99 protein-coding genes, 1 tRNA gene, 3 rRNA genes, 1 pseudogene and 1 other annotated feature (2 of these 105 cut by a window edge) are annotated in these 115,343 nt (G+C 40.7%); of the genes and pseudogenes, 87 read left to right on the forward strand and 17 right to left on the reverse strand.

Features of this window, described 5'->3' with window-relative positions; all coding sequences use genetic code 11:
- The 7 genes from EL171_RS00210 to rrf all read left to right on the forward strand — a co-directional run.
- Window positions 1–6,534 carry the 3' portion of a YadA-like family protein gene (locus tag EL171_RS00210; RefSeq protein ID WP_005384743.1) on the forward strand. It extends 1,803 nt beyond the left edge of the window, so only the last 6,534 of its 8,337 coding nucleotides appear in the window; the start codon falls outside the window, past its left edge; the stop codon is at window positions 6,532–6,534.
- Window positions 6,535–6,698: 164 nt separating this feature from the next.
- The gene (locus tag EL171_RS00215; RefSeq protein WP_005384742.1) at window positions 6,699–7,487 is read left to right on the forward strand and encodes a hypothetical protein; all 789 of its coding nucleotides are present in this window, start codon (window positions 6,699–6,701) and stop codon (window positions 7,485–7,487) included.
- 759 nt (window positions 7,488–8,246) lie between these two features.
- Window positions 8,247–18,842: an ESPR-type extended signal peptide-containing protein gene (locus tag EL171_RS00220; protein WP_005384741.1), complete on the forward strand. Its 10,596-nt coding sequence runs from the start codon at window positions 8,247–8,249 to the stop codon at window positions 18,840–18,842.
- A gap of 194 nt (window positions 18,843–19,036) precedes the next feature.
- Window positions 19,037–19,837, forward strand: coding sequence for a hypothetical protein (locus tag EL171_RS00225; RefSeq protein WP_039968809.1), 801 nt, complete (start codon window positions 19,037–19,039; stop codon window positions 19,835–19,837).
- 918 nt (window positions 19,838–20,755) lie between these two features.
- Window positions 20,756–22,318, forward strand: a 16S ribosomal RNA gene (locus tag EL171_RS00230).
- Between the two features lie 336 nt (window positions 22,319–22,654).
- Window positions 22,655–25,589, forward strand: a 23S ribosomal RNA gene (locus EL171_RS00235).
- A gap of 75 nt (window positions 25,590–25,664) precedes the next feature.
- Window positions 25,665–25,781, forward strand: a 5S ribosomal RNA gene (rrf, locus tag EL171_RS00240).
- Together the 16S, 23S and 5S rRNA genes form the textbook arrangement of a ribosomal RNA operon.
- Before the next feature lie 590 nt (window positions 25,782–26,371).
- Here the strand turns inward: rrf and tnpA are convergent.
- From tnpA to EL171_RS00255, 3 genes are all read right to left on the reverse strand, one after another.
- Complete coding sequence (gene tnpA / locus EL171_RS00245) at window positions 26,372–26,833, reverse strand: IS200/IS605 family transposase (protein ID WP_005380067.1); 462 nt, start codon at window positions 26,831–26,833, stop codon at window positions 26,372–26,374.
- Window positions 26,834–27,033: 200 nt separating this feature from the next.
- Window positions 27,034–27,309: a helix-turn-helix domain-containing protein gene (locus tag EL171_RS00250; RefSeq protein WP_005387364.1), complete on the reverse strand. Its 276-nt coding sequence runs from the start codon at window positions 27,307–27,309 to the stop codon at window positions 27,034–27,036.
- Window positions 27,287–27,661, reverse strand: coding sequence for a type II toxin-antitoxin system RelE/ParE family toxin (locus EL171_RS00255; RefSeq protein WP_039969462.1), 375 nt, complete (start codon window positions 27,659–27,661; stop codon window positions 27,287–27,289). The genes EL171_RS00250 and EL171_RS00255 overlap by 23 nt, the downstream gene beginning before the upstream one ends.
- A gap of 343 nt (window positions 27,662–28,004) precedes the next feature.
- Here EL171_RS00255 and EL171_RS00260 point away from each other — a divergent pair, with 343 nt between their 5' ends.
- The 5 genes from EL171_RS00260 to EL171_RS00280 all read left to right on the forward strand — a co-directional run bounded on the left by EL171_RS00260 (window position 28,005) and on the right by EL171_RS00280 (window position 32,121).
- On the forward strand, window positions 28,005–28,376 hold the full coding sequence (locus tag EL171_RS00260) for a CGGC domain-containing protein (RefSeq protein WP_005387366.1): 372 nt from the start codon (window positions 28,005–28,007) through the stop codon (window positions 28,374–28,376).
- Between the two features lie 158 nt (window positions 28,377–28,534).
- Complete coding sequence (locus EL171_RS00265) at window positions 28,535–29,824, forward strand: M48 family metallopeptidase (protein ID WP_005387367.1); 1,290 nt, start codon at window positions 28,535–28,537, stop codon at window positions 29,822–29,824.
- A 277-nt stretch (window positions 29,825–30,101) separates the two neighbouring features.
- Window positions 30,102–31,418, forward strand: a complete 1,317-nt coding sequence (locus EL171_RS00270) for a pyridoxal phosphate-dependent aminotransferase (RefSeq protein ID WP_005387369.1) — start codon at window positions 30,102–30,104, stop codon at window positions 31,416–31,418.
- 123 nt (window positions 31,419–31,541) lie between these two features.
- Window positions 31,542–31,820, forward strand: a complete 279-nt coding sequence (locus EL171_RS00275; RefSeq protein ID WP_005387370.1) for a type II toxin-antitoxin system Phd/YefM family antitoxin — start codon at window positions 31,542–31,544, stop codon at window positions 31,818–31,820.
- Window positions 31,804–32,121, forward strand: coding sequence for a type II toxin-antitoxin system RelE/ParE family toxin (locus EL171_RS00280; protein ID WP_005387372.1), 318 nt, complete (start codon window positions 31,804–31,806; stop codon window positions 32,119–32,121). The genes EL171_RS00275 and EL171_RS00280 overlap by 17 nt, the downstream gene beginning before the upstream one ends.
- 77 nt (window positions 32,122–32,198) lie before the next feature.
- Here EL171_RS00280 and EL171_RS00285 read toward each other — a convergent pair whose 3' ends face one another.
- Window positions 32,199–32,687, reverse strand: coding sequence for an ArsR/SmtB family transcription factor (locus EL171_RS00285; RefSeq protein WP_005387374.1), 489 nt, complete (start codon window positions 32,685–32,687; stop codon window positions 32,199–32,201).
- Between the two features lie 390 nt (window positions 32,688–33,077).
- Here EL171_RS00285 and EL171_RS00290 point away from each other — a divergent pair, with 390 nt between their 5' ends.
- From EL171_RS00290 to EL171_RS00365, 16 genes are all read left to right on the forward strand, one after another.
- Window positions 33,078–34,385: an FAD-dependent oxidoreductase gene (locus tag EL171_RS00290; RefSeq protein WP_005387376.1), complete on the forward strand. Its 1,308-nt coding sequence runs from the start codon at window positions 33,078–33,080 to the stop codon at window positions 34,383–34,385.
- Window positions 34,382–34,660: a ferredoxin family protein gene (locus EL171_RS00295; RefSeq protein ID WP_005387378.1), complete on the forward strand. Its 279-nt coding sequence runs from the start codon at window positions 34,382–34,384 to the stop codon at window positions 34,658–34,660. The genes EL171_RS00290 and EL171_RS00295 overlap by 4 nt, the downstream gene beginning before the upstream one ends.
- 4 nt (window positions 34,661–34,664) lie before the next feature.
- Window positions 34,665–35,651 carry an electron transfer flavoprotein subunit beta/FixA family protein gene (locus EL171_RS00300; protein WP_005387380.1) on the forward strand — a complete coding sequence of 329 codons (987 nt, stop codon included), beginning with the start codon at window positions 34,665–34,667 and terminating at the stop codon, window positions 35,649–35,651.
- Window positions 35,651–36,652 carry an electron transfer flavoprotein subunit alpha/FixB family protein gene (locus EL171_RS00305; RefSeq protein ID WP_005387381.1) on the forward strand — a complete coding sequence of 334 codons (1,002 nt, stop codon included), beginning with the start codon at window positions 35,651–35,653 and terminating at the stop codon, window positions 36,650–36,652. The genes EL171_RS00300 and EL171_RS00305 overlap by 1 nt, the downstream gene beginning before the upstream one ends.
- A gap of 397 nt (window positions 36,653–37,049) precedes the next feature.
- Window positions 37,050–37,808: an SDR family NAD(P)-dependent oxidoreductase gene (locus tag EL171_RS00310; protein ID WP_005387383.1), complete on the forward strand. Its 759-nt coding sequence runs from the start codon at window positions 37,050–37,052 to the stop codon at window positions 37,806–37,808.
- A gap of 190 nt (window positions 37,809–37,998) precedes the next feature.
- Entirely contained in the window at window positions 37,999–38,601 is a 603-nt protein-coding gene (locus EL171_RS00315; RefSeq protein ID WP_039969467.1) for a hypothetical protein, read from the forward strand.
- Between the two features lie 46 nt (window positions 38,602–38,647).
- Window positions 38,648–39,241: a hypothetical protein gene (locus EL171_RS00320; protein ID WP_039969470.1), complete on the forward strand. Its 594-nt coding sequence runs from the start codon at window positions 38,648–38,650 to the stop codon at window positions 39,239–39,241.
- Window positions 39,242–39,474: 233 nt separating this feature from the next.
- Window positions 39,475–40,425 carry an ABC transporter permease gene (locus tag EL171_RS00325; RefSeq protein ID WP_039969471.1) on the forward strand — a complete coding sequence of 317 codons (951 nt, stop codon included), beginning with the start codon at window positions 39,475–39,477 and terminating at the stop codon, window positions 40,423–40,425.
- Complete coding sequence (locus tag EL171_RS00330; RefSeq protein WP_005387390.1) at window positions 40,418–41,227, forward strand: ABC transporter permease; 810 nt, start codon at window positions 40,418–40,420, stop codon at window positions 41,225–41,227. Before EL171_RS00325 ends, EL171_RS00330 begins: the two co-directional genes overlap by 8 nt.
- 66 nt (window positions 41,228–41,293) lie before the next feature.
- Entirely contained in the window at window positions 41,294–42,817 is a 1,524-nt protein-coding gene (locus EL171_RS00335) for an ABC transporter substrate-binding protein (protein WP_126413431.1), read from the forward strand.
- Window positions 42,810–43,577, forward strand: a complete 768-nt coding sequence (locus EL171_RS00340; protein WP_005387394.1) for an ABC transporter ATP-binding protein — start codon at window positions 42,810–42,812, stop codon at window positions 43,575–43,577. Before EL171_RS00335 ends, EL171_RS00340 begins: the two co-directional genes overlap by 8 nt.
- 1 nt (window position 43,578) lies before the next feature.
- On the forward strand, window positions 43,579–44,319 hold the full coding sequence (locus tag EL171_RS00345; RefSeq protein WP_005387396.1) for an ABC transporter ATP-binding protein: 741 nt from the start codon (window positions 43,579–43,581) through the stop codon (window positions 44,317–44,319).
- Window positions 44,320–44,422: 103 nt separating this feature from the next.
- Window positions 44,423–44,917, forward strand: coding sequence for a GyrI-like domain-containing protein (locus tag EL171_RS00350; RefSeq protein WP_005387397.1), 495 nt, complete (start codon window positions 44,423–44,425; stop codon window positions 44,915–44,917).
- A 146-nt stretch (window positions 44,918–45,063) separates the two neighbouring features.
- Window positions 45,064–46,056 carry a virulence RhuM family protein gene (gene rhuM / locus EL171_RS00355; protein ID WP_005387399.1) on the forward strand — a complete coding sequence of 331 codons (993 nt, stop codon included), beginning with the start codon at window positions 45,064–45,066 and terminating at the stop codon, window positions 46,054–46,056.
- Window positions 46,057–46,164: 108 nt separating this feature from the next.
- Window positions 46,165–46,554 carry an HXXEE domain-containing protein gene (locus EL171_RS00360; RefSeq protein WP_229025320.1) on the forward strand — a complete coding sequence of 130 codons (390 nt, stop codon included), beginning with the start codon at window positions 46,165–46,167 and terminating at the stop codon, window positions 46,552–46,554.
- Window positions 46,555–46,732: 178 nt separating this feature from the next.
- Window positions 46,733–47,671, forward strand: a complete 939-nt coding sequence (locus EL171_RS00365) for an IS30 family transposase (RefSeq protein ID WP_005387412.1) — start codon at window positions 46,733–46,735, stop codon at window positions 47,669–47,671.
- A gap of 86 nt (window positions 47,672–47,757) precedes the next feature.
- Here the strand turns inward: EL171_RS00365 and EL171_RS09950 are convergent, their stop codons facing one another.
- The 3 genes from EL171_RS09950 to EL171_RS00380 all read right to left on the reverse strand — a co-directional run bounded on the left by EL171_RS09950 (window position 47,758) and on the right by EL171_RS00380 (window position 48,873).
- A complete protein-coding gene (locus tag EL171_RS09950) occupies window positions 47,758–48,102 on the reverse strand; it encodes a hypothetical protein (RefSeq protein WP_071585429.1) in 345 nt (114 codons plus the stop codon).
- Between the two features lie 210 nt (window positions 48,103–48,312).
- On the reverse strand, window positions 48,313–48,585 hold the full coding sequence (locus tag EL171_RS00375) for a type II toxin-antitoxin system RelE/ParE family toxin (protein WP_005387420.1): 273 nt from the start codon (window positions 48,583–48,585) through the stop codon (window positions 48,313–48,315).
- Between the two features lie 6 nt (window positions 48,586–48,591).
- On the reverse strand, window positions 48,592–48,873 hold the full coding sequence (locus tag EL171_RS00380) for a type II toxin-antitoxin system RelB/DinJ family antitoxin (RefSeq protein WP_005387422.1): 282 nt from the start codon (window positions 48,871–48,873) through the stop codon (window positions 48,592–48,594).
- A gap of 184 nt (window positions 48,874–49,057) precedes the next feature.
- Between EL171_RS00380 and EL171_RS00385 the strand changes: the two genes are divergently transcribed.
- The 4 genes and pseudogenes from EL171_RS00385 to EL171_RS00400 all read left to right on the forward strand — a co-directional run bounded on the left by EL171_RS00385 (window position 49,058) and on the right by EL171_RS00400 (window position 53,335).
- Entirely contained in the window at window positions 49,058–49,690 is a 633-nt protein-coding gene (locus tag EL171_RS00385; RefSeq protein WP_005387423.1) for a hypothetical protein, read from the forward strand.
- Window positions 49,691–50,077: 387 nt separating this feature from the next.
- Window positions 50,078–50,485, forward strand: coding sequence for a hypothetical protein (locus EL171_RS00390; protein ID WP_009351901.1), 408 nt, complete (start codon window positions 50,078–50,080; stop codon window positions 50,483–50,485).
- A 354-nt stretch (window positions 50,486–50,839) separates the two neighbouring features.
- Window positions 50,840–51,960, forward strand: a pseudogene (locus EL171_RS00395) (IS1249 family transposase).
- A gap of 166 nt (window positions 51,961–52,126) precedes the next feature.
- Window positions 52,127–53,335 carry a hypothetical protein gene (locus EL171_RS00400; RefSeq protein WP_005387431.1) on the forward strand — a complete coding sequence of 403 codons (1,209 nt, stop codon included), beginning with the start codon at window positions 52,127–52,129 and terminating at the stop codon, window positions 53,333–53,335.
- Between the two features lie 367 nt (window positions 53,336–53,702).
- Here EL171_RS00400 and EL171_RS00405 read toward each other — a convergent pair whose 3' ends face one another.
- Window positions 53,703–54,218 carry an HdeD family acid-resistance protein gene (locus EL171_RS00405; protein WP_039969481.1) on the reverse strand — a complete coding sequence of 172 codons (516 nt, stop codon included), beginning with the start codon at window positions 54,216–54,218 and terminating at the stop codon, window positions 53,703–53,705.
- A 157-nt stretch (window positions 54,219–54,375) separates the two neighbouring features.
- Window positions 54,376–54,579, forward strand: a binding site (T-box leader).
- A 180-nt stretch (window positions 54,580–54,759) separates the two neighbouring features.
- Between EL171_RS00405 and EL171_RS00410 the strand changes: the two genes are divergently transcribed.
- The 21 genes from EL171_RS00410 to EL171_RS00510 all read left to right on the forward strand — a co-directional run bounded on the left by EL171_RS00410 (window position 54,760) and on the right by EL171_RS00510 (window position 76,306).
- Entirely contained in the window at window positions 54,760–56,298 is a 1,539-nt protein-coding gene (locus EL171_RS00410) for a 2-isopropylmalate synthase (RefSeq protein WP_005387439.1), read from the forward strand.
- Between the two features lies 1 nt (window position 56,299).
- Window positions 56,300–57,559 carry a 3-isopropylmalate dehydratase large subunit gene (gene leuC, locus EL171_RS00415; RefSeq protein WP_005387441.1) on the forward strand — a complete coding sequence of 420 codons (1,260 nt, stop codon included), beginning with the start codon at window positions 56,300–56,302 and terminating at the stop codon, window positions 57,557–57,559.
- A gap of 1 nt (window position 57,560) precedes the next feature.
- Window positions 57,561–58,052 (forward strand): 3-isopropylmalate dehydratase small subunit, encoded by a 492-nt coding sequence (locus tag EL171_RS00420; RefSeq protein WP_005387442.1) that lies wholly within the window; start codon window positions 57,561–57,563, stop codon window positions 58,050–58,052.
- Window positions 58,053–58,105: 53 nt separating this feature from the next.
- On the forward strand, window positions 58,106–59,176 hold the full coding sequence (gene leuB / locus EL171_RS00425; RefSeq protein WP_005384303.1) for a 3-isopropylmalate dehydrogenase: 1,071 nt from the start codon (window positions 58,106–58,108) through the stop codon (window positions 59,174–59,176).
- Between the two features lie 56 nt (window positions 59,177–59,232).
- Window positions 59,233–59,562 (forward strand): DMT family transporter, encoded by a 330-nt coding sequence (locus EL171_RS00430; protein ID WP_005387443.1) that lies wholly within the window; start codon window positions 59,233–59,235, stop codon window positions 59,560–59,562.
- A gap of 23 nt (window positions 59,563–59,585) precedes the next feature.
- A complete protein-coding gene (locus EL171_RS00435; RefSeq protein WP_039969489.1) occupies window positions 59,586–60,125 on the forward strand; it encodes a hypothetical protein in 540 nt (179 codons plus the stop codon).
- A 355-nt stretch (window positions 60,126–60,480) separates the two neighbouring features.
- Window positions 60,481–61,668: an oxygen-binding di-iron domain-containing protein gene (locus EL171_RS00440; protein WP_016476159.1), complete on the forward strand. Its 1,188-nt coding sequence runs from the start codon at window positions 60,481–60,483 to the stop codon at window positions 61,666–61,668.
- A gap of 683 nt (window positions 61,669–62,351) precedes the next feature.
- Window positions 62,352–64,307, forward strand: a complete 1,956-nt coding sequence (locus EL171_RS00445; protein ID WP_005387447.1) for an S-layer homology domain-containing protein — start codon at window positions 62,352–62,354, stop codon at window positions 64,305–64,307.
- Between the two features lie 343 nt (window positions 64,308–64,650).
- Window positions 64,651–65,136, forward strand: coding sequence for a GNAT family N-acetyltransferase (locus EL171_RS00450; RefSeq protein ID WP_005387448.1), 486 nt, complete (start codon window positions 64,651–64,653; stop codon window positions 65,134–65,136).
- Window positions 65,137–65,338: 202 nt separating this feature from the next.
- Window positions 65,339–66,088: a DUF969 domain-containing protein gene (locus EL171_RS00455; RefSeq protein ID WP_039969492.1), complete on the forward strand. Its 750-nt coding sequence runs from the start codon at window positions 65,339–65,341 to the stop codon at window positions 66,086–66,088.
- A 1-nt stretch (window position 66,089) separates the two neighbouring features.
- Window positions 66,090–67,019: a DUF979 domain-containing protein gene (locus tag EL171_RS00460; RefSeq protein ID WP_005387450.1), complete on the forward strand. Its 930-nt coding sequence runs from the start codon at window positions 66,090–66,092 to the stop codon at window positions 67,017–67,019.
- Window positions 67,020–67,103: 84 nt separating this feature from the next.
- Window positions 67,104–67,757 carry a pyroglutamyl-peptidase I gene (gene pcp, locus EL171_RS00465; RefSeq protein WP_005387451.1) on the forward strand — a complete coding sequence of 218 codons (654 nt, stop codon included), beginning with the start codon at window positions 67,104–67,106 and terminating at the stop codon, window positions 67,755–67,757.
- A gap of 183 nt (window positions 67,758–67,940) precedes the next feature.
- Complete coding sequence (locus EL171_RS00470; RefSeq protein ID WP_005387452.1) at window positions 67,941–69,269, forward strand: S-layer homology domain-containing protein; 1,329 nt, start codon at window positions 67,941–67,943, stop codon at window positions 69,267–69,269.
- Between the two features lie 249 nt (window positions 69,270–69,518).
- Entirely contained in the window at window positions 69,519–70,634 is a 1,116-nt protein-coding gene (locus EL171_RS00475; protein ID WP_005387453.1) for a glutathione S-transferase C-terminal domain-containing protein, read from the forward strand.
- Window positions 70,635–70,710: 76 nt separating this feature from the next.
- Window positions 70,711–72,117 carry an MmgE/PrpD family protein gene (locus tag EL171_RS00480; protein ID WP_005387454.1) on the forward strand — a complete coding sequence of 469 codons (1,407 nt, stop codon included), beginning with the start codon at window positions 70,711–70,713 and terminating at the stop codon, window positions 72,115–72,117.
- Window positions 72,110–72,949 (forward strand): transporter substrate-binding domain-containing protein, encoded by an 840-nt coding sequence (locus tag EL171_RS00485; protein WP_005387456.1) that lies wholly within the window; start codon window positions 72,110–72,112, stop codon window positions 72,947–72,949. The genes EL171_RS00480 and EL171_RS00485 overlap by 8 nt, the downstream gene beginning before the upstream one ends.
- A gap of 55 nt (window positions 72,950–73,004) precedes the next feature.
- Window positions 73,005–73,721 carry an amino acid ABC transporter permease gene (locus EL171_RS00490; RefSeq protein WP_004697693.1) on the forward strand — a complete coding sequence of 239 codons (717 nt, stop codon included), beginning with the start codon at window positions 73,005–73,007 and terminating at the stop codon, window positions 73,719–73,721.
- A 6-nt stretch (window positions 73,722–73,727) separates the two neighbouring features.
- The gene (locus EL171_RS00495; RefSeq protein WP_004694252.1) at window positions 73,728–74,444 is read left to right on the forward strand and encodes an amino acid ABC transporter permease; all 717 of its coding nucleotides are present in this window, start codon (window positions 73,728–73,730) and stop codon (window positions 74,442–74,444) included.
- Window positions 74,441–75,214 carry an amino acid ABC transporter ATP-binding protein gene (locus tag EL171_RS00500; RefSeq protein WP_005387462.1) on the forward strand — a complete coding sequence of 258 codons (774 nt, stop codon included), beginning with the start codon at window positions 74,441–74,443 and terminating at the stop codon, window positions 75,212–75,214. Before EL171_RS00495 ends, EL171_RS00500 begins: the two co-directional genes overlap by 4 nt.
- A gap of 11 nt (window positions 75,215–75,225) precedes the next feature.
- Window positions 75,226–75,708: a GNAT family N-acetyltransferase gene (locus tag EL171_RS00505; RefSeq protein WP_005387463.1), complete on the forward strand. Its 483-nt coding sequence runs from the start codon at window positions 75,226–75,228 to the stop codon at window positions 75,706–75,708.
- A gap of 199 nt (window positions 75,709–75,907) precedes the next feature.
- A complete protein-coding gene (locus EL171_RS00510) occupies window positions 75,908–76,306 on the forward strand; it encodes a hypothetical protein (RefSeq protein WP_005387464.1) in 399 nt (132 codons plus the stop codon).
- Window positions 76,307–76,361: 55 nt separating this feature from the next.
- On the opposite strand, the gene rbsB is transcribed toward EL171_RS00510, so the two are convergent.
- The 8 genes from rbsB to EL171_RS00550 all read right to left on the reverse strand — a co-directional run bounded on the left by rbsB (window position 76,362) and on the right by EL171_RS00550 (window position 82,931).
- Window positions 76,362–77,264, reverse strand: a complete 903-nt coding sequence (gene rbsB / locus EL171_RS00515) for a ribose ABC transporter substrate-binding protein RbsB (protein ID WP_005387469.1) — start codon at window positions 77,262–77,264, stop codon at window positions 76,362–76,364.
- A gap of 9 nt (window positions 77,265–77,273) precedes the next feature.
- Complete coding sequence (locus EL171_RS00520; RefSeq protein WP_005387470.1) at window positions 77,274–78,209, reverse strand: ABC transporter permease; 936 nt, start codon at window positions 78,207–78,209, stop codon at window positions 77,274–77,276.
- Complete coding sequence (locus tag EL171_RS00525; protein WP_005387471.1) at window positions 78,209–79,690, reverse strand: sugar ABC transporter ATP-binding protein; 1,482 nt, start codon at window positions 79,688–79,690, stop codon at window positions 78,209–78,211. The genes EL171_RS00520 and EL171_RS00525 overlap by 1 nt, the downstream gene beginning before the upstream one ends.
- Before the next feature lie 67 nt (window positions 79,691–79,757).
- Window positions 79,758–80,171 carry a D-ribose pyranase gene (gene rbsD, locus EL171_RS00530; protein WP_005387472.1) on the reverse strand — a complete coding sequence of 138 codons (414 nt, stop codon included), beginning with the start codon at window positions 80,169–80,171 and terminating at the stop codon, window positions 79,758–79,760.
- Between the two features lie 26 nt (window positions 80,172–80,197).
- Window positions 80,198–81,085: a ribokinase gene (gene rbsK, locus EL171_RS00535; protein ID WP_005387473.1), complete on the reverse strand. Its 888-nt coding sequence runs from the start codon at window positions 81,083–81,085 to the stop codon at window positions 80,198–80,200.
- A 342-nt stretch (window positions 81,086–81,427) separates the two neighbouring features.
- The gene (locus EL171_RS00540; protein ID WP_005387474.1) at window positions 81,428–81,754 is read right to left on the reverse strand and encodes a type II toxin-antitoxin system RelE/ParE family toxin; all 327 of its coding nucleotides are present in this window, start codon (window positions 81,752–81,754) and stop codon (window positions 81,428–81,430) included.
- A 4-nt stretch (window positions 81,755–81,758) separates the two neighbouring features.
- Window positions 81,759–82,040: a type II toxin-antitoxin system Phd/YefM family antitoxin gene (locus tag EL171_RS00545; RefSeq protein ID WP_005387475.1), complete on the reverse strand. Its 282-nt coding sequence runs from the start codon at window positions 82,038–82,040 to the stop codon at window positions 81,759–81,761.
- 234 nt (window positions 82,041–82,274) lie between these two features.
- Window positions 82,275–82,931, reverse strand: a complete 657-nt coding sequence (locus EL171_RS00550; protein WP_005387476.1) for an NAD(P)H-binding protein — start codon at window positions 82,929–82,931, stop codon at window positions 82,275–82,277.
- Window positions 82,932–83,185: 254 nt separating this feature from the next.
- On the opposite strand from EL171_RS00550, the gene EL171_RS00555 reads away from it, so the two are divergent.
- The 21 genes from EL171_RS00555 (at window position 83,186) to EL171_RS00655 (ending at window position 102,663) form a co-directional block, all read left to right on the forward strand.
- Window positions 83,186–83,431, forward strand: a complete 246-nt coding sequence (locus EL171_RS00555; protein WP_039969495.1) for a type II toxin-antitoxin system prevent-host-death family antitoxin — start codon at window positions 83,186–83,188, stop codon at window positions 83,429–83,431.
- A gap of 2 nt (window positions 83,432–83,433) precedes the next feature.
- Window positions 83,434–83,754: a type II toxin-antitoxin system RelE/ParE family toxin gene (locus EL171_RS00560; RefSeq protein WP_005387478.1), complete on the forward strand. Its 321-nt coding sequence runs from the start codon at window positions 83,434–83,436 to the stop codon at window positions 83,752–83,754.
- A 142-nt stretch (window positions 83,755–83,896) separates the two neighbouring features.
- Window positions 83,897–85,522 (forward strand): tryptophan transporter, encoded by a 1,626-nt coding sequence (locus EL171_RS00565; protein WP_005387479.1) that lies wholly within the window; start codon window positions 83,897–83,899, stop codon window positions 85,520–85,522.
- On the forward strand, window positions 85,515–86,327 hold the full coding sequence (locus tag EL171_RS00570; RefSeq protein ID WP_005387480.1) for an energy-coupling factor ABC transporter ATP-binding protein: 813 nt from the start codon (window positions 85,515–85,517) through the stop codon (window positions 86,325–86,327). The genes EL171_RS00565 and EL171_RS00570 overlap by 8 nt, the downstream gene beginning before the upstream one ends.
- A gap of 9 nt (window positions 86,328–86,336) precedes the next feature.
- On the forward strand, window positions 86,337–87,005 hold the full coding sequence (locus EL171_RS00575; RefSeq protein WP_005387482.1) for an energy-coupling factor transporter transmembrane component T family protein: 669 nt from the start codon (window positions 86,337–86,339) through the stop codon (window positions 87,003–87,005).
- A gap of 335 nt (window positions 87,006–87,340) precedes the next feature.
- Complete coding sequence (locus EL171_RS00580; protein ID WP_005387484.1) at window positions 87,341–87,841, forward strand: GNAT family N-acetyltransferase; 501 nt, start codon at window positions 87,341–87,343, stop codon at window positions 87,839–87,841.
- Window positions 87,842–87,927: 86 nt separating this feature from the next.
- Entirely contained in the window at window positions 87,928–88,791 is an 864-nt protein-coding gene (gene hisJ, locus EL171_RS00585) for a histidinol-phosphatase HisJ (RefSeq protein ID WP_005387486.1), read from the forward strand.
- Between the two features lie 4 nt (window positions 88,792–88,795).
- The gene (locus tag EL171_RS00590; RefSeq protein WP_005387487.1) at window positions 88,796–89,260 is read left to right on the forward strand and encodes a hypothetical protein; all 465 of its coding nucleotides are present in this window, start codon (window positions 88,796–88,798) and stop codon (window positions 89,258–89,260) included.
- Window positions 89,261–89,542: 282 nt separating this feature from the next.
- Window positions 89,543–91,144 (forward strand): ATP phosphoribosyltransferase, encoded by a 1,602-nt coding sequence (gene hisG, locus EL171_RS00595; RefSeq protein ID WP_039969496.1) that lies wholly within the window; start codon window positions 89,543–89,545, stop codon window positions 91,142–91,144.
- Between the two features lie 49 nt (window positions 91,145–91,193).
- Window positions 91,194–92,471, forward strand: a complete 1,278-nt coding sequence (gene hisD, locus EL171_RS00600; RefSeq protein ID WP_005387489.1) for a histidinol dehydrogenase — start codon at window positions 91,194–91,196, stop codon at window positions 92,469–92,471.
- 21 nt (window positions 92,472–92,492) lie between these two features.
- Complete coding sequence (gene hisB / locus EL171_RS00605; RefSeq protein ID WP_005387490.1) at window positions 92,493–93,083, forward strand: imidazoleglycerol-phosphate dehydratase HisB; 591 nt, start codon at window positions 92,493–92,495, stop codon at window positions 93,081–93,083.
- A gap of 26 nt (window positions 93,084–93,109) precedes the next feature.
- On the forward strand, window positions 93,110–93,829 hold the full coding sequence (gene hisA / locus EL171_RS00610; protein WP_005387491.1) for a 1-(5-phosphoribosyl)-5-[(5-phosphoribosylamino)methylideneamino]imidazole-4-carboxamide isomerase: 720 nt from the start codon (window positions 93,110–93,112) through the stop codon (window positions 93,827–93,829).
- 27 nt (window positions 93,830–93,856) lie between these two features.
- Entirely contained in the window at window positions 93,857–94,615 is a 759-nt protein-coding gene (gene hisF, locus EL171_RS00615; RefSeq protein WP_005387493.1) for an imidazole glycerol phosphate synthase subunit HisF, read from the forward strand.
- A 147-nt stretch (window positions 94,616–94,762) separates the two neighbouring features.
- Window positions 94,763–95,080 carry a phosphoribosyl-AMP cyclohydrolase gene (hisI, locus tag EL171_RS00620; RefSeq protein WP_005387495.1) on the forward strand — a complete coding sequence of 106 codons (318 nt, stop codon included), beginning with the start codon at window positions 94,763–94,765 and terminating at the stop codon, window positions 95,078–95,080.
- A 2-nt stretch (window positions 95,081–95,082) separates the two neighbouring features.
- Window positions 95,083–95,409 (forward strand): phosphoribosyl-ATP diphosphatase, encoded by a 327-nt coding sequence (hisE, locus tag EL171_RS00625; RefSeq protein WP_005387497.1) that lies wholly within the window; start codon window positions 95,083–95,085, stop codon window positions 95,407–95,409.
- A gap of 155 nt (window positions 95,410–95,564) precedes the next feature.
- Window positions 95,565–96,641, forward strand: a complete 1,077-nt coding sequence (gene hisC / locus EL171_RS00630) for a histidinol-phosphate transaminase (RefSeq protein WP_005387499.1) — start codon at window positions 95,565–95,567, stop codon at window positions 96,639–96,641.
- A 199-nt stretch (window positions 96,642–96,840) separates the two neighbouring features.
- Complete coding sequence (hisH, locus tag EL171_RS00635; RefSeq protein ID WP_005387500.1) at window positions 96,841–97,464, forward strand: imidazole glycerol phosphate synthase subunit HisH; 624 nt, start codon at window positions 96,841–96,843, stop codon at window positions 97,462–97,464.
- Between the two features lie 15 nt (window positions 97,465–97,479).
- Window positions 97,480–98,250 (forward strand): imidazole glycerol phosphate synthase subunit HisF, encoded by a 771-nt coding sequence (gene hisF, locus EL171_RS00640; RefSeq protein ID WP_005387501.1) that lies wholly within the window; start codon window positions 97,480–97,482, stop codon window positions 98,248–98,250.
- Window positions 98,251–98,497: 247 nt separating this feature from the next.
- Complete coding sequence (locus EL171_RS00645) at window positions 98,498–100,330, forward strand: carbon starvation CstA family protein (protein ID WP_081442687.1); 1,833 nt, start codon at window positions 98,498–98,500, stop codon at window positions 100,328–100,330.
- Between the two features lie 204 nt (window positions 100,331–100,534).
- Complete coding sequence (locus EL171_RS00650; protein WP_005387503.1) at window positions 100,535–102,148, forward strand: hypothetical protein; 1,614 nt, start codon at window positions 100,535–100,537, stop codon at window positions 102,146–102,148.
- A 119-nt stretch (window positions 102,149–102,267) separates the two neighbouring features.
- On the forward strand, window positions 102,268–102,663 hold the full coding sequence (locus EL171_RS00655) for a hypothetical protein (RefSeq protein ID WP_005387504.1): 396 nt from the start codon (window positions 102,268–102,270) through the stop codon (window positions 102,661–102,663).
- 139 nt (window positions 102,664–102,802) lie between these two features.
- Here EL171_RS00655 and EL171_RS00660 read toward each other — a convergent pair whose 3' ends face one another.
- Window positions 102,803–103,549 carry a stalk domain-containing protein gene (locus EL171_RS00660; RefSeq protein ID WP_005387510.1) on the reverse strand — a complete coding sequence of 249 codons (747 nt, stop codon included), beginning with the start codon at window positions 103,547–103,549 and terminating at the stop codon, window positions 102,803–102,805.
- A 300-nt stretch (window positions 103,550–103,849) separates the two neighbouring features.
- Here EL171_RS00660 and queF point away from each other — a divergent pair, with 300 nt between their 5' ends.
- The 13 genes from queF to fusA all read left to right on the forward strand — a co-directional run.
- Window positions 103,850–104,347 (forward strand): preQ(1) synthase, encoded by a 498-nt coding sequence (queF, locus tag EL171_RS00665; RefSeq protein WP_005387511.1) that lies wholly within the window; start codon window positions 103,850–103,852, stop codon window positions 104,345–104,347.
- Window positions 104,348–104,387: 40 nt separating this feature from the next.
- Entirely contained in the window at window positions 104,388–105,209 is an 822-nt protein-coding gene (locus EL171_RS00670) for a hypothetical protein (protein WP_232013632.1), read from the forward strand.
- Window positions 105,210–105,422: 213 nt separating this feature from the next.
- On the forward strand, window positions 105,423–106,337 hold the full coding sequence (cysK, locus tag EL171_RS00675; RefSeq protein ID WP_039969499.1) for a cysteine synthase A: 915 nt from the start codon (window positions 105,423–105,425) through the stop codon (window positions 106,335–106,337).
- Between the two features lie 102 nt (window positions 106,338–106,439).
- Window positions 106,440–107,048 (forward strand): serine O-acetyltransferase EpsC, encoded by a 609-nt coding sequence (epsC, locus tag EL171_RS00680; protein WP_005387517.1) that lies wholly within the window; start codon window positions 106,440–106,442, stop codon window positions 107,046–107,048.
- A gap of 264 nt (window positions 107,049–107,312) precedes the next feature.
- A complete protein-coding gene (locus EL171_RS00685; protein WP_005387520.1) occupies window positions 107,313–107,747 on the forward strand; it encodes a Dps family protein in 435 nt (144 codons plus the stop codon).
- 50 nt (window positions 107,748–107,797) lie between these two features.
- Window positions 107,798–107,888: transfer RNA gene (locus EL171_RS00690), tRNA-Ser, on the forward strand.
- Window positions 107,889–108,091: 203 nt separating this feature from the next.
- The gene (locus EL171_RS00695; RefSeq protein WP_039969501.1) at window positions 108,092–108,844 is read left to right on the forward strand and encodes a hypothetical protein; all 753 of its coding nucleotides are present in this window, start codon (window positions 108,092–108,094) and stop codon (window positions 108,842–108,844) included.
- A gap of 19 nt (window positions 108,845–108,863) precedes the next feature.
- The gene (locus tag EL171_RS00700; protein WP_005387523.1) at window positions 108,864–110,126 is read left to right on the forward strand and encodes an Nramp family divalent metal transporter; all 1,263 of its coding nucleotides are present in this window, start codon (window positions 108,864–108,866) and stop codon (window positions 110,124–110,126) included.
- Window positions 110,127–110,334: 208 nt separating this feature from the next.
- The gene (locus EL171_RS00705; RefSeq protein WP_005387525.1) at window positions 110,335–110,937 is read left to right on the forward strand and encodes a hypothetical protein; all 603 of its coding nucleotides are present in this window, start codon (window positions 110,335–110,337) and stop codon (window positions 110,935–110,937) included.
- Entirely contained in the window at window positions 110,915–111,661 is a 747-nt protein-coding gene (locus tag EL171_RS00710; RefSeq protein ID WP_005387529.1) for a YaaA family protein, read from the forward strand. The genes EL171_RS00705 and EL171_RS00710 overlap by 23 nt, the downstream gene beginning before the upstream one ends.
- Window positions 111,648–112,784: a [FeFe] hydrogenase H-cluster radical SAM maturase HydE gene (gene hydE / locus EL171_RS00715; protein WP_005387530.1), complete on the forward strand. Its 1,137-nt coding sequence runs from the start codon at window positions 111,648–111,650 to the stop codon at window positions 112,782–112,784. Before EL171_RS00710 ends, hydE begins: the two co-directional genes overlap by 14 nt.
- 30 nt (window positions 112,785–112,814) lie before the next feature.
- Complete coding sequence (locus EL171_RS00720) at window positions 112,815–113,480, forward strand: hypothetical protein (RefSeq protein ID WP_005387531.1); 666 nt, start codon at window positions 112,815–112,817, stop codon at window positions 113,478–113,480.
- A 133-nt stretch (window positions 113,481–113,613) separates the two neighbouring features.
- Window positions 113,614–115,343: the 5' portion of an elongation factor G gene (fusA, locus tag EL171_RS00725; protein WP_005387532.1), read on the forward strand. Its footprint extends 337 nt past the window's final position; only the first 1,730 of its 2,067 coding nucleotides appear in the window; it begins with the start codon at window positions 113,614–113,616; its stop codon lies beyond the right edge, outside the window.

The raw sequence follows: 115,343 nt of genomic DNA on the forward strand, positions 1-115,343 counted from the left end.
ACTGGTACTGCAGCTGCTGACCCTACTAAACTTAAAGCAGGTAAAAATACTACTGTAACAGGTGACGGTTCTACAGCTACCCCTTATAAAGTAAATGTGGAAGGAGACTTGGCTGATATCTCCTCCATCACAAACGGTAATGGTTCTGGTAAAATCTCCTTCGCTGGTGATCAAGTTGTAAAAGTTGAAGGCGACAACCCTATTTCCTTAGATGGTAAAGGTGGCTATGTAACTGGCTTACAAAATAAAGATTGGGATATTACTAACCCAACTGTTGTTTCCGGTCGTGCAGCAACTGAAGACCAATTGAAAAAAGTAAGCGATGGCTTCAACAACACAATTAAATTAGCAGGTAACACTGGTAACACAGATACTCAAAAATTCAATAAAACTGGTGGTTTGAGCTTCGGTGTAGTTGGTGCTAACAACGGTCAATACATCAAAACAACTGCTTCTGGTACAGATGTAGTAGCTGATTTGTCCGATGATGCAAAAGCTAAATTGAACCATACCTTTGAAGTAGCTCCTGGTTCTAGTAATGTAACAGTATCTAAAGATACAACTGATCCTAATAAAACAGTTTATAAAGTAGCTGTAGCTAATTCTTCTACACCTGGTGGTGCTTCCTCTACTGAAAGTGTAGTTAAAAAAGCTGACGCAGCTGGTGACACTAACATTGCTGACGTTACAGTAGCTGGTGGTAAAAATACTAATGATCCAGATGCTCAATACGAAGTTAATGTTTCCCGTAATGCTGTTAAAGATGCAGCTCGTGAAGCAGTAACAGTTAACAACGGTGGTACAACTACTGGTGGTAACTACACAGCTGATACAAATAACCCTATCACTGTTAACCCTGTGAAAGATGATGCAAACCATAACACTACATACGAAGTGAAATTCGATGGTGAAAAAGCAGCTAAACAAATTCCTTTGACATACAAAGCTAATGGTACTGGTGACCAAACAGTTAAATTGGACAAAGGTTTGAACTTCACTAACGGTTCTAACACAACAGCTTCTGTAGCAGCTGATGGCGTAGTTAAATACGACTTGAACAAAGACGTTGATTTGACTAACGGTGGCTCCTTAACAATTGGTGATACAGTAATGAACAATGGTGGTTTAACTATCACTGGTGGTCCATCTGTAACTAAAACTGGTATCGACGCTGGTAATAAGAAAATTACTAATCTAGCTCCTGCTACTGATGGTACTGATGCAGTTAACTACAATCAATTGAAAGCTGCTCGTACAGTTGTTACATCTTCTGACGGTTCTGTAACAGTAACACCTGGTACAAATGGTGATGCATTAACTTATGACTTGAAAGTTAATAATACTGGTGGTACTACTGCTTCCACTTGGAACATCAAATCCTCTGCAGATACAACTAATGGTGGTGCTACAGCAACTGGTCATGAAACGGCAGCTAAAACTATTGAAAACACTAAAACAGTAGAAATGATTGCTGGCAAAAACTTAACAGTTAAACAAACTAGCGATACTGATGGTGCTAAAGTTGAATACGCATTAGCAAAAGACCTTAAAGGTTTGGACAGTGTAACAACTAAAGAAGTCAAACTTGGTGATGATACAGACAATATCACTATCAAGAAGGATGGCGACCGCATTACATACACTACTGATGGTACTAATAATAAAACTGTAGCTACTCTCGAAGATGAAAAACACATCAAACCAGGTAGCTATGCTGTACAAAACGATGGTAGCGTAACAATGACTTACGTTGATGGCAATGGTAACCCAGTAGCTAACGATGAAGCTAAAATCACTGGTATTGCTAAACAAGATCTTTCCAACATCACTGATGCAGGTAAGAACGTAATCACTGGTCTTGGCACAATTGTTAAAGGCGGCGAAAACGTTAACGTAACTGAAGCATCTGATGCTACTACAGGCCAAAAAACTTACACTGTAAATGCTGTAACTCCAGCTGTTTACACTAAAGCTGATGGTACTAAAGTAGTTAAACGTCCAGATGGTACTTACACAACAAACATTGACGGTTCTGCTGGTAATGATGTTCCTGCAAGTGACGTTATCGTATCCTTCCAAGATGCAGCTGGTAACACAACTGGTGGCAATTCCATCGTAAACAACGTAGGTTCTGCTATCGATAAAACTGGTACAACTACTGGTGATACATTCTTAACTAAACTTGATGATGCAGCTACTGCAACTCCAAATGCAGCAGTAAATGTTAAAGACCTTAAATCTACATCCGATGCTATTATTGGTAAAGAGCTTCACATCGCTCCAACAGCAGTTAAAGCTGGTAGCACTGAAGCTAAAGGTGGCGTAGTAAGTGGCACTGAAAACGTATACAAATACGATGCAGCTACTAAGAAAGTTACATTGACTTACAATGATGGTAATGGTAAAGCTGTAACTGATACTAAAGCAGTTATCGACTTCTCCGACTTGAACATCCCAGCTGCTGGTAATAACTACAGCTTCAAAACAAATGCAACTGGTAACCTTGAAACTGGTACAACTGCAACTGAAACTGAAGTAGCAAGTGGCAAAACTGTAAACTTCGGTGCAGGTAAAAACTTGACTGTAACACAAAAAATCGGTGCTGATGGTAACCAAACATACACTTACGCATTGAACAAAGACTTAACTAACCTAGATAAAGTAGTTGTTAATGGTAAAGATGGTAAAGACGGTGAGGATGGTGTATCCATTACTGGTCCTACTGGCGCAGCTGGTACAGATGGTAACAATGGTAAAGTTGGTATCACTGGTAAAGATGGTAAAGATGCAGTATCTATCTCCGGTAAAGATGGTGTAGGTCACATTGGTTTGACTGGCCCTGCTGGTAGAGATGGTAAAAATGCAACTGCTGATATTACTGTTAAAGAAGGTAAAGCTGGTGTAGATGGTAAAGACGGTGTTGATGGTATCACTCGTATCTTCTACAACGATAAAGATGGCAACGAACATCAAGTAGCAACTCATGATGATGGTATGAAGTTTGCTGGTGACGACGGTCAAGATAACCAAGATACAAATGCACAAGTTATTAAGAAACATCTTAATAACGTTGTAGATATCGTTGGTGGTGCAGATAAAACTAAGTTGACTTCTACTGATAACATCGGTGTTAACAATGTTAATGGCAAATTGAAAGTTCAATTGGCTAAAAATGTTGACTTGGATGCTGATGGATCCTTGACTACTGGCGCTACAAAAGTTGATAACAACGGTGTTACAATCACTGCTCCTGCAGGTGGTACTACTACTGATGTTAAATTGACTAAAGATGGCTTAGATAATGGCGGTAACAAAATTGTTAACGTTAAAGCTGGTGAAAACGATACAGATGCAGTAAACGTTAAACAATTGAAAGACAAAGTTACAACTGTTGAATCTTCTGATAACACAATCTCCGTAACTGATAAAAATGATCCTACATCTGCAACTTATGATGCAGCTAAAGGTCACCAATATGACATCAAGATCAATAACCAAGGTGTTGTAAACAACGCTCAACTTCCAGTGGTATACACTAAACAAGATGGCACTAAAGTTTACAAACAACCAGATGGTACTTTCAACACAGCTAAAGATGGTTCTGGTACTGTTGTAAATGCTGGTGATGTAATCGCTTCCATGAATAGTGCAGGTGACTCTACTACAGCTCCTACTAAGTTGAACAACGTTGGTTCCTCCATCGCGGATAAAGCTGGTAATACATTCTTAGATAAGATTGATGCAGCTGCTGGTGACAACAATACTAAGAACGGTGCAGTTAATGTAACAGACCTTAAAAATACAGCTGATGCATTGATTGAAAAAGGCTTGAAATTCGATGCTAATACTGGTGGTGTAAAAACTAATAAACTTGGTTCCACTGTGAAAATCCAAGGTGAAGGTAATAAAGCTGATACTGAATACAGCGGTGAAAACGTTAAGACTATCATTGGTCAAGATACAGATGGTAACACAACTATCGACGTTAAACTTGATAAAAACCTTAAAGCTGACAGCGTAGTTGTTGGTAAAGATGGTAAAGACGGCGTTGATGGTAAGATCGGTGTTAACGGTAAAGACGGCGCATCTGTTGTACTCAACGGTAAAGATGGCTCTATCGGCTTGACTGGTCCTAAGGGTGCTGACGGTAAAGATGGCGCAAGTGCTAAGATTTCCGTTAAAGACGGCGTTCCTGGTGTTGATGGCCAACCTGGTGATAAATTGACTCGTATCGTATACCAAGACAAAGACGGTAACGAACATGAAGTAGCAACTCACGATGATGGTATGAAGTTCGCTGGTGACGACGGTCAAACTGATGCAACTAAAGTTATTAAGAAACATCTTAACAACGTAGTAGATATCGTTGGTGGTGCTGATAAAGCTAAATTGACTGATAACAACATTGGCGTAAACAACGACAATGGTAAATTGAAAGTTCAATTGTCTAAAGACATTGATCTTACTAAAGATGGTTCCGTAAAAATCGGCGATACTACAATTAACAAGGATGGTTTGACTATCAATGGTGGTCCATCTGTTAAGAAAGATGGCATCAATGCTGGCGATAAGAAAATCACAGGCGTTAAAGCTGGTGAAGCTGATACAGATGCAGTAAACGTTAAACAATTGAAAGATAAAGTTACAACTGTTGAATCTTCTGATGGCACTATCTCCGTAACTGATAAAAATGATCCTACATCTGCAACTTATGATGCAGCTAAAGGTCACCAATATGACATCAAGATCAATAGCCAAGGTGTTGTAAACAATGCTCAAATTCCAGTGGTATACACTAAACAAGATGGCACTAAAGTTTACAAACAACCAGATGGTACTTTCAACACAGCTAAAGATGGTTCTGGCGATGTTGTAAATGCTGGCGATATTATCGCTTCCATGAACAACCCTAACGCTTCTACTACAGATCCAATGAAATTGAACAACGTTGGTTCTTCCATCGCTGATAAAGCTGGTAATACATTCTTAGATAAGATTGATGCTGCTGCTGGCGACAACAATACTAAGAACGGTGCTGTAAACGTTACTGACCTTAAAAATACTGCTGATGCAATCGGCAACAAAGGTTTGAACTTCGGTGCTCAATCTGGTAATGACATCCACAAAAACTTGGGTGAAAAACTTGAAATCGTAGGCGAAGGCACTAAAGCTGATGACAACTACAGCGCATCCAACATCAAAACTATGACTAAAGATGGTAAAGTTGTAATCGGTCTTGATAAAGATCTTAACGGCTTGAACTCCATTAGCGTTCCTGGTAAAAATGGCGTTGATGGTAAAGATGGTGTATCCATCTCCGGTAAAGATGGTGCTAACGGTATCGACGGTAAAGTTTCCATCGGTAAAGATGGTAAAGACGCTGTATCCATCGCTGGTAAAGACGGCGTAGGTCACATTGGCTTGACTGGTCCTCAAGGTCCTGCTGGTGCAGATGGTACTGGTGTAGATATCTCTACAGATCACGGTTCCAAAACTCTTGTTAAACCAGAAGCTAACAATGGCGACAAATCTGAACGTATCGTATACGTACCAAAAGATAAAGATGGTAACCCATTGAAAGATACTGATGGCAACCCAATCAAACGTGAAGTAGCAACTATGGATGATGGTTTGAAATTCACAGGTAACAACACTGGCACTGAAAACAAACATGCGTTGAATACACTTGTTAAAGTTCAAGGTGAAGGTGTGACTGCGGCTCAATCCACTGCATTCCAATCCGCTGCTGGTAACATCAACGTAGTAGCTGATGGTAACGATACATTAACTGTTAAATTGAACAAAGACCTTAAAGGTATCAACTCCATCAAGAATAGCGACAATGGTCCTGCATTGAACTTCAACGCTGGTGACCTTTCCGTAACTGGTGGTAACCTCAACATGGGTGGTAACAAAATTACTAACCTTGGTAAAGGTACTAACGATACAGATGCGGTTAACTTGAAACAATTGAAAGATTCCCGTACAATCGTTAAATCTACTGATGGTTCCGTAGGTGTTCGTGAATCTGAAAGTGCTGATGGAGCTAAAGTATACGACTTGTCTACTGGTGCAAGCCCTCGTTTCGATGAGTTAACTGATGAAATCGGTCGTGTAGGTGCACAAGGCGCAGCTCTTGCAGCATTGAAACCTATCCAATACGATCCATTAGAACCAACTCAAATCATGGCTGGTTATGGTAACTACCGTGGTAACTCCGCTATTGCAATGGGCGTTGCTCATTACAAAAACGAGTCCACAATGATGCATGCAGGCTTAGCTTGGGCAGGTGGTTCCCGTCACATGATGGCAAACGCTGGTGTAACTTGGAAAGTTGGCAACCGTGATAGCGAAGCTGCTGTAGCAGATCGTTACCGCAAAGGCCCTATCAGCTCTGCTTATGCAATGCAACAAGAAATGGCTTCCGTTAAAGCACAAAACGCTGGATTAAAAACAGAAGTATCTGATTTGAAAGCTGAAAACGAACAAATGAAAGCTCAAATTGCTGCTATGATGGCAAAACTTGGTATGTAATCATTTGTGAGTGTAAGAACTGAATGAACAAAGGAAGGTATGCGCTACCTAGCGTAGCGCTTACCTCTCCCTATTGTTTATGAAAATAATGCTTTTAAATATGAACGTGAAACGCGTGAGAGATACTTTCACCATAATCTAACGATAGAAAAGAGGAATATAGAATGAAAAAATCTACATTACTTGCTTGTGCAGCGGCTCTTGTTATTTCTACAGGCGTTGTAGGTGCACAATCCGCTCCAACATATGACGATAATTTGATTTTACGTAATCCAGTATCTGCTCCAGCATTGGGCAATGTAGTATTGGTTCCTGTGGCTAGCCCACAAACAGTGTCTGCTGTTCATGACTATGTGAAAGCTTGGCAAAATGCGGAAATCAACATCGCAAAAGCTAAAGTAAAATACGAAAACCATGAACGTATGACTAAAGCTGAGAAAAAATGGTTACATTCCTATGACAAACACAACTATGCTGACTACTTCCGCACACATTCCATCGGTCGTGTACATGGTCAAGAAGTGTTCTTGAACTGGAATGGTGAAAACCGTAATAAAAACGAATACGAATATTTCGAAATGCCTAAATACAATAAAGAAGATGGCTTCACTAACAGCTATGGTTACAATGTATTGCGCGGCATGACAGATCGTATTAACGAAATCATCCAAAAACAAAAAGAAGTTGGCGGTCCTATGACTGACGACGAAGCACAAGCATTAGAAGATGCTATTTTGGATGTAATGGCTAAAGACCAAGAAAACGTTTCTAACGAAGAACTTCGTCACTACATGAACGAAACAATCTGGTTCGCAGCTAAACAAACAGTTAAAAATAAAGCTAGTGAAGAACCTACTGTTCAAGATGAACATACTGTAGATCTTCGTGAAGCGATCAATCGTCCAGCTAACCAAGAAACTAAAAAAGTAGACTTGCGCGCTGCGATTCAATAATAAGGTTTGTAAATTTAACTATAAATCATTAACACACTGAGAGCTCGGCATAAACGATATACAATGAATTAGGAAGATGATGTGTGACGCACAGTGTATATAATGAACAACTACATATGGCCCTCATACGGCGATTGTTTGAGGGCCTTGCTGTTCCCTGGACCCCGACTAGGGCATACAATCCTTATGCGAAACGACGCCATCCGAAAGGATGGCGTTGTTTTTTGCGTTTATCTATTGTTGTCCTTACTTAAGGCTCAATAGCTGTTCAAATATAAACAATTATAAAATAATAGACTACTTATATTAACTACCTTTTTCTATGCATTTATGAAGAAACGCTTTATTACTATGTTTTATCTTCATCTAATTTAGAAAGTTTATATATTTTAGATGAAGATAAACTTGTATAAGATATACAAATATAATGTAAATATAAACTGATATGATCTGTTTTATACCCTTATATATATAATGTATTATATTATATATAATACAATTATAAGAGAAACCCTTATTCTATGCCGATGTGGAGAAATTTTCACATATCTAGAAAGTTCGGTTTATCTTGTTTAGAAATATAAAATTTATTTTAATTATTTTAGGAATTTCTATTTACAATTAGTTTATAAATTGTTATCATATTAATATCTTAATGAATAGTATGTGAACGTGTGTCATAAACAATTCATGAAACAAAAAATGTATATAAGGCATTTAGTGTTTTCTTTATAAGAGAGAAAGGGGTTCATAGTTTCTATGAATAAGGTTTTTAAGGTCGTTTATAGCAAATCTAAAGGCTGCTACGTAGTAGTACCTGAAACTGCTAAAAATAATAACGGCAAGAAAAAAGTATTGGCTAGTGTATTAGCTGGCTTGGCTGTAGCTGGTGCTATGGGTGGTGTTGCTCCTCTAGAAGCACAAGCAGGTTATGATACTAGTGGTAGTCATGTAAATATTTGGGCTGATACTTATCCAAAAAGTAATGGTCAAAACTATAACGTTGGGCAAAACTCCATCGTTGTAGGTTACCAAAATACTACGGATGATGTAGCTGGTCATGATGGCAAAGTAGCTATTGGTGCAAAAAATACATCAACTAATAATGCGACTACTGCTGTAGGTAATAGAAATACGGCTACAGGTGGTGCGGCAACAGCTGTTGGTGCTGGTAATACTGCATCTGGCAATGGTTCTGTTGCTGTTGGTAATGTAAATAATGCTGATGCTAAGGCTGCTGTTGCTATTGGTACCTACAATAATGTTAATTACACCAAAGGCTCTTGGGAAACAACGCCTAAAAATGCAGGCGAATATTCTACTGTAGTAGGTAATTACTCTAGTGCCACTGGTACTAGCGCTTCTGCTATGGGTGTATATACTAATGCTACTGGTGCAGGTTCTTTTGCTGCTGGTTACAACAATAATGCAAAGGGCCAAAACTCAGTTGCCATTGGTTCTGAAAATACATCCCACGTGGCAGACACTGTAACTTTGGGTCAATTTAATAATGCTAAAACAATGGGTGGTATCTCCATCGGTAAAAATAACTTGACTGACTCCACAAATGGTGGCAGAAACTTTGCAGCGACTGCAGATGAAAACTCTCAAATCGCCATCGGTCGTGATAATGAAGCGACTCATTTAGATACAATTGCTATCGGTCGTGAAACTAAAGCATCCGGTTCTGGTGCTACTGTAATTGGTGCACGTGCAGAAGCTTCTGGTAACAATGCTATCGCTATCGGTCAAAGTGGTAAAGATTCTCCTAAAGTAATTGCTAAGGGTGTAAACTCTATTGCTATCGGTATGCAATCTCAAACTGAAGGTGAATCTGGTGTAGCTGTAGGTGCTGGTACTCGTGCAAATGGCCAATATGGTGTTGCCGTAGGTCATGTGGCTAAAGCTAATGTAACTAGAGGTACTGCTCTTGGTGATGTAGCAGAGGCTAATATTGCTGAAGGTGTAGCATTAGGTGCTTCTTCTGTTACAACTACAGATAAAGGTGTTGTAGGTTACAACCCATCCGATCCTCATGAACGTAAATATAGTCCTTTAACTGGTAATGTAAAAACAGCTACTACAGCTGCTGTATCTATCGGTAATGGTCAACAAATGACTCGTCAATTGACTGGTCTTGCTGCTGGTACTGCAGACACTGATGCTGTTAACGTAGCTCAATTGAAAAACGTTGGTGTTGCTGTAACTGGTAACACTGGTAAGAGTGACTTCTTAACTGATGGCGGTAAATTAAACGTGATCGGTACAGGTCGTGTATCTACTGTAGCGGCTCATGATGGTGCGAAAGACTCCAAAATCACTGTAGGCTTTGATGACAAAGGCATGGTGAAAGCTGGTAAAAACGTTACTGTTAACGAAGTAACTGTTGATGGTAGAACTACTTACACAATCAACGCTGCTGACACAGCTGCTAAATATGACTTCTTAACAAATGCTACAGCTAACGGTGGTAAACTTGACGGTGAAGCAACACCTACAAAAGTTCAAAGCGGTACTACAGTTAACTATGCAGCTGGTAAGAACTTAACAGTTAAACAAGATATTGAAACATCTCTTGGTCAACAAACATATACATATTCCTTGAATAAGGACCTTAAAGAAATTACATCCATCACTAACAATGGTGGTCCTACAATGAACTTTGGTTCTAACAACATCAGCATTACTGGTGGTAACTTGGATCTTGGTAATAACAACATCACTAACCTTAAATCTGGTGGCGATGTAATCAATAACGCTGCTAACATTGGTGACGTTACTCGTATCTCCAAAGCTAATGATTTACATATTGCACCTACAGCAGGCACTAACAACAATGTGGCTGAATACACTGTAGATGCTAACAAAAAGGTTACATTAACTTACCAAGATGGTAATGGTAAAACTGTTAACGGCCCTAAAGCAGTTATCGACTTGAGCGGTTTGAAAACTGGCGACATGAGCTCTTTCAACGTGAAATCTACTGCTACAGAAGGTAAAGTGGCACAAGGTTCTGCTGGCGTTCAAGAAATCCGTGACGGCAAAACTGTGGAAATGCAAGCCGGCAAAAACATGACCATTAAACAAACTAATAATAATGGTAATGCAGCTGTTGAATTTGCATTGAATAAAGACATCGATTTGACTCCAGATGGGTCTATCAAAATTGGTGACACTAACATCACTGACAATGGCTTGACTATTAACGGTGGTCCATCCATTACAAAAACTGGTATCAATGCTGGTGGTTTGAACATTACTAATGTGAAAGCTGGCGTAAACGACAACGATGCAGTTAACGTAAGCCAATTGAAACAAGTTCGTGCTGATGAACGTCACATCAAACCTGGTGAATACGCAGTTGATAACAACGGCAAAGTAACAATGACATACGTTGATGGTAACAACAAAGACGTTCCTAACGAAACTGCTGTTATCACAGGTATTGCTAAACAAGATCTTTCCAACATCAACAATGGTGGTAAGACTGTCATTAAAAACCTTGCTAAAGAAGCTATCGACATGGAAAACGGTAAGAACACAACTGCTTCTCACCGTGACGTAAATGGCGTTAAAACTTTCAAAGTAGACGTTGAAGGTGATTTAACAGACATTACATCCATCACTAACAAAGCTGGCGATGGCAAAATTGCATTTGGTGGTAACCAAACTGTAAACGTAGCAGGTGATCACAACATTGCTATTAATGCTAAAGCTGGTGACATCACTGGTTTAACTAACGTAACTTTAGATGCTCCTGACTTCGCTAAAAAAGGTCGTGCTGCAACTGAAGAACAATTGAACATTGTTAATAACAAGTTCAATAACACAGTTGGTTTGACTGGTAACACAGGTGCTACTGAATTACAAAAATTGAACAAACAAGGCGGCTTGAGCTTCGGCGTTGTAGGTGCTAACAATGGTGAGTACATCAAAACAACTGCTTCTGGTTCCAATGTAGTAGCTGACTTGTCCGACAGCGCTAAAAACAAATTGAACAGCACTGTTGAAGTTCAAGGTAAAAACGCTGCTAAAGTAACAAGTACAGTAGTTAACAATGCAGATGGTAGCACAAAAACTATCTACACTGTAGATGTAAACAACGTAAAACCTACGGCAGCTTCTACTGAAAAAGTACAAGCTAAAGCAGACGTAGCTGGTTCTAGCGATAAAAACATTGCTAAAGTTTCCCCTAAAGCTGGTGAAAACTTCGGTGATGCTGGTGCAACTTACGAAGTAAACGTATCCCGTAACGACGTTAAAGATGCAGCTCGTGAAGCAGTTACTGTAAATACTACAAACACAACTAACAACCCTATTACTGTTACACCTGTACAAGATGAAGCAAATCATAACACTACATACCAAGTAACATTCGATGGCAACAAAGCTGCTAAACAAATTCCTTTGACTTACAAAGCGAATGGCCAAAATGCTCAAACAGTTACATTGGATAAAGGTTTGAACTTCACAAACGGTAAAAATACAACAGCCTCTGTAGATGCTGAAGGCGTTGTTAAATACGATGTGAATAAAGATTTAGTTAATATCAATTCCATTTCCAATACTACAAATGGTCCAAAAATGGAATTTGGTCCTAACTCCATTAACATCACAAATGGCCCTATCAACATGGGTGACCAAAACATCACTAACCTTAAATCTGGTGGCGATGTAGTGAATAACGCTGCTAACATCGGCGACGTAACTCGTATTTCTAAAGCTAACGACTTGCACATTGCTCCAACATCTTCTAACCGTCAAGGTGAAACTACTACATCTTACGCTTATGATGCAGCAAGCAAATCTGTTACATTGAAATATAACGATGGTAACGGTGCTAACCAATCTGGTACAGTGGCGAAAATCGACTTGTCCGGTTTGGCTGATCAAATCAAAGACGGTTATTCCTTCTCCACTGACGCTAAAGGTAATGTAGTTGGTAACCATGCTGTTACACCTGTAGCAAATGGTAAAACTGTTTCTTATGCAGCAGGTAAAAACTTAACTGTTGCTCAAAATATTGATAATGCAACTGGTGAACATACTTACACATATGCATTGTCCAATGATGTTGATTTAACACCAAATGGTTCCTTGAAAATTGGTGACACAATTCTCAACAATGGTGGTTTAACAATTACAGGCGGCCCATCCGTTACTAAGACTGGCATCAACGCTGGTAACTTGAACATTACTAATGTGAAAGCAGGCGTAAATGATACTGATGCAGTTAACGTTAAACAGTTGAAAGACTCCCGTACAGTAGTTACATCTAACGATAAATCCGTAACAGTTAATAAAACTGAAAACGGTAACCAAGTTACTTATGACTTGCATGTAGCTCCAGGCGCTGCACAATCCGTATGGAATGTGAAATCCACTGGTAATACAACTGCTGACTCCGAAGCAGCTGCAAAAACTATCACTGACGGTAAAACAGTTGAAATGGCAGCAGGTAAAAACTTGACTGTTAAACAAACTAGCAACGAAGACGGAGCTAAAGTTGAATTCGGTTTAGCTGGTGACTTGACTAACATCAAGACTATTAAAAACGAAGGTCCTGCTACTTTCACAATCGGCGGCAACGAATTCAAATTCGATGGCGGCAATGTGAACATGGGCGATAATAACATCACTAACCTTAAATCTGGTGGCGATGTGATCAATAACGCAGCTAACATTGGCGACGTTAAACGTATCTCCAAAGCTAACGACATTCATATCAAAGACAAAACATACACAGTGAACGCTGATAAAACAGTTACATTGGAATATGTTGATGGCAATGATAATGCAGTGAACAAAACAGCTAAGATCGACTTGAGCAACTTGCCAACAGGCGATAAAGCTGCTGTTGAAAGCGTTGTTAAAAAATCTGCTGCTGCAGGCGACACTAACATCGCTGACATCACTGTAGCTGACGGTAAACAAACTGGTGATGCGAATGCTAAATACGAAGTAAATGTTTCCCGTAATGCTGTTAAAGATGCAGCTCGTGAAGCAGTTACTGTAAATACTACGAACACTACTAACAACCCTATCACTGTTACACCTGTTCAAGATGAAACAAACCATAACACAACTTATACAGTAACATTTGATGGCGATAAAGCTGCTAAACAAATTCCTTTGACATACAAAGCGAATGGCTCTAACGACCAAAAAGTTACATTGGATAAAGGTTTGAACTTCACTAATGGTTCCAACACAACAGCTTCCGTAGCTGCTGATGGCGTAGTTAAATACGATCTTAACAACAACGTAAACTTGACTCCATCTGGTTCCTTAACTATTGGTGATACTGTTGTTAATAACGGTGGCTTAACTATTTCCGGTGGCCCATCTGTTCTTAAAACTGGTATCAACGCTGGTAACTTGAACATTACTAATGTGAAAGCTGGCGTAAACGATACTGATGCAGTTAACGTTAAACAGTTGAAAGATTCTCGTACAGTAGTAACTTCCAACGATAAATCCGTAACAGTTAACAAAACTGAAAACGGTAACCAAGTTACTTACGACTTGCATGTAGCTCCAGGTGCTGCACAATCCACATGGAATGTGAAATCCTCTGGTAATACAACTGCCGATTCCGAAACTACCGCAAAAACTATCTCCGATGGTAAAACAGTTGAAATGGCAGCAGGTAAAAACTTGACTGTTAAACAAACTAGCAACAACGACGGCGCTAAAGTTGAATACGCATTGTCCGACGACATCAAAGTTGGTAACGACGGTAAAGATGGCAAAGACGGCGTTGACGGCAAAATCGGCGTAAACGGTAAAGACGGCTCTGCTGTTGTAATCAACGGTAAAGACGGCTCCATCGGCCTCAATGGTAAAGATGGTAAAGACGGTCTTACTATCCGTGGCGCTAATGGTCAAGACGGCGTAAATGGTACAAACGGTACTAACGGTATCACTCGTATCGTATACGAAGACAAAAACAACAACAAACACGAAGTGGCTACTACTGATGACGGTTTGAAATTCACTGGTAATAACACTGATGTTGTAAACAAAAACAAATTGAACAGCCTTGTTAAAGTTCAAGGTGAAGGCGTAGATAAAACAACTTCTGCATCCTTCAAGAGCGCTTCTGGTAACATCAACGTAAAAGCTGATGGTACTGATACTCTCGAAGTTCAATTGAACAAAGATTTGAAAAACATCACCTCCATTAAGAACGATGGTCCTGCAACTATGACAATTGGCGGCAACGAATTCAAATTCAATGGCGGCAACGTGAACATGGGTGGCAACAACATCACTAACCTTAAATCTGGCGGCGATGTAATCGATAACGCAGCTAACATTGGCGACGTAACTCGTATTTCCAAAGCTAACGACTTACACATTGCACCAACTAAATCTGATCGTGCAGGTGAAGCTACTACATCTTACTCCTATAATGTGGCAGACAAATCCGTTACATTGAAATACAATGATGGCAATGGTGCTAACCAAGCTAATACAATCGCGAAAATCGACTTATCTGGTTTGGCTGATCAAATTAAAGACGGCTACTCCTTCTCCACAGATGCGAAAGGTAATGTAGTTGGTAACCACGCTGTAACAGCAGTAGGCAACGGTAAAACTGTATCCTACGCAGCAGGCGATAATTTGACAATTACTCAAAAAATCGATAATACAACTGGTGAACAAACTTATACATATGCATTGTCTAATGACATCAAAGTTGGTAACGACGGTAAAGATGGTAAAGACGGTGTTGATGGTAAGATCGGCGTAAACGGTAAAGATGGTTCTGCTGTTGTAATCAATGGTAAAGATGGTTCCATCGGCCTCAATGGTAAAGACGGTAAAGATGGTCTTACTATGAAAGCTAAAGATGGTCAACCTGGTGTAAACGGTAAAGATGGTATCACTCGTATCGTATACGAAGATAACAGCAAGAATACACACGAAGTAGCTACATTGGATGATGGCATGAAATATGCTGGCGACGATGCACAAGGTGCTGATAAATCCAAAGTTATCGCTAAGAAATTGAACGAAACTATGGATGTTGTTGGTGGTGCAGATAAGTCTAAATTGACTGACAACAACATCGGCGTAAACAACGTAGATGGCAAATTGAAAGTTCAATTGTCCAAAGAAGTTAACTTGACTCCATCTGGTTCCTTAACTATTGGTGATACTGTTGTTAATAACGGTGGCTTAACTATCTCTGGTGGCCCATCGGTTCTTAAAACTGGTATTAATGCTGGTAACTTGAATATCACTAACGTGAAAGCTGGCGTAAATGACACTGACGCAGTTAACGTAAAACAATTGAAATCCGCTAAGACAGAAGTTAAAGCTGGTGACAACGTAACAGTTGATAAAACAATTGGTGCTGATGGTCAAAACATTTACACAGTAAATGCAAAAGCAACTAACCTTGGCGATGCTGAACTTAACTACACAGCTAACGGCGGTGCTAAACAAAAAGTTAAATTGTCTGAAGGCTTGAACTTCGTTGACGGTAACTACACTAAAGCTTCCGTTGATGCAAATGGTGTTGTTAAATACGACGTAACACTTGGTAAAGTGAGAGACGGCGTTGACGGCAAACCAGGCGTAGATGGTGAAAATGGTATTGCAACAGTTAAAACTTTAGTAGATACAATCAACAACTCTGGTTGGAAAGGTGACGTTACTGGTAACACAGTAGGCGATCACAGTGCAACAATCGTAAAACCTGGCACAACTGTAAACTTCGGTGCAGGTAAAAACTTAACTGTTGAACAAATCGTTGATAAAGTAACTGGCAACCATACTTACAACTATGCATTGTCCGACGATATCAAAGTTGGTAATGATGGTAAAGACGGTAAACCAGGTGTTGACGGTAAGATCGGTGTAAACGGTAAAGACGGTTCTGCTGTTGTAATCAACGGTAAAGACGGCTCTATCGGCTTGAATGGTAAAGACGGTAAAGATGGTCTTACTTTCAAAGGTGCTAATGGTCAAGACGGCGTAGACGGTAAAAACGGTACTAATGGTATGACTCGTATCGTTTACGAAGATAGCAACAAGAACAAACACGAAGTTGCTACTACTGATGACGGCTTGAAATTCACTGGTAACAACGAAAGCGTTGTAAACAAAAACAAACTTAACTCCACAGTTAAAGTTAAAGGTGAAGGCGTTACTGAAGAGCAAGAAAAAACATTTGAATCTGCTGCAGGTAACATCGCTGTAACTGCTGATGGTAACGATACTTTGAACATTCGCTTGAATAAAAATATCAAAGGCATCGACTCCATCCAAACTAAGGAAATCCACTTAGGTACACCTGATAACTACACAACAATTAAGAAAGATGGAGACCGCATTAAATACGGCGATAAAACATTCGCTAACACTGACGATATCTGGACAATCCAAGCTAATGGCACAGATGTTCCAGCTAACGGCGGTAAAGTAAATGTTAAAGGTGCTGACGGTATCACAGTATCCAAATCTGCTAATGGCGAAATGACAATTAGCGGTGCTGGCCTTGGTACAATGAACAGCTTCAACGTTAAATCTTCTGGTAATACTACTGCTGATTCTGAAACAACAGCTAAGAGAATTACTGATGGTAAAACTGTTGAATTCTCCGGCGGTAAAAACCTCACTGTTAAACAAACTAGCGACGAAAACGGTGCTAAAGTAGAATATGCATTGAGCAACAATGTAGATCTTACTAATAAAGGTTCCGTAACAATTGGCGATACTAAGATCACTGATGGTGGCTTGGTAATCAACAATGGCCCATCCGTAACTAAAGATGGCATCAATGCTGGTAATAAACAAATTACTAACGTTGATGACGGTGTAAACGATACTGATGCGGTTAACGTACGTCAATTGAAAGCAGCTAAAACTAACCTTGTTGACGGTCAAAACACTAAAGTGACTGGCGACGGTTCTAAAGCTAACCCTTACAAAGTTAATGTTGAAGGCGATTTGAACAAAATCACTTCCATCACTAACAACGAAGGGGACGGTAAATTAGAATTCAAAGGTGACCAAGTAGTTAACGTAGCTGGCGACAACACAATCAAGCTTGATGGTAAAACTGGTGACATCACTGGCTTAACTAACAAAACTCTTGATTCCGCTGACTTCGCAACTAAAGGTCGTGCAGCAACTGAAGAACAATTGAAACTTGTTCAACAAGAAGCAGCTAAAAAATCTACTGAAAAAGTACAAGCTAAAGCTGATGCTAATAACATCGCTAAAGTAGCTCCTAAAGCTGGCGATACATTCGGTGCAGCTGGTGCAACATACGAAGTATCTGTAGATAAAAATGACGTTAAAGATGCAGCTCGTGAAGCAGTTACTGTAACAGGTGACAACAAAGCAATCACTGTAGATGTTCAACCAAATGCTACTAACCATACAACTAACTACCAAGTTAACTTCAATGGTAACGAAGCAGCTAAACAAATTCCATTGACTTACAAAGAAAATGGTGGCAATGCTAGAACAGTAATGTTATCTGAAGGTTTAGACTTCTCCAACGGCGTAAATACTACTGCTCACACTGATGCGAACGGTAAAGTATCCTTCGACGTGAAAGGTGACCTCACTAACATCACTTCCATTTCCAATAACTCCAATGGTCCTAAAGTATCCTTCGGTGGCGATACTGTAAATATCACTGGTGGCAACCTCAACATGGGTGGTAACAAAATCACTAATGTTCAAAAAGGCACTAATGATACTGATGCAGTAAACGTTAAACAGTTGAAAGATTCCCGTACTACATTGACATCTGATGACCAATCCGTAGTATTGAAGAAAACTGAATCTGCTGATGGCGGCTTAAACTATGACCTTTCCGTAAAAGGCGCAGTTGACCCTCGCGTTGATCAATTGAACGAAGAAATCGGTCGTGTAGGTGCACAAGGTGCAGCATTGTCCGCATTGAAACCTATGCAATACGATCCATTGGAACCAACTCAAATCATGGCTGGTTACGGTAACTACCGTGGTAACTCCGCGATTGCAGTGGGCGTAGCTCATTACAAAAACGAGTCCACAATGTTCCATGGCGGCTTGTCCTGGGCTGGCGGTTCTAGCCACATGATGGCAAACGCTGGTGTAACTTGGAAAGTTGGTAACAGAGATGCTGAAGCAGCTGTAGCAGACCGCTACCGCAAAGGCCCTATCAGCTCTGCATACGCAGTACAAACTGAAATGGCAGCAATGAAAGCTCAAAACGCCGGATTAAAAGGTGAAGTATCTGACTTGAAATATGAAAACGAACAAATTAAAGCTCAAAACGCTGGTCTACAAAGTGAAGTAGAAGTATTGAAAGCTCAAATGGCTGCAATGATGGCGAAAATGGGTATGTAATATGTCTCTTGTGATGGTGAAAGCCCCTTCTAGGGGCGCCCATCCTAAGGCGTGTTCGAGTAATTAGGTCACATGACCTGGTTATACTTTCAGAAAAACTAGAAATCCTAGTTATCAAAAGGATACAACTGGTACGGGTTCCTTCGGGAACCCTGAACCAGCACATTAATTCGACTATGAAAAGAGGAATAGATATGAAAAAATCTACAATGCTTGCTTTCACAGCGGCACTTTTAATGAGCGCAGCATCCATCACTGGTCACGCAGCAAGCGCACCAACATATGATGATAACTTGATCTTGCCAAACCCTGCATCCGCACCTGGTTTGAGCAATGTTGTATTGGTACCTGTGGCTAGCCCACAAGTAGTACAATCTCTTCATGATTATGTGAAAGCATGGGAAAATGCTGAACAAAAAATCGCGTTAGCAAAAGCTAAACGCGACAATCATGAACAATTGACTAAAGCTGATAAAAAATGGTTGCATTCCAAAGATAAACATAACTATGCTGATTACTTCCGTACGCACTCCCTTGGTCGCGTACATGGCTTTGAAACAGCTTTAAATTGGAACGGTGAAAACCGAAACAAAAACGAATACGAATACTTTGAAACGCCTAAATACAATGAAAAAGATGGCTTCGTAAATAGCTATGGTTACAACGTATTGCGTGGCATGGTAGATCGTGTTAACGAAGTTGTACAAAAGCAAAAACAAGTAGGCGGTCCTATGACTGACGACGAAGCACAAGCATTAGAAGATGCAATCTTGGATATCCTTGCGCAAGAGCAAGAACATGTATCTAACGAAGAACTTCGTCATTACATGAACGAAACAATCTGGTTCGCATCTAAAGAAACAGTTAAAAACAAAGCAAGCGAAGAACCAACTGCTGCTGATGAGCACGTAGTAGACCTTCGCAAAGCTATCAACGAACCAATGGGTAGCAATGACTACAACAAAGTTGATTTGCGCAGTGCGATTCAACAATAAATGATATCTATAGTAATGTAGATATTGTAGCCTTTTCTTCTCTCGTTAAAAGGCTTAGTTGATCTCTAATACATACTGATGATATATGATGTATCCCTTACATACACATATATCTAAAATGACACATTGGCCCTTATATTGAGTTTATGAGGGCCCCTATACCCTGGACCCCCGACTAGGGAACACAAATCCTTATTAAACAACGCCATCCGGTTGGATGGCGTTGTTTTTATATATATATACTATATAACGACAGAATTATGCTGATGATACATGTAGCTTAAGAGGTGATTAATAAAAGAGTCTGAATGGGAATTACTACCTATAAAGAATAACGATATAAATGAATTGGTAATAGCGTATATAGTAAGCCAATTTAAGTTGATTATTGATATTATTAATAAGTACTATATATAGTATGGAAAATACAAGAATCTACCATATAAAGAGAGGTAGAAAAAAGTTTGCAAAATTTTAAAATTAGGGGTTGCGTACCTCAGTTCTTTGTACTATAATAGCTATACAGTCGTTCGAAGCGACTGTTTATTAGTTAGCAAACACTAGATAAAATCTATGTTTGTTGATAATCGTTTTAGAATAAAAATGTAATTCCTGGTTGAAACAGAAATTACAAAATTCTAAAAAAGATTATAAAAAGATGTTGACATGAAAGTGACAACATGTTATTATAATCTAGTCGCTAGTTGATGAAACACTTCGAAAGAAAGTGCTTCGAAGCTAGATAAAATCTGGTTTAACTGGTACAGATCTTTGAAAACTGAACAATGATAGGTAATCAATCAATACGATTGAACATATGCCAGAGTGCGGGTTTTGACAAAGTCAAAACCAACCATAATTCAAAGTTACTTAAATGTAACGACAACAAATAATGAGCTATTCAAATAGCTTCAAGATATCTTGGAGAGTTTGATCCTGGCTCAGGACGAACGCTGGCGGCGTGCTTAACACATGCAAGTCGAACGAAGAGCGATGGAAGCTTGCTTCTATCAATCTTAGTGGCGAACGGGTGAGTAACGCGTAATCAACCTGCCCTTCAGAGGGGGACAACAGTTGGAAACGACTGCTAATACCGCATACGATCCAATCTCGGCATCGAGGATGGATGAAAGGTGGCCTCTATTTATAAGCTATCACTGAAGGAGGGGATTGCGTCTGATTAGCTAGTTGGAGGGGTAACGGCCCACCAAGGCGATGATCAGTAGCCGGTCTGAGAGGATGAACGGCCACATTGGGACTGAGACACGGCCCAGACTCCTACGGGAGGCAGCAGTGGGGAATCTTCCGCAATGGACGAAAGTCTGACGGAGCAACGCCGCGTGAGTGATGACGGCCTTCGGGTTGTAAAGCTCTGTTAATCGGGACGAAAGGCCTTCTTGCGAATAGTTAGAAGGATTGACGGTACCGGAATAGAAAGCCACGGCTAACTACGTGCCAGCAGCCGCGGTAATACGTAGGTGGCAAGCGTTGTCCGGAATTATTGGGCGTAAAGCGCGCGCAGGCGGATTGGTCAGTCTGTCTTAAAAGTTCGGGGCTTAACCCCGTGATGGGATGGAAACTGCCAATCTAGAGTATCGGAGAGGAAAGTGGAATTCCTAGTGTAGCGGTGAAATGCGTAGATATTAGGAAGAACACCAGTGGCGAAGGCGACTTTCTGGACGAAAACTGACGCTGAGGCGCGAAAGCCAGGGGAGCGAACGGGATTAGATACCCCGGTAGTCCTGGCCGTAAACGATGGGTACTAGGTGTAGGAGGTATCGACCCCTTCTGTGCCGGAGTTAACGCAATAAGTACCCCGCCTGGGGAGTACGACCGCAAGGTTGAAACTCAAAGGAATTGACGGGGGCCCGCACAAGCGGTGGAGTATGTGGTTTAATTCGACGCAACGCGAAGAACCTTACCAGGTCTTGACATTGATGGACAGAACTAGAGATAGTTCCTCTTCTTCGGAAGCCAGAAAACAGGTGGTGCACGGTTGTCGTCAGCTCGTGTCGTGAGATGTTGGGTTAAGTCCCGCAACGAGCGCAACCCCTATCTTATGTTGCCAGCACTTTGGGTGGGAACTCATGAGAGACTGCCGCAGACAATGCGGAGGAAGGCGGGGATGACGTCAAATCATCATGCCCCTTATGACCTGGGCTACACACGTACTACAATGGGAGTTAATAGACGGAAGCAATACCGCGAGGTGGAGCAAACCCGAGAAACACTCTCTCAGTTCGGATCGTAGGCTGCAACTCGCCTACGTGAAGTCGGAATCGCTAGTAATCGCAGGTCAGCATACTGCGGTGAATACGTTCCCGGGCCTTGTACACACCGCCCGTCACACCACGAAAGTCGGAAGTGCCCAAAGCCGGTGGGGTAACCTTCGGGAGCCAGCCGTCTAAGGTAAAGTCGATGATTGGGGTGAAGTCGTAACAAGGTAGCCGTATCGGAAGGTGCGGCTGGATCACCTCCTTTCTAGGGAGACATACACCGAGCCAAGAGCTTGGATGTCACTTAGGTCGACACTTTGGCCTGTAAGTAGACGTAGCATATGCGCTAGCTGTACTTACAAACCTAACATTGTTCGGTTTTGAGAGATCTGTAAAGACTCTCAAACAACTCCATACAGGAGTTTTGTTCTTTGAAAACTGCATAGAAGAATTAATATATATTTGTAAGGTCATCTCTTAGAATTTCTAAGTAGGTTGACCCGAGCACATAGGAAATAATTCTCTGACTTAATGGTGACGTACATGAAAATGTACGGCTACAAAAACGACAATGTATCTAATGCATGTCAATGAAATCTTAAGTAAAGATTTTAAGGGCGTACGGTGGATGCCTTGGCGATATCAGCCGAAGAAGGACGCGGTAAGCTGCGATAAGCTACGGAGAGGTGCAAGCAACCTTTGACCCGTAGATTTCCGAATGGGGGAACCCGGCAGTGGTTATGCACTGTCACCCATAGCTTAGACTATGAGGAGGGCACCCGGGGAACTGAAACATCTAATTACCCGGAGGAAAAGTAATCAAACGAGATTTTCTTAGTAGCGGCGAGCGAACGGGAAAGAGGCCAAACCGGAGCGGGCAACCGCACCGGGGTTGAGGACAGTCATCAAGTGTAAATGAGGTAGAAGAATCGAGTTGGAAAGCTCAGCCGCAGAAGGTGAAAGCCCTGTAATCGAAACCTTGCATACATGGGACTGTATCCAGAGTACCACGAGACACGTGAAACCTTGTGGGAAGCAGGGGGGACCACCCTCCAAGCCAAAATACTGATATCGACCGATAGCGCATAGTACCGTGAGGGAAAGGTGAAAAGAACCCCTGGCGGGGAGTGAAAGAGAACCTGAAACCGTATGTCTACAAACAGTCGAAGTCTGTATATATATCAGGACGACGGCGTGCCTATTGAAGAATGAACCGACGAGTTACTGTTGCTAGCGAGGTTAAGTGGAAAACATGGAGCCGCAGCGAAAGCGAGTCTGAACAGGGCGTTCAGTTAGTAATAGTAGACCCGAAACCGTAGTGATCTATCCATGGCCAGGTTGAAGCACAGGTAAAATTGTGTGGAGGACCGAACTCGTGAGCGTTGAAAAGCTTTGGGATGAGTTGTGGATAGGGGTGAAATGCCAATCGAACACGGAGATAGCTGGTTCTCCCCGAAATAGCTTTAGGGCTAGCCTCGAGGTTGAGAGTATAGGCGGTAGAGCACTGATCGGGCTAGGGGCCATACCGGTTACCGAACCTAGTCAAACTACGAATGGCTATACTTATACTCGGGAGTCAGACAGTGAATGATAAGGTCCATTGTCAAGAGGGAAACAGCCCAGAACACCGACTAAGGTCCCAAATGTTACACTAAGTGGCGAAGGATGTGGAATTTCCAAAACAACCAGGATGTTGGCTTAGAAGCAGCCACCATTTAAAGAGTGCGTAATAGCTCACTGGTCGAGAGACTCTGCGCCGAAAATGTCCGGGGCTAAAGTGTAAAACCGAAGTCGTGTCATATGCAGCAATGTATATGGGTAGGGGAGCGTTCTCATCGGGTTGAAGCAGTACCGTAAGGAGTTGTGGACTGATGAGAAGTGAGAATGTCGGTATGAGTAGCGAAAAGAATGGTGAGAATCCATTCCACCGAAAGCCTAAGGGTTCCTGAGCAACGATCGTCGTCTCAGGGTAAGTCGGGACCTAAGCCGAGGCGGAAAAGCGTAGGCGATGGACAACAGGTTGAAATTCCTGTACCGGTGTGAATCGTTTGATCGATGGAGTGACACAGTAAGGTAGGTCAGCACGCGATTGGAAGTGCGTGTTTAAGCATGTAGGTTGAGCTATAGGCAAATCCGTAGCTCTAAAAGCTGAGATGTGATGACGAGTTACTAGCGATAGTAACGAAGTGATTGATCCTACACTGTCGAGAAAAGCTTCTAGGTAGAGACACATCGCCCGTACCAAAACCGACACAGGTAGGCGGGGAGAGAATCCTAAGGTGCGCGGGAAAACCCTCGTTAAGGAACTCGGCAAAATGCCTCCGTAACTTCGGGAAAAGGAGGACTCATGTAGTGTGAAGAGCAGCAACGCTTGGAGCATGAATGAGTGGCACAAGAGAGGCGCAAGCGACTGTTTACCACAAACACAGGTGCCTGCTAAAGCGAAAGCTGATGTATAGGTGCTGACACCTGCCCGGTGCTGGAAGGTTAAGAGGAGGGGTTAGACTTCGGTCGAAGCTCTGAATTGAAGCCCCAGTAAACGGCGGCCGTAACTATAACGGTCCTAAGGTAGCGAAATTCCTTGTCGGGTAAGTTCCGACCCGCACGAAAGGTGTAACGACTTGCGCACTGTCTCAACGAGGGACCCGGTGAAATTGAAGTACCTGTGAAGATGCAGGTTACCCGCGACTGGACAGAAAGACCCCATGGAGCTTTACTGCAACCTAAGATTGAACTTAGTTAATGAATGTACAGGATAGGTGGGAGACTTAGAATCTAGGACGCCAGTTTTAGAGGAGTCGTTGTTGGGATACCACCCTTTCATTAATTGATTTCTAACGGGCCGAGTAACGACCGGCCGGACAGTCTTAGGCGGGCAGTTTGACTGGGGCGGTCGCCTCCTAAAGAGTAACGGAGGCGCCCAAAGGTTCCCTCAGAGCGGACGGAAATCGCTCGAAGAGTGTAAAGGCAGAAGGGAGCTTGACTGCGAGACGGACAGGTCGAGCAGGGACGAAAGTCGGGCTTAGTGATCCGGTGGTGCCGAGTGGAAGGGCCATCGCTCAACGGATAAAAGCTACCCTGGGGATAACAGGCTAATCTCTCCCAAGAGTCCATATCGACGGGGAGGTTTGGCACCTCGATGTCGGCTCATCACATCCTGGGGCTGAAGTAGGTCCCAAGGGTTCGGCTGTTCGCCGATTAAAGTGGTACGTGAGCTGGGTTCAGAACGTCGTGAGACAGTTCGGTCCCTATCCATCGCGGGCGCAAGAAACTTGAAGGGGGCTGCTCCTAGTACGAGAGGACCGGAGTGGACGAACCGCTGGTGTACCAATTATCCTGCCAAGGGTACAGTTGGGTAGCTACGTTCGGGACGGATAAACGCTGAAAGCATCTAAGCGTGAAACCAGCCTTGAGATGAGGTTTCTCATAGCATAAGCTAGTAAGATCCCATGTAGACGACATGGTTGATAGGCCAGGTGTGGAAGAGCCGTGAGGTTTGGAGCTGACTGGTACTAATAGATCGAGGGCTTTACTTAAATAAACATTAAGCGGAAATGTGCAACAAATATATATAACTTCTATGTGGTTTTCAGAGTACAAACTCTGACAGATTCAGTGGCGATGGCTATGAGGATCCACCTGTTCCCATCTCGAACACAGTAGTTAAGCTCATAAACGCCGAAAGTACTTGGCTGGAGACGGCCTGGGAGGATAGGAAGCCGCTGATTAACGAAAAGAAAAAGGTCTACCTAAAGGTAGGCCTTTTTCTTTTTGCTAGTCTTCGACTAGCTAACCCTGCTAGAGACGCCTCCAGCCAAGGTTGTAGAGGTTGTATCTATGTACGTGTCCGTATAGGACGGCATTGGGAAAAGCAGGGCAGTAGAAGATGGAGGAGTGAAACGACGACAGATTCACTGCATCGCTTTCTTCCGAACGTAAGATTTACCAAGCTGCGAAGCAGGGAAGGGAAATCCACAGTGAGGATTGATAGGAAGTCGCGGCTAGTGGTAGTCAAAATCTTACAAAACGGTAACGAGGCACAACGTGCCAATGTTACCAAACCGTAAAGCCGTTGAGTAAGTCCAAATATATGTAAATTAATGATTTTATGTAGATATACTGAGCCAATGAATCGTAAACTATTTGAGTTACTTTAAATTATGTAACCTATTTTAAATCAGAACCACCCGTAAAACGGGTGGTTTGCTCACGGGCTATAAGCCCGTAGTACTAGGCCAGCGTCTAAAGGCGCTGGCTTTCACTGCGTTCAAGCCGCATAGCCATTGACTCGTAACGGTCCCCTTAAAGGGGATATGTATTACTTGCTACCCTTAAAAGGGTCCTCATATTCTTTTACACTAAGTTTATCTTTCATTTGGTCATGTAACTCTTGCTCACGTATATATTTTTTTACGGTAGCTTCATTTAATCCTACCGTACTTACATAATATCCCTCGGACCAAAAGTGTCTATTTCCAAATTTATACTTTAAGTTTGCGTGTTTATCGAACATCATTAGCGCACTTTTACCCTTTAGATATCCCATAAAAGATGAAACTGATATTTTAGGTGGAATTAACACTAGCATATGCACATGATCTGCCATAAGCTCCCCCTCTATAATCTTGACGCCCTTATATTCACATAAACGTCTCAGTATTTCACGTAAGCTATTTCTGTATTGATTATATATAACTTTACGTCTATACTTAGGTGTAAATACTATGTGGTATTTGCATAACCATTTTGTGTGCGCAAGGCTCTGTGTCTTTGTTGCCATATAAAATCACCTTTCTTTTGTATATAATGCGGCTTGAACACCTACATTATACTTAAGCAAGGTGATTTTTTTGTATAACTTTCGTTGCCGCACCCGCATAGCGGGTGGTTTTATGATTCGCGACTACGTCGCGAACCAGTCTAAAGACAATAATATAAACCCCCTATAAGCCACATTATCGTTGCTCATAGGGGTTCTTTTTATACTAAACTAATCTTCACTTGTTTATCTAAAGCAAATGCAATTTTACACATAGTGCTTAAACTTGTATTGGCACCTTTTTCTATACGGGCGATTGTAGACTGTGGAACTCCAGATTTTTTCGCTAAATCACGTTGTGTTAGTCCTGCAGCCTCTCGTGCTTTTAAAACAGCTAAGGCATTTTCTAATTTAGCTTTTTCCTCTAAATAACTTTCTGTTAAAGTAGGATTATTTCTATCTTTCTCAAATATCTTATCTAATGGTTTTAGTGGCATAATATTCCTCCTCAAATTCTTGTTTTATCTGCTTAGCTCTTATTATTTCTTTTATCGGTGTCTTTTGAGTTTTTTTAGTAAATCCATGTGTAATAATATATTGATTATTTTTTATGTGAAAATATAAAGCTCTTTGTATATTCGAAGATATTTTTGATCGTATCTCGTATATTTCAGAATTTAATTTTTTTACCCATTCAAGTTGTATTGCTGGTTGTATGCCTGCTTTTTCAATCATATCAATGGTGGCACGTAGTTTATTTCTATCTTTTGTAGGGAGTGAGTTATAAAATTCTTCAAACTCGTTACGACCATTTGGTCTAGTATAAGATATAAACTTAGGTTTCTCCATCCAAATCCTTCTTTCTTTAATGATAGCATATATGCTATCAACCTTCAATTTTAAATAGTTTTATATACTCTAAATTCTTATCTTTACTATATAGATACGTGAATGGTTTTTGGTAGCTTAAAGAATTAATGGGGATGATTTAACATCTTTGTAATTACTATTCAAGTTCATGTTGATTTGCCTATCTTTTAAGAGCATTCAACTAGAATTTCAAGTTATATCATGTTTATTGATAATACATATATAGTTATATATCTTATATTCACTTATGTGCTTTAAGATACATCATTTCTCAATACATATGTTATACTAAAGTTCAAACTATACTTTAATAGGAGGTTTTATGACTAAAAAAATTGCAGTTCTCGTTAATGAGGATACAATGCAGCGCTGTTCTTGCGGTGGTTGTTTAAAAGCATTTATGAATAAAGCAGATTCCTTTGAGCGTTATGCAGACGAGGATATTGAGTTGGTCGGTTTCACACACAGTGGTGGCGATCTAGCTAAGAAAATTGAGTCTTTCAAGAAAAAAGGTGTTACTACGGTTCATCTTTCTACCTGTACTCGTGGTAAGAATGAAAATTATGAAAGCATCGCAGAGCAGTGTGCCGAGGCGGGCTTTGATGTAGTTGGCTATACCCATGGTGGTGCCGTTTCTAAAGATGGTAAAGAAGCGGTCGTACTTTCAGCTAAACCAGTAACATCAGATCAATAATCGTAACGATGAATCAATAGACAGTAATGACAGATGAATGATTGTTCCATTATTCATTCTATATTTACCATGAAGAGATACTATATACATAGTGTGTAAATCTAGTGTGATAATTTGTTTTATTACTATATGGTTAATCAATTCGAGAGGTTGAGAGAATGAACAAGAAACTTACAGCAGCTACGTTATCTGTAGCTATGGCAGCAACAATGGCGCCTGCTATTATGCAAACAGCACCTGTGAATGCTGCATCTAGTGCGGTACAAACATTGGCTGGTGGCGCTGTTGCCATGGCGTATGTATCTACTGCATTAAATAAAATGGATAACTCCGAACAAGGCCAACAAGAAAGCTTGGCACGTACTAAGGAGAAAACTGGTTACTTAAACGATAGTGCAGCGCAAGCACGTGTACAACGTATCCTGAAAACCTTAGAGGCTTCTCCTAGCGTAAAACGTTCTTATGTTGTCTATGCCAACCCTGATACAGAGTTTAATGCCTTTGCAACGCTTGGTCGCGTTATGTCTGTTAATAAAGGTGCTTTGGATACCCTTGATGATGATCAATTGGCCTATGTAATGGCCCATGAAATTGCTCATGGTGAGCATAAAGACATTATCAATGGTGCTAAAAAGCAAATCGGCCTTTCTACAGCTGTAGGTATTGCGGCTGGTGGTAGCGAAGGGGCCGCGTTATTATCTAACGTAGCTGGTAACTATTTGTCTAATCAAGTATTTACAATGAGCCAAGAAAAAGCAGCCGATGAATTAGGCTTTAAGATTTTAAGCGAATCTCCATATAATGTGGGCGGTGCAGCTGGTTCTATGGCGGTATTGCGCAACAAGGTTGGGGAACACTATCGTGAAGGACTTTCACAAGTAGTGGCACCTAATAACCATCCTAAGTTGTCTGATCGGGTAAATAACAATATTTCCCGCATGTACACATACTCTGGAAACCATGTAAATGTGTCTAAAGGCGCTGTTTATGTAAATGGCGATAATATCTATAGCCCAGCAGGTAGCGGACGTTATACAGGGGAAGAACGTGCGTATTACATGGCTGGTAAATTGGCACGATTGTACCATAACAACCAAATTACGCCAGGTTCTGCATCTTACAGCGGTGGTACTGTAACAGTAGCAGGCCAATCCATCGTATCTACGCCAAACTCTGACGTAGCACTACAAGTGGCGACAAACCTTAATAATGCTTTTGTAAAACCAGCAGGTGCGGCAGTTAATGCTAAAAACCCTGTGAAAGTGAAACAAGAGGAACCTAAAAAGGTAAAACAAGAAAAGGCTAAACCTGTAAAAGCAGAAAAAGCTAAACCGGCTAAAGGTAAAGAAGTAAAACCTGTTACCAAGGCTTCTACAACAAAACATACAGCTAAAGCGACAAAGAATGCAAACACAAATGATCATGGACGCAAATCCATCGACAGATAGTTGAATTATTTAATCGTTTGGTTTTAATGTAGCATACAAGACCGAGTTCAAATGGGCTCGGTCTTTTCTTTATGTACTGATAGGCTTATTTTTATAGTTTTTAGTAGATTTTCTATAGTAAAAGCACTATAATATTAAGTATCTATATATATCAATATATTAGTACTTTATCTTTGTAAAGAATAGAACTGCGGCTGTATGTTGTGGTTTTGTTACTTTTACAGTTAATATAGCCTCTCTATCGAGGCAGTTTCTTTTTTAGAGGAGTTGGATCTGAATGAAACAACCAGAATTGTCGCCGTATATGATGGCTCGAAAGCCATCTGGCATTCGCCTAGGACAAATTAAATTCTTGGAACGTAAGAACCCACCAATTTTGGTGAATGGTTCTATTGGTAATGTAATGCGTCCTATGCATCCCGCCATGCAGCGTCGGTTGTTCGATTTGGGCGGTGTGAATAGCCCGTTCCACACAGGCATTGTACCGTATGTACCAACTACAGGTACCGATGAATGCCGCGAAGCATTCCTTCATATTTTACGCAGCCAAGGCTTTGATACAACAGGACTTAATGTACTTGTAACAGACGGTGCATCCATGGCCATGGAAATTATCATGCTTGGCGTATGTGGTGGTGCTGGTGAAGAGGAACGTCCTCTATTAATGTTCAACCCATCCTATACAAACTATGATGCGGTAGGTCTTCGCATTGGTCGTAAAACAGTTACTGTGGAGCGTCAACTTAATGAAAATGGTGAATTTGAATTGCCATCCGTAGAAACTGTAGAACAACGTATCATCGATACAAAACCAGGTGCGTTGCTCATCATTCCTTACGATAACCCTACAGGTCAATTATTCAGTAAAGAAACATTGATCGAATATACAAAATTATGTGTTAAACATAATTTGTGGATTATCTCTGACGAAGCCTATCGCGAATTGGCTTACGAAAAAGGTAAAGAAACATCTAGTATCTGGGCGTTAACTGATAAGGATGTGCCTGGCATTGAAGGCCGTCGTATCAGCCTTGAAACAGCTAGTAAGGTATGGAACGCTTGTGGCCTACGCATTGGTGCCATCATTACGGATAACAAATTATGCTATGAAAAATCGGTAGCCGAATATACAGCGAACCTTAGTGCTAATACATTAGGTCAATATATCTTTGGTGCTTTGGCTCATGAAAGCCATGCAGAGCTTCATAACTGGTATGAACAACAACGCGATTACTACCGTAAGATGATCTTTGAACTTCACGAAGGTTTCAAAGCAGTCGAACCTGATTTCATCGTATCTCGTCCAGAAGCGTCTATTTACTTTGTTATCGACGTACGGAAGGTAGCGAAACCGGGCTTTGATGGTGTAGAATTTGCCTCTTGGTGTGCTGAACACGGTGCTATTAGTCTTGATGATGGTAAAGAATACACACTCCTCATGGCTCCACTCAATGGTTTCTATAGCGGTAAAAAAGGTGAAGATAATCCAGGCAGAACACAATTACGCGTATCCTTCTGTGAAAACCCAGACCTATTGCGCTTGGCACCTGAATTATTATCTAAACTATTCAGAGCCTATGAAGCACAACGATAGAAGAAGTATAATTCTAATATAATAGATGCCCTCCTGTTGGAGGGCATTTTTAGTTGAACTATTGATTGCCATAATATTGTTAGTAAAATTAATAAAATAATGATAGAATTATGATATAAGGAGGTGTATATATTGATTAATATTAGACCTGTATCAGACTTGCGTAATAAATTTCCTGAAGTTGAAGAAACCGTTATTACAACAAATTCGCCTGTATTTTTAACTAAGAATGGATATGGAACTATGGTGTTAATGAGTATTGAACAATATTCAGCATTAACAGATCCTATTGAGTACGCCTTGGATGAAGCTGATTCTGCAGCAAAAGAAAGTAAAATTCGATACTCTGGTGCCGATGTATTTCGTCGCGTAAGGGAGAGAATCGATGGAGCGGAAATATAAACTTACGATTTTACCATTATTTGAAGAGGAGCTTAATCATATTGTTGATTATATAACTTATGTTCTGCATAATAGAGAAGCCGCTCATCAACTAATTACAGATATTGAGGCTGCTATATACACAAGATTAAGTTGTCCAGAATCTTTTGCCGTATATCCGAGTAAGAAACAACGTGAGTATCCATATTATAAAATTATAGTACGCAACTTTTATATCTTTTATGTAGTAATTGAAGATGTAATGGAGGTTCGTCATATTTACTATAATCGGCGAGATTTACAAAATATATTGAATGATTAAAAATAAAAAAGAGCTATAATCACATGTATTATAGCTCTTTTTCTTTTATCCCTAAGTATAGTGAATAAGGGAGAATTTTATTTTCTGTTTTCATCATAATCGGATCCCTTAGTATTGATTTCGGCAGCGAGTTGCTCGACAGGCACAGAGGTTTCCTCTGTTGTAGGATACGAAGTGTCTTCTAAGTTAAGCGTTTTTAATAATTTATCGATATCATCCGATTGAATGGATACCTCTTTATCATCCGATTGGATGGATACCTCTTTGTTATACCATTCGCCGAACTCACGAATTACTTTTTCGTTACGGCGGAAATAGGTATACTGATCAATCTTGCGAGACTCTACGAGTTCCGCATTTTCTAAGATGCTCATAAATGTAGAGATGGAAGATTGAGATACACCACAGCGCTTTTGAATACTCTTAACACTTACACTGTTAGGGAAATCGATAAGAGTTTTAGTGTGTACTTGTACACCAAATTCTTTCTCTGGTTGCTTTAGCCACAATATAATATCTAACCGATGTGGATTTGATAATGCTTTCAAGATTCTTAACGGGTCCATATGGCCTCCTCTGGTAATTCCAAAATAATGAGTGCCTAACCTTGACCGTGGTCTTGCATTATGCGGTCGTATTATACGCGTGTTGCTCCGTATAGGGTTTTTCCTACTTTTATCATACGCTACTTTTCCTTTGAAAGCTAGATAAACTTATAAATTTCACGAATTGATGAATTTTGTTGCACCTATTTATAACAGAAAGTATGCAATAGTATAAGTATATAATGAGTATATATACATCCTATAGATACATTTATAATATAAAATCGTAAAATATAGAATATATTCATTTTTTTATGGTAATTTTTAAAGGTATTTTAGTTCTTAATAGAGAAATATATATACTATATGAACTTATGTAAGTCTAAGCTTTGATTTAAAGGAGCTGAGTATATGGCAATTGATCGCAATGAAACATTTGACGTTATCGTTGTTGGTGCAGGCCCAGCAGGCTCTGCGGCGGCGTTACGCCTCGCGGAGCAACGGGTAAAGGTTTTACTCATTGAACGCGGTACCGCACCAGGCGCTAAAAATATGATGGGTGGACGTATCTATACGCATTCTTTAGAACGGTTAGTACCGGACTTTAGAGACCGTGCCCCATTGGAACGTAAGGTAACAAAAGAACGCATTTCTATTGGCGCTGGCAATGAAATGACGACTATTGAATACAGCTACGAAGATGGACAACCTAACGAGGAATCCTACGTAGTATTACGCGCCAAATTCGATAAATGGCTCGCTGAAGAGGCTGAGAAAAAAGGGGCTCTTCTCGTATCCAATGTACAGGTAACAGATCTCATTACTGAAGGAGAAGGCAAAAAACAACGCGTTGTAGGCGTTCGGTGCCACGATGATGAAGTGTATGCAAAACTCGTTATCATCGCAGAAGGCTCCAATACATTATTATTGGAAAAGACTGGCCTCACAGCTCCTACAGATCCAAGTACAATGGCAGTAGGTGTAAAAGAGGTATATAAACTTAAGAAAGAAGATCTTGAAAATCGCCTCATGCTGTCTGGTGATGACGGTATGGCATGGCTAACTTTAGGCGATATGACCTCTGGCTTATTAGGCGGTGGTTTTATTTACACAAATAAAGATAGCCTTTCTGTAGGTATGGTTGTAGGCCTTGAAGATATTGGCAAAGCCGATCGTTCTGTAGACGATATGCTGTCAGCTTTCACAAGCCATCCAAGAATTGCACCATTATTGAAAAATGGCCAATTGAAAGAGCATAGTGCTCATCTTGTACCAGAAGGTGGCTATAAATCTATGCCTGAGTTGGGTGGTAATGGGTATGTTATCGTCGGTGATGCGGCACGTATGTGTATGAATCTTGGCTATACTATTCGTGGTATGGACCTTGCCATCGAGTCCGGTATGTGTGCAGCAGATGCGGTTAACGTAGCCTTGCGCGACGAAAATATGGACCGCGTAGCTAAGTTGTATGAACGTCAAATCAAGGCTTCTTGGTTACTGAAAGATTTGAAGCATTACAAGAATATGCCTAAATTCCTTGCTACACATCCGCGTATTTTCAATGAATACCCAGCATTTGTTAACAATTTGATGCGCGACGTATTCACTGTAAACGGTGATGGTGCAGTACCAATGATGAAAAAAATCATGCGCCGTGTCGGAGACATTGGCCTATTTACCTTGATTCGTGATGCTTGGAAAGGGGTGCGTTCTCTATGAAACTAGAAGAGCGTTTGGGCGCCAATAAATATTATGTAGATGAAACGTCTCCTCATATCCTTGTGGATGGCGCTGGTTTTAGCCACGAAGAGAAAATGAAACTCGTAAACGGCTGTCCTGCTGGTCTATATACATTACAAGAGAATGGCGATTTAGCCTTTGATTTCGCTGGTTGCTTAGAGTGTGGTACATGCCGCGTTCTTTGTGGTGAAACAATCGTAAAAACATGGAAATATCCGCGTAACGCTAAGGGCGTAGAATTTAGACAGGGGTGAGTGTATGGAGTTATTAGTATGTATCAAACAGGTTCCAGATACATCTGAGATTAAGCTGGATCCGGAAACAAATAATCTCATCCGCACAGGCTTGCCTAGCATTGTAAACCCTGACGATATGCATGCGTTAGAGGCGGCTCTTGCGGTGAAAGACCAATATGAAGGTAGTCGTGTAACCGTTTTATCCATGGGCCCTCCACAGGCTGAGGCCGCTCTTCGTGAGTGTTTGTCCCTTGGTGCCGATGATGCAGTACTCGTTACAGATCGCGCGTTCGGTGGTGCCGATACATTGGCTACTAGCTATACCATTGCGTCTGCCATCCGTCATATTCAACGGACTATGAACCGTCAATTCCAAATTATCTTCTGCGGTAAGCAGGCTATCGATGGCGATACGGCACAAGTAGGTCCTCAAATTGCAGAGGAACTCGGTATGGCACAAGCTACCTATGCCTGTGAACTATCCGTTGATCAAGGTGCGCAAAAAGCAGTTGTGAAACGACAACATGAAAATGGCTATGAAATCGTAGAGGTTCCGTTGCCGTTGCTTGTAACAGCTACAGCTGAGCTCAACGAGCCGCGCCAACCAGGTCTTTGGAGCTCTATTTATGCAAAACGTTATACCATTTCTCATATTACATTGCGTGATATGTCGCATATTGATGAAAGCCGTATCGGTCTTAACGGCTCCCCTACGCGGGTGCGCAAGGTATACCAACCACCTCTTCGTGGCAAGGTAGAAATGTTGCCATCCATCGAGGAAGGGGCTAAAAAGGTTCTTGAATTGGCTTATCATATTAAGCCTGAAAAATTTGCTCATTTATTGGTGCCAAATGATGCACCTGTTGATGTAGTTGAGGATAATGATGAGGGCGTAGATGTAAAAGATCCTGTACAACGGGCTGCATCTGTTGAAAGCGTGTCCCCTAGTGAGTTTAAGGCGGTAGCAGCTGCTAAAGGTGATGAAGGTTCTAAAGGAGGTGACCGGTAATGGCCGTAACAAATTTTGATGAATATAGAGACGTCTTTGTTGTAGCCGATACCATCGATGACGTGGTACATCCGGTTACGTATGAACTAATCGGTCAAGCTCGCCGCATTGCTAAGGAATTGGGCCAGCTAGTTCAAGTTATGCTCCTTGGTGAGCATGTTCAAACTGAAGCAGAGGAACTGGTAGCACATGGTGCTGATATTGTTCACGTTTTTGAAAGTCCCCTTTTGAAATACTACACAACGGATGGCTACACTAAGGTGTTAACAGACTTCTTTGAAGATCATAAGCCTAATATCCTCTTAATTGGTGCCACTAACAATGGCCGTGACTTGGCGCCTCGCATGTCTGGTCGTATGCAAAACGGCGTTGTTGCGGACTGTACAATCTTGACAGTAGATACAAATGAAGGCCTTGTTGAATGGACACGTCCTGCCTTGGGCGGCAATATTTTGGCGGAAATCATTTCTCCAAACCATCGTCCTCAAATGGGCTCTGTCCGTCCTAACGTATTTAAAAAACCTGAACGCATCGCAGATAGCTGGGGTCGTATCCAAATTGAACAATTTGACCTCAAGCCTGAAGACATTCGCATGAAGCGTCTCGACTTCATTCCGTTCAGCAAAGATGGCTACAATATCCAAGAAGCAGATATTATCGTAGCTGGTGGCCGTGGCATGGGTTCTAAAGAAAACTTTGATAAGCTTTATGAACTAGCCGATGCTATCGGTGGTGTTGTAGGGGCTACACGCCCACTTGTGGAAAAAGGCTGGATTGAATTGCCATATCAAGTAGGTCAAACAGGTAAAACTGTAAGCCCTAAACTATACTTGGCATTTGGTATCTCCGGTGCTATCCAACACGTGAGCGGCATCTCCGGTGCAGACACAATCGTGGCTATTAACAACGATCCAAACGCAGAAATCTTCCAGCACGCTAACTATGGCATCGTGGGGGATTGCATGGAAGTGTTAAATGATATGTTGGCGCATCTGAAATAAAAGCTAGCGTATTTGAGCTCTACTAATCAAATTAAATAAAACATAGGGATACCTATCCTCAGCCTTCATGGGTACGCGTAGCGCCCAAGGCGGCTTCGAATAGGTATCCCTATTTATTTTCTAACTGTGGTAGAGCTCAAATATTTTTGTCTTACATACAGATGCGCCAGCATATCATTTTGAGAAAAAAGAGGATGGGAAGTGTAGTGCCTGAGGCGGCTTCGAATAGGTATCCCTATTTATTTTCTAGCTGTAGTAGAGGGCTCAATTATTACCTGCATCAACTTATGTATACACTGTTTTTATAGATTATAGGGGGTAGGGTAGCGTTTTTTTATTTTCATAATGGTATAATGAACTTGATAGAATAAAACGGATTGATGATGAGGAGGCTTTTATGGCTCGTAATATTTTTGTCACTGGTGCAACGTCTGGTATTGGTCTTTGTATTGCTGAGACTTATGCAAAGCATGGCGATAATGTGTTGATTTCTGGTCGTCGTGCTGAGTTATTGGGCGAGGTACAGGCTCGTTTGTCTAAGGAATATGGCGTGCGTGTTGAGACGTTAGTTCTTGATGTGCGTAGTCGCGAGGATGTTGAAAGTAAGGTTCCTGCTGCTATTGAGGCTTTTGGTGGCGTCGATGTGCTCGTAAATAATGCGGGGCTTGCACAAGGGCTTGATCCTTTCCAAGATAGTGCCGTTGATGATGCGGTGACTATGATTGATACCAATGTGAAAGGCCTTTTATATGTAACAAAAGCAGTACTACCTTTTATGATTGATAAAAATGAAGGTCATATTGTAAATATGGGCTCTACGGCAGGCATTTATGCATATCCAGGTGGTGCTGTTTACTGCGCCACAAAGGCAGCTGTTAAGACATTAAGTGATGGCATTCGTATGGATACTATAGCTACAGATATTAAGGTTACCACCATTCAACCAGGCATCGTAGAAACTCCATTTAGTGAAGTACGCTTCCACGGTGATGCGGAACGAGCTAAATCTGTGTACGCTGGTATCGATGCCATCCAACCAGAGGATGTGGCCGATGTTGTACTATATGTAACGAACCAACCTAAACGCTTGCAAATCTCTGATGTGACAATCATGGCAAACCAACAAGCGGCAGGCTTTATGGTACATAAGAAATAGCTTAATACTTGATAGTTTGGGTAAAAGTAACTAGTCATATCATAGTTGATAAATGATTTTATTTACCTATATTAATAAAAACCGATATATGATGAATATTACTTGAATTCCCCAATTATTTAGGATATACTTATTAAGCGTATTTTAATAAATATAATTTTGCAAAATGTATTTTGTGGAGTATATTATTATGACCTCAATACTAAAGAAATCTTTTTTGATGGCGTTAGCTTGCATCTGTATAGGTACCTATGGAGTTGTTAAGGGTCAAGATGCTATGGATGCACAAACTAAAGTTTCTGGCCCCTTAGAAATGTCTGTTGAAGCAGCTGTTCCTGGCGTTGTTATGCCAAGTCCTGTACATGTATTTACCACTGTAGAAGCAGCGTCTGAATATATAGGGTTTAGACCTCAGATGCCAAAGCTATTGCCTGTAGGATTTAATATTCAATCTGTTATCACTTTAGAGAAAGATATTTTACAAGTTGTGTACGTGTATGAACCCGGTATAGATCCGTACGTAAATAAAGCCGGTGGTGCTCTTATTTTTTATCGTACATCTACTAAATTAAAAGGTGATATCAGCGATGACCATAAGATTCATAAGGTTATAGAAACTGAAAGTGTAGATGGTACGAAGGTTACTTTCAAAGGTGGTAAGAAAATGGTTTATCTTGCATCGTGGATGAAAGATGGACAAAATCACTCTTTAGAATTTCAGCGTCCCGTTACACGAGATGTGGCGAAGGCTATTATCCATAATATTGTTGAGGAAAAATCACATACAAAATAAATGTGTTTTTAATAATTTTTTTATTGACCGAAGGGAGATTATACTCATGGTTAAAAAATTTGTATTAATGGCAGTTGCATGTGCTTGTGTAGGTTCTTACACTGTTGCTGGTGCGCAAGGTACTTTTGATGTAAAGCCAGATCCAGCTAAACCTGTAGTTGCAGAACAGGCAGCGCCAATGGTTGGTATGCCAAGCCCAATTCATGAATTCGCTACTATTAATGAAGCTGCTAAATACATGAATATTATGCCTCATCTACCTAAAGTATTACCTGTAGGCTATAATATTGAGTCTGTAAGCACAATCAATAAAGATGTTTTGCAAGTTGTGTATGTTTACCAAGCTGGCGAAGATTCTACTCGCAATCAAGCAGCAGGCAAACGTATTGTGTATCGCGTAGGTACTACAAAAGGTGATATCAGTGGTAATCATAAGGATTATCGCGTTACAGCTACAGAAAAAGTAAACGGTACAAAGGTTACTTTCAAAGGTGGCGAAAAAATGGTATACCTCGCTGGTTGGATAAAAGATGGTCAAAACCATGCGATGTACTTTGAACGCCCTGTAAATCGCGACATGGCAAAAGCGATCATTGCTAATACTGTAGCACCTACAGCACATACAGCATATACAAAATAATATAACAGTCCAGCCTAGTGGGATAGGCATGCGAGCTGTGGTGAAGCACTCGCATGGACACTGTAAGGGTTATATAAGAAGCGGCTCCTCTCACGAGGGGCCGTTTTAGTTTTGGTATACAAAACTTTCATAATGATAACGATTCTAAATACCCGCATGGGTATATCTATCTAAGCATTACATTGATAGAATATAAATATAGCTATTTTGTGATAAAGAAGGCAGGTGATGTATTGTATCGATTAATACTACAGCGTTTGGCGAGTATTGTAGGTATTTTATTGGTAGTTACTATCGGTACATTTGTATTGATAAAATTATCTCCTATCGATCCGGTGTCGATGAAGTTTAATCTTGTAGGGGCTACACCAGATCCAGTTGTAGTTGCACAGATACGAGAGCAGTTAGGGCTCAATGACCCTTGGTGGCAACAATACCTACGTTGGTTAGGTCAAATTGTACAAGGGGACTTTGGTGAGTCTATTCTGTATGCTTTACCAGTAGCGACCATTCTTGGTGGCGCCTTGCCTAATACCTTGGGGTTAGTATCCTTAGCTCTTGTTATGGGGATTGCAGTAACAATACCTCTTGGTATAGTATCTGCAAAATATCAGGATTCTTGGATCGATCATGGTATACGTCTAGTAACGTTCTTGGCCTTAGCTATTCCTGGGTTCTGGGTCGGTTTATTATTACTGTACTTATTCGGTGTTAAATTACAGCTAGTGTCGGTAACGAATACCAATGGCTTTTCTGCCTATGTATTGCCCGCGGTAACCCTTGCTTTATGGATATGTGGCCTCTATATTCGTCGATTGCGCAATGCTATTTTAGAAGTGTCGCGACAGCCCTTTGTAGAGGGGGCGCGAGCATTAGGCTTGCCAGAATGGATGGTCTACACCCGTTACATATTCCCTCATGTGGGACTTATGTTATTGCCCATGATGGGGGTAACGATGGGTGCCATGCTAGGTGGGTCTGCCGTTATTGAAACGGTATTCTCCATAAAAGGTATTGGTTACATGATGGTACAAGGCATTATGGCTCGCGATTATGTTTTGATGCAAGGCTATATTATTTGGATTACTATGGTGTTCATCGTAATTAATATTATCATTGATGTATTGAGTGTTTGGCTGAATCCGAAGCGAAGAGCCGCCATAAAAGGAGGCTCTTATGAATAGACAAAAGCCCTATACTTTATACGTTATGTTAGTATTAGCAGCTCTATGGATCGCATTTTTCTTATGCGCTCCCTATATAGCACCATTTGATCCTGAAACGACGAATATCGCGGACCGCTTACAAGATATTAGTAGTACCCATCTATTAGGTACTGACCAACTCGGTCGTGATGTGTGGTCTCGTATTTTGTACGGTGGTAAAGCCTCTTTAGGGATTGCTTTCAACATCATTGGCATTAGTGGGGCCATCGGTATCGCTATTGGTGGGTTAGCAGGATTCTCTACACCTAGCATTGACCGTTGGTTATCTCGCTTGATTGATTTGGTACTAGGGTTTCCGAACATGGTGATTGCCATTGCTTTCATCGGTATTATGGGACCTAGCATAACGAATGTAATCATTTCCTTGTGCATTACGAAATGGGCGGAATATGCCCGTATCACTAGAGGCCTCGTACAGATTGAACGCCACGCGGAGTATATTACCTTTGCTCGTATGTCAGGTGCTTCAAATCTACGAATTCTGTGGCGCTATATTCTGCCGAATGTATTGCCACCGTTGGTGATTGTTATTATTCAACATCTAGGTGATGCCATCATTTTGGTAGCCAGTTTCTCGCTCATAGGCATCGGTGTGCAACCGCCAGATCCGGAGTGGGGCGCTATCTTGTTGAGCTCCCGAGATTTTCTACAAACGGCGCCGTGGCTGCTAATTTACCCGGGGCTCGCTATTTTTATTACTGTTGTTTTATTTAACTATATTGGTGATGCGTTGCGCGATGCCCTCGATGTATCTCGTTAACCGTGCTGTGTATAGATTTTTTATGGTGAAAGCCTCGACGAGGCAATGTATTTTAAAGGAGATATTATGAAACGTTGGTTATTAGCATGTCTGACTATGCTGTGCATGGTAGCTCTCTTGGTAGGTTGCGGAAGTGATACCGCTAAACAAGGCAAACAAGGGAAGCATATGAATGTTGGTTTGTATTGGTTTGGTGAAACATTAGACCCAACTCACGAGTGGGATGCGTGGACATTGACGCGTATCGGCGCTGGTGAAACCTTGGCAACGGTAACACCAGATATGAAATTTACTCCACAATTAGCAGACTCTTGGGAAAATGTGGACCCTACAACATGGAAATTCCACATCCGTGAAAATGTTAAATTCCACAATGGCACTCCAATGACGCCACAAAAGGTAAAAGAGTCCATCGAGTACACAATGAAACAAAGTGCTCGTTCTGCAAAAGCTGTTAAGATTGAATCTATCGCAGTAGATGGTCAAAACTTGATTATTAAAACAACAGAGCCTAATGGTTCCTTGTTATCTAGCTTAACTGAACCAGCTTTCGTTATCATGGACACTGCAGATCTTAAAGATGTAGCATCTAAACCAGTTCTTACCGGTCCTTACAAAATCACTACTTTCAAAAAAGGTGAAACTATTGAACTCGTTGCCTTTGCAGATTACTGGGGTGGCAAACCAGGTCTTGATTCCGTAACTGTAAAAGACATTGAAGACAACAATAAACGCGCTATGGCGTTGCAATCTAAAGACGTAGACGTAATTCAAAAAGTGGACTCTGCTAACCGCAGCTTGTTCAAAGACGGTTTCAATATTCAAGACGTTGCTGGCGTTCGTGTGTTTATGTTGAAAGCAAACCACACAGAAGCATCTCCATTGCATGATAAAGCTGTACGTTCCGCTATTGCTCATATCATTAACTATGATTCTATGGCTAAAATCATCGGCAATGGCTCTACACCAGGGGCGGCACCATTCCCGCCATCTGCCAACTTAGGCTATGATGCGATTGCTAATAAACCGATGACAGATGTAGCAAAAGCTGACCAAATCTTGACTCAAGCTGGTTACGCTAAAAATGCAAACGGCATGTATGCAAAAGATGGCAAAGAATTAGCGATTACCATTGCTATTTGGGGTAAAGACACAAGCTTATACGAAGAAATCCAACAAGAATTGAAAAAAGCGGGTATTGCTGTAACTCTTAAGAAATTACAAAGCCCTGATGAAGTAGATACACTTGGTACAGATGGTTTTGATTTGGTAGAACGCAATGTAGTGACTATGTCTACAAACGATCCTTACTGGTTCCTCAGCTTATTCTACAAAACTGGTGCGAAAGCAAACATTGGCGGCTACACTAATTCTCAAGTAGATGCGTTAATCGACCAATTGTCTGTAACATTTGATCAAAACGAACGCTCTAATATTGCAAAACAAGCGCAACAAATCTTAGTTGATGACGTGGCAGATATCTACTTGTTATATCCAAGTGCAACAGTTGTATCTACTACAAAAGTTAAAAATGTACCAGTACATCCTATCGATTACTACTTATTAACAAAGGATTCTACTATTGAATAAATCTGATTGTATCGTATTTGATAAGGTTACAATTTCATATGGTGCGGAGCAAGCGGTACGCGATGTATCCTTCTCCGTGCCCAATGGTGAGGTCTTTGCTATCGTTGGTGAAAGCGGATCTGGTAAATCTACGTTAGTTCGTGCCGCCTTTGGCATGTTGAAACAAGCTACCATTAGCGGCCAAATTTTGCTAAACGGAACCGATGTTTCTACATTGAGTGATGGTGATTGGCGACAATTGCGGGGCACGAAGATTTCTATGATCTTTCAAAATCCCAGCGCCTATCTAAATCCAAATCGCACCGTAGAAAATCACTTCAAAGATTTATTCCGTGCTCATGATGAAAGCTATGATGTAAGCCGCGTTATAGATATGCTTAATCTTGTTCACTTAACTGACGGAGAGCGTATCTTGCAGTCCTATCCATTCCAATTGAGCGGTGGTATGCAACAGCGACTAGCTATAGCCTTAAGTCTTATCTTAAAGCCTAGCATCGTATTTGCCGACGAACCAACTAGTGCCTTAGATATGCTCGTGCAAGCCTCTGTATTAGATCTTATGAAAGAGGTAACACAAGCTCTTGGAGCAACGGTGATTATTGTAACCCATAATATCAAGGCGGCGGCGCGCATTGCCAATAGTATTGGCGTTATGAATAAGGGACAGCTCGTTGAAGTAGGCTCCACCGAAGAGGTTATGGCATTCCCAAAAGATGAGTATACTCGTATTTTGTTAGATTCTGTAATGAAAGTGGTGTAGTATGATTCAACTCGAGAATATCTGTAAACAATATACAAACCACAATCATACGGTTCGTGCTGTTGATGATGTATCTTTTTCTGTAGCGGAGAATGAACGGGTAGGTATTGCTGGTGGTAGTGGCTCTGGTAAAAGTACATTGCTTAGGATAATTGCCCTGCTAGAAAAACCTACATCTGGCACCTTGCGACTCTTTGGTGAGGATATCCATTCCATTCAAAATCATACAGAAATATATCGCTCTATGCAGATGATGTTCCAAAATCCCTTGGCGGTGATTCCGCCTAGAATGAACTTAGAAGCATTTCTCTTAGAGCCGTATATCAACTATGGGCTTATGGATGTGGCGTCAACAAAGGACGATATCCGTAAATGGATGCAACGAGTAGACTTGCCAGAAAATACGGTGTATAAATACCCTCACGAAGTCAGCGGTGGTCAGCTACAACGTGTCGTATTGGCACGGATCATGTTGATGAACCCCAAGCTAGTACTCTTTGACGAACCTACATCAGCCCTTGATGCGGTGAATCAAAAACTAGTATTAGACCTATTACAAAAACTCCATTCGGAACAACCCTTCGGCTACGTATTCGTCAGCCATGACATCGGACTATTACAAGCCGTAACAGACCGAATCATCGTTATGAAAGATGGGCAAATTGTAGAGACTATCGAATCAAAACGACTTAAAGAAGCGGTACACCCATATACAAAATCACTTGTGGAAGCGAGTGTGTGAAAAGAGCCCCTATGCTTTGGCATAGGGGCTCTTAATTATCTTTCATAATCCTCCCTTACGATAAAAGAAATCATATATTTTTTTTCAGAAAGAGGGGTTAATTATGACAGCAGTAAAGCATGAATGGCGCAAGCACGAAAAGGAATTGTATTGTCCGAAGCAGCAGGCGGTGCAGGTTACGGTGCCGAGCATGAAGTTCCTTGTGCTGGAGGCGCTTTGGAAGCAGATCGAGCATACGGAGCAGTTTGATAAGAATAATCTGCAATATCGGGTGATGATCAGACAACCTGATTTTGTGACTCCTGACGTGTTGGAGGTGGCCATTATGAATGTATCCAAGAAAAAATCGTTGTCTCGATTTAAGGATGTGCGGCTCGAATCAATTGAGGATGGGGATTGCGTGCAGATATTGCATGTCGGGCCTTATGATGATGAACCGGAATCGTTTATGAAAGTAGATGAATTCTGCGCTGCTCATAATTTACAACGTGCTAACGACGAGTGGCATCGGGAAATCTACTTGTCTGATGCGCGAAAGGTGGAGCCCGCTAAATTGAAAACTGTACTGCGTGTGCAAGTTAAATCAATGCAGTTTTAAAAATTTAATAGTGGATAAATTCTTGAGCCTTCTGTGTTACAATGATAGTAATATAGAAGGCTTCTTTTAATTTAACATATACTAATTTTAAGATTTGATATACATATATTGAATTACTATGGGCGTAATGGTAGAAAGGCTTTCAGATGAATAATATAATTATTTATAATACTGAAGATGGAAAAGCTAAAATAAATCTTATACTTGATGATGGTTCTGTTTGGTTAAGTCAAAGTGAAATAGCAGAATTATTTCAAACGACAAAACAAAATATTAGCAAGCATATTAAATCTATATTTCAAGATTTGGAATTGTCTGAAGAAGAAACTGTCAACTATAAGTTGACAGTTCAAAATGAAGGTACTCGGACAGTTGAAAGAAAGTTAGCTTATTATAATCTAGATATGATTTTAGCCATAGGATATCGTGTTCGATCGCCGCGAGGAATTCAATTCAGAAAATATGCATCAACCGTATTAAAGGATTATTTGATAAAGGGGTTTGCTATTGATGATGAGCGACTGAAAGAATTAGGTGGTGGCAGCTATTTTAAAGAGTTATTAGATCGAATTCGAGATATTCGCTCTAGTGAAAAGGTTTTTTATCGTCAAGTGCTGGACTTATTTTCTACTGCTGTTGATTATAATCCGATATCCGTAGAAGCAAAATCATTTTTTGCTACAGTACAAAATAAGATGCATTTTGCTGTTCATCATAATACGGCTAGTGAAGTTATTTATAAACGTGTAGATAGCAAAAAAGAGTTTATGGGATTGACTACTTTCAAAGGAGAATTACCTACATTGAAAGAGGCTCAAATTGCTAAAAATTATCTTACAGAAAAAGAATTACAAGGGCTCAATCAATTAGTTTCAGGATACTTGGATTTTGCGGAAAGACAGGCCCAGCGTGAAGTCCCTATGACAATGGCTGATTGGATAAAGCATATAGATGCGATTTTGTCAGCTACAGGCGAAGCTGTATTACAAGATAAGGGACATATATCTCATCAACAAATGCAAGCGAAGGTCCTTTCTGAATATCAAAAATACCAGAATCAAACTATTAGTCCTGTTGAACGAGATTATTTACGGGAAATAAGAGTTCTTGATACATATGTAAAAAAAGGTGGTAAATAGTTTTACTTGTGAACGAGGTATCTTATGGATCTGAATGGTTTTTTCTTATTATTCCCGAGCATTTTTATATTGCACGAACTTGAAGAGATTCTTCTATTTCCACGATTCATGCGAAGGAATCCTAAACTGCAACAACAATTTTTAGCAGCCACTTTTACACCCTTCAGATTTAATGCCATCGTCTGTCAGGAATTCATACTCTTGTTGATTGTGCTGGGCTTGAGTATGTATTTTGAAAGCTTCGACATTTACATCACTGTCATCATAGCGTATATATACCATGTGATTGGGCATGTAATTCAAAGTATTTTTCTGCAACAGTATATACCGGGCGTTTTTAGCGGTATTGTCACGGCTGGATATTGCACATATCAGATATATGATGTGGTATCGGCGAACTGTATGCTATTAGGCTATTCGTTCGTAACACTGTTGATTATTTTCGTTAATATCGCTGTGAGCTTTAAAATGCTTCAACGGATACAAAAGAATGTCTGAGTAGACTGTGGAAGTAAAGCTTTCACAAATATATTGTTCCGTAAAACGGCTTCTCCATGAGAGGCCGTTTTTGTATATGATGAACTGTAAAATATATTGCGACAAATAAAAAGACTCATATTGGAGATCTCGTGTAAAATGTAAATAACCACAAATACATGACACGGAGGTCTCTAATATGAGCTATATACATCTTACCATAGAAAAACGAAGTCAAATAGAAGTTTTACGAAAAGAAGGATACTCTGTTCGTAGAATTGCTAGCTTAATCGGTGTCCACCATTCTACTGTAGCAAGAGAATTAAATCGTGTTGAAGGTGAATATTCTGCGATTAAAGCACAACAGTTAGCAATTAGTAAGTTTGCTAATAAAGGTAGACCAACAAAGTTAACACCTCAATTAGCGGCTTTAATTGAATCCAGGTTACAACAAACTTGGTCTCCAGAAGAAATAGTTGGTGCTGAATTAGTTGGAGCTCTAAGCTTTAAGACAATATATTCTTGGATCCATCGTGGCTTTCTTGCTGTAACAGAAAAAGTATTTCGCGGGAAAGGCAAAAAGCCTGGTACACAAGAAAAGCGTGGACGGTTCAATGTGAAAAAGACCATTAAAGACCGACCTAAAGAAGTTGAAAACCGTAAGACTTTTGGTCATTGGGAACTAGATACAATGGTGTCTTCCAGAGGTCAAAGTAAAGGTGGTTTAGCTACATTTGTTGAACGTAAAACTCGATTTTATGTAGCAATGAAGATGGATGACCGAACTAAGGATTCTATGTTTTTAGCTATTAGTTCCCTATACAACACATTAACAAGTAAATTACTTAAAACCTTTACCGTGGACCGTGGTAAAGAATTTGCGTGCTTTGAACAGGTTGAAACCGAGTTTGGGATACCAATGTATTTTGCTGATGCTTATGCAGCATGGCAACGTGGCTCTAATGAAAATAGTAATGGTTTACTTCGAGAGTTTTTTCCTAAGAAAACCGATTTAGCTAAAGTAACACTAGATAAACTAACAGAAGCACTAGTGCTGATTAATAATCGACCTAGAAAATGCCTTGGGTTTAAAACACCATTTGACATGTTTAAACATGGAATTAAAAAATTGATTTAATTTTGTCGCATTACTTATTGCAATTCATCATATAAAAAAGTGGTTATCAACATTGAGTTGATAACCACTTAATGGAGTATAGTAAGCTACATGATTTCTGCTTTCAAATCGATAATATTTTTTGCGGCTACACAGGCAGCGCAGTCACAGAATTCTGCGCCTTCTGCTTTGATGTCTTTAGCGTGTTGTAATAGCTTAGCTGCGCCTTCTTCGCCAAGGCTTTGTTTAGCACGTTCAGAGCGTGCATAGTCGATTACTTCGTCGATAAGTGCAATGTTTTGTTCTGCTACAGATACGAGTTGTTTCGTGAGTTCTTCTTGCTTAGGAGTATCCTCTGCATCGAACCAAGATTGAGCGAATTCTTTTACAGTTGGAGTGCTTTTTGGCGCATCTAATAAAGCTTGTACGAGTTGTGATAATCTCCTTGATATAACTAGTAAATATTAGTTTGAAAAGATGCACGCACTATCATATGAGCACCTGTTCATTTTTATAAGTTCATTATAGCACTTACAATAATTATGAATAGTAGAATTATTTGCGATAGATACTATCAAATGTGATAGATTTATGATGATAACTGGTATAAATTTTTTGGGGAATAGAAAAGAGGAATGCTTTCACATTCCTCTTAAGCTTAGTTAGAATAAATCTGAGTGGCTACCCGTGCGAGTTAAAGATAATACTAATATGTCATCTTTAATTGCATAAATTAGAAGCCAATCTGGCTCGACATGTAACTCTCTAAAGCCTTCGTAGTTTCCTGTTAATGGATGATCTTTATAACTAGGATCTAATAGCGTTTGGTTCTGTAATTTAGTGATGATTGAATAGAGTTTATTGAGATCTTTACCGCGTTTCTTTGAGCACTTTAGGTCCTTTTTGAACTTATTGCTAAGCACTAATCTCAACATAACTGATTACTCCAATCCTAAATCCTCAATCATTTCTTTTACATTAGCATATGATTTTGCTTTTATTTTTCCTGCTAATATATCTTTCGTTTCTTGAATAGCAGCTTCTGTTTCTGCATTATAACGAGGTTGTTTAGGTTGAAATGGGAATCCGCCTTCCATTAGTGATGTGTGGAGAAAAATATTAATCGCATCAGTTACGGAAATGCCAAAGCTAGCATATAGTGCTTCTAATTGTGCTTTTACAGCTGGCTCGATACGCAAACTGATAGAGGCTGTTTTAGCCATAGTATCACCTCCTGTTACTTCTATTGTAATGCAAATGCTATATAATTGCAATCTTATAACTGCGAATTGCAAGCATAATATATATCTTTTCCTGGACGAAAAATACTTATGAATATAAGAATATTAGCTTTTTAGGTGATATAATTAACTTACTATATGTAGTTTGTTTGCAGGGGATTGTGTCATGAAAAAGGTTGTATGTGCGTTAGCTACGCTAGCTTTTATAGGTTCCATGAATGTTGTGTCCGCAGATGATTTAATGCGGTTCCGTCTTAATGGTAATTCGATTTATGATCAGCCTTATGGTGATCGAAATGAGTTTCCTTGCCCTGATCGACTTGGTAGTTGCAGAATGACTGATGAGGATTATAGAAGCACTCGTAAAGGTCAATCTCTAGAGGTGTTTGATACCCTATATGAGGCTAAGCAACATTTGAACTTTAAACCGCAGTTGCCAAGTGGTTTAGAGGGATTACGTTCCGTACATGTATCCATTGTGGATCACGATGTATTACAAGTTGTGTATGCCTATCATGAGCTTTTAAAAGGAACATATTTTGACCGTGTAGATGATATGCCAAAGTATATTAAGTATCGCGTATCGACTCTATCTGGTAATATCGCAGGTGATTATAAGGATTACTTACCTCAGAAAACAGAGGTTGTAAATGATATAATTGTTACCTATCGAATGGTGGATGATTTTGTCTATCTAGCCTCTTGGGAACATGGGGGGCAGAACCATGTGTTTTTATTTAATGAGCCAGTTTCTGTTGAGCGGGCTAGAGAAATGATTAACAGTGTAGGTACTAATTGAGTTTATTACTGTACTATCTTTTTAAGCTTGATTAGCTTATAATATACATATAAAGAGAGCCCATTAACGTGATTAGGGCGTTAGGCTCATCTAAAACTGAACAAAATTATGATGACGCCTAACGTGTTAGAGGACTGCACTCCTCTATACGTTAGGCGTTTATCGTTGTACTACTTAACTAGTGCAATGATAGTGACTACTGATAACAGAACTATGATAATTACATAGGTAACTTCATGATTTGTCATAGTATCACCTCCTCGCGGAGATGAACCTAACTCACGTCAACGGACTCTCTTCGTAATAAGTATAGCAAAATACTTTTTACACAAATAGCGATATACAGTCCTCTTTGTTGTGGTTGATATTAAAAATAATGGAGCTTTTATGAACGCAGATAATTACAAGATTTCAACGTTGCCATATATAGAAAATGCTAGCAATGAGATAATGGAAAAGTACAATATAAAAGCACAATATGAAACGGAACCACCTCATGGAGATGCTATATATTCTATTTCTATAAAGGGGAAAGTATTACCGTTTTGGATTTATGGTAGGGACGTTACTTTCATAGGTAATAGTATGGTTATGGTCGAGTCTGTAAGATGCAAAACCTGGGATCCCATTGAAACCATTATTATTGATTTAGAGAATGAAGTGTATGCTAGTTTAAAGGAATGGTATACAGATATTTCATTTGTTAATAATCGAATAGAGTTTTCCAATCAAGTGGTAAAAATGGATAAACGAATTTTAAATAATTTTGAGAATTTAGAGTGGATAAGCTTTTAAGAGTGATTGCGTAGAGGATTTATTGACTACACTATAGTGAAGTGTTATTCTATATATGACAAGGGATGTCAATATGTGACATAGTCTCATATGAACGAAAAAATAGCAGGGTGGCAGCCCTGCTATTTTTATTGTGCTAGTTACTAACGAGAATGGGGTTATAGGACAAAACGTGTTGGTTTTATAGGCGATGGAGCCAGTAAATTACTGGCTCCATCGCTATTTTAAGTTCTTTTGATAAACTTAGAGGGTGGACAAAATGTGTTGGTAAAAAGTCCCAAAATCCTTGATTTTACTGGCTTCAATAAGGTTATATCTTCTTAGAAAATCGTGTTCTAAGTGGAGGGAATAATCATGCTGGTAAGATGTATAAATTGTGGATTTTCTTGTCAAAAATATGGGAAAACTAAAGCTGGATCACAACGATGGCATTGTAAGCAGTGTAACATCACCTTTACACAAACTATTGATAATACTGCTAAATGTTTTCATCGATTTCTAAATTGGTTATTTAGTAAAGAAACATAACAGGACATGCCTGGGCAGGGCCGTACATTTCGTAGACAGATAGCTGATTTCTGGCAAATATGGCCTATGCCGCCCAAAATTGAAACCTCGAGAGATGTGGTATTCGTTGATGGTATTTACTTAGCTAAAAAAGCTTGTATTTTGATCTGTTATGATGGTGAATATGTATTAGGGTGGTATTTATGTAGGTCAGAACAGTCTCGCTCATGGCAAGCTCTTATGCAGCGAATAGCGACCCCCATTGTGGTCGTTTCTGATGGTGGACCTGGTCTTAGAAAAGCATTAAAAAAGTTTGGCGTACCGCCAAGCTTCAACGTTGTATTGTTCATGCCGTATGGCAAGTACATCGTTACACTACTAGGCGGCCTAAGACATTAGCAGGCATTATGTTAAAAGATTTAGCAAGCGATTTATATAACGTAAAAACACAGGAAGATGCAAAAATATGGATTCAACGATTATTTAATTGGAGGGTGACTTTTAAAGAGTTTCTAAATGAAATGACACGTGATAGTAATGATAATTTAAGAGCTACGCATGAACGATTACTAAAAGCCTATAACTCTCTAGTGGTATTAATTAATACAGAGACAATGTTTCGATATTTAGATGAAACATTGGTGTTGGATAAAGAATGTCCGAGGACTAATAACCCTATTGAAGGCGGAGTAAACGCACAACTCAGACGTTTATTGCGTTACCATCGAGGAATGTCTGTAGAAAAACGTATAAAAGCGGTCTTTTGGTGGTGTTATTTACACTCACCAAGACCGCTTTCTGCAAAAGAAATACTTAAGGTAATGCCAACTGATGCAAGTATTTCTACAATATATAGTTCTATGAATGAAAGAGCCCAACTTCAAGGCATAATTCCAACTTGGGGGGATGCCATTTCTTGGGGTGATTTGCATAACTATGACAAATTATCTTTCAATGATTGGGATTAAAGTACCAACACGTTTTGTCCTATAACCCTTTTATCGTCTAGTTGCCAACCCATTTTCAGATGAGATATTAATAGGTCGAGGTATTACCTCTAGAATTAATATATTCCCTCGTGCTATATTACATATGAGTAGTATTTTTACGTTCATATGTATAAGGAGATACTCTATGTTTAACTTTTATAGTGAGTTATTATTACGTTTACAGAAACAATTTGTATCCGAACATGAATCTGATTTCAAATCTATTGAGGATTTGTTAGAAGCATTTATGACTCAATATAATCGTGGTGATTTTAATAATACGATAGAAATGAAATTACGTGATTTATATGAGGCTGCAGAAGAGGCTGATACGAATGAGAAATCAAGGAAGTTATACAATGAAATCCTTGCATTATGTCCTGATGAAGTAGATGCTAAACGAGAACTCATAGCCCTTGAGTTACATCCAAGCTTTCAAATTTATCAGTTGAAACAGCTAGTAGAATCGTTGAAAAAACCAAAGAAAATAGATTGGAATATAATAGAGACGCGTCCTTATATGCGTTGCCTCATCGACATGGGGATGATATATTTAGAATATAATATGTATAATGATGCGATTGCCTGCTTTACGCCAGTTTTTCACGGAGACAAGCAAGATCATTCGGGATTTCTTGTGTATATGATGGTTGCTTGTTGTGGAGCTGCCAACTGGGATCGCGGCCGCAAGGTATATCAGCGATATCTTGCATGTTGCGATGATATACAAAATGCATTTAATCAGGCTCCGGATATCATGTTGCCTATGCATATGCTGTATATTCTATTGGCTTTGCAGTGTGGTGAAAGTAAGATAGCCCATGATGTATTAGCAGATCTTGTTGATGAATATGAAGATATTGATTGGTTATTACAAGATGCAACGCGCTGGAACGATTTTGTAGAAGATCATTTAGAGGCTATTATGTATATGGTAGACCAAGTGAGCAATATAGATTCTGACCCACGAGAATTAATAAGCTTATATACTGCTATCTCATTTTTACCAACTCAATTAGTGGATTTTGAAAGTCCATTATGGCAGACTCTATATGATGCGTATGAACGTGTTACCGGTCGAACTGTTATAAAACGGTACTCTAATGATAGTTATATGGGAAAACGCGAGTCCGCTCATATGAGCCCCGTAGAGGTTGCTAAAGGTGGGGCTTTGCGTGGAAATCCGGTATATGACAATATACGGTTCGGTGCACAAATTACACTTTCACAAGCCGGCCTATACACAGTAGATGATTTTAAAACAATTACTAAACAAGAAGTATTGATGCTACCGGGCATTGGTAAAAAAACAGTGGAACAACTAGAGCATAATGGTGTTATATTTAAAGCCTAAGATGTGACTTGAATTTAATAGCGATCCTAGGATAACGAAGGGCTATTTGTCTTTTTCATAATTAATATAATCCCTTTGATGAGTATCTTGGTACTGATCAAGGGGATTTTAAATTACTACAGGGTTGTACTAATTTTTGTCCTATAACCCCATTATTACGCTAATGTTAGAGCGTTGGGCTAGTTGCTAAATAAAAGAGCTAGAAAAGCGTCTAACCACTTGCAAATGTAGTAGGCGAATACATTTACCATGACGGCTAGCCAAAACAAATAAAATAGCTGCCACAAATACGAAATAGACATCGTAATTTATGACAGCTATTTGGCAGTACCTGGTCGATCTTATAGTGTAATTATTTAGTTATATTCTATTTTTTAAAAGCCTCACCGATGGAATAAATTCCGTCAAATAAGAAACCGAAAGCGATAAAGTAGATAAATACCTCACCGGAAGCAATCGGCTGGAATATGAGTAATAGGCCTAATAGTAAAAGAATTAGTGCAAGCCATTTTGCATTACGTTCCATGAGTGATACCATGCTGTCGGACTTTCTTGATTTAATGAAAATAAAGATGGCGTCAATTACCATCCAGATGCCGATTGTGGTTGGGAGTACTAATGGTAGGAATGCAAATCCGCCGGATATTAAATAGATACCGAATAGAGCATTGATAATGCCGCTGATAAGATACCAGCCGCTACGTAATTCAGACGATAACGTAAAATAATTTATAATAGAGCTGACCGCACTGACGAAAAAGATAATAGAAAAAAGCCAGGCAAAAGCTATGAGATTAATAACGGGATTTAAGAGTAAGAATATCCCCAGGATAATGCTTACAATACCCGATAAAATAAAGAAGAATTTGCTTGAACCACTCATAATAATTCCTCCAATCATTGGTACTGCTTATTTACAGTATGCATGAGGTCATGGGGGATATCAAATTGTAACGATAAAACTGTGTTTTCACAAAACTCACATGTCCATCCTGTTGACACAGTTCTATAGAATACCGTATAATACCTTTATATCTTAAATACGAGCTATGAATGGGTATAAAGGTTTACAGATCCTGCTTTCAGAGAGTTGCCGGTTGGTGCGAGGCAATAGAGGTTGTACGCTGACACTCTCCCGTGAGCTTTGGTGGCGAATGTAGCAGTAGTCATCGACGGTGGTTCCGTTATACCCGCAACGAGTCCCAATTAGGGTGGTACCGTGTTATGAATATAACGCCCCTTTGAGCAACGACAGTTGTTCTGAGGGGCTTTTTTTATTGTAAAAGTCTAGTAAAATTACTGATTTGATGTATCTACGTTGGCTTCAGCCGAAATAGCGTTGGAATCGGCGATTTTACTAAACTTTCACAATAGATAGATATAATACAGCGTTATGTTTTATTAGTATAGAAAAGGTGAAGATTATGGATCAAAATCGCGTATATTTCTTCGATACAACCCTTCGTGATGGGGAACAAACACCAGGTGTATCTTTACAAACTCCTGAAAAAATTGAAATTGCGAAAGGTCTAGTACGCCTCGGCATCGATGTAATCGAGGCTGGTTTCCCAGCAGCATCCCCTGGGGATTTTGAAGCAGTACAAACGATTGCACGCGAAGTGAAAGGCGCAACAATTTGTGCGTTGGCACGTGCTAATGAAAAGGACGTACAAAAAGCGATTGATGCGTTGAAAGATGCGGAACGTAGCCGTTTGCATGTATTCATTGCTATTTCTGAACTTCATATGGAATATAAATTAAAAATGACTCGCCAAGAGGTATTGGATAAGGTTAAATCTGTATTGGCATATGCAAAAGGTAAGGTTGATGAAATCGAGTTCTCCGGTGAAGATGCGGCACGCTCTGATTTAGATTTCGCATGCCAAGTATTTGGTGTTGCCATTGCTGGTGGTGCAACAATTATTAATGTACCAGACACAGTAGGTTACATGAACCCTAATGAGTTCGGTGATAAAATCCGCTATATTAAAGAACATACACCAGGCATTGAAAATGCAATTATCTCTGTTCATTGTCATGATGACTTAGGTCTTGCTAATGCAAATACGTTAGCTGCTATTAAAGCAGGTGCACGACAAGTAGAAGGCACAATTAATGGCCTAGGCGAACGGGCTGGTAACGTAGCGATTGAAGAAGTTGTAATGGCTCTTAAAACACGCCACGAATACTTCGACGATCTTCAAGTGAACATTGATACAAAACAATTTACGAAAGTTTCTAAACTCGTAAGTCGTTTGACAGGTGTCGTAGTTCCTCCAAATAAACCAATCGTAGGTTCCAACGCCTTTGCTCATGAGTCTGGTATTCACCAACATGGTATGATGAGTAATCCTGAAACTTACGAAATCATGACTCCTGAGTCCGTAGGTGCTGAAAAAACAGACCTCGTATTGGGCAAACACTCCGGACGTCATGCCTTTGCTGATCATTTGGCAAAACTTGGTTTCCAATCTTTCACAGAAGAGAAAATCAATGACCTCTTCGCTAAATTCAAAGAATTGGCAGACCGTAAAAAACAAGTATACGATGATGATATCATCGCTCTTGTAGTAGATAACTTACATCACAAAAAAGCATTTGAGCTTGTGGCTCAATACTATAAATTGGGTGAAAAAGGCTACGCTTATGCAGATGTTCGCCTCATGACTCCAGAAGGTGAAAAAGCTGATGCTGCCGTTGGTGATGGTCCTGTAGACGCATCCCTTAAAGCAGTTGAACGTGTGGTTGGCTTGCCAATTAGCTTAAAAGATTACCAAATCCGCGCTATCACAGCCGGTAAAGATGCCCTTGGGGAAGCAACCCTTAAGGTAGAATATAACGGTCGCTTGTACCATGGTCGTGGTATCAGCACCGATATCGTTAAATCAAGTGTAAACGCATATATTAATGCAGTTAACTCAGTATTCCTAGCTATGGAGCTAGAACAACAGGAGGAAAAATAATATGGGTATGACCATTACTGAAAAGAATATGGCTCGCCACGCGGGTCTTGATGTTGTAAAACCGGGCCAAATCATCGAATGTCATTTGGACGCTGTTTTGATGAACGACATCACATTCCCACCAGCGCGTAAAGAGTTCTTAAAGATCGGCAAACCTGTATTTGACCGTCATAAAATCTACTTGGTGCCTGACCATTTTACACCAAACAAAGATATTCAATCCGCTACACAAGCGAAAGTCATGCGCGATTTCGTACGTGAACATGGCATTACAAACTACTTTGAAGTCGGTAGAATGGGTATCGAGCACGTTATTTTGCCAGAAAAAGGCCTTATCGGTCCTGGGGAAATGATGATCGGTGCTGACTCCCACACTTGTACATATGGTGCGGTAAATGCATTCTCCACAGGCGTAGGCTCCACTGATGCGGGCGTAGCTATGGCAGAAGGTAAAACTTGGTTCAAAGTGCCTGAAACAATTAAGGTTGAACTTATCGGCAAACCTAACAAATGGGTAACTGGTAAAGACGTAATCCTTGATTTGATCGGTCAAATTGGCGTAGATGGTGCTCGTTATATGGCCCTTGAATTTGCTGGTGACGGCGTACAGCACATGACTATGGCTGACCGTCTTACAATCTGTAACATGGCTATCGAAGCTGGCGGTAAATGTGGCGTATTCCCTTACGATGCAGTAACTGAAGAATACATCAAAGGCCGCGTAAACCGTCCTGTTGAGCCAATCGCTCCAGATGCCGATGCAGTATATGCTCAAACGATTACAATTGACTTGTCCAAATTGCAACCAGTTGTAGCATTCCCTCATTTGCCATCCAACACACATTACATCAACGAAATCGACAAAGATATTAAAATTGACCAAGTTATCATCGGTTCTTGTACAAATGGTCGTTACGAAGACTTGGTGGCAGCTGCAGAGATCTTCAAAGGTCGCAAAGTAGCTCCATTCGTTCGTTGTATCGTAATCCCTGGTTCCCAAGATGTATACGACCAAGCTATGAAAGATGGTTTGTTAGACATCTTCATTCAAGCTGACTGCGCTGTGTCCACGCCAACATGTGGTCCATGCCTTGGCGGTTACATGGGTATCATGGCTGAAGGGGAACGTACAGTTTCCACAACAAACCGTAACTTCCGTGGTCGTATGGGTCACGTTGATTCTGAAGTATATTTGGCAAGCCCTTACGTGGCGGCAGCAAGTGCTGTATTAGGCCGCATTGCAGGCCCTGAGGAGGTTTAATATGGATTTTGAAAGCAAAAAAATCTGGCGCTACGGCGACGATGTAGATACAGACGTAATCATTCCAGCTCGTTACTTGGCGATTGCCGATTGGAACGAATTGGCTGAACATGCGATGGAAGATATTGATACTACTTTCGCCCCAAATGTGAAGGCTGGCGAAATTATGGTCGCAGGCAAAAACTTTGGTTGTGGTTCCTCTCGTGAACATGCACCAGGCGTTATCAAAGCAAAAGGTGTACCTGTTATCATTGCACACTCCTTTGCACGTATTTTCTTCCGTAATGCCATCAACATCGGTTTACCTGTAATTGAAATCGGTGAACAAGTTGATCGTATCGATGCTGGCGATGCAATCGGCGTAGATTTGTCTAAAGGTATCGTGTACAACTTGACTAAAAACGAACAATACCAAGGCACTGAATTGCCACAATTCATTCAAGATATTGCGGCAGCAGGTGGTCTTGTGAACTTTGCGAAAAATCGTAAATAAAGGCTGATGAGTTTGTGGTTCATTTATGAGCATTTACTAGATGGAGAGGTAATATGAGCGAAAAGAATATCGTATTGATCCCTGGCGATGGTATCGGTACTGAGATTATTGCTGCAGCGAAGGCTGTGTGTGATGTGGCTTTTGAGAAAGCCGGTGTAAAGGTTAATTGGATTGATAAAAAAGCGGGTGGTGCGTCTATTGATGCATACGGCGTTCCTTTGACTGAGGATACTATCGAGGCTTGTAAAGCTGCTGATGCTGTGTTGCTTGGTGCTGTAGGCGGTCCTAAATGGGATAATGTAGATCCTTCTATCCGTCCTGAAAAAGCAATCCTTGGCCTTCGTAAGGAGCTTGGTTTGTTCTGTAACTTGCGTCCTGTAAAAATCTATCCTTCTTTGCAAGAGTATTCCCCACTTAAAAAGGAACTCGTGCAAGATGTAGATTTCGTTATCGTTCGTGAGTTGACTGGCGGTATTTACTTCGGTGAACGCGAAGAGGCACAAGGTGAAGGTGCTAACGAGTTCGCTTGGGATAAAGAAACTTACAGCCGTTACGAAGTAGAACGCATCATGGATATTGCTATGGAAACAGCTCGTAAACGTAACAAAAAGGTTGTATCCGTAGATAAAGCAAATGTATTGGCTTCCTCTCGTTTGTGGCGTAAAATCGCGCAAGAGAAAGCGGCAGCTAATCCAGATATCACAACAGATTACTTCTATGTGGATAATACAGCGATGCAACTCGTTGTAAATCCTGCACAATTCGACGTTATCGTGACAACAAACTTGTTCGGCGACATCTTGTCCGATGAAGGCGCTGTTATCTCTGGTTCCATCGGGCTTTTACCATCTGCATCCATGGGTACAGGCACAGCATTGTACGAACCAATCCACGGTTCCGCACCAGACATCATGGGCCAAAACTTGGCGAACCCATTGGGCACAATCTTGTCCGCAGCTATGATGTGCCGTCATTCCCTTGATTTACCTCAAGTGGCTGATGCTATTGAAAAAGCTGTTGAACAAGTCCTCGTTGACGGTTACCGCACAGGCGATATCTACCGTGAAGGTTTGAAGCGCGTTGGTACAACAGAAATGGCACAAGCTGTTATCGAACGTCTTTAATACTAAAAATAAGAGAGAGGGAGAAGGTCCCTCTCTTTTTTCGAGCGGGAGGGGTTATGTTACCATATGTTCTACTAGCCTTATCTATAGGGCTAGAGTTGTTTGCAACGACCATGCTGAAAGCATCTGACGGGTTTACGAGACCTTTACAGACCATTGCCTGTGCGCTTGGCTACATAGGGTCGTTTTATACGTTAACCCATGTGTTGAAATATATTCCGCTGAGCGTTACCTATGCTACATGGTCTGGCGTGGGGCTTGTTGTGACAACTTTGATTTCTGTCTTTATCTTTCACGAAGGCATTAATATTTACACTGTGCTAGGTATTGCTTTAATCGTAGTAGGCGTAGTGATCCTTAATTTGTGGGGAAATGTAGGACACTAGATATATTAACTAAGGAGGCCTTTATGAATTCTTCGATGTATCGAAATCTAACCATTACTGCTTTGTTGATGGCATTAGCCATCATGATTCCTATTATGATGCCTCTGAAAGTTGTCATTCCACCGGCGTCGTATACGTTGGCTAGCCATGTACCTATATTCCTAGCTATGTTCTTGTCTCGCAAGATGGCCGCTTGTGTAGTCATAGGTTCTACACTTGGTTTCTTTGTAGCCGGCTTCCCGCTTGTCATTGTTATGCGCGCGGCCTCTCATATCATCTTTGCCTTGATGGGGGCTTACTATATTAAACATCATCCAGGCGTATTGACTGGGGCGTTATCCTTTGCTGCTTTCAACCTTGTATGTGCCATCATTCACGCCATCGGTGAAGTACTTGCATGCCTCTTGTTCTATACTACGACTACAATGCCGAATATCGATCTTATCTACGTTGTATTTGTCCTTGTAGGTGGCGGTACCATCATTCATAGCATGGTTGATGGATATATTGCGTTATATATCTATAAAGCTATCCCTGGATTATCTAAGACAGGTAATAATTAGCTCATACTTAGATTATTTAAGCTCGGCAATACATAATGAGTTCGTATTCTAGATTGTCTAAATCGGGTAATAAGTAATCAGCCCTTATTATTACATACATTCATAACCACTCATGGGAAATCAATGTGTACTAATGTACAGCATATGATTTCCTATGAGTGGTTTTTTATAATAATTCTCAAATCTGTATCTGCAGATACGGACTTAACAATGCGATATGGGTATAATAAAACCATAGTTAATGACCGAGTTGTGATATATGCATAACAGTATAGATAGATCTATACATAGATACCACATAGGCCATACATATTGTTAATTGTGAAAGACTTTCACAAGAATTATGGAGGTTATTATGAGAAAGCATATAAAAAATAACGTATCTTGGGTTGGTAAAATTGACTGGGAATTACAAGAGTTCCACGGTTCAGATTACAGCATTAACAATGGCTCTAGCCAAAATGCGTACTTGATTGAAGAGGAAAAGACAGTCCTCATCGATACTGTGTGGAAACCACATTCCTCTGAATTTATTGATAATTTGGAATCTGAAATTGATTTGAATAAGATTGATTTCATCGTATGTAACCACGGCGAAGTCGATCACAGCGGTTCTTTGCCAGCATTGATGGAAAAAATCCCTAATACTCCGATTTATTGTACAGAAAACGCTGTTAAATCCTTGGTTGGTCAATACCATCATCCAGAATGGAATTTCAAAACTGTAAAAACAGGGGATTCCGTAGATATCGGTAACGGTAAGTCCTTGGTATTCGTAGAAATGCGTATGCTCCACTGGCCTGATTCCATGGCGACGTATATGACTGGCGACAATATCTTGTTCTCCAACGATGCGTTTGGTCAACATTTTGCGGTAGAAGAATTGTGGGCTGATAAGGCTGATCAATGCCGTTTATGGGCAGAGGCGATGAAATATTACGCTAATATTTTGAACCCATTCTCTCCATTGGTAAAAGCAAAGGTTGAAGAGATTCAAAAGCTTAACTTGCCAATCGATATTATCGCTACAAGTCATGGTGCTATTTGGCGTGAAAATCCATTGCAAATCGTAGAGAAGTACTATGAATGGTCCCAAGCATACCAAGAAGACCAAATTACAGTGGTATATGACACCATGTGGGATGGTACGAAGAAATTGGCTCATAAAATTGCCGATGAAATTGCTAAACAATCCCCAGATACTCGTGTAAAAATCTTTAACATCAGTAAAACCAATAAAAATGACATCATGACAGAGGTATTCAAGTCTAAAGCCATTGCTGTTGGTTCTCCAACAGTAGGGAATAGCGTTATATCTTCCGTGGCAGGCTGGCTCGACTTCTTACGTGAGTTGAAGTTCAAAAATAAAAAAGCTGCCGTATTTGGTACCTACGGTTGGTCTGGTGAATCTACGAAGGTACTTCGTGAAGAATTAACTAAATATGGTTTCTCTGTGGTGGAACCTGAAATTAAATGTAACTGGAATCCAGATGCAGATGATTTTGGTAAAGCAGAAGAACTTGTAAAAGCCTTGTTGGCTTAATATATAAAAAGCTCCTAACGTTAATATAACGTAGGAGCTTTTGGTTTTTATGATAGCTATAGAAAGAATATGGATGCTGTATATATAGATTAAGCCTTGTTTTGTAAACTTATGCGAATATTTTGGGTGATATGTGTATACTTATCAACTTATTTAAGTAGATGTAGAATACTATTAAGAATAAAAATAAAATTATTATAAAATTCAGAAAAATGATAAATTATTCTCTCATTGGTGCTTCAGAAAATGCTCATGAAATTAATATGAATAAGGACTGATAGGCTATTTGAAATATTTATAAAACTTATTAAAGCGATGATTATTTATAAGTTATACAATATATGTTCTGTAGAATCCTTAAAAAGGTGTGATTTTTCTTACTCATCATTAAAAATGATGAGCATATTGATACAACAAAGAATGCCAGTAATCATGCTATTTTTTGGAATTATGAAGAGTTATTAATGAACTTTATATGGGAAAAAGGCTTGTTTATATCGTAAAACTTTGATATCCTATGCGGGTAATCAACAATATAAATTTTTCTTAAATTGAATCAAATATATTTCTTATGTGAGAAGTGAGAAGTATATTTTATCAGCCCGAGGAGAGAGGCGGAACTTAGAGAGGTTGAAAAATTGTATTGTGTTTGGTTAAGAATTTTAATTTAGTGAGGGTGTAAGATGAGAGAAAACAAACATTCCAAAAAATTAGCGTTTGCTGTATTAGCTGCTGCTGCAGCTGTAGGTGCTACTGTTGCTCCTGTAAGTGCAGCTCCTGTGACTACTGCTGGTGGTTTCATCTCTGCAGCAGGTAATGCTACTGCATCTCCTGATGCACATAACAATGTATCTTATGGTGTTGTTGCTAATGGTACAGCTACTAGCATCGCTGTAGGTCAAGGTAACTCTATTACAAGTGCTAATGGTTCTAGCAGTGCATACGGTAACCAAAATACTGTTAATGGTAACCAAGCTAATGCTTTCGGTGATGGTAACACTGTAACAGGTGCATATGCACAAGCTTTCGGTGATGCTAACATTGCTAAAGGTACAAATGCGATTGCTTATGGTTATAACAATACTGTAGATGGTACAACTAAAAACTACCGCGATCGTACTTTCGATAATGAACCTGATGCAGCTACACTTCAAACTGGTTCTTGGAACAGTAATTCTGTAGCTATCGGTTCTAAAAACACTGCATTAGGTAGCTCTGCATTGGCAGTAGGCAACGAAGCAAAAGCTAAAATGAGCGAATCCGTTGCTATCGGTCACGAAGCTCAAGCTGACAAAACTTGGGGCATTGCAATCGGTACTCGTGCAACAGCTTCCGATGTACGTTCTTTAGCTCTTGGTCACCAAGCAAAATCCGCTGGTTACAAAGCTAATGCTATCGGTGCTGATGCTACAGCTAATGGCAACCATGCTAATGCTATTGGTTCCTCTGCAACAGCTACTGGTGATCATGCACAAGCATTCGGTGCTGGTGCTCAAGCAACAGGCGTACGTACTAACGTATTCGGTTCTGATGCAGCTGCAACTGCTGACTATAGCATTGCAATCGGTAACAAAGCTAATGCATCCACTGCAAACTCCATTGCATTAGGTGCTAACTCTACTACTCGTTCTGCAACAAATGTAACTAACGCAACTGTAGCTGGTCATACATTTGGTGGCTTCGCAGGTACTAGCCCTGTAGGCTCTGTATCCGTTGGTAAAGCTGGTGAAGAACGCCAAATTCACAACGTAGCAGCTGGTAAAATTTCCGCTGATTCCACAGATGCTGTAAACGGTAGCCAATTGTACTCCGTAGCAAATGATTTACAAACTCAAATCAACAACTCCACACCAGGTCAAATCAACAATAATATTACTAACTTGAACAACCGAGTTGGCAATGTTGAAAAACGCGTTAATAAAGTAGGTGCAGGTTCTGCTGCATTGGCTGCTTTACATCCATTGGACTTCAACCCAGATGACAAATGGACAATCGCTGCTGGTTATGGTCACTACCACAATGCTAACTCCGCTGCATTGGGCGCGTTCTACCGTCCTAACGAAGATACAATGTTCTCCGTTGGTGGTACTGTAGGTACTGGCGAAACTCAATTGAACGCTGGCGTATCCCTTCGTCTTGGTAAACGTTCCCCTGAGTCCCGTTCTCGCGTAGCTATGGGCCGTGAAATTGCTGAATTGAACGCACGTCTTCAAGACATGGAAAACAAATATAACAACTTGTTACAAATCTTGACTCCACATGCAATCGATCCTAGCAAAACTGCTGAATTCCCAGACGTTCCTCGTAACCACTGGGCTTACCAATATATTAGCCAATTGGCTGGTAATGGTATCCTTGTTGGCTACCCTGATGGCACGTTCAAAGGCGACGTTAAGATGACTCGTTACGAATTCGCTACTATGTTGTACCGTGCACTTCAAAATGGTGCTCCTATCGATGACAACATGAAACGTGCTATGAACGAATTCGGTCCTGAATTACAAAATATTCGTCTTAACCACTTCCGTGTTGACCGTATTTCTGGTGCTGACAACGATCGTCATAAAACAGAACGTGTTCGCGTTAACAACGAACCTAAAACTCAACGCGACGTATACGGTTCCCGTATTAACCAATAATACGTTGATAACAACTTCCCCTCGAGCTTGTGAAAGCTCAAAAACAGGATGTATCCTAGTGATACATCCTGTTTTTTTATGCTTATATAGAATTGATATATTAACCCTGAAATATAAATAGTGAAATTAATATTTATACATCTTATGTATGTTGGATAACTTTTATAATAGAAAGATACTAGTATTACAATATGTTATTCTGTGTTTTCTTATTGGGTATAAAAACTTCGTATAATATTTATGTAAAAATCTTGAAAGTAAATACATATAGGTGTATAATAACGTTCATAAGTAATAAATATACATAGTTTATGAATAAAAATATAGATATGAGGGAAAGACCATGAAAGAATTTAGACAATTAACTGTAGCAGATACAGCGGAATATCATAAGGTATTAATCGACGGCTATGCAGCGATTAAGGACTATCCGATTACATTCGATGCTATCGATTTTACAGAGGAAGAATCCAAAGAATGGATCGAGACCTATCCTGTATATGGATTGTATATTGATGGACAACTTGTAAGCTCTATTACATTCTGTATGCCGTGGGTGAAATATTCTACACCGGATAAATTTCCACACATCGCTCACTTTGTAACCGCACCAGAGTTTAAAGGAAAAGGTTATGCTCGGGAAACTCTTGGCTATGCTGAAGAATTATTGATTAACCAATTTAAAACGCCTGCTGTTACATTGGGGACTGCAAAAGAACATCCATGGTTGCCTAAAATGTATGAGTCCTTTGGCTTTAAGGCCTATGACAAAGTTCATTTTAGAGGTAAACAACATACTACAATACTTTTCAAAAAAGATTTATTATAGAAAGCAAACCTTATACACTACTTACCTTTGATTTAGAATGTCTTTATAATTCGACATAATAACAGAATCAAATGTAATTGATGTATAAGGTTTATTTGTTTATGCAAAAAATACGTGTTTGGGTATATAATGTAAACATATGTAGTATGTCTATGGACTATGGGATAGGGTCATGGATGTTTTTTTGAAAGGATGTGAGACTATGTTAGTCTTATCTGGTATTTTAGTGATGGTCATCGGTCTGATGCTGCGCTTTAATGCCTTGTTAGTTGTCGTAGCCGCAGGTTTTGTAACGGGCCTTGCAGGTGGTCTCAGTATCAACGATATCGTTGGTGCCATTGGTGAGGCCTTTGTTAAAAATCGTTATATGTCATTATTTATTTTGATTTTACCTGTTATTGGTCTTATGGAACGTCACGGCTTGCGTGAACGGGCAGAAATTTTAATCGGTAAGATCAACGCAGCTACTGCTGGTCGTATCTTTATGATTTACTTATTTGTACGCCAAGTAACAGTAGCCTTTGGTATTAACATGTCTGGTATGGTTGCTATGGTTCGTCCATTGATTGCTCCTATGAGTGAAGCTGCTGTAGCACAAGGTCGTCCAGTATCTCAACGCACTCTAGATAAGGTACGTGGTATAGCTGCTTCTGCAGATAATACAGGTAACTTCTTTGGTCAAAACTTATTCCTTGCTGCTGGTGGTTTATTACTCATCAAAGGCGTTATGGAACAATTGGGCTATTCTGTTGAATTAACAGATATGGTATTGTACGGATTGCCAACTGCTGTTTGTGCATATATCGTTAACTTCATTCGCTTTATTATCTTCGATAAAACAATTCAAGCCTATGTAGCTCGTGACGAAGCGGATATGAAAGCTGGTAAATTAGTACCTAATGAATTCAATATCCTTGTTACACCAGAAGAATTAGCGAAAGGGGGCAAATAATATGTTAGAACTACTCTATAAAATGCAGCCCTTAGATTATGTATATCTTCTTGTAGGGATTATTCTATTTATCTTTGCCATTCAATCATTTTTAGATAAAGAACATAAATATCGCATTGGTACAGGTTTATTCTGGCTCTTGTACAGTGTATCCTTTATCTTTGGCTCTTATCTCTCCAAGGAAATTAATGGTTGGCTCGTAATTGCTATGGCGGTTATCGTGTTGGTAAAACAACTTGGCAAGGGCAATTACTTTGAATCTGCTATCGAATTTAAAAAAGGCGAAGCTGTCCGTATTGGTAATGTTATCTTTGTTCCAGCTTTACTTGTTGGTATTATTACATTTATCATCGGATTCTTTACTAAGTTAGGTGCTCTTGTTGGTCTAGGTATTGCGGCCATCATCGCTATGTGTGCTGCTCTTTACATCACAAAGGGTAAACTTAACCAAGGTTTCCATGAAGGTCGCCGTCTTATCGATGCGATCGGTTGGACTGCTATTTTGTCCCAATTATTGGCGGCTCTCGGCTATCTATTTAATTTGGCTGGCGTTGGTAAAATTATCTCCAGTGCCGTCGCAAGTGTAGTACCAGCTGACAATGTATTCCTCGTTGTTGTAGCATACTGTATCGGTATGGTTATCTTCACCATGATCATGGGTAACGCCTTTGCTGCATTTGCCATGATTACAAGTGCCATCGGTATTCCAATGCTTGTCGTAGCGCATGGTGCTAACCCAGCTGCTGTTGGTGCTATTGCAATGCTTGCTGGCTATTGCGGTACATTGATGACTCCTATGGCGGCCAACTTCAACATCGTACCGGTAGCGCTCCTTGAAATGCGCGATCAATACGGCGTTATTAAAGCACAACTTCCAATTGCATTAATTATGCTCGTATTGAACATCCTATTGATGTATTACTTTATTTAAACCTTTCGTGAAAGCACGATATTCTTATGAGATTATATGATTATCTTTACAAAATCATAAGATATATCGTTATGAGGTAGTGTGATGAAAACAATTTTGATTACCGGTTTTGATCCATTCGGCGGTGAACCTATTAATCCTGCTTGGGAAGCGGTAAAAACGATGGATGGTTATACCGATGGTGATTATAAGGTAGTGACTCAAATGGTTCCTACTGTACGTTACAAATCTGTTGATACTGTGAAAGCTGCGGCTGAAGAGTGCCAACCAGATTTCATTCTATGTGTAGGTCAAGCAGGCGGTCGCCCAGATATTACAGTAGAACGTGTTGCTATTAACTGTGATGATTTTCGCATTCCAGATAATGGGGGCAACCAACCGGAAGATGAACCTGTTGTAGCCGATGGTCCTAGTGCATACTTTGCGACATTGCCTATTAAAAACATCGTTAATGCATTGCATCAAAATGGCATCCCTGCAAAGGTTTCTAATACTGCTGGTACCTTTGTATGCAATCACTTGATGTATGGTGTGTGTCATTATGCAGCGCAAAAGGACAACATCAAAGCGGGCTTCATGCATATTCCGTACTTGCCATCCCAAGTAGTGGATAAACCAAATCAACCAAGCATGGCTGTTGAAACTGTACGTGCTACACTAGAAACCATTGTTCACGTATTAGCTCATGGTGAAAGCTACAAGGCACAAGATATTAACTATACAACACCGCATGAATAAAAATCTCAGATGTACTAGTGTTTACTTCTGTGGAGTACGTAGTGATAGATTTAGCTTTCAATCACTATATAATGTAAGATTTAGTTCTTGATTATTATGTTATTTTAGTATGTACTTGGGTACATAAAATAAATTTAATATATGAGATATTGTGTGATATCTATATGAGAGAAGGTCTTTTTAATGAATAAAAAGTTGGTAGCAAGTTTAGTTTCCTGTATGGTATTGGGTTCTGTAAGTGTGTATGCAGCTAATCCATTTTCCGATGTAGATGCTTCTAGTTGGGCGTATCAATCTGTTGAGCAATTAGCAAATGCAGGTATTATTAATGGATACCCAGATGGAACTTTCAAAGGGAACAATCCTATTACGCGATACGAAATGGCTCAAATGGTAGCTAAGGCGATGGCTAACCAAGATAAAGCCAATGCGGAACAACAAGCTATGATCAATCGCTTGGCCGACGAATTTGGAAATGAACTCAACACATTAGGTGTACGAGTAGCCAAATTAGAAAATCAAGTTGGTAATGTAAAGGTGACTGGTAACTACCGTTTGCGTTACCGCGGCAGCGAGTTGAAAAATGATACCTATGCGTATGGTAAACATTCCTCCTTTGATTATCGTGCTCGTGTGATCTTCAATGCTAAGGTTAACGATAAAACTGATGCAGTCGTACGTATTCAAGGTTCTAGCGAATTCGGCAATAGCAATGCTACACAAGGTAAGATTAATCTTGCCTATGTAGATCATCATTTTGGTAAAGACACAACTTTGCGTGTAGGTCGTCAACTCTATACACCAGGTCTAGGTCTTATGTATGATGATCTCGTTGATGGTGCTCGCCTCATGTACAAACATGGCAAGCTCGATGTATCTGCTAGTTATGGTTACTGGTTGGGTGGTGCTCCTACTTACCAAACTAGAGAAAATACAGTTACTGCAGCTATGGTTGAAGTTAAGGGTAAACTTAATAAACATGTTACTCTTGGTGGTATGTATGGCCACTTCCATGATGGTAAATTGTACCAAGGCCAAGATGTGGATGCGTTGACAGGTAAACAAGTTAAATCCTTCATTGACTCTCCATACAAAAATATTTGGGGCCTCAACACAAATATGAACTTTAACCGTTGGAATGTATTCGGCGAATGGCTTACAGCTCCAGGCGTTTCTGATTCCCATGCTTGGATGGCTAGCCTTGGCTATGGTAACTATGACATTAAGAAAGCTCATACCTATAGCGTACGCGGTCAATACTACTACCAAGAAGGAAACTCTCCAATCTTCAGTAGTGCCTTTGCTCCTGCCTATAGCTTCTACAATCAACACTATGTAGATAATAAAGGCGTAGCTCATGTACGTAATGGCTTTAAAGGTTTCGTAGCGAATGTAAACTATGTACCATTCCAAAACGTATCCATCGGTGCTTACTATGGCTTCGGCAATAAAGACATGGACGGTAATAAATTAGGTGATTACTGGCGTACAGATGTAAACTTCATGTTCTAATATATGTTGTTTGCCTAACACATAATCTAAATAAAGCTCGAGTTATATCTAGAAAAGATATGGCTCGGGCTTTTTGTTTTCAATAATCATTATAAATTTTTAAATACCTACTATTGACATAGGTATTTAAATAATATATTATAGACACACAATCATATTAAGTTAGTAGGAATAAGTGAGGGATATCACAGTAGCTTTCAAAATAAGAATTGTAAGGCCAATAGAGATAACCTCCATAAGGAGTATAGAATGAGTGAACACGTAGATGTAAGCAACATCAAGGATCCTAGTATCGCGGCAGCTCGAAAAGAGGTTGAGTTCCAACGTGCTATGAATCCTTGTCCCATCGATTTTTCTGAGTTTCAATCTAGTAACCCTCGTTCTCAAGGGGAACAAAAGGAGTATGAAGGTAAAGATGCTTCGAATTTTAACCGTCGTCAAAAATATTCTGATAGCGAAGAACCTCAATTCACAACACCTTTTGGCAGTGAACCAGGGCTTTTACCTGTAGAAAAAGACCGTTACCGTCTTGTATGGTCTAAACATTGTCCTTGGGCTCACCGCATTGCCATTGCCATCGATTTACTTGGTTTAGATAAAGTGATTTCTAAAGGTACAGTTGATCCATTGCGTCCAGCAGGCGTTATTGCGGACTGGTTCTTTACCCTTGATAAAGACGAAAAGGACCCAGTACTCGGCATTCACTCCTTAGGTGAAGCGTACCGGAAAGGTGACCCTAACTACGACGCACGTTCCACAGTGCCAGCTATCGTAGATGTTACAACTGGTGCAGTAGTAAACAACGACTACCATGCATTGACTACAGAATTAGCATTGGGCTTCAAAGATTTCATCTCCCCTGATGCTCCAGATATTTACCCAGAAGAATTGCGTGCCGATATTGATGCATTGAACGTTATCATCTACGCTGACTTCAACTTGGCTGTAAACCTAGCAGCTCTTGTAACAAACCAAAAAGATTACGAATACTATTATGACCGTATCTTTGCTCGCTTAGACTGGCTCGAAGAGCGCCTTAGCAAGCAACGTTACTTGATGGGTGATACTATTACAGATCCAGATATTCGTATCTTCCCAACATTGGCACGCTTTGACCTTGTGTTCTACCAAAAATACTTGGTTAACAAAAAACGCCTCGTAGACTATCCAAACCTTTGGAATTACGCGAAAGACTTGTACTCCAATCCAGCATTCGGTGGTACCACAGACTTCGACTCCATGCGTAAACGTTTCTACTATGTAGACCATACGCCATTTGAAGATCTACCACGCCTTGTTCCAAAAGGTCCAGACGACTCCATTTGGTTAGAACCAAATGACCGTGCTGAAAAATTTGGTAAATAATTAGATAAATAAATATATCATTGTTAAATACTTGATAGATTACCTATTCAATTATAAATAGCTCAAAGGAGGACCCATGGATTTAGTAACACAGACGATTGTGAACTATATAGAACAAACGGATGTGACGAACCGTGAGGACCTCCTGTCAGTGGCTCGCATTGCCTTTCTAGATTATCTGGCGTCCTTAGCTCCGGCTGAGACGGAACAGGCCGTTCAGAACTTGGCTCGGTTCATCGGCATTAATGGAGAAAATATATCTAAAGCTGATAAAGCGCTGTATTATGGTTTTGCCTCCCATTATCTTGATTTTGATGATGCGCAGGCAAATTTGGCGGGTCACTTTAGTACTGTTTTATATTCTGCTCTACTAGCAGTGCTGGCTCCCACAGATACGTGGCATGATTTCCTTCGTGCCTATATCATCGGGGCCGAGTTAGAGGGTATCATTGGTGCCCTCATCAATCCTGCCCATCGGACCCAAGGATGGCATTCTACGGGGACCGTTGGTGTTATTGGGGCGGCGGCCGCTATAGGCGCTTTGCGAGGCCTTCATGGTGAAAGCTTGGCTCAGCTCCTGTCTCTGGCTGCTACTCAATCGGCGGGCATGTTCTTTCAAAGTGGTACAGATGGTAAGCCGCTCCATGCGGGACTAGCAGCACGCAATGGCGTATGGGCTTACGAACTGTTACAACATACATCACTTCAAACAAGTACAAAACCATTTGACCCTGAACGGGGTTGGTTTAAGACCATCGGTAATATTACTGTTACATCAAATGACATCGCTAGTCGTTGGCTAGCGCCAGGGCAACTCATTGACCCTGGTTTATGGATGAAAGTCCACCCGTATTGCTCGGCAGCTATTTGTGGCGCTGAAGCAGCAGAAACCGTGGCACATAGTATATATACTACATCTTCTTCGTATGTGTCTAAGCACTACAACGTTTCACCAGATGCAGAGGAGCAAGGTAAACGTAGACTATGTGCCACCCTCGTTTCTTCCCTTTGGGATGATATAGATAGAGTTACTGTACACTTCCCGCCTGGTGCTGATGCAGCATTGCGGTATACAGCGCCAACAACAGGTCGAGAAGGGCAGTTTTCCATAGAGTACATCGTGTACCAAGTCCTCGCGTATGGAGCGGTACAGGATGAACTATTTAAGATTGATACCATAGACCAATCAGTACGAGACTATATGTCGCGTATAGAGCGTGTCTATGACTTACCAAAAGTAGTCCAAACTGAGCGGATTACGAAAGTAACCGTTACATTGAAGACTGGTGATACTTTCACAGAAACGGTGAACAATCCGAAAGGATCGCCGAATAATCCTCTTACATTAGAGGATATACGCATAAAACTCGGCCTTACATTAAAGGCTGATCAAATAGATAGAATGATTGAGGCTTTCACCCATACCAATGAGGTGGAACCATTCCTGCAAATATTGCGAAAAGAAGGAGTTTTACATGTTTAATACAAAGAAATTGACGAAATTATTCGCCATCGGCGCATTGGCACTAGGCGTGCTTGTTGTAGCGGGTTGTGGCGATGATACATCTAAGGACGCAAAGGTAAATCCTGATGCGAAAGTGATTAACGTAGCTACACGCGGTACAGTTCGCCCGTATTCTTACACAGATGATAACGGCAACCTTACAGGTTTTGACGTAGAGTTGTTGAAAGAAATTGAACGTCGTAATCCAGACCTTCACTTCAACTTCAAGCCGATGGCCGTTGACGCTGCCTTCGTAGCAATGGATGCAGGCCAAGTAGATATGATCGCTAACCAAATGCGTCGTAACCCAACACGTGAATCAAAATACTATTACACAAATGAGGTTAATAACTACTCCACACGTAAATTAGTGGTGAAAAATGATCGTAATGACATTTCTAAATTAGATGATTTGAAAGGCAAAAAAATCGCCGTTACTACATCCTCTGAGTTTAACGAATTAGTAAAACAATTCAATGAAACAGCAAATCCACCAATTGATATTATCTATACAGATAAAGCAGGTGCTGAAACATTGAACCTCGTTGCTACTGGCCGTGCCGATGCAGCAGGTGAATACGAATACGTTATTAACTCTGCTATTAAAGACCGTGGTTTGCCACTCAAAGCTGTAGGCGATGTATTGGCAGTAGTACCAACCTACTTCTTGTCTAAACGTACAGACGACATGAAACAAGTAAACGAAAAAATCGATAAAACGATGAAAGAAATGCGTGCTGATGGTACGTTGAAAAAACTTTCTGAACAATATCTTGGTGGGGATTACACATTCGATCCAACACAAAAATAACGAATAGGCCGCTTTGGCGGCCTTATTCTATTATGTCTAGAAACGAGGTGCTACTGTGGGCAAGTATTTTGATGTGTCCTACATGATCCAAGCGTTTCCACAGCTCTTGAATTATGTTCACGTAACGGTGCTCATCACCGTTATTTCTGCCATCTTAGGTGTTATTTTGGGCTCTATTATAGCCATCATTCGCCTCAAGAAGGTGCCAGTATTAAACCAATTATTTATTGTATTTATCTCCTTCATGCGGGGCACGCCGTTCTTGGTACAACTATTTCTTATTTACTTTGGTGTGCCAGAAATCATGTCCCATATGGGGCTTAACATGAAAAATGTGCCAGGTCTCGTATTCGTATACGCCGTGTTTACTTTACATATCGCAGCGTATAGTGCCGAAATCATGCGCTCCAGTATCGATGCGGTGGCGCCTGGTGAGAAGGAAGCCGCTAAAAGCCTTGGTATGACTGAGTTCCAAAGCTATGTGCGCATCATCCTGCCGCAGGCTTTCACCATGAGTATTCCACCGTTGACGAACCTCGTTATCGGCATGTTGAAAGGAACGGCCCTCATCTTTAACGTCGGCGTTGTGGATATGATGCGTAAGGCGGACCTCATGGGAGGCAATAGCCAGCGTTATCTTGAGTTATTCGTAGACGCAGCCATCATTTATGGCATATTAATTATCATCGTGTCCCTCTTGGGCCGATTGCTTGAAAAACGTTTTACCGTTGCGGGCAAGGAAACGCAACGCATTTTGATCAGTGAGGAGTAGGGGCTTATGGGACATATTATTGATTCAACCTATATTTATGGCACCTTCTTTGCTGTCATTCCTTATGTGAAAGTAACCCTCATGATCACCTTCCTCAGTGTTGGTTTGGGTACAATCCTAGGACTATTAAGTTGCGTGCTACAACAAAATAAAGTACCTGTGCTCAGTCAGCTCAGCTACTTGTACGTATTGTTGTGCCGTAGTATTCCGAACATGGTTCTCTTATACCTCGTGTACTATGGCTTGCCAATTCTTTTCCTCGCCTTAGAGGATCAAACAGGGGTGCATGTGCCTTTTGAAAAGGTGCCAGCTACCTTTGTAGCCGTTGTAGGCTTAACCTTACACACAGGGGCGTATTTGAGTGAAATCTTCCGGGCTGCTTTACAATCTGTACCGAAAGGGCAAATGGAAGCGGCTCAAGCCATCGGTATGACTTGGTTCCAAGCGTTCCGTCGCATTGTATTGCCACAAGCGACAGTCTTTGCGTTGCCCCTATTTACTAACCAGTTCCTTAATACCATGAAGAGTACTAGTATTGTATTCGTTATTACCGTTATTGAACTATTTGGTGCTGCAAAGTTATATACAGAGGAAAATTCACAATATTTTGAGGCCTACATCGTGGTAGCCGGTCTATTCTGGGTGATGGGGATTGTCTTTGAGTTTATCTTCCATCGTTTAGAAATCTATGCAAGCAAATATAAACGAGGTAATGCATTATGATAGATATTAAACAAGTTCACAAATCCTTCGGGAACCGTGAAATTTTAAAGGGCATTGACCTACATGTGCCAACGGGCTCTGTAACGGTTATCCTTGGCCCGTCTGGTAGTGGTAAGACGACGTTCCTTAGAACGCTTAACTTCCTTGAAAAGGCCGATGCAGGGACAATGCAGTTAAATGATATTTCCGTAGACTTACATAAAGCATCTAACAAGGATATCTTAAATGTCCGCCGTAATACATCCATGGTATTCCAGTCTTATAACTTGTTCTCTAATAAGACTGTTATTGAAAATATTATGGAAGGCCTTGTAACGGTTAAGAAGATGAAAAAATCTGAGGCCCGTCAGATTGCTCAACGCTTCCTCAAGGAAGTAGGCATGGAAGGCTATGATGATTACTATCCAGTACAACTTTCCGGTGGTCAACAACAACGTATCGGCATCGCTCGTGCCCTTGCGATGGACCCAGAGGTTATTCTCTTTGACGAACCTACCTCAGCCCTCGACCCAGAGCTGGTAGGTGAAGTATTGGCTGTAATTCGCAAGATTGCGAAAGAACTCAAGGTTACGATGATTATTGTAACTCATGAAATTGGCTTTGCCAAAGAAGTGGCGGACCAAGTCGTATTCATGGAAGGCGGCGTAATCGTAGAACAAGGGGACCCTAAGGTTGTCCTTGAACATCCAAAAGAAGAACGAACACGCAAATTCTTGAGCCGTTACCTTACACTAGATAGTGAACAACCTCTAGATAGCGCAGCACTTTAAACGAGGTACATATGAAAGAATTTAGACAGTTAACCGTAGATGATGCAGCTGAGTATCATGAGGTGTTGATTGCGGGATATGCGGAGAATAAGAACTACCCTATATCCTTTGATGCCATCAACTTTAGCCAAGAAGAGTCTCGGGCGTGGATCTTAAAATATCCTGTATTTGGTCTCTACGTAGATGGCTCCTTGGTATGCTCTATTTCATTCCGTATGCCTTGGATCCCAAAGGCTACACCAGATGTATACCCGCACATTGCACACTTTGTGACAGCCCCTGAACATAAGGGGAAGGGCTATGCTCGTGAAGTCCTAGCTGAAGCAGAAGACTTGTTGCGCAATGTATATAAAACACCAGCCGTAACACTAGGCACTGCCGCAGAACACCCATGGCTTGCCAAAATGTATGAAGGCTTTGGCTTTAGAGAATATAAACGAACACAACTACCTGGGAAGGTACATACGACCATATTCTTTAAGAAAACATTGTAATAAGAACTCTAATTTTGGAGTCCTACCATACAAATAGCGACTAGTTAAGAAAATCAACTAGTCGCTATTTTTTATATGTTATTGCTATTCTAGACTTTACATGCATTAGTGATGCATTTAAAAATTATCGATACTATTTCGATAATAGATGTAATGTTATAATGAATGAAAATGTTACTATTTGTGGAGTGTGAATAGGATGTATGAAATTGTAAATGAACCAAATTTAACCATTGCTTTTGATATGGATACAGAGTTATCTCAATTTGGTGTGTTTGGCGTATATATTAAACAGGGCTACAATATCTGTGCTGGGTACATTGACCCTAGTGACTGGTCTGGTATTCATAGGGGATACAAAGAATTAGTTGAACTATATGAGAACTGTAAAGGCAAAGCAACCTTTACTTATGTATTAACTGGAGAAGGGGATACGCTTACATTCTCGTTAGATCAAAAGGGTGCTCTAACGATGGAGATTAACATCTGTACCATTTATAATTACAAATGTAATATGACTATTGAAATTTTAGATCAAACGTATTTACCAAAGTTTATTGAGTTCTTTAAAGTGTTTTTAGAGAAAGGGCCGAAATAAAAAGAGTCGCGTCTTTAAGATGCGACTCTTTTTTGTACCCAGTTTCTATATACAATTATTTTGTAACAACTTTAAGATCTACAGGGATTTTAGCTTCTACAGCTTCGCCTTTGATAACTTTTTGAGCTGTATCAATAGCGATTTTACCCATTTGGTCTGGTTGTTGAGCAATTGTTGCAGCCAATGTGCCGTCTTTAACAGCTTTGTCTGCATCAGCAGTACCGTCAAAGCCTACGATGAAGATTGTTTTGCCTGCGGATTTAGCTGCTTGGATAGCGCCCAATGCCATTTCGTCGTTATGAGCGAAGATAGCTTGTACGTCAGGGTTAGCTTGCAAAATGTTTGTTGCTACGTTCAAACCTTTTGTACGGTCGAAGTCAGCACTTTGTTTTGCTACTACTGTTAAGTCTTTGTCAGCTACGTTGTGGAAACCTTGGCCACGTTCACGTGTTGCGGAAGCACCAGGGATACCTTCGATTTCAGCTACTTTTGCAGCTTTGCCTACTTTATCAACGATAAGTTGTGCAGCCATTTCGCCACCTTTTACGTTATCGGAAGCGATGTGAGCTACTACTTTGCCTTTGTCAGCAGAGCGGTCAACAGTGATTACAGGAATGTTTTTAGCATTTGCTGCTTCTACGGAAGTAGAGATAGCTGCAGAGTCTACAGGGTTGATGATCAATACGGAAACGCCGCTTTCAAGTAAGTCGGAAATATCGTTTGCTTGTTTAGCTGGGTCGTTTTGAGCATCAACGATTTTAACTTTAAGACCAAGCGCTTTAGCTTGAGCCTCAACGCCTTCCTTCATAGTTACGAAGAATGGGTTGTTCAATGTGGAAACAGAGAAGCCGATCGTGCCGGATTTTTTGTCGCCGCCGTTATCAGCGCTTTTACCACAGCCTGCTACAAGACCGATAACCATAACGGCCATCGCCAACAGTAACAATAGTTTTTTCATAGGAACCTCCTAGGCTTTCTTGCGGTCTGCAAGAACCGCCAATAAAATGACAATACCTTTTACAACTTGTTGATAGAAACTGGAAACGTCGAGAATATTTAACCCGTTGTTGAGGGTACCGATAATGAGGGCACCGATTAATGTGCCAATGATATGACCACGGCCACCAGCAAGGCTTGTGCCGCCAAGAACTACGGCTGCGATAGCGTCAAGTTCATAGCCTGCACCTGCTGTAGGTTGTGCAGAGTTAAGACGAGATGTGATGATTGCACCAGCGATACCACAGAGCATACCAGTCAAGGCATATACGAAGATTTTAACGCGGTCAATCTTGATACCAGCAATGTAACTTACCTTTTCACTACCACCTACGGCGTATGTTTTACGGCCTAAGGATGTACGGCTCAATACGAACCAGAGTATGATGAAAGCAAGGAACATTGTGATAGCTGGAACTGGAAGGCCTGCAATATCCCCTTGGCCAAAGCCGTGGAATAGAGGGTCTTGGGTAAGACCGGAGATTGGGTTACCGTCTGTGAATACTAGCGTCGCACCACGGTAGATTGTCATGGTCGCCAAGGTAGCAATAAATGGAGCTACGCGGCCATAGGTAATAACGAGACCGTTAATACCGCCCAATACAAGGCCTGCACCGGCGGCTAATACGATCGCCAATACAGGGTCAGTACCAGTTACGATGAGGTTGGCCATCACGGCACTGGAGAGGGCGAGGATGGAACCAACGGATAAGTCGATACCGCCAGTTAAGATGACGAAGGTCATACCAAAGGCGATGATCGCATTGATGGATACTTGGCGCAACAAGTTACGCAAGTTAGAGAATTCAAGGAAACTGTCGTTCATGACAGAGATAATTACAAATAATAGGATGAGGCCGATGAGGGGGCCTAATTTTTTTACATATTGTAGAGCTTTGCTGTCCATTATTGTCCTCCTGTGGCTAATGTCATAATCGATTCTGGTGTTGCATCGCTGCGGTCCAAGATACCTGCTACGCGGCCTTCATGAATAACCATAACGCGGTCGCTCATGCCTAGCACTTCAGGTAACTCAGAGGACACCATGATAATGGACACACCATCGTTTGTTAATTCATTCATTAAATCATAAATATCACGTTTCGCGCCGATATCGATACCGCGCGTCGGTTCGTCCATGATGATAATGGATGGCTTTTTACCAACCCATTTTGCGATAACCACCTTTTGTTGGTTACCACCGGATAAGGACGATGCTGGTTCGTGAATAGATTGTGTTTTAACGCCTAGTTTTTTAGACAATTCGTCAGCAAAGGAATTGAGCTTGCCGCTATCAAGTACATGAGATGGGCAAATGTCATCAAGGTTCGGCAATGTAATATTGGAACCGATGGAGAAATCGAGGATCAAGCCTTCACTTTTTCTATTTTCTGTGATGAAAGCAATGCCAGCTTTGATGGCATCTTCTGGTTTTTTACAGTTGAGAACGGAGCCGTTTACTGTTACGGTACCGCCATTGTGTTTATCTACACCGAAGATGGCGCGCATGATTTCTGTACGGCCAGCGCCCATAAGGCCTGCTACGCCAAGGATTTCACCTTTGCGCAAGGAGAAGGAAATGTCGTTGTCGAAACCTTCAGGTTTGAGGTTATCAACACTCATCACTACTTCGCCTGGTGTTGTGGTGCGAGCAGGGTAGAACTCGTCAATAGAACGGCCTACCATGTGGCGTACCACTTCGTCTACAGAAATCTCAGATGTTGGTTTAGTGATGATGGTGTGACCATCACGCATAACCGTAATCTTATCGCATTCGCTAAATACCTCTTCCATACGGTGAGAGATATACACGATAGCAACGCCGCGGGCTTTCATTTTGCGCATCATTTTGAACAATGTCGCCGTTTCACGCTCGGTAAGGGCTGCTGTCGGTTCGTCCATGATGACAACCTTTGCATCTAACATCAAGATGCGAAGGATTTCCGTCATTTGTTGATGACCAACGGAGCAAAGGCCCGCCTCAGTAGTGAGCGGCAATTCGATGCCTAGTTCTCGGCATGTATTTTCCGCCTCAGCGAGCATCGCTTTTTTATCGAGCATGCCAAATTTATTGCGCTTTGGTCGCATTAAATATAGATTTTCTAATAATGTTAGATTTGGCCAAATGTTGAGCTCTTGGTGGATGAAAGCCACACCGTTTAGCTCGGCCTCTCTCGGGTTCGGGAAGGTGCGCTCTACGCCGTCGATGGTGATAGTACCAGCGTCTGCCTTGTGAATACCCGTAAGGATATTCATGAGTGTGGACTTGCCGGCCCCATTTTCGCCCATCAAGGCGTGAACCTCGCCCTCCTTGAGGGTAATACTAACATCGCGCAGAACTTGGTTCGTACCAAATGCCTTTGCAATGCCTGACATAACAATTTCCATAACTACTCCTATATGATTGGTGAAAGTATCGTTTACACTTATGTGCTGCGTTTTGTATGCGATTATCCTACGGACGGTCGCTGAAAATACAATCGGCGCGCAAGATAATGTTGGCATACGGAGACGCTTCACCAGTTCTAATAATGCATTTGCATTGTTTTGTAGCTTCTTTGAAAGCTTCATGGCTTGTTTCGATCCATTCATATTGATCGGATGGGAAGGTAGACTCCAAGAAGTTGTAAGCCTTTGGATTATTTTCTTTAATTTCTGTTGCCACATGAACTGCTTCGGATTTCATATGCTTAGCGATGACGGATACTACTTGCTCAAAGCTTGGTACACCAAAATCTAAGGCTAAGTCAATCTTTTGAACCCCTTCAGGTACTGGTAAGCCACAGTCGGAGATACAAATTGTATCTGTGTGACCTAAATCAGCAAGCACCTTAGCAATATGGCTATTTAAAATGCCGTGTCGTTGCATGGTAAACTCCTTATCTATTCAATATGTTAATTCTCAGCCAAGAATGCAGCAACCTCATCCTTCGTAGGCATACCACCTTGGGCGCCCAAGCGTTGGATGGAGAGGGCTGCGGCTGCGTTGCCGTAGTGCAATGCATCGGCTAAGCTTTTACCATTAACGATAGCCGTTGCAAAGGCACCGTTGAATGTATCGCCTGCGCCTGTTGTATCTACTGGATCAACCTTAAAGCCAGATACGGTGTGAATTTCACCATTATCTGCATAACCTACGCCCTTGCTGCCGAGGGTAACGATGATTTTGTTTTCATTTGCCAATAATGTTTCCTCTGTAGATTGGTTAGGGTAGAGGGCAGATAGCTCATGCTCATTTGGCGTAATATAGGTTGCTAATTCTAACCACTCTGGATTGAGGTCAGCCGCTGGAGCTGGATTTAAGAGGACTTTCACATTAGCCTCGTGACAACGACGAACGATGTATTCGATGGTGGGAATAGGAATTTCGTTTTGCACCATTACGAGATCTGCTTGCTCGATAGCAGACCAAGCGTTATCTACTACGCTTTTGTCAACCTTAGCATTAGCACCTGCAATGACAATGATGCTATTATCGCCTTCCGCCAATGTGATGTGGGCTGTACCTGTTGTAGTATTCGGCACAGTAACAATGTAATCTGTATTGATGAAATTTTCTTTTAGATTATCTAAAATCATTTGGCCGTATGCATCTTCGCCGATGCAGCCTACCATAGTAACCTCTGCACCGAGACGAGCAGCAGCTACCGCTTGGTTTGCACCTTTACCGCCGTGGGCGATGTGCAATTCGTTGCCCATGATTGTTTCGCCTGCCGCCGGACGTTTATCCGCGAGCACTACAATATCCATGTTGCAACTACCAATAACAACAATGCGATTCATAATAACTCCTTAATCAGCCTCAGCCCTAAGTGGGACTAAAAATGGATATCGTTAATTTTTATACATGAATTTTGCGATATTTCATACAACAAAATGTATATATAAATAGTATCGATAACCGCATAGGCGTTTACTTTCACATATCTATTAGTATAACTTAATCATTTATTAGTATAGCCTAAATACGAAAGTTTATCTATATAAATAACTATAAAATATGGGAATAAGAAAAGGTATATCCAAAATCTATATTACATGAGTAAAAATGTACTGATTAGATTTTGGATATACCTATTTGAATGGTTATTTTGTTATTGAAAAAGTATTGAATAAGGTGAAACGTTATAATCCATTTAGTATATTTACATAATCTTGTCGTTGATCAAGTATAGAGATTAAATAAATTGTTTTTGTTTCCTCTACAACTGTGTAGAAAATGATAAGTTTTTCTAAAATTAACATTCGAAAGTCGCTGTCATTAAGTGCTCTAATTTTAGGTTTAGCCCCCATATATGGATGGTTCATAAGATTTGAAATCGAATTTTGAATATTTTCTTTGACTTGTATAGCTGTTTCTTTTGAAAACTGCATAGCTATATAAAGTATTTGCTGATGTAGCTCTTTATTGAACTTTTCCGTAGGAATGATTGTGTAGGTTTGGGTTTTCATAGAGTTACCCCATTTGATCTAGCATTTTATCAATACTGCTGAAGGTTTCATCAAGTGTAGTGGTGCGACCTTGAATGATATCGTTTTGCCCTTCTACAAGAGAGGATAGTAATTCTATTTTTGACTTTAACATATTATATGTATTATAGCCGAGACTTACGGTATCACCACGACCATTTACAGTAATAATGGCAGCCTCATCTTTAAGTTGTAAGGATTTAGAAATTTCAGGATACTTATTTCGTAAATCAGAGGATGGTCGAATTGTTTCACGTAATATTCCCATAGTTATCTCCTTATAATTTTAAAAGTGTTAGTTCATTATTTATATACTGTAATTATATCATTTAAACGATATAATTACAGTATATAAATATATATGAGATATTTAATTCAAATAGGGTTAACTAGATACTTTAATCATAAATGATATATAAAAAGACCATCTTCAAGCGCATTGAAGATAGTCTTGTATTGGTATATAGTATTTTCTCTTTTTTACTAAATATTCATTTATATATTAGTGAAAGCTTGGTTTGTCGTAGTGTGTGCCTGGTTCGCCAATACCGATGCTTGCACGGTGGAATGGTGTTTCATCATCTACATGTAAGATGTCGAAGATAGCTTTTACTACAGCTTCTCGTGTAACTTGGGCATCGTTAAATTGAACACCTTCAGGAATGAGCTCATAATTTGTATTTTCTGGATCATTGTAGAGCCATGTGAGGCGCAAGATTGTGTAGTTTAAGTTGGATTCGCGCAACACATTGCGTGCTTGACGTTCGCCTTGTACATAGCTAATAGGCAAGCTGTCGAAGGTCCATTTTTCAAGTGCTGCAGGGAATTCGCCAGAAAGACCAGCCATAGAAAGACCGATAACACGGCGTACGTTTTTACGGCTCAATGCTTTCACAATAGCCGCCATATCGCTGCCAGACTCCATAGCGCCTACAAATACGATCTCTGCATTTGTTACCGCTTCCTCTAATTTAGCAGGATTTTGGAAAGAACCCTCGATGACAGTAACGCGTTCATGTTCTAAAATTTCTGGATGTAAACGAGTACTCAATTGGCGACCATATAATGTAAGGTGCATATCTGTATATGTTAATAATGTAGCAGTCAACTTTTGTGCAATTTGGCCAGCGGCCCCTAAAATTGTAATATATTTGTACATATAGACCTCCTATGTCCTAGGCATAAGTATTTGTATGCATTATATCACAACTATATGACGAGAAAGTGAGAATAACAATTTAATTAATAGCTAGAATTTCTTTTGTTGTTATAAGATACTCAAATCGATTTCTTCAAATTTTAGAGATGCGCTGTAAAATTTGATGTTGAATTTACATGATAATTTAACTACAATAATGATAAGATATTAGAAAGATGAGTGTTATATCACTAAAGTATTCTGGAGGTGATAGTATGCCGAATATAAAACCTATTTCAGATTTACGTAATTATTCTGAAGTTTTACGTGATGTTACTATAGATAGTCCTGTATTTTTAACTAAAAATGGTAGAGGTAGGTATGCAATTATGGATATTCAAGATTATGAACGTGTAATGGCTACTATAAAACTTATGGGGGCTTTAGAGACAGGTCGTAAATCTGGTGAAGAACAAGGCTGGATTTCATCAGAGCAACTAAAGAGTGAATTGGGGATTTAATTATGAATAATCAAATTAGCTATGCACCAAAAGCACGAGAAGATTTGCTAGAAATAAAATCTTTTATAGAAGAAGAAACCGGTGATATTGAGTTAGCTAAGAAAACCGTTTCGGATATAGTGACTACGAATGACTCGTTGAGTATAATTCCAGAAATGGGGCAGCGATTATTGATTAATCTAGAAAGCAAAATTGAATACAGATATTTACTTTGTCATAATTATTTAAGTTTTTATCGTTATTTAGACCGGACTATCTATATTGATAGAATATTAAACAGTAGACGTGATTATCTTAGAATACTATTAGATGAAGTACATTAGTTATTAAAAGCACTATCGTTAATAGATGGTGCTTTTTATCATATGATAAACATACTATCTATAATAGTATCTTGCCTTTCACAAATCTCTGAAGAATGTTACAATAGACACTATATATTCATTTTTAGAAAAGAGGCTATTTATGGAACGGATTCAAGATCTTGTGTACACGCATGTGCAGGGTGGCCAGTTTAGATGGGTTACTGTCAGCACATTGATGCTCGCATTGGGCACGATATTGCATTTGGTGAGCCCTAGTGTGGCTGGGGTAACGCCGAACTGGACGATTGCTACGTACTGCGTAGCTATTTTATTGACTCGCCCTAGTTTGAGTCAAACATTAGGGATTGGCCTTGTAGCGGCCCTCATTAACGTATTGACGTCTAAGTCAGCATTTCCTTATGGCAACTTGTTGTCAGAGCCAGGCGGTGCGTTGACGGCAGCTCTCGTGACACGCGCTATGTTGTCCGTGAAGTTCCGTAAAATCGGTGGTTTTGATTTAACGCCAATTCTATCTGGCTTTTTAGCGACTGTTGTATCTGGTGGTATCTTCGTTACTATTTTGTGGAAAGTATTGGGCTTACCAGACAATGTATATATGTATGGTATGTGGCCGATGGTTCTTATCGTAGGCGCTTTGAATGGTGCCATTACGCCAATCTTGTACATTCCGGCGCAACGTCTATTCTCCAAACGCGGTATGTTGCCAAGTACAGATCAATTGACATCTGACCATAGTCACATGACGATTTTGCCTGAGCGCCAAGCTAAGATTTCCATTGAACACGTAAATTACTACCATCCTAAGGCGACGACACCATCTCTTGAAAACATCAATCTCGACGTACATGATGGGGACTTCCTCGTTGTGACTGGTCCTGCTGGTTGTGGTAAAAGTACTCTTTGCATGGCTATGGTAGGGGCTGTGCCTAAATTCTACGGCGGTCGCCTTGAAGGCATGGTGTTCGTAGATGGTAAAGCGACTACGCAAATGGAAATTCCTGAATTGGCTAATCACATCGGTGTAGTTCTTGCCGATTACGATACACAACTCGTAACGATGACTGTTCGTGAAGAAGTGGCCTTTGCCATGGAAAATCGCGGTTATGACCGTGAAACCATCAAAGCACGTTCTGAAGAGGTGTTTGCACAAGTTGGTCTTATCGGCTTAGAAGATCGCAAAATTACTAGTCTATCCGGTGGTCAACGCCAACGTTTGGCGATTGCTTCCGTATTGGCTACGAACCCAACTGTTCTTGTTCTCGATGAACCAACGAGCTCCCTTGACCCAGATGGGACTGCCGAATTATATCGCCTCGTAGGTGATTTGAACAAGAAACACGGTATTACCGTTGTCGTTATCGACCATGACTTACACGCTGTATTGCCGTATGCAAACCGCATGGCTCTCATGGTGGATGGCTCTATTGCATGTGACGACGATGTACCAACTACGCTTCGTTACATGTACGAACACAATATTCACGTTGATGCGTTGCCATCCGTGTTCACTACGTATATGGAACTTGAACAAGCGGGCTTCCACAGCGATGAGCCTTGGCTTAGCATCGAGTCTGCTATCAAGGGCTTGCACCAAATTGAAATGGCTCACGCCATCCAAACTGAGGTGCATGGTGAAAGCAACTCTAGAGTAAATCAATCTAAAACAGTAGAAAATTCTACTAATCAATCCAATACAGTAGTAAATAAACAACCAATTCAACGCGTTGATGATGTACAAGGAAAGGACGGTGGCGCTCATGCTTAAGGTTGAAAATATCCGCTTTGGCTATGTGCCATCCGTAGACATCTTCCGAGATGTGACTTTCACCATCGAAGGTGGCGAATATATTGCCATCGGTGGTCGTAATGGTTGTGGTAAAACGACGATTACTCGTTTGCTCGTAGGCCTTGAAAAGGCTAGCGAAGGCCGCATGTACTATAACGGCACAGATATTACGTCTATGCCACCATCTAAACGTGGTCAATTCATCGGTTATGTATTCCAACAACCGGATCGCCAAATGTTCAGACCTACTGTAGCGACAGAGGTTGCTTTTGGCCCTGAGTCTTTGGGCCGTAGTAAATCCGAAGTGAAACAAATCGTCGACGAAGTGTTGGAACGCACAGGTATTGCTCACTTGCGTGATGCGTATCCTCCAACATTGCGCCGCGGCGAAAAGCAACGCGTTGCTATCGCTTCTGCATTAGCGATGCAATCTAAAATCCTCATCCTCGACGAACCAACAAGTGGTCAAGATGGTAAGGAAACTAAAGAGTTGTTAGCGTTATTGCGCCAACTCAATCAAGAAGGCATTACGATCCTTCTCATTACACATGATATGGAAATCATGGCTAGCGAATGTAGCCGTGCGCTTATCATGGGTAACCAAACAGTTGCCTTCGATGGCAATCCAGAAGAATTATTCAAGAAATCTACAGATGAACTGCAAGACCTAGGCCTTACAAAACCGCCAAGTGTGGAACTTTCACTAGCGGTACCATCTCTAGGCTATTGCAAATCCATGGATGAATTGAAATCTAAGTTAGTGGCTCAGTTGAGCGGGAAATAGGAGGGACATATGGAACGTTTAGTACCGTTAACAAAAATCTTGATGACCCTCGCTGTATCCGTGTGGGCCATTCTATTACGCGACTGGCAATCTCTATTGGCCTTAGTCGTTGTAGAACTTGTCGTGTTATTTGTAGCAGGTTTATTGATCAAACAACGTAAGGCCGTAGTGGCATTGACTAGCTTTGCCGTATTCCTTGGCATTGTTCAATTCCTCGGCAGTGGCGATGTAACATCCGCTATCGTATCTGGCTTGCGTATGCTCGCCATGACACTTGTATTCATCTGCTTATTAGCAACTACAAAATTGCAAGATCTTACAGCGGCTCTCGTAACACAATGCAAAATTCCTTATGAATATGCATTTATGTTCACTGCTGCACTTCGCTTCGTACCTGACTTCATTGCTGAAAGCCATGCTGTACAAGAGGCACAAGCGTGCCGTGGTTTATCCTTAGAAGGCAACTTCATTAAACGCATCAAATCCTATGCATCTGTTATTCAACCATTGCTCTTAAAATCCTTGGGCCGCTCCGAAACAATGGCGCTCTCTCTAGAACTACGTGGCTTTGGTGGTCCAACACATAGCTTTGCTGCATCTGTAGGATTGAAAACTATGGACTACGCAGTAATTGGTGCTTTGATTGTTATTACAATACTACTATTTGTTATTGTGTAATGAATAAATTAGACAAATTTATAGAGTTAATTGTGTTATAATTAACTTGAAGAGTATGGGGTGCCTCAATTGGTACACCTGAAAAGACACCTGGAAATGGCCAAATTTCTAGGTGTCTTTTGTTTATCTTTTGTACATTTATTTATGGTATACTACTAATTGGTAGTAAAGCGTACAAAATATTGCCTACAATATAACAAAAGGACGAGTTGCAGCTCGTCCTTTTTCTTGCGTATTAGCGTTATTTTTATATATTATGTTATATAGATATAATATATAAATAATTTTAGTTTCGGATACCGGATTTTGGATACCCACAATTTTGAGGAATTCTTATGAGTGAATTAGTAATTCGACCAATTACAAAGGATGATATCGCAGCTTGTTTAGATATTTATAACTACGAGGTTGTGAACGGTGTAGCAACGCTTGATCTTGAGGCGCGTACGTTGTTAGAGTGGCAGGAGTGGTATGAGGCTCATCAAACTTCAGAGCATTGCATTTTTGTAGGTCTTATAGATGATGTAGTTGTAGGCTATGCATCGCTTTCACCATATAGAACAAAGGATGCTTTCAAAAGTACTGTCGAATTATCTATCTACATTCATCAAGAATATAGAGGCAGAGGTGTGGCATCTAAGTTGATGGCCCATATTTTAGACCACGCAAAAGAAACGGATACATTGCATACGGTGGTGTCTGTTATTACTGCAGGGAATGCAGCGAGCACGGCATTACACGAGCGTTTTGGATTTACTTATTGTGGGCTAACACCTCAGGTTGGTTTCAAACATGGTAAATATCAGGATACCGAAACATACGCATTATTGGTATAATAAAACGTAGATATTAAAGTAAAGACTAATAATGTACAGATGATAGATAAGGGTTCGTCATGGGTTAGGGCGAATAGGGTGATTGAATGAACATGAAAGATGAACGGCAGTTCGTTGGATACAGCAAGTATCGCAGCCGTCTTGTAGATGGTCATGTGCATACAGAATTGTGTCCCCATGGTAGTGGGGATCGAACTGCATTGATGATTGAAAAGGCCATCGAGTTGCGCATTGAAAAGGTATGCCTTACAGAGCACGCGCCGTTGCCAAAGGCTTTTGCAGCTGAATACGGTGGTGACCAAAAGGCTTATGACACAGCGTCTTTGAAATTGAACCAAGTAGATACCTACTTAGAATTAGGTCGTCAATTGCAACGTGCTTACGGCACGCATATCGATATCTCCCTCGGCTTTGAGGTGGATTACATTCCAGGCTTTGAGACAGATATTCAAGAGTTCCTCGACCGTTATGGTCCATTAACAGATGACAATATTTTGTCTGTTCACTTCATGGAAGGCGTTAATAATGCCTTTTATTGCTTAGACTATAGCCCTGAAGAATTTGAAAAGGGCTTTGGTCCATGGATTCAAAAGCAATATGAGTTATATTACAAATATTACTCCACCGTGCGCCAAGCAGTGCGTGCTGACCTTGGCGAATATACGCCAAAACGAATTGGTCACTTTGATTTGATTAAGAAATACCAACACCACTTTGGCTTTGAGCGTCACTTGGATCGCCGCAATGCGCAGGTAGTGAGCGATATTTTGCATATCATGCGCGTACAAGGGCGCGAACTAGACTACAACATGAGTGGCTTCTTTAAACCAGACTGCCGTGAAATGTACCCAAGCCGCTTTATTCAAGGCATGGCTGCTATCATTGGGGTACCATTTGTACTAGGCTCTGATGCGCATAGCATAGCAGACATAGGACGAATTTGGGGCTAGATTAATGAGAAAATTATTATTTTATCTGATCATTTTGATTACCCTGATAACAGCTTTTGTAGCTTATATGTTTTATCATGAACCATCATCAGATGAGCTGGTTGGCCGTAGTGTAGTTTTAGAGTTTGGGCCTAAGAATGAAATTCATATTAGCAAATTGGGTAGCCAATTTATTGTATCTGATACTAGTTTCTCTAACTCTAAATTTCCTTATTTCTTTGATGCCTTTGTAGAGAAAGATAAGGCTGGCAGCTCGTATCTATACTTATTATGTAAGGATAATATGATTGTCTTTGATAATAATATGAATTGTGTTCTATTTCTCTCCAAACAAAACCAAGAGTCTAATGCTTTATTGGATCATGTTCGGAAGTATTATCATTTTAGTGATACTAAAACGAAGTATAAAATTGAAGACTTAGATGAAGCTGATAAGTCTATATATCTATCGTTACAAAGTCAAAACTAATCCTTAAATATATGTATGTAACTATCATCTATAAAAGAATATAAACTATAGGCGGATTATCTTTATATTAATAACGTGAAATCATAACGGTTCTATTGACAATTCTATAGAACCGTTATATTATAATTTCATACTTTAGTTAGATAAAGCGATAAAATAGAAAAGTATCGATATAGGTAAATTTTTTCTCATAGATAAATGAAAGCCATTCAACTCGTTTGAAACTGATTATATGATGCTTTCACAGATATGAGAAATGAAATGATAGAAAGGATGTTTACGATGATACAGCAGCAATTACCTACGGGGTTCCGTGATGATATAGGGGCCGTAGCGGAGCGCAAGGATGATGTGAGCCAATATGTGCTCGGTCTATGTCGTAGCCGCCAATACACAAAGATCTCTACACCTCTTGTGGAGTACAAGGATGTATTTAATGGCTATGCAATGGGGCGCGGTCAGCATATGTACGAGTTCATGGATAGTTCTGATGAGTCCGTCGTAATTCGTCCTGATTTGACCATGCCAATCGGTCGTTTCTTGGCGACTACCAATATTGAATTGCCTCGTACGTTCTACTATTTAGGCGATGTGTTCATGAAAAATAAAAAGCACCGCGGTGATGTGAACCAAGTAACACAAGGCGGCATTGAGCTGGTCGGCTATGAAGGCATTGAAGCCGAGCAAGAGTGCTTTGCCATCATTAAAGAGGTAAACGAAACGCAGCTCGGTAACAATTTGCTATTAGAAATTGGGGATGCTCGTTTCTCTCGCGCTATTACTGATGCACTTGGTCTTAGTGATAAAGAAAAATCTGAGCTCCTCGATGCTTTGTTTACTAAATACTTGCCACGTTATAACGAGTTGATTTCCGACTTTAAAAATAGTGCGTTATATCCATTCTTGACTGTATGGCCTCGTTTATTTGGTACGGTACAAGATATCAAGGATGAGCTCAACAAAATCATCTTGCCTGCAGCGGCGCAACGTATTTTAGATAATCTCGTAGATATGGCGAACCAAGTGGCTCAAACAGGCCAGCAGGTTCGCATCGACGTCTCTACTGAGCCGCTTCAATCCTACTATACAGGCCTCACATTTAGAGGCTATGTGGATGGCGTGTCCCAATACATCGTCAGCGGCGGTCGTTATGACGGCTTGTTATCTAGCTTTGATGGTACACCAATGCCTGCGGTTGGGATGGCTTTCAACATCGACGTGTTGACCGATGTAACTTTGAATGGTGAAAGCAACAATCAAGATAATGGTAAATTGCGTATCGCTCTTACAAAGGGCCGCGTAGAGAAAGATTTTATTCCTCTCTTGGAGTCCTGTGGCGTAGATTATGAGCCATTACGGAACAAGGCGCGTAAGCTTATCATTCCGTTGGGCGATGCTATTGAGGTTATCCTCGCTAAAGGCCCAGATGTAACGACATACTTGAAAAACGGTGTGGTAGACCTCGGTATCGTTGGTAGTGATGTACTAGATGAACAAGACGATACAAGCTATGAAATGCTAGATTTACAAACTGGTAAATGCCAATTTATCTTGGCCTCTCTTGCAGGCTATGATCCTAAAGAAGGTCGTCGTCAGCGTATCGGTACAAAATATCCAACCATTACAAAACAGTATTTTGGTGCCCAAGATGTAGAAATCATCAAAATTGAAGGCTCCGTTGAGTTGGCACCTCTCGTAGGACTCGCTGATGCCATCGTAGATATTACAGAAACAGGCACAACCTTACGGGAAAATAACTTAGAAATCTTCGACTGGTTACAAAAGATTTCTACTCGTTTAGTAGCTAATCCATTAGCGCTAAAACAAAAGAGAAATACTATTTTTAAACTTATAGACCAGCTTTCAGAAGCCATTAATAAATAAGAGATAGAACTAATAGTGCGAAGAGCATAGATAGGAAGAAGGATAAAACATGAAAATTTATAAGGAATCATTAGATACGATGCTTAGTATCGTTCGAAATTACACTCAACAAACTACAGACATGGAAATTGAGCGTCGCGTGTACGATATCATCGACGATGTTCGCACCAATGGTGATGCGGCTTTAAAGGCATACTCTGAAAAATTTGATGGTGTATCCATCGAAGATTTCAAGGTGCCTCAAGAGGAAATCGATGCTGCTTATGAGTCCTTATCTGATGATTTGAAGGCTGCCTTGTTAAAGGCAAAGGCTAATATTACTGAGTTCCACAGTCGTGAAATTGAACAAGGTTTTGTGGATATGGATACACCGGGCATCATCCGCGGTCAAAAGGTTATTCCATTGGCTTGCGTTGGCCTTTATGTTCCTGGTGGTACAGCAGCGTATCCTTCTACTATTATCATGACTGCGTTGCCAGCTAAAATTGCAGGCGTTAAAGAAATCGTTATGGTTACACCTCCTCAAAAGGATGGCATTAACCCTGCTGTACTAGGTGCTGCAAAACTTGCTGGCGTTGATGCAGTATACCAAGTTGGTGGTGCTCAAGGTGTAGCGGCTCTTGCGTATGGTACGGAAAGCATTCCAAAGGTTGATAAGATCGTAGGCCCTGGCAACATTTACGTTGCCACAGCAAAACGCCAAGTGTTCGGCCAAGTTGATATCGACATGATTGCAGGCCCTAGTGAAATCGGCGTTATCGCTGACGATAGTGCTAATCCAGTACACCTTGCAGCAGATCTTTTGTCTCAAGCAGAACATGATCCTCGGGCGCGCGCTATTATGGTTACTACTAGTGAAAGCTTAGCAAATGCGGTATCCGATGAGGTTGAACGTCAATTAAAATTATTGCCTCGTGAAAGCATCGCTCGCCCAGCTATTGAAAATAACAGTTATATTGCTGTTATGGATAGCGTTGAAGACATGTTTACGGTCATGAACGAAGTAGCGCCAGAGCATTTGGAAATCCAATTGCCAGACCCAATGGGTTACATGAGTCTCGTTCAAAATGCGGGCTCCGTATTCCTTGGTGCCTATGCATCTGAGCCATTGGGAGACTACGTAGGCGGTACAAATCACGTATTGCCTACCAGTGGTACAGCACGCTTCTCATCTCCACTTGGTGTGTATGATTTCGTAAAACGTACATCCTTTACACAATTTACAAAAGAACGATTAGAAGAAGTAGCAACACACATTACTACATTAGCTCGTACAGAAGGTCTTGAAGCACATGCTCGCGCTATCGAAGTACGTTTTGAGAAATAGATTTGAGGTATAGAGGTCGTTATGATACGCACAGGTACGGTGCAACGCACCACTCAAGAAACAGATATTAAAGTAGAACTTACCCTTGATGGGGCGCAAACGAGCTCCATCTCCACGGGGATTGGCTTTTTTGACCATATGTTGACGTTGCTCGCGAAACACGGACGTTTTGGCCTTGTAGTAGAGGCAAAGGGCGATACCTATGTAGATGCTCACCACACTGTGGAGGACATCGGATTGGCCTTAGGTCAGGCCTTGGTGAAAGCCTTAGGCGATAAGGCTAGTATCGAGCGTTACGGTGATGCATGGGTTCCTATGGATGAAGCCTTAACGCAAGTTGTCATCGACTTGAGCGGTCGTCCGTACCTCGTATTCCAAGGCGAATGGAGCACGCCTGTTCTAGGTGGCAACTTTGAAACTGAACTAGTAGAGGATTTCTTCCAAGCCCTTGCTATGAGCGCTGCCATGAATTTACATGTTCGTAATCTATATGGTCGCAATACACACCACATTATTGAAAGCATGTTTAAGGCTACAGGCCGTGCTTTGCGCAAGGCTGTTACGATTAACCCAGATATTCAAGGGGTAAACTCTACAAAGGGCCTTATTTAATATAGTCATTTAATGAAGGAGAACCTATGATTTTTCCAGCTATAGATTTACAAGATGGTCGCAGCGTTCGCCTCTATAAAGGTGACTTCGCACAGGAAACGGTTATCAATCCTGATCCAGTAGACCAAGCAAAACAATATGAAGCAGCCAAGGTTGGGGCGCTACACCTCGTCGATTTAGACGGTGCTAAGGCGGGCAAACCTGTTAACGTAGACATTGTAAAAGCAGTGCGTGAAGCTTTCACAGGTATTCTTGAAATCGGTGGAGGCATTCGAGATAAAGCGGCTGTTGACCTCTATTTAGGTTTAGGTGTAGACCGCGTTATCTTAGGCTCCGTAGCACTCAAAAATCCAGAGCTTACCAAACAAGTGATTGCAGAATACGGTGCAGAGCGCATTGTCATCGGCGTAGATGGTAAAAACGGTAAGGTCGCTGCTGAAGGTTGGCTCGATCAATCTGATGTACCTATGACCGATTTGATTGGCGCCATGGTTGAAGGCGGCGCAAAGTACTTCATCGTTACCGATGTGGACCGCGATGGTACCATGCAAGGCGCTAACGAGGACTTGCTTGGTAATTTGCAAAAAGAATTCCCTACAGCGCGCATTGTTGCGTCTGGGGGCGTTCGTAATTTAGAAGATATTAAATCCCTTGAAGCCAAAGGCGTTATGGATAGCATCGTTGGTAAGGCTTTGTATGAAGGAACGATTACATTAGAGGAAATTGCCGGGTACAATCAACGGTAACTTGAACACTTAGTGGGGAGTAGAATTATGTTAGCGAAACGGATCATTCCGTGCCTTGATGTGGATGATGGGCGCGTTAAAAAAGGGGTTAACTTTGTTAACCTCATTGATGTAGGTAGTCCCGTAGATATTGCGGCGTCCTATGAACAGCAACAGGCTGACGAATTAGTATTCTTAGATATTACGGCTACCGTTGATGCACGGACCACCATGCGCGACGTGGTGCAAGAGATTTCTTCCCAGGTATTTATGCCGCTCACCGTTGGTGGTGGTATCAAGACCGTTGAGGATATGACGGCCTTGCTGAAAGCTGGCGCCGACAAGGTATCTTTGAACTCGGCAGCCCTCGCTAATCCTGAGCTCATCACAGAAGGAGCTCAAAAGTTTGGCAACCAATGTATGGTAGTGGCTATCGATGTAAAAACAGACGAAGAAACTGGCGAATGGTATGCGTATACGCACGGTGGTCGTAAGCGCACCGAATGGAAAGCCCTCGATTGGGCTAAGGAAGCTGTGTCTCGTGGAGCAGGGGAATTGCTTGTAACGAGCATGGATAAGGACGGCACTAAATCTGGCTTTGATATTGAATTATATAAGGCTATTGAAGCCGTTGTAGATGTACCTATCATCGCATCTGGTGGTGCCGGCAAGGTTCAAGATTTTATCGATCTCTTTGAGCAAACCGGCGTTACCGGTGCATTGGCGGCATCTATCTTCCACTTTGGAGAAATTAAAATCCCTGATCTTAAAAATGAATTACGAGCTCGAGGAATTACTGTACGATAAAAAGTAGCTTTTATACATACGTTTTTAAATACTTACAGTATTTAATGGTACTTGAAGGTAGTACATAAAATACTATGGTAACGATATGGTAACGATACTAATAAAACAATAAGTTTTAAAACGATTATTTTCGTAAAGGATTACAATATGAAACCGGATTTTGAAAAGGGAAATGGCTTATTGCCAACGGTTGTGCAAGACGCAGATACAAAAGACGTGCTCATGGTGGCGTGGATGAACGAAGAAAGCTTTCACAAAACACTAGAGACAAAGGAAACGTGGTTTTGGTCTCGTTCTCGCCAAGAGCTATGGCACAAGGGCGGTACGAGTGGCAATGTGCAGCATGTGGTGAGTATGGCCCTCGATTGCGATGGGGATACATTGCTCATTCAAGTTAAGCCAGAAGGTCCTGCGTGTCACACAGGGCGCATCAGCTGTTTCTTTAATGATGTAGATTGGAGTTAGTTATGGCACAACAAACATTGAACGAATTATATGAAATTATTAAGAACCGCAAAGCGCAACCTAAGGAAGGTTCTTATACGAATTACTTATTTGATAAAGGTCTCGATAAAATCTTGAAAAAGGTAGGCGAAGAGGCGACAGAGGTTGTCATCGCTGCAAAGAACGAAGACCCTCAAGAGTTGATTTACGAAACAGCAGATGTGTTGTATCACTTGCTCGTATTATTAGCAGAGAAAAATATTCCTTACGAAGCCATTGAGGCAGAACTTGCGAGCCGTGAAGGCGTAGTGAGCAAGACTACAGATCGCCCAGAGATTACGAATTTATAATGCACGCTATTGTATGAGCTTACATCAGTTCATATGAGTTTTAATAAATGTATTTGCATTGAAATACGTACATATGAGTTTAGACGAGTATATAAACAAAAAATGAGTTTGAACGCGTGTATATACGTTAAGAAAATAGTTAGAAAGGATAGCCTATGAAAGAGATAATTCGCACATTGAAACCCTATATACCAGAGGAGCCTGCTACAGCGGTAAAGGAACGCCTTGGGGTAGACCGATTAGTGCGCTTGTCTGCCAACGAAAACCCATATGGGACCTCTCCATTAGTGCGTGAGGCTATTCTTAGCTATGTAACACATAATGATGCTAACTATTATCCTGATGGTAACGCTACTGATTTGCGTATGAAATTGGCTGCGTATTGGAAGGTACAACCAGAGCAACTCGTTATCGGTGTAGGCCTTGATGAGGTTATTGCCATGGTCAATAAAACCTTGATCAGCGCTGGTGACTCTATCGTGGTAAGCGTGCCAGCCTTCTCCGAGTATGCTTTAAATGGTCTCGTTGAGGGTGCAGAAATTCGTGAAGTTGAGGCGGATTTTGAAACAGGTCACTATGATTTCGCCGCACTGTTAAAAGCTGTAGATGACACAACACGCCTCGTATGGATTTGTAATCCTAATAACCCTACAGGTACCTATGAGACTGTTGAAGATATCCGTAACTTTATTGCAAAAGTACCAAAAGACACACTAGTTATTATCGATGAGGCCTATATTGACTTCGTTACATCTGTAGATGTTCCTACAGCACGTGCATTACTAGATGAGTTCCCAAATGTAGCTATTATGCGTACCTTCTCCAAGGCATATGGTCTTGCTAATTACCGTGTAGGCTATATGATGACGCCTCTAGAGCTGGCGAACTATATGCAAACTATCCGCTTGCCATATAATCTCAATACTTTATCTCAAGTAGCCGCAGAAGCAGCCTTTGATGATCAAGCATTCTTAACAAGAATGATATCTCAAAATGCAGAAGAGCGGGCTAAATGGGAAAGCTTGTTTGATGAATTAGGTATTCACTACTACAAGAGTGAAGCAAACTTTATTTTCTTTTCCGTATCTGATGCAGAAGGCTTGGCTGATGCATGGCTAAAAGAAGGCTATCAAGTGCGCCGTGGACAATGGGAAGGTTGGTTGAGACTTACCATTCCAATGGCTCAAGATGGAGCTATTATGCGCGGTATATTAAAACAATTCATGAATTAATCAATATGGGATATATCATATATACTAATGATTCGCGCCTTATGATATCAAGTTTCATTCTATAGAATGGAGTTTAGCTTTTACCCAATTGGATGGTAGGAGTTTGTATCCTGTTTAGAGAATATATATAACGAAAACAACGTGAATGACGAGCCCTAGTGATACTGGGGCTTATTAAGGCTGTTGAAAGGAGTATATTATGATTGCCATTATAGATTATGATGCGGGTAATACATTTAATGTCCAGAAAGCGTTGGCCTACATCGGACTTGATGCGGTGCTAACAGCAGATCCTGAGGTTATATTAAATGCTGATGGTGTTCTCTTGCCAGGTGTAGGCGCCTATGCATCGGCAGTAGCCGTTCTTAAGGAACGTGGTCTCGTCGATGTCATTCATGAAGTGGTAAAACGAGAAATACCATTATTAGGTATTTGCTTGGGTATGCAGCTATTATTTGAAGAGTCCGAAGAATATGGTCCAACACCAGGCTTAGGACTTATTCCAGGCAAGGTAAGAGAAATTCCTCGTGACCTTGGCCTCAGTGTACCTCACATGGGTTGGAACAAAAATACATTGCACCATCCAGACAGTGCTTTCAGCAATGTAGACGATCAATATACCTATTTTGTTCATTCTTATTATGTAGATACAGACCCTGAATTTATTACATCCACTGCAAATTATGGCATCGATGTACCTGGCGTTGTGGAGCGCGGTAGGGTGTATGGAATGCAATTCCATCCTGAAAAAAGTGGTGTAGTAGGCCTAAACTTGTTGCGTACATTTGGCAATATTACAGAAGCCTACGCAGCGGCGAAATAATAGGAGGGCTATTCTATGTTAGCGAAACGTATTATTCCTTGCCTTGGCGTAGCAAATGGTCGCGTTCAGAATGGTGTGCAATTCCGTGATATGGTTGATGCTGGCGATCCCGTTGAATGTGCGGAACGTTATGAGATACAAGGGGCGGACGAACTTGTATTATTAGATATAACGGCTACAACAGAAGCCCGTAAAACCTTTACTGATATAGTACTCAATGCATCGGATAAGGTATTTATGCCGTTAACTGTAGGTGGTGGCATTACGTCTGTGGAGGATATGACGCAGCTTATGAAAGCTGGTGCCGATAAGGTTTCTATTAATACAGCGGCACTATCTAATCCATCCCTTATCACAGAAGGGGCAAAGAAGTTTGGCAATCAAGGCATAGTCGTGTGCTTAGACGTAAAATATAATCCTTTTGAAAAAATGTGGTATGCTTATGGACATGGCACATCCAATGATCCGGGGGCACAATGCAAAAATGCTTTAGAATGGGCGAAAGAAGCGGTTGACCGTGGTGCAGGTGAGTTATTGGTAACGAGTATCGATAGACACGGTACAGGTCTCGGCTTTGATATCGAATTATATCAAGCCTTGGCAGAGGTTGTAGATGTGCCTGTAACAGCCTTTGGCGGAGCTGGGAATATACAGCATTTTGTGGATTTATTTACAAAAACAAATGTAACTGGAGCCCTCGCTAGTGCCTTGCTACATAATAAAGTATTAACAATAAAAGATATTAAAAAAGCACTTCACGCAGCAGGCATCGTGGTAAGACAATAGATAATTACTATCAAAATAAAACGCTAAAAGCATTCTCTTATTAACGGAGAATGCTTTTTAATTATGCTTTTAACTCATAATGTACATTCAAAATGAGAAATCGATAATTGACACTTTTATGTTTAGATATACAATAATTATTGTAAGTACTAAAAGTTTAGAGAGCCAATGTGGCATGGATGTGCAAAAGATTTATCAGATATTTTTATATAACACCATGTCACACAAGACAATTGGAGGTGTTTATATGGTTATGAATGGTATTTACTTAGTTATAGCCTCCGCGTGTATTCTAATTTTAGCGTACCGCTTTTATGGGGCTTTCATAGCGGCTAAGGTGTTGACCTTGGACCAATATCGTCCGACGCCGGCTATGGTTCACAACGATGGTCACGATTACGTGCCAACTAACAAATGGGTAACCTTTGGTCATCACTTTGCAGCCATTGCAGGTGCAGGCCCTCTCGTAGGTCCTGTTATTGCAGCCCAGTTCGGGTATTTGCCTGGTGCCTTATGGATCCTAATCGGTTCTGTATTGGCTGGTGCTGTACATGATATGGTTATCTTATTCGCTTCAGTTCGCTATGACGGTAAGTCAATCGCGGATATTGCGCGCGAAGAAATCAGTAAATTAGCTGGTTTCGGTGCGATGCTTGCTACATTGTTCTTATTGATTATCACCCTTGCGGGTATGGCTGTAGTAGTAGCTAACGCATTGCATAACTCCCCATGGGGGTTCTTCTCCGTATTTGCTACAATTCCAATTGCAATTTTCATTGGTATTTATTTGAAATGGTTGCGTCCTGGTAAAATCCAAGAGGCTACTATCATTGGTGTAGCGTTAATCTTCGTAGGCATTATCTACGGTCCTAACATCGCAGCTAGCGAATATGCTTCTTGGTTCACATACGACTTGCAAACTATTGAAATTATGCTTGCCGTGTATGGTTTCTTTGCAGCAGCATTGCCAGTATGGTTATTGCTCGCTCCTCGTGATTATTTGTCTACATACCTTAAAATCGGTACAATTGGCGCCTTGGCTCTCGGTATTATCATCGTAATGCCTGAAATCCAAATGCCAGCTGTTACTCCTTATATCTGGGGTGGCGGTCCTGTATTGAAAGGTTCTGTATTCCCTTACATCTTCATTACTATTGCATGTGGTGCGTTATCTGGTTTCCATACTGTTATTGCAACTGGTACAACACCTAAAATGCTTACTAATGAAAGAGAAATCTTACCTATCGGTTATGGCGCAATGTTAACAGAAGGCTTCATCGCTATGATGGCGTTGATCGCAGCGACTGCATTGCATCCAGACGATTACTTTGCTATTAACTCCACAGTAGAATCCTTCAAAGCGTTAGGACTTCAAGTTCATGAATTGCCAGCGTTGTCCGCAATGGTTGGTGAAGACTTGATGCACCGTCCTGGTGGCGCCGTATCCTTAGCAGTAGGTATGGCTCATATCTTCTCCAGATTGCCTAACATGGATCACTTGATGGGTTACTGGTATCACTTCTGTATCATGTTCGAAGCCTTGTTCATCATGACTTTGATCGATGCTGGTACTCGCGTAGGTCGTTACTTACTTCAAGAATTATTAGGTCATTTCCATCCTAAATTCAACGACCAACATTGGGCTCCTGGCGTATATGGTTGTGCAGCTTTAATTTGTATCTTGTGGGGCTACCTAGTTCTACAAGGTAACATCGGTATTATTTGGCCTCTATTCGGCGTATCTAACCAATTATTAGGTACTATGACATTGGCTGTAAGTACTACAGTTATTATGCGACTTGGCCGCAAACGCTATGCATGGGTTACAGGTATTCCATGTATCCTAATGGCTATCGTTGCTATTGCTGCAGACTTTGAAAACGTATTTAACAGCTATATCCCAGCTGGTAAATGGATCCTAGTAGCATTCAGTGCTGCCATGTTCCTCATGATCCTTATCGTATTAGTAGAAGCAGTTCGCAGCTGGATTCGTTTGTCTGACATTCCTCAAGACTATCGCACTCAAGAAGAAATTGAAGCTGAAAGCCTTGTAAAATACGGTAAACAAGCAAAAGCATAACATCTTAAAGATTAAATAGAAAAGACGAGGTTTAACCTCGTCTTTTCTATTTCTTTTTTCTAGATAATGCTTTATAGCCTTATTATTTTTAAAGATTAGTGGAGCTATTTTATTTTAATGGGACACTCCTTTCAATATTCAGGCCGATATGTTTTGGGGCCCCATTAAAATAAAAATATAAATGCATCATGATATAATAATGCTATGAAATATTACATACGTTCCTATTGGACAAAATATAAACAATTGTATAAGAAAGGCCTAAAAGGCATTGCTGCTTTTCTTGCCATTGGAGCGATTATTTTCTTTGTATTGGCTACAATAGCGAGTCGTGGGATGGGTGTTATCTTCAACGAGGTTATGGCGCGACAAACAATGATGCGTGGCTCTGTAACTGTAGAGAGTTTAACTGCAACGCCGTGGGGGACATTATCCTTTACCGATTTGGTGTGGAAGGACCCTGAAGGTCGTGAATTGCTCACCGCTCCAAGTGGTAAGATACGCGTTAATATGTGGGATGTTGTAACTCGTAACTTTAAGGCTTCTGCCATAAACGGAATCGAGTTAAATGATGCGACCATTGTGGTCGATTTGGATGATGATAACCGGCTCGATTTCGTACCTGCGTCACCTGACGTGAACAAGCCTCTCGATGAGGTAGAACCTCGTCCTAAGCCGCCTAAAAAGACTACTCAAGATCGGCAAGAGGAATTAGCCAAGAAGGTTCGTAATTTTAATTGGGAAGGTCAACATTTGGATCTTACCATTACACTTAGAAATAATCAGCTAGAAATATTTCAGAAAAATCGTCACTATGTGATGAAGAATGTAGAGGCTAAAATCCATCTTGATAGTAAGCGCGCTATTCGCGTTGATATGGAAACCGGTAAGTTTGGTGGAACCGCTATTGGTGATGGAATGACACTAAAAGGACGCGTTGATTTAAAGGATGTGTTAAAGCATCGCATGCCTCAGCTAGATTTACAGTTTGAGGTGAAAGGTGTAGACCCATCATCACTTGGTTTTGGTGATAATATTCACGATGCGATGACCTTGTTGACAAAGGTAACTGGTGATTTTAATCGGCCGTTGGCTAAAGGGCGTGTAACGATGCCTATTTTACGTATTCCTGCGCTTACCTTTGAAAACGTCGTGGGTGATGTAACGTACCAAGATGGCATTTTAAATTTTGAAAATGTTAATGCTAATGTGTATAGTGGCAAATTAGAGGCAAAAGGGGTATATAATCTAGATACAAGAGCCTATACAATTACAGGTGTAGCCAAGGATTTAGATAGTAGTGAGGCCCTTAAAACACCTGAGTTCGTCGTTCCTGTATCGGCTAATTTGAATTTTAAAAGCGAAGGTAAGCCTCGTGATATGGAGGTATGGGGGAATTTCTGGTCTGGTGGAGGCCATTATATGCTCATTCCAATTAAAAATATTACAGGAAACTTTCACAATAAGGGGCGCCATTTATCATTTAGTGATGTGACAGTTAATACGAATATTACGACCATTTCTACAGATGCGTTGCGCATCGATAATGGGCAGCTCACCATGGGGCCTCTTAACATTACATCGCATGGGGGAAGTAATTTTATCCTCTATGACGAGTCCTTCGATGAAATCGATGAGAATATGGATCGGATTAAAGAGGGGATGAAACAAGCTGGCGAAAATAGTAAGCGTGCTACTGATTCAGCTAAAGGTATAGATAGTATCAAGGTTCCCGATGATGTAAAAGAATCTGTTGGTGATGTAAAACGCCAAATGAATGAGGTGAAAGATGCTTTCAAAGGTATCAAAATAAAGTGATAAATGAAATATAAATGATATTAACTCTCTTTCATTGTGCATTTATTTAGATGGTTTATAATAAATCTCCGTTATCATAATTTTTGATAAAATACTTTTGTGTTATTTGGAGGTTTTTTATGAAAGCATCAAAACAATTCTCTATCGTTTTGGCCGCAGCTGTACTTGCTTTTGGCGCTGTTACAGTAGCACCACAACAAGCAGACGCTTCTTATGGCTACAAATATACTGATTCCCAACGTCCGCCAGTATCTACTCCAACAGGTTATGTTAATCCAGCCATGGGTTCTACTGTAACAGTTACAGATCCTGCGCCTACTACAAATAAATTGACTACTCCTAAAGCTAGTACTACTATTGAAAACATTACTGTGACTAATGTTGCACCAAAATACTCTGATTACAATGATATTGCAGCATACTCTCTAGCAGTAGCTGACTATTTCATGGCGAAGATCATGGCTATATATGGTAATGGTAATACAGCACTTAACCGTTATGGTTTTGGTAGATAATATAGCCATCAAATTTAGTAAAACTAATTTCGAATAACTATATATGCTATATATAATAAAAAGGTCCCGTATGGGACCTTTTTATTTGCATAAATTTTTTGATGCGTTGAGAGCTTGTTCAACAATCTCTTAGCTTCACTTATCGATCTAATCCGTTAGCACGTTGGTATTCAGATTTGTCTGTAGATTGAGCTTGATCGTCTGTAGTTACAGTATCTTTAGCTAAGGATTTCTTAATTTTAATAAGAGGTTTTTCTGTAGCCTTTGGATCTTCTTTTTTCTTTACATCATTTTGAGATGGTGGCAAGAATGTGTTGAGTTCATTCTTGTGAGTTACCTCTGTATTTGTAGTAGACGCTAATTGTGCGCGTTGAGGGGCGATGAAGATTTCGTCCTTTGTAATTTTTACATCGTTCAATAATAATTTGAATACTTGAGGTTTTACAAATATAGTACCATCTACCTTGCGAGCTGCAGGTAAGAAGGATTCGGAAGTATCAAGGTTGATAATCTTCAATTTGCCATGGCGCACTACCTCTGCGGAATCAGGTTGGATAGCTAATGTAGCGATATTCATGTCTACTAATGCTGTTTTAGTAGGCTCATCCCATGCCACCTTATAGCCCAATGCTTCAGATACTTGGCGTAATGCTACGAGTGGCTGACCATCTACATAGATTACATTTTGTTGACCGTTGATAGGCTCAACAACCTTGCCATCTACATTGATATGATGGGCAGTCGTAACAGATGCAGGCTTTTCAAGATTCATAGCTGGACCTGGATTCTCCATGCCAATAGCTGCCTGTGCAGGCTGTGCCGTGCCAAATGTGAAAGCTAATGCACCTACAGCGATGCTAGATAAAATAAGCTGTTTTAATTTCATAAGTGACCTCCATAAGGTATTATATCGTTCTGAATAAACTAACATTACCAAATGTATATGAATATTTTATTATAAATTTTAATTTTACACAATCTATATGTGAGCATAATGTAATTGAACTAGAGTATGAGGATAGGATAGTTTATTTAGGAATATAGGATGGACTGGTCATTTAACTATAGTCTGAAATCGTTTATCTCTATAAGTAGTGTATGCTTTTATATGCTATAATTAAGTGTTACATGAATTATTCAATATATTTAATTATAGAGTTCTAGAAGATATAGAAAGAGGTTCCTTATGGCATCCGGCAGATCTGAAAAAGAGTTACAAGGGGTAACGATGTTAGGTCACAAGACCGATTACCCAACTGATTATGCACCACAGGTGTTAGAGGCGTTTGATAACAAGCACCCTGACAATGATTACTTCGTTAAGTTTAATTGTCCTGAGTTCACTAGCTTGTGTCCTATGACAGGTCAACCTGACTTTGCCACAATCTATATCTCTTATGTACCAGATAAGAAAATGGTTGAGTCCAAGTCTTTGAAATTGTACCTATTTAGTTTCCGTAACCATGGGGACTTTCACGAAGATTGCATCAATATCATCATGAAAGACCTCATCAAGTTGATGGATCCAAAGTACATCGAGGTATGGGGTAAGTTTACGCCACGCGGTGGTTTGTCCATCGATCCATATGCAAACTATGGCAAGCCTGGTACAGAGTGGGAAAAAACGGCAAAAGAACGCCTTCATTTTCACGACATGCAGCCTGAGCGCGTAGCATACCGTTAATATGGTATATGAATATATAACAATGGGCACATCGTTCATAATGTTTTTTATGATCGGTGTGATCTTGTCTATTCACCCTGCATCCATAATCGTAGGGGAGCATACGCAGTTGTCACATCTCAGCAGATGGACTCGGTGGAATGGGTATCTTATCTTTATATTGACCCTATTTATCGTGGATGTACTCATAACAAATGGCATATATGCTGCATTTTATGATGTTTATGGTAATTTATCGTCTTTGAGTGAGCTAACATTTGACCCGATGGCTCTATTCTTTAGTGAAAGCTTCCAAATAGGCGTTGTTGTCGTTTTTGCTCTGGTGTTGTTACAAGCGTTAGGCCTCGTCGATTTGGCGCATGGTGAAAGAAATTTATCATTTCACTATGACCAACTACATCAAGGCAAAGACCAACCGTCTTGGATGGAACGGTACATGGTGCATACAAAGGGCACGTTGGGTTCAGGTATGGTTGGTCTGCTTTATATGTTGCGGATGACCATGAGAACTATGTGGTCTTATATTATATGTCTTATATGGTTCAAGCTTATAGCTATAGTCACTAATGTGCTGCTTTCACCAATTATCAATCGATTAATGCATGTTGAATTGATAACATCAACGCATATCATACTGGACCCTTATGTAGCGATATATTTGATAGCAGGATTTTTGTGGGGCTATGTAGCGCTACACTATGACATAGACAAGGCGTATAACGTAGCGAATAGCACTGTTATAGCCATCGTTCCACGTCTTACCGTTATACTAGGGGCCGTCATCTTTATTGGGCTTGCGCTAGCTATCATTATGGTGCCTGTTACCTGGGGTGTGGTGGTAGATACACTGACAAATTTATAAATAAACCTAGTTATTTCCTATATTTTTAGGGTTTTAAAAGCGGTTCTCATTCTCTTGACAATGCATAGATGCAGGTGATAGAGTATGAGTGTATTTATGGGAATACACAAATGGTTATATCCAGTGTATAGAGAATAACAAGGTGAAAATCATATCGTCCTTGGGATGTTCCTGAGGACGATTTTTATCATCTATCGCCAAAAGGAGGATCAGATGAGCATAGTCACAAATCAAACAACTAAATTGATTGGTAAAACTCCGGTATATCAATTACCAAACACCAATATCTATGTAAAACTTGAAAAATATAATGTAGGCGGTTCTGTGAAAGACCGTACTGTACTTGGCATGTTGCAAGATGCTAAAGAAAAAGGACGCCTTCACGAAGATAGCATTATCGTAGAGGCTACAAGCGGTAATACAGGCATTGCTCTTGCCATGGTGGGCGCTATCTTGCATATTAAAACTGTAATCATTATGCCTGAAAGCATGAGTAAAGAACGTCGCGAACTTATTAAGGCCTATGGTGCGCAGCTCATCTTAACACCGAAAGAAACGGGTATGAGAGGTGCTCTTGAACGAGCTAATGAAATTTTAGATAAATATCCCAATGCTTTCACATTGGGCCAATTCGTAAACCCTGCAAACCCAGATATGCATTATCGTACAACTGGTGCCGAAATCGTAGAACAAGTACCAAATGTAGATGTATTCATAGCGGGTATCGGTACTGGCGGCACTTTCACAGGCGTTGCAAAACGTTTGAAAGAACATAATCCTAACTTAAAGGCCATTGCCGTAGAGCCAACAGGTTCTCCAGCCATTACGGAAGGCAAGGGCGGTCCTCACAAAATTCAAGGCATTGGGGCAGGCTTTATTCCTGAAAACTTTGATCAAAGCTTGATGGACGGCGTACAAACTGTAAGCGATGAAGAGGCTTTCAGTGAAGTGCAAACCTTTATGCGTGAAAGCGGTGTTTCTATTGGCCTTTCCTCAGGGGCGGCTATCGTTGCGGCAAAGCGTATTGCTCGTGAAGAGCCAAAGGCTAATATTGTGGTGATTGCGCCAGATGGGGTAGAAAAATATTTATCCCTCTTGGACTTCGCCAATAATGAATATGTAAAATAACAGATTTCGCATAGATAAAGCATCTTATGTATAGGAATACATACCACATATGTTGTATACTATATATTATATATGAGTAGAGTTATTTGAGATGGAGTCGCTATGATACAAGGTTTACGCGAATTATGGGGCAAAATTCAATATAATATTAAGCGCGTAATGGATTCTGACCCGGCAGCAACAAATGTGTGGATGGTTATTTGGACATATCCGCATATTACAGCCTTGTTCTGGCATTTCTTTGCGCATCGCCTTTATAAGGCGGGCTGGCCAACCTTGGCCCGTCGCGTAGCGCTTCATTCTCGTCACGTAACCGGCATTGAAATCCATCCAGGTGCTACCATCGGTCGTGGTTTATTTATTGACCATGGCATGGGTGTCGTTATCGGTGAAACGGCAATCGTAGGGGATAATGTGACCTTGTTCCACCAAGTGACGTTAGGTGGCATGTCCTCTAAAAAGGTAAAACGCCATCCGACCATTGAAGACGAAGTGCTCATCGGTACAGGTACGAAAATCTTAGGTGATATTACTATTGGGGCACGCACTAAAATTGGTTGTAACCTCGTTATCAAACACGATATCCCTAAAGATATGGTTATCTTTGAAACAGATCCAGAAAATATGTATGTCCGTAAACCTCGTCGTACTAATAATGGCCAGGCAGAGGAAAAGAAAATTCCTGATGATTACATAGAATACTATATTTAATATAGTGTAATAAAACCGCATATAATATAGAAAGATAGAACCTCTAACTATTAGTTGAACTAGTAGTTAGAGGTTTTTTTATAAAAATATTCAAAAAAATCGATTTAATGTATTGACAAGGAAAATCATTATTGGTAAAATAAGTTACGTAATCAATACTGATTACAAATTAGATAAACGAATTGATGGCATAGAAGCCGACTGGGTTTATTCTGCTTTTTGAATAAACTGTATTTGAGAATTAAAAGAAAAAGGAGTATTATTATGAAAAACTTACAACAAGTAAACCAATATTTAGCAGATCTTTCTGTATGGAACGTAAAATTACATAATCTACATTTCAACGTAACAGGTCCACAATTCAAATCCATCCACGAATATTTGGAATCTATCTATGATGAAGCGTTTGAATACTTCGATGCAGTAGCAGAACACGTGAAAATGCAAGGTCAATTCCCATTGGTTAATTCCGCAGAATATGCTAAATTGACTAAAATTGAAGAATTGGGTCAAGAAGATATCCCTCAAGCGAAAGTAATTGAAATTCTTCTTAAGGACTTCAAATACATGAACGATCAAGCTGTAGCAATCCGTGCAGCTGCTGATGAAGAAGGTGACTTCTTGCTCGTAAGCATGATGGAAGATCACGTTGCATACTATGTAAAACAAATCTGGTTCATCGAATCCATGTTGAAATAATACGATTGACAATGCCTTATTGGGTATGATATGATTACCCAGTAAAGCATGGAGGATTACTCAAGAGGCTGAAGAGGACGGTTTGCTAAATCGTTAGGGCGGGTTACCGTCGCTAGGGTTCGAATCCCTAATCCTCCGCCATGCTGAGACCTCACATCACGCGATGTGAGGTCTTTTTGTTTATTGTGGTATTTACTGGGAATGGACCTAAAGGTGTAAGGGTTCAAGTGAGCTTGAGGTCTTGTAAATATTGATTTATACAGGTGTGTAAGGTTATAGAGTTGACGTATGATAAGGGGTTTCATATAATAGATTGTATCAAATGTAATTTTAAGGAGACTCTTATGAATACAAAATATACACGTCACATACATTTACTTCGTCGCGCTGTTGGTATCGGTGCATTATGTCTCGTTGCCTCTGTTGGTTTTGTTCATGCTGAAAGCATTTCTATTCCAAGTGCACGTCCTATGGTAGATGGTGTGAGTGCTGATGTAGAAACTGTTAGTAGCTCTAGCAAAGCACAACATCACGTGAGTGCAGGTGTGATTACGCCAAATGATTGGACGTATACAGCATTACAAACACTAGTTAAGCATGGTGCAATTACAGATACACATGGTTTTGTCTTTGATGGCAATACAAGCTATACAAAGGATGAACTCATGCCTCTTATCGACGAAGTCGTAACAAAACGGGAGCAAATGAACGATAACGATCGCCAATATGCATTGCGTATTTACCAAGAAAATATGCGTGATGTGATGGATTATCGTATTGCTCGCGATAAGAAGGTTACCCGAGAGCGCCGTCAAAAATTAGATGAAAAACGTGCTGAAAAGGCTAAGAAATCTGGTAAAACATACCAAGTATCTAAAGCTCAACAAGAGGCTTTAGATACAGCTACTGACGAAGTGGCAAAACCAGAAGAGCGCGCGTTAACTGATGAACAAATCAAAGAAAAGATGAAGAAATTCAAAATTGATGACTCTCGCGTTAAAGTAAATAATAATGTGCGCATCCGTTATACAGGTGGTAAGGATACAAAATCTAAAACCGATGCTCGTATGCAAACGGAGATGACTTTCACTCTATAACCCTATTTAAGGAGTTATAATGATTGATTTTTTAAAGAAACAGCTGTTTACCGTCCACCAAAACGGTAAGCAGCAGGTGAGCGAGGTCTTTAAATATATAGGACCTGGCATCATCGTAACGGTTGGGTTCATCGACCCTGGCAATTGGGCGGCCAATCTCGCTGCTGGTGCTAGTTATGGTTATGAACTATTGTGGGTAGTTACGCTATCTACGATTATGCTTATTTTATTGCAACATAACGTGGCCCACTTAGGCATTGTACGAGGCCAATGTTTATCCGAATGTGCTTATGAATTCTTGCCGCGTTACGTGTCTAGGTTCGTATTGAGTACGGCGGGCATTGCAGCGGCAGCGACCGCACTGGCCGAGTTTATCGGTGCAGCCATCGCATTGAAAATGCTTTTTGGCATTCCTCTTTTGATAGGTAGTGTTTTGACGGCTATTATCTGTACCATTATGCTCATAACAAACTCTTATCGGAAGCTAGAGCGTATCATTGCAGGATTCGTATCCCTCATTGCGTTGGCGTACCTCGTAGAGGTCAATATGGTCAATGTAGATTGGGCGGCAGCTGGTATTGGTTGGGTAGACCCTAAGGTTCCTAATGAATCGATGCTCGTTATTTTGAGTATCTTAGGGGCGGTTATTATGCCTCACAATTTGTTCTTGCACTCAGAAATCATCCAAAGTCGCCAGTTCAACACGCAAGATCCTTCTGTAATGAAGCGCCAATTGCGTTATGAATTTCTAGACACTCTATTATCTATGGGTATTGGCTGGATGATTAACTCCGCCATGATCTTATTGGCGGCGGCAGTGTTCTTTGCTCATGGCATTGAAGTAACGGAGCTTGAACAGGCTGAGGAGTTGTTACGACCTCTCATTGGACCTGCAGCAGGCACTATCTTTGCTATCGCATTGCTCTTTGCGGGCTTTGCATCATCTGCTACGGCAGGTATGGCAGGGGCGAGTATCTTTGCCGGTATGTTTGGTGAGTCTTACGATATGAAAGACTTTCATACAAGATTAGGCTTGGCATTAACCTATATTCCAGCATTGCTTTTGATTGTATTCGTTACCGATTCGTTCCAAGCCTTGTTGATCTCTCAAATGTTCTTGAGCTTGCAACTACCTATCACAATTTTCTTGCAGCTTTATATGACTAGTAGCCGCAAGGTAATGGGGCAATATGCGAACCATACATATACGAATGTACTATTATGGGGCATTGGTATTGTGGTAACTGTTATGAATATCTACTTACTCTATGTAGGCGCATAACATATAAGCTCATCATTTAAAGCTAATAATGATAGAGAAAAAGACCGCGTTGGCGGTCTTTTTTGTATTCGGTTATGTATATTGATTATGTAAAAAGCGTATCCAAGAATACCCATGGGGGCTATAAAATATGTTACAATTAAAGATAGCATAAATCTGTAGGGAGAATTCCCCCACCAGTGTAATAGATAGAAATTAGGAGGACCTAATGGCAGACGAAGTAAAAGTACAAGATGCAATGCAATCTGATTTCAGTGTTGTAGTAAACGATATTGCAGAGGAATTATTAACGCGCCTAAATATGGATGAGGATGGTTCTATTATCGACATGTTCCAAACTGGTTCATTTGATCCTTGGCAATTATTCGTATTCTTCGGCGCTTTAGAAAAAGCTCTCGTTGAGTATAGAACTGATAAACGTAAGAAAACAGTTATCGTTCATGCACAACCTGAGGCACTTCTCGGTATTGGCCGCGTAGTAACACCTGTATCTACTATGCTTGAGCATGTGTTGATGTCTCGCTTGAACGACATGAGCGAAGGTCGACTAGAAACAGGTATGCTTACTGTGTCTGCTGAAAGCATCGATTACGAAGGTGTAAACCTTAAAGGTCGTCACGTTGTTATCGTATGTGACCTTGTAGACGAAGATTCTGATTACCTCAAAGAATGCATTAGATTATGTAAAGAATTGAAAGCTAGCCACGTTGTGGCGGTGCCTCTCATGTTGTGGAATCCTGAGTTGATTGACAATTTGACAGAGGAAACTATCAAGGCGGAATTATCTCATGAAAATCGTCCTCTCTCCTAGTAAGACAAAAACAATTATCGATGCTGCAAAGAATGATGGGGCAGTCAATCATGCAGTTCGAGACGGTCAGTTTCAGCCGCACATCACGCAAGAGATTGTAAAACATGTACAGTCCCTTGATGTAATGGCCCTTGGCAAGGCTTTAAAGCTAAAGGATGACAAGGCCCAAGCTCTCTTTGATTTCTATCAAGATTTTGAATCCCATCCTGTAGGCCTAGCTTGTGAAAGCTACGATGGCATTGCTTTCAAATATTTAGACTGGGCCAACTTGTCTGATGAGGCTAAGGCCTTTGGTGAAAGCCACCTCGTTGTGATGTCTGCGTTGTACGGCGTTGTAGAGCCTACAATGGGCGTGCGCGATTATCGACTCGATATGGTCGATAAGGTAGGCATTAATTTATACGATACGTGGCGTGAAACGGTGGATGCATACTTTCACAAGGAAGATTGGATCCTAAATCTAGCGTCTAAAGAATACGCGAAAATGGTGAACCATCCAAAGGTGGTAACCGTTGAGTTTTGGGAATTGCGAGGCGACACGTTTAAACAGATGAGTACGTCCTCCAAAATGAGTCGTGGCATGATGGCTCATGCATGTTTGACGGAGCAAGTGAAACATGTACGGGATTTGCCGCGCGAAATCAATGGATTTACCTGTGTTACAGATATCGAATCCATTACCATACCAAGCGAATCGATGACGGTTCGTTATGAAAGGAAGTGATTGTTTGCAAGTGCAAGACATTCTCGCAAAAGACCTCGTTGGCGATGAATGGCTAACAGAGGATGAGCTAAGATTTCTCATGTCTGTAACTGACGAAGAACAGTTGCAGTTAATATATAAAAAGGCTTATGAAGTAAAGGCGAAATATGTAAAGCCTGTAGCGTATTATCGTGGCCTCATCGAGTTCTCGAACCGATGCATTAAAAACTGTAATTACTGCGGCATCCGTCGTGAAAATGACAAGACGGAACGCTTTGATATGAACCGTGAAGATATCATCAAAATGGCGCAGTGGGCCTATGACCATGAATATGGTTCTATTACGCTCCAATCTGGTGAACGCTGTGATGATGCCTTTGTGGATTATGTGGTAGATTTAATTCGCGACATTAAAGCCATTGGCGATGGATCCCTTGGCATTACGATGTGCGTAGGGGAACAAAGCGAAGAGGCGTACCGCCGCATGCGTGAAGCCGGCGCTAGTCGGTATTTATTGCGCATTGAAACAACAAATAAAGAGCTATATCATAAAATTCATCCTCAAGATGAACTACACTCCTTTGAAACGCGCGTAGAATGCTTACGTAGCTTGCGCCGCGTAGGTTTCCAAGTGGGTACAGGTGTTATGATTGGTTTGCCTGGTCAAACCGAAGAAGACCTTGTAAATGATATCTTGTTCTATCGCGATATGGATATCGATATGATTGGCATGGGTCCGTATGTGGTACATCACGATACGCCGCTAGGCCAAGAGGCATTGGCGATGGGCATCGATGACGAAGCAGGTAAATTGCGCCGCATTCAATTGGGCCTAAAAATGATTGCGTTGACACGGTTATTCTTGAAAGACGTAAATATTGCAGCCACAACAGCATTACAAGCGCTTGATAAATTAGGCCGAGAAAAAGGCCTTGCTGCGGGTGCTAATATTTTGATGCCTATTATTACCATTCCGGAACACCGTGCAAAATATTTGCTGTACGATAACAAACCTTGCGTAGATGATAATGCAGACAAATGTAAAGACTGCTTAACGCGTCGCGTAATGTCCATCGGTGATACCGTAGGCTGGAAACAAAATGGAGACTCTAAGCACTACGGTAAACGTACGGGAGAGTTTTAGAGAGTTTTAGTTTGTATATGAGGTTGTATTATGGAGACAAAATGGTATTCTGATTTTTGGCGGTTGTTTGCAAGTCCTTTTAAAGGAGGTATTGATCAAGTGGTGCAATCGGGCACTTTGCAAAAAGGTTTCTGGGGAACTGTATTCTTATGGGCTATTCCATATATTATATTGGCTTTATTTGGGACTATGTTAATTCCATTTCTCCCTCATAATGAATTTACTGGTTTAACCTATTTAATCGGTATCGGTGCAAGTTTTATATTTGTTTTTGCATGGCTTATCAGTATCGGTTGGTCCTTTGTAATGGTTGCTATCGGTTCTTATGTATATAACTGGGTCATCACTAAGATGGGTGGTACAGACAATGTACAAGCCATTATGAAAGTTAGCTGGTATCTACAAGGGTATGAAGTACTATTATTTAGTATTGGTTATATGATAGTCTTGATCTTGATGGGGCTATTAGATCTTGTATTCGATAGTAGTGCTATTGCTGGTTTCGTATATTTTGTAGGAACCGTGGCATTAATTATTATTTCTATCTGGGTATCCTTAGAACTTATGGCTAGACAAGTCATGATTACTAAAATGAAAGTTTTCATTGCTTGTATCATTACGTCTATCATTTTTGCGATTATCTGGGCAATCTTCATGGCACTTCTTGGTGGCTGTGCCTCTTTAGTGGGTAGATAATACTGATATATAAATTAATATTAATAAAGAGTCCTCTTTTTTTGATAAATTTTTCGGAAAAAGAGGACTTTTCTATTTGGGTGTCGAAATGTATTAGCAAAAGCCGTAATTTGCCATTAAGGAGGCGATTCCGATGAAAGAGTACAGTAGTGATAAATTTAGAAACGTTGCTGTTGTTTCCCACGATGGTGCAGGTAAAACAGCTCTTGTTGAATCCTTGTTGTTAACCTCTGGTGCGGTTGATTTCGTAGGTAAAGGCCAAGACAATAAACATATTATGGACTTTGAACCTGAAGAAATTAAACGTAACGTAACAATCCAATTGGGCATGGCTCCATGTGAATGGCATGACCATAAGGTTAACTTCGTAGATACTCCAGGCTATAATGAATTCCATGGCGAAGTTCGTGCCGCTTTGCGTGCGTGCGATGGTATGTTGATGGTACTATCCGCCACATCTGGTGTAGAAACTGACACAGTTCGCGCTTGGGATTATGCAGTGGAATTACAAATGCCACGCATGGCATTTATCAATAAAATGGATGTGGATGGTGCCGATTTCTTCGGTACTATTGAAAGAATGCGGGAATTATTTGGCAAAGGCATTATGCCATTGCAGATTCCTATCGGTGAAGGCGCCAACTTTGAAGGCGTCGTAGACGTAGCAAAAATGACTGCGTTTACTTACAAGGACGGCCAACCAACAGAGATTGCTGTACCAGCTCACCTTATCGAAAAGGCTCAAGAAATTCGGGAAATGACCGTAGAAGCCGCGGCTGAAGGTAGCGATGAATTGTTGGAAAAATATTTAGAAGGCGAAGAGTTATCTTTAGAGGAAATTCGCCAAGGCTTGCGTGAAGGGATGATTAGTGGCCGTGTGTGCCCAATCATGTGTGGCAGTGCCACATCTCGTATTGGCTTAGATCAAGTATTGGATCGTATGATTCGTTACATGCCGGATGCAACTAAAAAAGTGATGACCGCAACTGATGCGGAAACCGGCGAACAATGTGTAGTACATGTAGACAAACCTTTAACTGCATTCGTATTTAAAACATTGTTAGACCCATTCGCAGGCAAACAAAGCTTTGTACGTATCTTCTCTGGTGAACTTAAAGAAGGCGACCGCCTTTATGATGTAAACCAAGGCGTAGAAGAAAAATGGGGCAAGATGGTTACCCTTATCGGGAAGCAACAAATCCCAGTATCTGCCGCTAAAGCTGGCGATATCGTAGTGATACCGAAATTGGCTAATGCTAAAACTGGCGATACTTTAACTGCTCCTGACTTTAAAGTAACATACGATGCTATCCGATTCCCTCAACCTCTATACACAGTGGCATTAGAACCTGTGAAAAAAGGTGAGGAGGAAAAATTAGCTGGTGCTGTTCTAAAAGTAGCAGAAGAAGATCCTACTTGCGTAGTAGTGAAAAATGCTGAGGCCCGTCAACTACAAATCGATTGTATGGGCGAGGTTCATCTCGAGCATATCCTCAACAAAATGGATCGTAAATATGGCGTACAAGCTAAACTTGTGACTCCATACATTCCATACCGCGAAACCATTAAAGGCTCCGCTGAAACCGAGTCTAAATATAAGAAACAAAGTGGCGGTCATGGTCAATATGGTCACGTTAAGATTCAAGTGGACCCATTATATGATGGTACCGAATTTGCGTTCGTAGACAAAATCTTTGGTGGTGCTGTACCTAAACAATACATACCAGCAGTGGAAAAGGGTGCCAAAGAAACCCTAGATAAAGGCTTAATTGCGGGATATCCTATGATTGGCGTGCAAGTGACACTCTTGGATGGATCTTACCATAGCGTAGACTCCTCAGAGTTAGCATTCAAAGTAGCTAC

The sequence above is a fragment of the Veillonella dispar genome (assembly GCF_900637515.1).
Taxonomy (GTDB): domain Bacteria; phylum Bacillota; class Negativicutes; order Veillonellales; family Veillonellaceae; genus Veillonella; species Veillonella dispar.

Coding starts and splice junctions, on each gene's coding strand:
- EL171_RS00215 (WP_005384742.1), top strand. CDS start 6,699: ATGAAAAAATCTACATTACTTGCTTGTGCAGCGGCTCTTGTTATTTCT.
- EL171_RS00220 (WP_005384741.1), top strand. CDS start 8,247: ATGAATAAGGTTTTTAAGGTCGTTTATAGCAAATCTAAAGGCTGCTAC.
- EL171_RS00225 (WP_039968809.1), top strand. CDS start 19,037: ATGAAAAAATCTACAATGCTTGCTTTCACAGCGGCACTTTTAATGAGC.
- tnpA (WP_005380067.1), bottom strand. CDS start 26,833: ATGGCAACAAAGACACAGAGCCTTGCGCACACAAAATGGTTATGCAAA.
- EL171_RS00250 (WP_005387364.1), bottom strand. CDS start 27,309: ATGCCACTAAAACCATTAGATAAGATATTTGAGAAAGATAGAAATAAT.
- EL171_RS00255 (WP_039969462.1), bottom strand. CDS start 27,661: ATGGAGAAACCTAAGTTTATATCTTATACTAGACCAAATGGTCGTAAC.
- EL171_RS00260 (WP_005387366.1), top strand. CDS start 28,005: ATGACTAAAAAAATTGCAGTTCTCGTTAATGAGGATACAATGCAGCGC.
- EL171_RS00265 (WP_005387367.1), top strand. CDS start 28,535: ATGAACAAGAAACTTACAGCAGCTACGTTATCTGTAGCTATGGCAGCA.
- EL171_RS00270 (WP_005387369.1), top strand. CDS start 30,102: ATGAAACAACCAGAATTGTCGCCGTATATGATGGCTCGAAAGCCATCT.
- EL171_RS00280 (WP_005387372.1), top strand. CDS start 31,804: ATGGAGCGGAAATATAAACTTACGATTTTACCATTATTTGAAGAGGAG.
- EL171_RS00285 (WP_005387374.1), bottom strand. CDS start 32,687: ATGGACCCGTTAAGAATCTTGAAAGCATTATCAAATCCACATCGGTTA.
- EL171_RS00290 (WP_005387376.1), top strand. CDS start 33,078: ATGGCAATTGATCGCAATGAAACATTTGACGTTATCGTTGTTGGTGCA.
- EL171_RS00295 (WP_005387378.1), top strand. CDS start 34,382: ATGAAACTAGAAGAGCGTTTGGGCGCCAATAAATATTATGTAGATGAA.
- EL171_RS00300 (WP_005387380.1), top strand. CDS start 34,665: ATGGAGTTATTAGTATGTATCAAACAGGTTCCAGATACATCTGAGATT.
- EL171_RS00305 (WP_005387381.1), top strand. CDS start 35,651: ATGGCCGTAACAAATTTTGATGAATATAGAGACGTCTTTGTTGTAGCC.
- EL171_RS00310 (WP_005387383.1), top strand. CDS start 37,050: ATGGCTCGTAATATTTTTGTCACTGGTGCAACGTCTGGTATTGGTCTT.
- EL171_RS00315 (WP_039969467.1), top strand. CDS start 37,999: ATGACCTCAATACTAAAGAAATCTTTTTTGATGGCGTTAGCTTGCATC.
- EL171_RS00320 (WP_039969470.1), top strand. CDS start 38,648: ATGGTTAAAAAATTTGTATTAATGGCAGTTGCATGTGCTTGTGTAGGT.
- EL171_RS00330 (WP_005387390.1), top strand. CDS start 40,418: ATGAATAGACAAAAGCCCTATACTTTATACGTTATGTTAGTATTAGCA.
- EL171_RS00335 (WP_126413431.1), top strand. CDS start 41,294: ATGAAACGTTGGTTATTAGCATGTCTGACTATGCTGTGCATGGTAGCT.
- EL171_RS00345 (WP_005387396.1), top strand. CDS start 43,579: ATGATTCAACTCGAGAATATCTGTAAACAATATACAAACCACAATCAT.
- EL171_RS00350 (WP_005387397.1), top strand. CDS start 44,423: ATGACAGCAGTAAAGCATGAATGGCGCAAGCACGAAAAGGAATTGTAT.
- rhuM (WP_005387399.1), top strand. CDS start 45,064: ATGAATAATATAATTATTTATAATACTGAAGATGGAAAAGCTAAAATA.
- EL171_RS00360 (WP_229025320.1), top strand. CDS start 46,165: ATGCGAAGGAATCCTAAACTGCAACAACAATTTTTAGCAGCCACTTTT.
- EL171_RS00365 (WP_005387412.1), top strand. CDS start 46,733: ATGAGCTATATACATCTTACCATAGAAAAACGAAGTCAAATAGAAGTT.
- EL171_RS00375 (WP_005387420.1), bottom strand. CDS start 48,585: ATGTTGAGATTAGTGCTTAGCAATAAGTTCAAAAAGGACCTAAAGTGC.
- EL171_RS00380 (WP_005387422.1), bottom strand. CDS start 48,873: ATGGCTAAAACAGCCTCTATCAGTTTGCGTATCGAGCCAGCTGTAAAA.
- EL171_RS00385 (WP_005387423.1), top strand. CDS start 49,058: ATGAAAAAGGTTGTATGTGCGTTAGCTACGCTAGCTTTTATAGGTTCC.
- EL171_RS00390 (WP_009351901.1), top strand. CDS start 50,078: ATGAACGCAGATAATTACAAGATTTCAACGTTGCCATATATAGAAAAT.
- EL171_RS00400 (WP_005387431.1), top strand. CDS start 52,127: ATGTTTAACTTTTATAGTGAGTTATTATTACGTTTACAGAAACAATTT.
- EL171_RS00405 (WP_039969481.1), bottom strand. CDS start 54,218: ATGAGTGGTTCAAGCAAATTCTTCTTTATTTTATCGGGTATTGTAAGC.
- EL171_RS00410 (WP_005387439.1), top strand. CDS start 54,760: ATGGATCAAAATCGCGTATATTTCTTCGATACAACCCTTCGTGATGGG.
- leuC (WP_005387441.1), top strand. CDS start 56,300: ATGGGTATGACCATTACTGAAAAGAATATGGCTCGCCACGCGGGTCTT.
- EL171_RS00420 (WP_005387442.1), top strand. CDS start 57,561: ATGGATTTTGAAAGCAAAAAAATCTGGCGCTACGGCGACGATGTAGAT.
- leuB (WP_005384303.1), top strand. CDS start 58,106: ATGAGCGAAAAGAATATCGTATTGATCCCTGGCGATGGTATCGGTACT.
- EL171_RS00430 (WP_005387443.1), top strand. CDS start 59,233: ATGTTACCATATGTTCTACTAGCCTTATCTATAGGGCTAGAGTTGTTT.
- EL171_RS00435 (WP_039969489.1), top strand. CDS start 59,586: ATGAATTCTTCGATGTATCGAAATCTAACCATTACTGCTTTGTTGATG.
- EL171_RS00440 (WP_016476159.1), top strand. CDS start 60,481: ATGAGAAAGCATATAAAAAATAACGTATCTTGGGTTGGTAAAATTGAC.
- EL171_RS00445 (WP_005387447.1), top strand. CDS start 62,352: ATGAGAGAAAACAAACATTCCAAAAAATTAGCGTTTGCTGTATTAGCT.
- EL171_RS00450 (WP_005387448.1), top strand. CDS start 64,651: ATGAAAGAATTTAGACAATTAACTGTAGCAGATACAGCGGAATATCAT.
- EL171_RS00455 (WP_039969492.1), top strand. CDS start 65,339: ATGTTAGTCTTATCTGGTATTTTAGTGATGGTCATCGGTCTGATGCTG.
- EL171_RS00460 (WP_005387450.1), top strand. CDS start 66,090: ATGTTAGAACTACTCTATAAAATGCAGCCCTTAGATTATGTATATCTT.
- pcp (WP_005387451.1), top strand. CDS start 67,104: ATGAAAACAATTTTGATTACCGGTTTTGATCCATTCGGCGGTGAACCT.
- EL171_RS00470 (WP_005387452.1), top strand. CDS start 67,941: ATGAATAAAAAGTTGGTAGCAAGTTTAGTTTCCTGTATGGTATTGGGT.
- EL171_RS00475 (WP_005387453.1), top strand. CDS start 69,519: ATGAGTGAACACGTAGATGTAAGCAACATCAAGGATCCTAGTATCGCG.
- EL171_RS00480 (WP_005387454.1), top strand. CDS start 70,711: ATGGATTTAGTAACACAGACGATTGTGAACTATATAGAACAAACGGAT.
- EL171_RS00485 (WP_005387456.1), top strand. CDS start 72,110: ATGTTTAATACAAAGAAATTGACGAAATTATTCGCCATCGGCGCATTG.
- EL171_RS00495 (WP_004694252.1), top strand. CDS start 73,728: ATGGGACATATTATTGATTCAACCTATATTTATGGCACCTTCTTTGCT.
- EL171_RS00500 (WP_005387462.1), top strand. CDS start 74,441: ATGATAGATATTAAACAAGTTCACAAATCCTTCGGGAACCGTGAAATT.
- EL171_RS00505 (WP_005387463.1), top strand. CDS start 75,226: ATGAAAGAATTTAGACAGTTAACCGTAGATGATGCAGCTGAGTATCAT.
- EL171_RS00510 (WP_005387464.1), top strand. CDS start 75,908: ATGTATGAAATTGTAAATGAACCAAATTTAACCATTGCTTTTGATATG.
- rbsB (WP_005387469.1), bottom strand. CDS start 77,264: ATGAAAAAACTATTGTTACTGTTGGCGATGGCCGTTATGGTTATCGGT.
- EL171_RS00520 (WP_005387470.1), bottom strand. CDS start 78,209: ATGGACAGCAAAGCTCTACAATATGTAAAAAAATTAGGCCCCCTCATC.
- EL171_RS00525 (WP_005387471.1), bottom strand. CDS start 79,690: ATGGAAATTGTTATGTCAGGCATTGCAAAGGCATTTGGTACGAACCAA.
- rbsD (WP_005387472.1), bottom strand. CDS start 80,171: ATGCAACGACACGGCATTTTAAATAGCCATATTGCTAAGGTGCTTGCT.
- rbsK (WP_005387473.1), bottom strand. CDS start 81,085: ATGAATCGCATTGTTGTTATTGGTAGTTGCAACATGGATATTGTAGTG.
- EL171_RS00540 (WP_005387474.1), bottom strand. CDS start 81,754: ATGAAAACCCAAACCTACACAATCATTCCTACGGAAAAGTTCAATAAA.
- EL171_RS00545 (WP_005387475.1), bottom strand. CDS start 82,040: ATGGGAATATTACGTGAAACAATTCGACCATCCTCTGATTTACGAAAT.
- EL171_RS00550 (WP_005387476.1), bottom strand. CDS start 82,931: ATGTACAAATATATTACAATTTTAGGGGCCGCTGGCCAAATTGCACAA.
- EL171_RS00555 (WP_039969495.1), top strand. CDS start 83,186: ATGCCGAATATAAAACCTATTTCAGATTTACGTAATTATTCTGAAGTT.
- EL171_RS00560 (WP_005387478.1), top strand. CDS start 83,434: ATGAATAATCAAATTAGCTATGCACCAAAAGCACGAGAAGATTTGCTA.
- EL171_RS00565 (WP_005387479.1), top strand. CDS start 83,897: ATGGAACGGATTCAAGATCTTGTGTACACGCATGTGCAGGGTGGCCAG.
- EL171_RS00570 (WP_005387480.1), top strand. CDS start 85,515: ATGCTTAAGGTTGAAAATATCCGCTTTGGCTATGTGCCATCCGTAGAC.
- EL171_RS00575 (WP_005387482.1), top strand. CDS start 86,337: ATGGAACGTTTAGTACCGTTAACAAAAATCTTGATGACCCTCGCTGTA.
- EL171_RS00580 (WP_005387484.1), top strand. CDS start 87,341: ATGAGTGAATTAGTAATTCGACCAATTACAAAGGATGATATCGCAGCT.
- hisJ (WP_005387486.1), top strand. CDS start 87,928: ATGAACATGAAAGATGAACGGCAGTTCGTTGGATACAGCAAGTATCGC.
- EL171_RS00590 (WP_005387487.1), top strand. CDS start 88,796: ATGAGAAAATTATTATTTTATCTGATCATTTTGATTACCCTGATAACA.
- hisG (WP_039969496.1), top strand. CDS start 89,543: ATGATACAGCAGCAATTACCTACGGGGTTCCGTGATGATATAGGGGCC.
- hisD (WP_005387489.1), top strand. CDS start 91,194: ATGAAAATTTATAAGGAATCATTAGATACGATGCTTAGTATCGTTCGA.
- hisB (WP_005387490.1), top strand. CDS start 92,493: ATGATACGCACAGGTACGGTGCAACGCACCACTCAAGAAACAGATATT.
- hisA (WP_005387491.1), top strand. CDS start 93,110: ATGATTTTTCCAGCTATAGATTTACAAGATGGTCGCAGCGTTCGCCTC.
- hisF (WP_005387493.1), top strand. CDS start 93,857: ATGTTAGCGAAACGGATCATTCCGTGCCTTGATGTGGATGATGGGCGC.
- hisI (WP_005387495.1), top strand. CDS start 94,763: ATGAAACCGGATTTTGAAAAGGGAAATGGCTTATTGCCAACGGTTGTG.
- hisE (WP_005387497.1), top strand. CDS start 95,083: ATGGCACAACAAACATTGAACGAATTATATGAAATTATTAAGAACCGC.
- hisC (WP_005387499.1), top strand. CDS start 95,565: ATGAAAGAGATAATTCGCACATTGAAACCCTATATACCAGAGGAGCCT.
- hisH (WP_005387500.1), top strand. CDS start 96,841: ATGATTGCCATTATAGATTATGATGCGGGTAATACATTTAATGTCCAG.
- hisF (WP_005387501.1), top strand. CDS start 97,480: ATGTTAGCGAAACGTATTATTCCTTGCCTTGGCGTAGCAAATGGTCGC.
- EL171_RS00645 (WP_081442687.1), top strand. CDS start 98,498: ATGGTTATGAATGGTATTTACTTAGTTATAGCCTCCGCGTGTATTCTA.
- EL171_RS00650 (WP_005387503.1), top strand. CDS start 100,535: ATGAAATATTACATACGTTCCTATTGGACAAAATATAAACAATTGTAT.
- EL171_RS00655 (WP_005387504.1), top strand. CDS start 102,268: ATGAAAGCATCAAAACAATTCTCTATCGTTTTGGCCGCAGCTGTACTT.
- EL171_RS00660 (WP_005387510.1), bottom strand. CDS start 103,549: ATGAAATTAAAACAGCTTATTTTATCTAGCATCGCTGTAGGTGCATTA.
- queF (WP_005387511.1), top strand. CDS start 103,850: ATGGCATCCGGCAGATCTGAAAAAGAGTTACAAGGGGTAACGATGTTA.
- EL171_RS00670 (WP_232013632.1), top strand. CDS start 104,388: ATGTTTTTTATGATCGGTGTGATCTTGTCTATTCACCCTGCATCCATA.
- cysK (WP_039969499.1), top strand. CDS start 105,423: ATGAGCATAGTCACAAATCAAACAACTAAATTGATTGGTAAAACTCCG.
- epsC (WP_005387517.1), top strand. CDS start 106,440: ATGATACAAGGTTTACGCGAATTATGGGGCAAAATTCAATATAATATT.
- EL171_RS00685 (WP_005387520.1), top strand. CDS start 107,313: ATGAAAAACTTACAACAAGTAAACCAATATTTAGCAGATCTTTCTGTA.
- EL171_RS00695 (WP_039969501.1), top strand. CDS start 108,092: ATGAATACAAAATATACACGTCACATACATTTACTTCGTCGCGCTGTT.
- EL171_RS00700 (WP_005387523.1), top strand. CDS start 108,864: ATGATTGATTTTTTAAAGAAACAGCTGTTTACCGTCCACCAAAACGGT.
- EL171_RS00705 (WP_005387525.1), top strand. CDS start 110,335: ATGGCAGACGAAGTAAAAGTACAAGATGCAATGCAATCTGATTTCAGT.
- EL171_RS00710 (WP_005387529.1), top strand. CDS start 110,915: ATGAAAATCGTCCTCTCTCCTAGTAAGACAAAAACAATTATCGATGCT.
- hydE (WP_005387530.1), top strand. CDS start 111,648: ATGAAAGGAAGTGATTGTTTGCAAGTGCAAGACATTCTCGCAAAAGAC.
- EL171_RS00720 (WP_005387531.1), top strand. CDS start 112,815: ATGGAGACAAAATGGTATTCTGATTTTTGGCGGTTGTTTGCAAGTCCT.